This is a genomic window from Phaeobacter sp. JH20_29 (assembly GCF_048056175.1).
Classification (GTDB): Bacteria; Pseudomonadota; Alphaproteobacteria; order Rhodobacterales; family Rhodobacteraceae; genus Phaeobacter; species Phaeobacter bryozoorum.
Genome location: NZ_JAYMWO010000001.1, coordinates 1 through 113,931, shown reverse-complemented (window position 1 = coordinate 113,931; position 113,931 = coordinate 1). Strand labels below are relative to the sequence as shown.

Below are 113,931 nucleotides of genomic sequence, written 5' to 3'. Positions count from 1 at the left end.
GAAGCTTTGCAGCGTGCAGTTGGACTTGTCCTTCAGGTGATGCGGATAGACGGAGAATCCCAGCATCCCGCCGTGGCCGGTCACTGCGCGGATGACGTCATCCTTCTTATTGCGCAGGGCCGGCGACCATTCATGCGGATTGGCATGGGTGATGGCGATGGGGCGGGTGGAGATCTCTGCCGCCTCGATGGTTGAACGGTCGGCGGAATGGCTCATATCCACGACCAGGCCGACCCGGTTCATCTCCTTGATCACCTGCTTGCCCATGCGTGTGATGCCCATGTCCTCGGCCTCATAACACCCCGTCGCCAGCAGCGACTGGTTGTTGTAGGTGAGCTGCATAAAGCGGGCGCCGAGCGTGTGCAGGATCTCCACCAGGCCGATGTCGTCCTCTATCGGCGATGGGTTCTGGAAACCGAAGAACACTGCAGTGCGGCCGGTTTCGCGGGCCTTGTCGATATCAGAGGCCCACTGCCCCTTCATGATCAGGTCGGGGAACTGTTCGAACCAGCGGTTCCATTTTTCGAAGTTCAGGACCGTCTCGCGGAAGTTCTCATGATAGGCAATGGTGACATGGATTGCGTCCACGTTGCCCTCGCGCAGCTGGCGGAAGATTTTTTCCGACCAATTGGCATATTGCAGGCAGTCGATACGATATCCGGTCATTCAAGCACCTCGGTTTTCAAAGTCCACTACCCGGCCTGTAATGCCAGGCAGGATGCGCCCGCCTCGGGGGAAACAAGGAGGGCGGGCGCGTCCGCAAACTGGCAGGCCGACGATGCGGCACTGCCAAGAATTCAGTCTCAGACCGGCTTGCCGGCGCTGATGTAGGCGGTTTTGACGGTGGTATAGAACTCCGCCGCTGCCTTACCCTGCTCGCGCGGGCCATAGGAACTGTCGCCGCGGCCACCGAAGGGCACGTGGTAGTCGGTGCCTGCGGTTGGCAGGTTGACAGTGACCACACCGGTGCGCGCGTTGCGGCGGAAATGGGTGGCGCGGGCCAGCGACTGGGTGACAATGCCCGAGGTCAGGCCGAAGTTGGTGTCATTCACCACCGACAGCGCCTCGTCATAGCTGCCGACCTTGATAACGCTGGTCAGCGGCGCGAACATTTCCTCGCGGTTGATGCGCATGTCGTTGGTGGTGTTGAGGAAAACGCCAGGGGACATGTAGAAACCCTCGTGCGGCATCTGCAGACGCTGGCCGCCGCAGGCGAGTTCGGCACCTTCGGATTTGCCCAGATCGACATAGGCCAGGTTCTCGTTCAGCTGCTGCTCGCTGACCACCGGCCCCATCTGCACGCCCGCTTCCAGCGCGTGGCCCACTTTCATGGCCTGTGCCCCAGCGACAAGCTTGTCGACAAAGGCATCATGAATGGCCGCGTGGACCACGAGCCGGGAGGAGGCGGTGCATTTCTGTCCGGTGCCGCCAAAGGCGCCGCCGAGGGCCAGCGTGACGGCCAGATCCAGATCTGCGTCGTCCATCACCGCCAGCGCGTTCTTGGAGCCCATCTCCATCTGCACCTTGGTCAGGTTCTGGATGGCGGCGGCAGCAATCCCTTTGCCCACCGGCACCGAGCCGGTGAAGGAGATCGCGTTCACTTTGGGGCTTTCGACCAGACGCTGGCCGATGGAACGGCCGGAGCCCATGACCAGCGAGAACAGGCCCTTGGGGATATCCTGCCGGTTGATGATCTCGGCCAGCGCGACGGCTGATGCCGGGGTGATGTTGGCCGGTTTCCACACCACGGCGTTGCCATAGCAAAGCGCCGGCGCGATCTTCCAGGAGGCGGTAGCGGTCGGGAAGTTCCAAGGGCTGATGATCGCCACCGTACCGACCGCTTCCCGGCGCACATCCACCTCGATGTCGGGACGCACGGAGTCGGCGTTTTCTCCGATCTGGCGCAGGCATTCGGCGGCGTAATAGGTGAAGAACTGGCCGGCGCGGTAAACTTCGCCTTTACCCTCGGCCAGCGGCTTGCCTTCTTCACGGCTCAGGAGCGTGCCGAGTTCTTCGGCACGGGCCATCATCTCGTTGCCTATTGCGTTCAGCACGGCCTGCTTACGCTCAAGCCCATAGGCCGCCCATTCACGCTGGGCGACTTGCGCCTGGTCCAATGTCGCATCCAGTTGATCGGCGCTGGCCTGCGCGAAGATACCAACGAGGTCGCTCAGATCCGATGGGTTGCGGTTCTCGACTTCGCTCTCACCAGCCAGCCATTCACCGGCAATCAGGTTCTTTTGGATATCAGTCATGGTCGGAGGCCTCACACAGAATTCAGTTTCCATGGGTATGGACATGCGCGGCCACTTCAATCAAACTCAAATTACTGAACATCATTTCAGAAACTCTGAAGTTAGTGCTCATGGCTTTGAAAATTGAATTGCTCCGCGGTTTTGCTGCAGTCGCTCGAAGTGGAAACCTGAGTGATGCTGCCGGTATTCTTGGGCGCACGCCCTCTGCCGTATCGATGATGCTCAAGCAGCTGGAAACCCATCTTGGCGAACCGCTGTTTGAAACCGACCGTAAGAACAGGCTGACCGCCCTTGGGGCCTTTGTGCTGGAACAAGCAGAGCGCGAGTTGCAGCAATACGATACGATGGTCAAAGCCATAGAAGGCTATGCCAAGGCCACCCACGGACATGTCCGCATAGCCACGGTTCCATCGGTCGCCGGCACCGTCATGCCCTTGGTCTTTTCCAGGTACATCAACGATTTCAAGAATGTAGATATTGAGTTGCGAGATATGGACTCGATCTCGGTTCTGCATGAGCTGTCCCGTGAACGCATCGACATCGGCATTGCAACACTGGGCCAGAACAGCTCTGGATTGCACAGCCAGCATCTGCTGTCGGATGCGTTCGGAGTGATCTGCGCACCCAGTCACCCGCTGGCGCAGGAGCAGGGGAAAATCGAATGGGAGATGCTGCGGAACGAAAGGCTGATCGCCAATAGCCTGTCGGCCAGCATCAAGGCGGAGCAATCCAGAGAGCTGCACGACAGGGCGCTGTTGAAGGCACAGAACCTGACCTCCATCATGGCTATGGTGCAGGCTGAAATCGGGGTAACTATTTTGCCGGAGATGGCCGCGCGAGCCGCGAATGCGACGGGGCTGGCGTTCCGACCATTGGCTGATTCGCTTGCGACTCGCCAGATCCACCTGCTTCGGAAAACCGATACGGCGCTGTCTCCTGCGGCCCGTTTGCTGGAAAAACACATCCTGAGCTGTGCTGCCGAATTGACCAAAGGAGGCCTGTCGTGACCCTAACCAAGACGCCGCTTACGCTTGGCATTATGATCTTTCCCGGTTTCCCTATGGCTTGCCTGACGTCTTGCATCGAGCCGCTGAGGGCCGCCAATGAAATCGCCGGGAAGGAGGCGTTTCGCTGGACTGTTGTTGCCGAAACAACGGAGCCGGTCGCGTCCTCGGCAGGGGTGACGTTCAGCCCGGATCGTGTGCTGGCCGATCTTACGGATCACGATTATCTGTTCTTTGCGGCGGGTCCTAATGCGCGCTTTGATCAATCGGCGCGTGCCAATGCCGCGCTCCAGCGGCTTACCCGGAACAAGACCCGACTTGGCGCCTTCAGCGGGGGGGTGTTTCCGCTGGCACGCACCGGTTTGGTCGGGAGCGACCCGCTCTCGGTTCACTGGTGCTATGAGGCTGCTTTTGAAGCGGAATTTCCTGAGATCGAGAGGCTGAGCACAGTGATCTGCGATGAGGGGGCTTTCACCACGATTTCCGGGGCGACGGCGGTTTTCGACTATATGTTGACCTTGATAGAAGACCATCTGGGCGGCGATATCATGGCCGAAGTTGCCTGCTGGTTTCAGCATCCATATGTGCGCAGCGCCACGACGTCGCAAAAGACACCCGCGTTTTCAACAGCCAAGAGCAAGGATCTGCTGCCCAAGAAGGTGACGCAGGCCATTGAACATTTTGCCGAGCATATCGAAGACCCTATTCAAATCAGCGATGTAGCGAATGCCATTGGTGTATCGGCGCGATCCCTCGAACGCAGTTTCAAGGAGGCGACGGGTCAGAGCCCGCTGAAATACTATCGGATGATGCGGATGAATCAGGCGCGTCAACTGGTGCTGTATTCCAGCACCTCGGTCACCGAAATCGCCTATATGGTAGGTTACAGCACGCCGGGCGCGTTCCTGCGGATCTACCGCGAGAGCTTTGGCGTCACGCCGATCAATGATCGTCGGGCGAAAAACTCCCTCCGCGTAAAAAGCGGCGACGCCCTGCCTGCGGGATAGGTCACCGCAGACAGGCGGGTTTTACGCGATGGAATGAGCTGCGCTTATAAGCGCGTGGTGAAGGGAGGCCGCGGAGGAGCGCGGTCCCAATACTGCCATGTGATCCTCTGCCCGGCGCCACAGGAATACGCCGAGATGTTCCAACGTGCCCCGAATAACGCGCCCTGTTGTCATATTGCGCACAGGTGCATTGCTGAGCCGTTCGAACAGATCGCAGAGTGTCGGACCGGCGACATCGAAACGGCACCAGCCATCGGTCTGTTCGACCACCGAGGCAGCCGCACCCACCACTTGTTTCAGATCACGCGCCAGCAATTCATGGCGGTCATGCGGGGCCGAGATCATCCATTGAGCGGGTCCGGTCCAAAAAACGGAGATACCCCCCGAGTCTGAAGATGTGCCGACATCTGGAAGCGTCATGCCATGCGCCGAACCAAGAGCCGCCCGCAGTGCCGTTTCCTGATCTTTGCGCGCTGTAACCGAGGCCAGGGCCTGGTCTGTCACCTCTGAGATGGTCAGGTCGCCGACCCGGTCAATCCGGGCCGTATCGCTGCCAAGTGGGCTGATTGGACTGAGCTTATGCACGGAGCTTCTCCCCTTCCGGGTCAACAAAATGTGGGCTGACAATCTCAACCAGGACTGTTTGGTTTTCCAACAGGTTCACAAGGCGCAGCTGTTCTCCTGTGCGGTCCGACCCACCTTTGACAAAAGCCAGGCCAATCGCGCTTTTCAGGATGGGTGAATAGGCCGCGGAGGTGACATATCCCTGATCATGTGCCGCATCCACGGGGCCGTCGGCTGCCATCAGATGCCCCCCGGCGGGCAGGCTGTCGCTGCTGTTGACGGGGCGAAGCCCTACCAGATGCAGCGCCGCTTCGGTATTCATCCCCTCGCGCCGGCTGAGGACATTGCCAATGAAGTCCTTGCTGGTTGAGACCATGCGCCCGAGTCCGAGGTTTAGTGCGGATGTTGTCCCGTTCAGCTCATTGCCGGCGGCGTGTCCTTTTTCGATCCGCATGACACCCAGAGCTTCTGTGCCATAGGGGGTTACGTCGAATTCCTCACCGGCGGCCATCATTTCCCGTAGCAGCGCGTCGCCATAGCGTGTCGGCACCGCGATTTCATAGGCCAGCTCACCGGAGAAAGAGATCCGGAACAGTCGGGCGCGGCATCCGCCGCAGACAGTGATTTCGCCGCAGCCCATGAAGGGAAACGCTTCGTTTGAGATGTCAAATTCTGGGTCGACAATTTTCTGTAGCAATCTCCGCGCATTTGGCCCGGCGACGGCATATTGTGCCCAGGCCTCGGTTGTCGAAATCAGTTGAACATCCAGATCCGGACACAGGCACTGACGCACGAATTCCATATTGCGATAGACCAGAACCGCATTGGCCGTGGTTGTGGTGACGACAAAATGATCCTCTGCAAGACGGGCTGCAGTACCGTCATCATAGGCGATACCATCCTCACGCAGCATGAGCCCATAGCGCACCTTGCCAACCGGTAATTTGGCAAACCCGTTTGCATAAATCATGTTGAGGAAGGTCGCGGCATCCGTGCCCTGAACGTCGATCTTCCCCAAAGTGGTTACGTCGCAAATGCCCACCGAATTACGCGTTTGCAGCACTTCGCGGTCGACGGATTGGCGCCAATGGGTTTCACCGTCACGCGGGAACCACTGCGCGCGCAGCCAGTTGCCGACCTCAACGAACACCGCGCCTTGTTCCTCGGCCCATTTGTGACTGGGTGTCAGGCGGGTTGGGTGGAAATCCTTACCCACCGCTCGCCCCGCCAGAGCGCCCATCGCCACCGGCGTATAGGGCGGACGAAAGATGGTCGTGCCGGTTTCCGGGATTGACTTGCCGGTGAGCTCGGCCATCACTGCCAACGCGCCAAGGTTCGAGGTTTTGCCCTGGTCGGTGGCCATGCCGAGTGTGGTGTAGCGTTTCAGATGTTCCACCGAGGTGAAGTTTTCCTGATGCGCCAGCTTCACGTCCTTTACCGTCACATCATTCTGGAAATCTAGCCAAGCGCGCTTTGCGCCTTTGACCTGCCAGAACGGGGTCAGCGAGACGGGTGCGTCTTCAGCACGGGGCAGATCGGCTGCACCGGCCGAGATGCCGAGATCGGCAAGCGCCTCGATCGTTTTCTGGGCTCCCCCCGCAAGGGCCTGTGCGGTGGTCATATCTCCCATAGCAGCCCCGGCGACCAGCTGACCGGTTGGCAGCCCTGCGGCCGGAACAAAAGACTGGATGGCCTCGTTCCAGACGGGGCGACCACGCTGGTGGCACGTCAGGCCCAGATTGGGATTCCAACCCCCGGACATGGCCAGCGCGTCGCAGGCGATTGTTCGGGTTTGCCCATTTGCCAGGCGCAGGGTGACAGACGTCAGGCCAAGCCGCCCCTTGGTGTCGGTAATCTCGGCACCTGCCAGAACCTCGGTTCCCGACAGGGCTGGCGCATCCGGTCTCACGTCAATGATCGCGGGGACCTCGACACCCTTTGCCATTAGGTCACGAGCGGTTTGATGTGCATCGTCATTGTTGGCGAACACCACGACCGAATGGCCGGGGGTCGCCGCCCAGCGATTGGCATAGGCACGCACCGCGCCCGCCAGCATAATGCCGGGTCGATCATTATTTTCAAAGGCGATCGGTCGCTCAATGGCTCCCGTGGCGATCAGCGCGCGTTTGGAATAGATCCGCCAAAGGGTCTGACGCGGTTTGCCAGCTGCGGGTTTTGGCAGATGGTCGGCATTGCGCTCAACCGCACCATAGATACCGTGATCATAGGCGCCAAAGACTGTGGTGCGAGGCATCACCCGCACATTCGGGAGCGTCGCAAGCTCTGCCTGTGTCTGGGCCACCCAGTCCGGGCCTGACATATCGGACAAAGCCTGAGTTTCACTTAGCAGACGACCGCCTAGGTGACTATCTTCATCCGCGAGAATGACCTGAGCGCCAGCGCGCCCTGCGGTCAATGCTGCGGCCAGGCCGGCTGGTCCGGCGCCTATGATCAACAGATCACAGTGCAGATATCCCTTGTCGTAGGCGTCGGGATCCGCCTCACCGGTCAGGCTGCCAAGGCCCGCTGCCTTGCGGATGATCGGTTCATAGAGCTTTTCCCAGAATGCTTTGGGCCACATGAAGGTCTTGTAGTAGAACCCTGCGGTCAGGAAGTTCGAGAACCGGTCATTGATCGCCATCACGTCATGTTCGAGCGATGGCCAGCGGTTCTGCGATTGGGCCTCCAATCCTGCGTAGAGTTCGATAACCGTGGCGCGCGTATTCGGTTCCTGACGACCACCGGACCGCAGTTCAACGAGGGCGTTCGGCTCCTCGCTGCCCGCGGTCAGCACGCCCCGCGGGCGGTGGTACTTGAAGGAGCGGCCCATCAGGCGCACGCCATTGGCAAGCAGTGCTGACGCCAGCGTATCTCCCTGATGGCCTTGGTAGTTCTTGCCGTCGAATTGGAACGACAAGCCTGTGTCGTGGTCGATCAGTCCGCCGGACAGACGGTTTTTCAGTGGGGGGTGCGAACTCATTGCAGCGCCTCCTGCGGCGTGTTTGCGGCTCTGTTCGCAAGGGCAACATCCCGCGCCAGTTCAACCTTCAGTATCTCATGCGTGACCGTATTGCGGGTGACGACCAGCCAGGAACGATCGCCCTGTTCATGAAACCACAATTCGCGATGCTCCCCAGCCGGGTTCTGACGCAGATAGAGGTAATCGTGGAATTGCTGCAGCGCGGTCTCCGAAAGCCAATAGGGGCGGTTCATAAGGCCAGCATCGCCCAGATAGGTGAATTCCTGCGCGTCGCGTGGGCCGAGTAGCGGATGGTTGATGATCATCTGGACAAGTCCTCAATGCAGGTTCGGTTGGGCGCCCTGGCCCTTTTCGTCGATCATGCGGCCAGTCATGAAGCGATCCAGCCGGTAGGCGGTTGCCGTCTCATGCGGGCGGTCTGTTTTCAGCAGATGGGCAAAGCAGTAGCCCGCAGCTGGCGTGGCCTTGAAGCCGCCGTAGCACCAGCCCCCGTTGAAATAGAGCCCGTCGATATGGGTCTTGTCGATGAAGGGAGAGCCGTCCATCGACATATCCATGATGCCGCCCCAGCTGCGCAGGAGACGCGCGCGACCAAGAGCCGGGATCAGGGACATGCCGCTTTCCACCACATCCTCGACCACTGGCAAATTCCCACGTTGTGCGTAGGAGTTATACATGTCGATATCGCCGCCAAAGACGAGCCCGCCCTTGTCTGACTGGCTGCAATAAAAATGCCCGGCGCCATAGGTGATCACCCCAGGAATGAAGGGCTTCAGCCCCTCGGAGACGAAGGCCTGCAGAACATGGCTCTCGATGGGCAGGCGCATCCCGGCGAGGGCCATGACCCGGCTGGAATTGCCAGCAACCGACACGCCCACCTTTCCCGCGCCAATGTAGCCGCGAGAGGTTTCGACACCGCGCACCTTGCCTCCGTCGATACGCAGGCCCGTGACCTCGCAATTCTGAATGATATCGACGCCGCGCTGATCCGCGCCCCGGGCATAGCCCCAGGCCACCGCATCGTGGCGCACCGTACCGCCGCGCCGGTGCAGCAACCCGCCCTTGATCGGGAAGCGGGCATCGTCGAAGTTCAGGAAGGGATACATGGCGCGTACACCGGCGGTATCCAGCAGTTCCGCGTCCGAGCCGTTCAGGATCATCGCATTGCCGCGGCGCCGGGCTGCGTCGCGCTGCGCATCGCTGTGGATCAGGTTCAGGATCCCACGCTGGCTGACCATCGCATTGTAGTTCAGATCCTGCTCCAGGTTTTCCCAAAGCTTGAGCGAGAACTCGTAAAAAGGCTCATTGCCATCCAGCAGGTAGTTGGATCGGATGATGGTTGTATTGCGTCCGACGTTGCCGCCACCAATCCAGCCCTTTTCCAGCACCGCGATCCGCGCGCCGCCGAACTCCTTGGCGAGGTAATAGGCAGTGGCCAGACCATGGCCGCCGCCCCCGATGATGACGTAATCGTAGGCGGGCTTTGGCGCTGCATCGCGCCATTGCGGGCGCCAGCCTTTGTGCCCGCTCAGAGCTTCCTTGATCAGTCCAAACGCAGAGTATCGCATGGGGGCTCCTGTTTCTTGCCGCACCAGTTGCCGCGAATTCGAGGGATCTTGCCGATGCGCTTTCGGACAAGATTCAGGTCAGAATCGACATTCGGGGCCTGGGCCCCTCGCCAGTCTTTGCAATCTTCGATCCCGAGTGCTTGGAGGGGTCATCCTACAGGGCCGAAAGTGGCGATGATTCCGGAGCGGGTCCAGTCGGTATTGGCGGGCGAGGCGCATGAATTCCACCACGTGGAATACGGCTCTGGCGTCATGGATGCCGGTCTGGATTTACCCGATCATCGGTCCCGATTACCCACAAAAACGGTACCAAGATGACACAGAGCCAAAATCGAGAAGAGTTCCGCGCGTTGATAGCTGATGTCGATGATGTGGTTGTGGACCGCTTAATGGTCGGTGCCGTTGATCTCCACGTGCATTCAGGACCCTCGATCATGGAACGCCAGATCGACCATATTCAGGCGGTCGAGCAAGCGGCGGCTGCAGGAATGCGTGGCATCCTGTTCAAGGACCACCATTACTCGGTTGCACCGTTTCTGCCGATGATGAAGCGTCTGGTCGGGGATCTGGGCGTAGCGATGTATGGCGGGTTGGTTCTGAACAACACGACCGGGGGATTCGACCCGCATGTGGTTGATTCCCAGTTGAAACATGGCGGTACGATGATCTGGATGCCGACGGCGCAATCGGCCAATCATATCCGTTCGTCCTTTCGGAAATCGCGGTTGGCGATGAATGTGAAGCTCAAGCCTCCACGGCTTTTGACCGTCGTGGACGATCGGGGGGCGATCATTGATCCGGTCAAAGAGATATTGGATTCAATTGCCGAGTTCGATGCGGTTCTGTCCTCAGGGCATCTTCACGTCTGGGAGATATGGAAGCTGTTTGAGGAAGCCAAAACGCGTGGGGTGAAAAAACTGATCGTCAATCACCCAATGTACGGGCTTCACTTTACCTACGACGACATTCGCGAGATCGCCGAATTTGGTGCGCTGGTTGAGCAATCTGCCTGCCTGTATGTTGATAGCCGCTTTAACGTGTTCGAACCGCATCTTCTGGCTGACCACATCCGCGCTGCCGGTGTCGAACATTCTTCGATCGGATCAGATTTGGGTCAGATCGACAATCCAACTCCGGTCGAAGGAATGCGACAGGCGATCAAGCTGTGCCTCGTCAGCGGCTTCAGCGAGGATGAAATTCGCCTGCTGGTGCGGGATAACCCGTCGCGTCTTGTTGGTCTGCCGCCGGCCTCCGACGCGTGAAAGGGCAGGATATGACCTATGTTAAGGGCGGATTTCGTCAGAGGTTTCTACACGAAACCAATCTGACCGGGAGTTTTCTGAAGATTGCGCATACCATGCCTGCGGAAATCCTCGGGGTGGTCGGTTATGACTTTGTAGTGGTCGACGAGGAGCACGCTCCGATTTCTCGTGAGGCCACGGATCGGATCGTTCTGGCCTGCAAGGCGGCAGATATTGGCTGTCTTGTTCGGGTAAAGAGCGCCGAACCGGCGGACATCCTGTCGGCTTTGGATTGCGGTGCAGACGGGATTCTTGTTCCGCATGTTGACACAGCACAGAAAGCCAGGGCGATCGTCTCCGCCGCGCGCTATCGCGGCGGATCGCGGGGCTATTCGCCGACGACGCGTGCGGGTCGATTTGGGGAGGTCACGCTCGCCGAGCATGTTGAAAAGGAAGACAACAGGGGCCTGGTCATCGCGATGATCGAGGATCCTTTGGCGGTCGAGCAGATTGACGCGATAGTGACGACCGATGGGCTGGATGGTGTGTTTATCGGGCGCGGCGATCTGACCGTTGCCTATGGCGAAACAAAGCCCGGGTCAGAGCCTGTATTGCGGGCGACAAAAACCATCTGCGCAACGGCGCGGGCGCACGGGGTGGCGATCTGCGCCATGGCGGGTTCGGCCAAGGATGCCGGATGGCTCTGCGAACTGGGAGCGACCGCCTTCGTGCTCGGGTCTGATCAGACGTTCATCCGCGATGCGGCCCGCGCGCGGCTTGCCGAGCTTCGCAATGCCCTTTCCGCAGTACAGGAGTGACTGATGGCCTATGACAAGACAGACCCGCGGTCGGCGCTGCGCACAAAAGCCGCGGCCAAGCCCAGAACGGGGCTAGTAGCGATTCCGCAGATTGGTGAGTTCCACAAGATCGACCCCGCTGTTCGCAGCAGCGACGGCCTGACATGGTGCCTGAGAGGCCAGAACTTTGTTGTCATGCGCACCGAAGCGGAACCGGGAGGCAGTTTTACCAGACAAAATCAGTGCGACGAATATGTTGTCCTGCTGCCGGAGAACGGCGCGACGATCACTGTCGGCGGTAATTCCTGCGACGTGCCTGGGAACTCCATTGCCTTCGTGCCACCCGGCGACAGCGCAGTGATCCTTCCCGAAGGGGGGCGTTTTTTCCGGCTGTTCACCAGCCGATCAAAGGATCTGCTGGCGCTTTGCACCAATGGTGACGCGTATCAATCGCTGCGCAGTCATATTCCACCCTTGCAAGACTGGCCAAAGCCCACCGATGGGTGGCAACTCCGGCATTACTCGTTGGATGTCCCGCCAGAGCCGGGTCGATTTGGCCGGATTTTTCGATGCACCACCTTCATGGTCAATGTGCTTGATCCTTATGACGGGCCACGCGACACAACCAAAATGTCGCCACATCATCATGATGATTTCGAACAATGCTCACTGGTGCTTGAGGGCGCTTATTCGCATCATTTGCGCTGGCCCTGGACCACGGATATGGCGGATTGGCGCCCTGATCAGGAGGTCAAAGTGGGCGCCCCGTCGGTGACTGTTATTCCTCCGCCCGTCATCCATACCAGTCGGGCGACGGGTGCTGACAGAAACGCAATGGTTGATGTCTTCTGTCCCCCGCGTGAGGATTTCAGTCTGAAACCCGGTTGGGTGTTGAATGCGGCTGACTATCCGATGGCGGGCTGACCGGATCGGAAAAGGCTTTGAAGGAAATGGCGATGAACGAACGAGTTGGCGTTGTTGGGCTTGGCAAGATGGGCGCGGCACTTGCGGCAAGATTGGCTGAACAGGGCTGTTCAGTTTCGGGCTGGACGCGGAGCGGGGTGGACCTGGATTGGGCCGATGCGCGGGGAATTGGTGCCCCTGCCATATTGGACGATCTGGTTGCGGAGGTCGATATTGTCCTATTGTCGCTGTTTGACGACGGGGCGGTCGCGGCAGTGCTGGACCGGCTGATAACCTGTGATTTGCGTGGCAAGCTGGTTGTCGACACCAGCACGGTTAATCCGGCCACGCTGAAAGGATATGCCGACAGGATCACGGCTGCCGGAGCTGGGGTTCTGGACGCGCCTGTTTCGGGCTGGCCCAAGGTTGTCTCGATGGGACAGGCAGGCGTCTTTATCGGCGGTGAGCCTGTTGATGTGGCCCGCTTCGTGCCGGTGGCCGAACTCTTTGCAAACCGGGTTGTTCACGTCGGCCCGTTGGGCCAGGGGTTGGCGGCAAAAATAGTCAATAACATCATGCTGGCCAGCTATTGGCAGTCGCTGCGCGAAGCGCTCGGGGTAGGGCGCAGCCTCGGCCTGCCGGGTGAGTTGATGTTGGACATTCTGATAAGCGGCCCTGCAGCAAATGGTGCTCTTTCCGGGAAGTCCGAGATTATTTTGGGCAAAGAGAGCCCGGCGAGCTTTACAGTCGCCGGCATTGCCAAGGACCTAGGGGTGTTTTGCGAGGTGGCAGCCCAAGGCGGAGTCGCGACGCCAGCCTTGCAGGCTGCGCTTGAAAGCTTCACCCAGTTTCGGGATGCCGGGTATGCAGATCGCGATTTCGCGGCCATGCCGGGTGCAATTCTGAAGGATGGCAATGATGTTCTTTGAACCGTCAAAAGGGCACGGCTTGCCACATAACCCTATCTCTGCCTGCGTTGCGCCACGGCCTATTGGCTGGATTTCGACTGTGAGTGCCGATGGCATCCATAACCTTGCGCCGTTCAGTTACTTTAATCTCGTGCATAATTTTCCGCCCACCGTCATGTTCTCGTGCAATGGGTTGAAGCCGGACGGCACGCCCAAGGACAGTTGGGTCAACGCTGAGAATACGGGTGAATTCGTCTACAATGTCGCCACCTATGATCTGCGCGAGGAGGTCAACCTGTCCTCGACCGCTTGGGGCAGCGAGGTTAGCGAGATCGACGAGGTCGGGCTAGCTTCGGTCCCGTCTAGGCTGGTCCAACCGTTGCGGGTTGCGGCTTCTCCCATTCAGTTTGAGTGCAAGACCATCGAGGTGCTGCATTTGCCAACTGAACGTCCTGAGAACCCCAATACGATCGTGTTTGGCCATGTGGTTGGTGTTCATATTGACGATGCCTGCCTCACCGACGGGATGGTGGACTACAACAAGGTCAGGCACATCAGTCGCCTGGGCTATCTGGATTTCGCCGAAATGGGGCCGCGATTTCAGTTGCCTCGGGTCTACGTCAAGAAAGAACAGGATTGAGATGATCAGATACGATGCGCTGCGGCGGCTGACCGGCGATCTTTATGATTGGTCATTAAAGAAGATCCCCGAGGACACGAAAGCACGGCTTGCCGAAGCCTATGCCGAGGAAACCGGTGAGAACGCTAAGAAGGTGCTGAACTTCATGATCCGCAGTTCGGAGCTGGCCGAAGAACACGACCGGTTTTTGTGCTCGGATGCGGGTGTGCCGGTCTATTCTGTTAAGATCGGCAGTCAGGCACGGTTCGAAGGGGATGTGAAATCTGCCTTCGTCGATGGTTTTGGCGATCTTGTTGAGCGTATCGATCCGCCGCTTTTGAAATTTGTTCAGAACCCTCTGACAAACGAACGCTCCTATCAGGGCAAGGATATGCCCATCATCAACTGGGATATCGTCGATGGCGCGGATTACATTGACATCACATGTTCACCCAAGGCGCTCGGCTCAGGTCGTTGGGCGGCGCTGGAGATCTTTGTTTATCCTGGACTCGCCGATATTGAGGAGTTCATCCTCAAGACGGTGATCAAGGCCGGTTCGCAGCATTGCCCGCCCGTCATGATTGGCGTCGGTATTGGCGGGTCCTTCGATCAGGCTGCAAAAATCGCAAAGAATGCGACCTTGCGACCGATGGGTACGACAAACCCCGAGCCGATCCTGGCAGATATGGAAAAGCGTTTGCTGAAGGCAATCAACAAGCTGGGTTTCGGTCCAATGGGGCAGGGCGGCGATACGACAGCATTGGGCATCCATATCGATTATTCCGCCGGTCATGGGTTTACCCCCGTGGCAGTGTGCTTCAACTGCTGGATCAACCGTAGAACCCGCGCGCGCCTCTATAACTCAGGCAAAATCGAGCGGATCGAATGACCAATACGCAATCCCAGAGCCACGATTTGACCTTGCCGCTGCAACAGGATTGTCTGGACAGGCTTAGGATCGGTGACCTTGTCTATCTCACAGGGGATATCGTTGTAACCGTTGGTCTGCCGACGCATAAGCGGATGAAGGACTATCTGCAAGCGGGGGTTGAGCTGCCGATAGGCCTCAAAGACGGTATGTTGTGTCAGGTCGGGGCTTATATCGAAGAGAGTGGATCCGACAAAACATGTCGCTACATCAACCCGTCAACCAGCACGCGATTTGAGCCCCATCTGCCAGCGATCATTCGCGCCAGTGGGGTGAAGGCGATCGGTGGAAAAGGCGGTGTCGGTCCGCAGACGGTAGAGGCAATGCGCGAGATGCGCTGTGTTTATCTGTCATTTGTGGGTGGGGCCAGCGCATTGACGTCAGAGGCGGTCGAAGATGTAATCGACGTGGCGTGGACAGATCTCATCCTGCAATTTCGGCTGACGCGCTTGCGCGTGAAGCAATTGGGCCCCTTGACCGTTGGTGTCGATGTGCGTGGCAATTCTCTCTATTCCGAGTTGCAGGCCCAAGCGGATTCCCGCTTCGAGGCGCTGATGAAAGAGTTGAACGAAACCCGAGCACGTTGACACAGCTCTCAGGTCAGATCGCGGACATTGCTGGCGATCTGTTTGGCCGCATCCTGTAGCGGGCGCAGAAAGTCGCGAACGGCATCCGCGCGCCGGACGGCCGAGCGGAAATAGGTAATACCCAAAGTCCCCAGTACGCGGCCTTCGCCAAGGATCGGAACCGCGATCGTGTTGGAGCTTTCGTTGCCGGCGGCGCGCAGCCGCTCCGCAAATCCCTGCTGCTTGATGAGGGCCAGTCGCCCTTGCAGCCCGGTTTCTGTGTCGCCTGATTGCGGCGTCTCACTCTTGCTGCGTTCGAATATCGATTTCAACAAAATGCGCTGTTCGTCCTCGGGACAGAAAGCCAGATAGGCAAGTCCCAGCCCATGAAGATCCAATGACAGGCGCATATTCACCGTTGCGTGAAACGGTGAAATCGGGCTGTCGGGAATGGTTGAGAACCGAACCACGACGTCGCCCTGATCTGGAATGGCGATTGAGACCGGCCAAGTAACCTGCTTTGTCAGGGCAATGGCATAGGCACGCCCGGCTTCGACAACCAGCGGGTCATTGTGAAACCCGGCACTAAGCGACATGACCTTTGAGGTCAGAACATAGCCCGACTGGCGTTCATCTCTGCTCACATAACCCATGTGTTCCAGCGTCTGGAGCAACCGCACGATTGTCGGCTTTGCGAGTTTGGTGCGGAGATGCAGTTGAGCAACCGTGGAGCTTTTGACGCGGTTCATTTCCTCAAGCACCGCCATCGCCCGCTCGACGGATCTGACCGGAGTATACCGTACCAACAACCTGCTCCCTTATGCGATGTCTGGAACGCTTACCATATTGTTCCACACAGTGGAACAGCCCTGCGCAATCGTTGAGAGGTCGCAGGCAAGACCTGACAGTAAATCACAGGTTAACTCAGACGCTCGTCCAGGTTTTCGACCAAGAGTTTTCAATGGGGCAAAGGCCAGGGCGACTGAGTTCTAACCAGAACAAAGGGCGGAAACCGGACCGCGTAACCGACTAGGAAGTGTGAGAAATAGAAATGACCAAAACGCTTAGAATTATGGGTCCGCTTTTGGCGATGTGCCTGGGCGGTGCCGCCGCGGCGGAAGAGACCAAGCTGCCCGATACGTTGTCGTGGACAGCCTATAATGTCGGAAGCTCGGGCTATAGCCAGTCGGTTGCTATCGGCAAGGCGCTCCAGGACGAATACGGCGTTACGCTGCGCGTTGTTCCGGCTAAAAATGACGTCTCGCGCGTTGTGCCAGTGGTGAGCGGTCAGATCGATTTTGCCGCTGCCGGATCTGGCGTGTTCTATGCAGCTGAGGGCGTCCTCGGGTGGGCGAAACCGGAACTGGGACCACAACCCATGCAAATGGTGATGAGCGCATCCGGCAACAACTGTCTCGCGCTTGGAACTGCGGCAGACGCGAATATCGTGACTGCGGCAGATCTCAAGGGCAAGCGGTTGCCTTGGGTTGTCGGTTCACCCGCGCTACAGACCAATGTGACGGCCTTTCTCGCATATGGCGGATTGACTTGGGACGATGTCACCAAAGTCGAGGTAAGCGGGTTTGACGCGGCATGGAAAGCAATCCTGAATGATCAGGCCGATGCGATGACTTCATTTACCACAGGCGGCGGCACCGAAGTTGACGCGTCTCCGCGGGGTTTGCGCTGGCTTGAAACTCCACATGATGAAACCGAAAATTGGGCGAGAATGCAGGCCGTGGCCCCTCATATGGCCAAACGGATCGCAACGGCCGGTACCAACATCTCGGATGCTAACCCGTTGCAATGCAGCGGCTTTCCCTATCCAATTCTCGTGACCGCGCCGGATCGCGATGCTGAGCTTGTGATGAACATGGCAAAGGGCATCGACGAGCAGTTCGAGAGATTTGTCGCCGCCGAGCCCTCCGCCAGCGGCTGGGCCAAGGATCGGCAGAATTTCCAATGGGTCTTGCCGTATCATGAAGGAGCGGTTGCGTATTGGAAGTCGGTTGGCCTGTGGTCTGACGAAAATGAAGCGCACAACCGGTATCTTCTGAGCCGGCAGGCTGTGATCGCAAATGCGTGGCAAGACCTGGAAGACAAAAGCGCCGATGACTTCCAGAAGCGCTGGATGGCCGCGCGTGCAGATGCGCTGCGAGCGGCAAATATGCCGACAGTTTGGGATAACTGATCCATGAGTACGAAGATGGACGACCTAGAAGCGTCGGTCAGCCGTTTCCGACCTGTCGGCAATGCCTGGCTCTGGTTGCTGCGGGCAAGCACCTGCGCCGTAGTGTTTCTTTCGATCAATCAGGCCTTCAATCTGCATTTCTTTGTGGGCCATACACTTCTTGCAAATCAGTATATGTATCTGCTTTTGCTTTTGATCATCCCGTCCGTCTTCATCATCTTGCCCATTGGCAAGGCTGCGACCGGCACCAGGGTGCCGTTTTACGATATCGTCCTGGGGGTCCTGACCGGATCTGTGCTGTGCTGGTTTATCGCAAACTCGCTCAACATGATGCAAAATGGCTGGGAACTCGCGGCACCCGCGCGCGCCACCTATGTTTCGATGGCACTCTGGGTCCTGATCTTTGAGGCCTCGCGCCGCGCCGGCGGCACGGCACTCGCCGTTATTGTGGGCGTCGTGTCCCTCTATCCATTGTTTGCCGATGCCATGCCCGGCCCCATTCGCGGGTTTTCCTACCCGCTGGAGACTGCGGCGGGTTACCATGCCATGAGCAACGAGAGCATTGTGGGCATCCCGATGCGGGCGTTCGCCAATCTGGTCATCGGGTTTCTGATCTTTGGTGCAGCGCTACAGCATACCGGGGCGGGCACATTCTTCATTAATCTTGCCTTTGCTCTGCTGGGACATATTCGTGGCGGGCCAGCGAAGGTTGCGATTGTAGCAAGCGGCCTGATGGGCTCGATGAGCGGCTCGGTTGTGACCAATGTCATGACCACCGGTGTGATGACCATCCCTGCGATGCGCCGTATCAAGCTAAAGGCACCCTTTGCCGCCGGGGTCGAGGCCTGCGCTTCAACGGGTGGTGTGCTGATGCCGCCAGTTATGGGCGCCACAGCCTTCATCATGGCCAATTTTCTCGAGGTCTCTTACGCCAGTGTTGCAATGGCCGCGATTATCCCGTCGTTCTTATATTTCTTCGGGCTTTTCATCCAGATCGACGCGCGCGCGGCGCGCGAACGTATCAAGGGGCTTGAGGCCGCGGAATTGCCATCGGTGCGACAGACGCTGAAAGAAGGGTGGTTCTATATCTTTGCCTTCGCTCTCCTTGTTTATCTGCTGCTTTTCCTTCGCCGCGAAATGCTGGCGCCGTTCTATGCAACTCCGGTGCTGCTGATCATCAATCAGCTGTTCTCAAAGAACACGCGCTGGGGACGTGACGAGCTGCTTGCTTTTGTTGACACGCTGACGAAGCTTTTTGCCGAACTCGTTAGCGTATTGGCGGGGATTGGTTTGATTGTGGGTGCCCTCTCGATGACCGGGCTTGCCGGAACGTTGGTGAATGACCTGCTGTCGATCGCTGGCGGCTCGCCTATGGTGCTGTTGATCATCGGGGCGATGACCAGCTTTGTGCTTGGTATCGGTATGACGGTGACGGCGGCCTACATCTTTCTTGCGATTATTCTTGCTCCCGCACTGGTTGCGACCGGGATGAATGCAATGGCCGTCCATATGTTCATTTTTTACTGGGGTATGCTGTCGTTCATCACGCCGCCTGTTGCGCTGGGGGCGTTTGCCGCCGCCTCGGTCGCAAAGGCACCGCCAATGGCCACGGGAGTTGAGGCGATGAGACTTGGCAGCGTCATCTACTTCATCCCCTTCTTCTTCGTGCTGGATCCGGCGTTAATTCTGGTCGGCAGCCCGGGTGAAATCGTGATCGCACTTAGCATCGCGGTATTGGGTGTGATGTGCTTTGCCAGCGGTATGCAGGGCTATCTGGCGGGTGTTGGTCGTCTGAAGCTACACGATCGGCTGCTGCTCATTGCGGGTGCGATCATCATGCCGCTCCCCGGGCACACGGTCATCCCGCTTGAAAAGCATGAAATCCTGGGTTTGGCGGGGCTTGTGATCATCCCGGTGGTGGCCTCTGCCTTTCTGCGGGAGCGGCGGCTTGGCAAGATCGAGCTAAGCCATGATTGATGCTTTCCCAATACTGGCCGCCGGACCGGAAACCATTCTGATCCCGGGGCCGTCGATCCTTCCCGATGCCGTGCGCACGGCGATCCAGCGCCCCTCCATCGACATCTATTCCGGGCCGCTTCTCGACGTGACGGCCCGGTGCGAGGCAGGCTTGCAGAAAGCATTCGGCACATCGCAGCGGGTCTTTCTCTATGCGGCCAACGGTCATGGCGTCTGGGATGCGGCGCTTTGCAATACGTTGTCGCGCGGAGATCGAATTCTGGTCTTGGAATCCGGCCGGTTCGCGCTTGGCTGGGGAGACATGGCAGAGGCGATGGGATTACAGATCGAGATCCTGCCGGGCGACTGGCACCGACCCATCGACACCGACGCGCTGATACGGCGATTGAAAGAAGACAGCGCGAACGAGATTGCCGCCATCCTTTGTGTTCAGGTCGATACCGCCTCAGGCGTCTGCAACAAGATCGGTGCCATCCGGCAGGCCATAGACGTCACTGGTCATTCTGCTCTGCTGATGGTGGATGCCATCGCGTCGCTGGGCACCATGCCATTTGCTTTCGACGAATGGCACGTGGATGTTGCGGTATCAGCGTCACAGAAAGGTCTGATGTGTCCAGCGGGACTGGGTTTCGTGGTGGCAGGACCGCGTGCATTGGCGGCCCATGCCTCAGCGGGTCTGCGGTCCCGCTACTGGGATTGGACCGCGCGAATGACGGGTGATCACTACTCTAAATACTGTGGCACGCCGCCCGAACAGCTCTTGTTCGGGCTCGCGGCAGCACTAGACATGATGGAGCGGGAGGGGCTCGGCGCGGTCTTTGCACGTCACGCAGCGCTTAGAGATGCGACACTGGCCGCAATTGGCCAATGGGCGGCGGCGGGCGCGATGGCGAATATTATGGACCCGTCTGCTCGCGCGCCATCGGTATCGGTGCTGAACTTTGCCGACACACACGCGCATAGGATCATCGCTTTCTGCAAGCAACATTGCGGTGTTACGCTGGGCCGGGGCCTGGGCGACTGGGCCAACAAGTCGATACGGATCGGGCATATGGGGCACATCAATGCACCGACCATTCTGGGGGCGATATCAAGCATTGATTTGGCTCTGAAGGTGCTCGGCATACAGGCCGATGCAGGCGGAGCAGGGGCGGCGATAGAGGCCTTGGCCAATCTGGAAGAATCCCGCGCATGACCGACCAAGCACCCTGCATAATCTGTGTGGCAATTACCGGGTCACTGCCCCGCAAGTCCGACAATCCGGCGGTTCCAATTTCCGTTGATGAACAGATCGAAAGCACCCAGGCCGCGTTTGAGGCCGGCGCCGCGATTGCGCATTGTCATGTTCGGAACCAGGACGAAACACCCAGTTCGGATCCTGAGAAATTCGCGCGCCTGATGGAAGGAATCCGCAAGCACTGTGATGGCATGATCGTCCAGCTGTCCACAGGTGGCCGGTCCGGGTCTGGCCGGACGCGGGGCGGTATGCTGTCACTGCGGCCCGATATGGCGTCGCTTTCGGTCGGATCAAACAACTTCCCAACACGGGTCTACGAAAACCCGCCCGAGCTGGTGGATTGGCTGGCAAGCGAGATGGCGGCCTACGGTGTGATGCCGGAGATTGAAGCCTTTGATCTTAGCCATATCGTAAATGCGTGCAAGATGGCGCAAGAGGGTAAGTTGTATGACCCGCCTTATGTGCAGTTTGTCATGGGGGTGCGCAATGCGATGCCCGCAGACAGAGCCATATTTGATATCTACCGGGCAACGCTGCAACGGCTGTCGCCGACATCGCCGTGGTGCGCTGCCGGCATTGGCGCTGCCCAGTTGGTTGTCAATGAATGGGCAATCTCGACAGGTGGACACACGCGAACGGGTCTTGAGGATAATGTCAGGCTCGACCGCAATACGCTGGCGCCGTCGAACGCTGCACTCGTGGAGCGTGTGACAGCGCTCTGCGAAAAATACGAGCGTCCTGTCGCGACCACAGATGAGGCACGCCGCATTCTGGGCTTGCGGGCGTGGACGCCAGGGCCGCAGGTCAAGGAGACTGTGTGCTCAGGGGAACGGCTGGAAGTCGGCGGGTGACGCATGGCCAAGCTTGAGACCCGCATTGGAGATCTTTGCCTGAAGAACCCGGTGATCGCGGTGCCGGGAGAACATCTGATTGATATCGAGGGGGTCCGTGCTGCGATTGACGCCGGCGCGGGTGCGGTGGTCGGCAAATCTATCAACGAGTCGCAAGCCGCCAGGCACCAGTTGCAGCAGGCTGAATACACTTTGCTGGATCGAGACTGGAACAAGGTGGATTGGTCCGAGGATGCTCCGCGCGGACTGACGGTGTTTACCCGATCTGGGCTACCGTCACTGACCTTTGACGCTTGGCTCTTGCAAGCTGTGCGTATGGACCGTCTGGCAGGTCAACACGACTGTCTGTTCGTACCGTCACTGGTCCTGGCCCAGCCAGCCGCAGCCCTGGACATGGCGCGCGCGATCCAGGCCGCCGGCCTGAAGCTGCTGGAACTAAACATCGGTACGCCCTACGCCAGCCAGGCGGAGCGCTGTGCTGTCAGCACGGAGCTGGTCCCCGAACGGGTGGCAAGGCTCACCGGAATGATGGTTGAAGCATTAGATATTCCGGTCTGGATCAAGATCTCAGGTCAAAGCGAACGCGTAGGCGACCTCGCTGAAGCAGCGTTTTCCGCAGGCGCCCAAAGCGTGGTTATGGCAGGCCGGTCGCTTGGGTTGGTGCCTGATCTTGAAACACAAAAACCTGTGCTGGACACAAGCTGCGGTATCGGGGGGTATTGGAACCTGCCGATCACTTGCCATTGGTTGGCAACAAGCCGACGACGTCTTGGTCCGGGCTGCCCATTGATTGGCACCAACGGCGCGACAAATGGTCGGGACGTTGCCCGGATGATGCTGGCTGGTAGCAGTGCCGTAGGGCTATCCTCCGAGGTGATGCTGCGCGGCTGGAGGGTGATCACGGACGCGGTGGATGAACTGGAAGCCTATTGCGACAAAATGGGCATGTCTGCCGCCGATCTCATCGGTCGCGCCGCCGACGCACGGCGGACCTATACAGAACTGCCCACCGTCGGGGATCACTGGCGCAATTTTATCCCATCAACAGCGGATGCCGCGCCCGAGGGATGAGGAATTGCGCCCACAAGATGATTGATAATGGTAGTTATGTTAAAAATAGGATTGATTGAGTTGACAAGACAGGTCTGGTTTCATGCACGTAAGGCCGCCGCTAGATCCTGAACGCCTTGGTCAAGTGTGTCTTCTGAGAACCCTGCAAAGCCCATGACCAGCCCTTGCATGTTGGGCGTCTGTGCAAAAAATGACGACAGCGGTCTGACGGAAACCCCGGCCAAATCGGCGCGCTGTGCAGCCTCGACATCGCTCATGCGGCTCTCGAGCGAAGATGTGAGCCTTGCCACCAAGTGCATTCCGGCAGGTACCGGATCCACGGCCAGTAGATCGCCTGCATGGACGCAGATCGCCCGCAGCAGCGCCGCATGTCGTTTTGCGTAGAGGCGTCGCATCCGCCGGATATGGGTGGCAAAATCGCCGCTCTGCATGAAACGGGCCAGCACGGGTTGCAGCATGAGTGACGCCTGCGGGTCGGTCTGTTCCAGCACGGCTCTGACCTGCGACAAAAGTGGTTTTGGAAAAACCACAAACCCTAGCCTTAGTGCAGAAAAGACCACCTTGGAGAAGCTGCCGACGTAGATCACCCGATCCTGATTGTTGAGGCTCATCATCGCCGGGAGCGGTCGACCCTGAAATCGATACTCACTGTCAAAGTCGTCCTCGATCACATAGGCCTGTCTCGCGACGGCCCATTCGATCAGTTCCAGTCGGCGGGAAAGCGGCAATGTCACGCCCAGCGGGTACTGACGCGACGGTGTCACAATCGCCGCTTTTGCCCTCGGTGTGGCTTTCAGTGCGCTCTTGATGTCGAAGCCCAACTGATCAACCGGCGACGGCACTGGGATTAGCCGGTTGTGATGGAAGGCGCGATTGAGGATCATATACCCGGGATCTTCGGTCAGGACCTCATCGCCCTCGCTCAAGACGGCAGCCGCGATCAGGCCAATCGCTTCGACGACACCGGAGGTGATGAAGATCTGCTCTGGCGTGCAGGGCAAGCCACGCCATTCTCGCAAATGATCGGCAATCGCGCTGCGCAGCGGCGGCCAACCAAAAGGATCGACGCGCGCCAGCAACGCGGCTTCGGGCATACGCCAGGTTTTGTCGTGGTGGCGGCTCCATTGGCGGTATGGAAACAGTGCGATCTCAGATGCGGAGATATCAAAGGTTCGTAACTGTGCGGGCATGTCGGGAGTAGCGTCCGGCATGGCTGCGTCTGTATCCTGCGGGCCTGGTGCTCCTGCCAATCCCGGCAGCTGTTCGGGCAATTCTGCTTCGACGTAGACACCGGATCTGGCGCGCCCTTCCAGATAGCCCTCGCTGATCAACTGATCGATCACGGCGGAGACCGTCACCCGTGACACCGAGAGTTCATCAGCCAATGTCCGGCTTGATGGGAGCTTTGACCCTGGCGAAAGCACATGCTCGAGAATCAGGCGTCTCAATTGAGACAGCAGCTGTGCCTGCAACGTTTCTGGTCCGTCGCGATCCAGTGAAAGGGAGAGCAGTGCCGCTCCTGATCTGGCCTTAGTCATAGCGCAACTATTGATAAGTTTGATCAGACCAGTCAAGGCGAGAACTGCCTTTGTGGCCGCTGCCCCCCGAATGGTAGGTCCCACCCACCCTGATCCGGATGGGCGAGAGGAATGCTGCGTTATTCATTCGGACGAACGCGTGCAGCCGTTTTGTTCGCAAAGGCTTCAAGCCGTGCCCGTGCCGCGGGCTGCGTGTTCACAACACCGGCGACCACCGCTTCGGCATAGGCGGCATCCATACCGGACATATTGTTGAGATGGCTGATTGCGGAACAGATCGCGTAGTTGGTCAACGGCAGGTTTTCCGCCGCGCGATCGGCAAGTTCCAATGCCTTGTCAAAGCTGGATCCATCAGTGATGTATTGCGCCAGCCCAAGGTCAACGGCCTCCTGCCCCTGATAAACACGTCCCATCAGGATCATGTCGATCATCCGTGATTTGCCAATCAAATCAGAGACACGGATGGTCGCGCCGCCACCGGTGAAGATGCCACGCTGGCCCTCTGGCAGCGCGAAATATGTGCTTTGGTCCATCACCCGGATATGGGCTGCGCTGGCCAGCTCAAGACCGCCGCCGACAACCGCGCCCTGCAGGGCTGCGATGACGGGAACCCCGCCATATTCCATCTTGTTGAATGCTTCGTGCCAGCGCAGGCAGACATGCATGAATTCGTCCGGGCTACGATCCTCTTTCCAATGTTCGACGAGGTCCAGACCTGCACAGAAATGGTCCCCCGCCCCGGCCAGCACCACTGCCTTTACACCGTTGCGATGTGCACCGCTGAAGAACTGAACCAGCTCTTCAATGGTTGCGGTGTCCAGCGCGTTTCGTTTCGAGGGGCGGTTGAGTTTTACGACACAGACACCGTTGTCGCGCACGTCGATGGCGAGGTTCTGATAGGAGCTGAAGCTGTCTTTTGCCAACATGGCGGGATCCTTTTCGGATTAAATGGGTGCCCTTGGGCGGGTATGCTGCGGAAGGTCAGAGTCGGCTTGTCTCGTCGAGGAGACTCGATGCACCGTTGATGATCCGGGCCCGGTCGCTTTCGCATTCGACCAGGACATGCCGGGCGAAGATCTGGGCGGTGGTGATTTTTTGTGCCATGAATTTAGGATCGCTGCCCTGTTCCAACTCAATCTCGGCAGCACGCGCCGCGCGTGCCAATTGCCATCCGGCCGCAAGCGTCCCGGTTAGATTGAGGAAAGGGACGCTGCCGGCAAAGGCGGACCTGAGATCATCGCTGCCAATGTCCAGCAACCAGTCCAGGCTGGCGTCAAACGCTTCCCGCGCATCGCCAAGACATTTCGCGATGTCCTGCGCTTTCGGGCTCCCAGTTTTCAGGGCGCTTTCGGTCTCTGCAATCATGGCCGAGAACCGGCGCGCTGTCTGTCCGTCGTCTCGCAGCACCTTGCGTCCCAATAGGTCATTCGCTTGAATTGCCGTGGTTCCTTCGTAAATCGGCAAGATCCTGGCATCCCGGTAGAATTGCGCGACGCCGGTCTCTTCGATGAAGCCCATTCCGCCATGGACCTGCACTCCGAGGGAGGCCACTTCGACCGCTCGCTCCGTGCAGAAGGCTTTGACCAGAGGGACGAAGAATTCGGCGATCGGCGTTGCCTCTGCGCGCGTGCTGTCGGTCCCGTTCCGAGACAGGTCCAACCAGCCAGCCGCTGCCATGCTGAGCGACCGGCCACCTTCGACCAGAGCCCGCATCCGCAGCACCAGCCGGCGCACATCGGGATGGCCGATGATGGTCGGAACCTGTTCAGGGTCCAGCCCGATGCCTTGTCCCTGAACCCGCTCCTGGGCGTAGGCAAGCGCGTGCTGATAGGCGCGGTCGGACAAGGCGACCCCCTGAACGCCGACGGCAAAGCGGGCGGCATTCATCATGGTGAACATATATTCCAACCCGCGGTTTTCTGCCCCGATCAGATATCCGGTGGCACCTGCATATTCCAGAACCGCTGTCGGACTTGCCCGCACCCCCAGCTTGTGTTCGATGCTCACACAGTTGACACGGTTGCGGTCGCCGGGGTGGCCATTCTCATCAACGAGGTATTTCGGCACCAGAAACAGGCTCAGCCCCCTGTGCCCCTCCGGCGCGTCGGGAGTGCGCGCGAGAACCAGATGAATAATGTTCTCGGAGAGATCATGTTCGCCATAGGTGATGAAAATCTTGGTGCCACTGATGCTGTAGCTGCCGTCCTCGCGCGGCTCAGCTTTGCAACGCACGCGACCAAGATCACTGCCGGCCTGAGGCTCGGTCAGGTTCATTGTCCCGCTCCACTTGCCGGACACCAGCGGCCGGAGATAAATTTCCTTCTGTTCATCCGTGCCGGAGAGCTCCAGCGCGTCGATGGCACCATCGGTCAGAAGTGGGCACAGGCCAAAGCTCATGTCCGACGCATTCAGGATCTCCGTCGCGGCAGCTCCGACGGCTCGCGGCAAGCCCATTCCGCCATGGTCCGCAGGGTGTGCCAGGCTTTGCCACCCCATGTCGACAAACTGCGCGTAGGCTTTTTCATAGGCTCTTGGGAGAACGACTTTGTTCCCCTCAAGTCGCGCGCCCGCCGTGTCGGCATCATGTGACAGCGGCGCGATGAGATCCCCGCAGAACCTGCCAAATTCTTCCAATGCAGCCTGAGCGTCAGCGCGTTCAATTTCGCTGTACTTGTCCAAGGACACGATCTGCGGCCATTGGGAAAGATGTTCGAGATTGAACATCAGGTCACGGATTGGAGCTTGATAAGTCATTGGCGCCTCGCTGCTGTGCTACCTGCTGTCGCGTATCTACGGTACGGCCAGTTTGCTGCCCATTCCAGAATTTGACAAACGACTTTCCGAAAGTGACAAAACAACCTAATCTGACGCAGTGATGACACACTCCGATCCAGACACGCTGGCGACCGTATCTCTGCCATTCATTGAAGACTGGCTTCTGGCTTTGCATACCTGCTGCAACGGAGATCAGATGAGCGCTATTCTGCAACGCTGCGGTCTTGCCCCGCTGGTCAAGCCGGAGACTGTCAAACACATGGGCGCGCAGCGGGTAACCCTTGACCAGATCGTGCAGCTCTATCAGGTTGCCGCCGTTGAAACTGGTGATGAAATGACCGGTTTGTGGGACCGCACTGTCCGGCCTCGCGCGCTGCAACACCTGTTGACCACGGTGCGTGCAGCTGGAACCCTCCCGGCGGCCCTCTATCGGTTCTCCACATTCTGGAATTTGATACTTGATGACTATCAGGTTGATTTAAAATCTGAAAATAAAGATCTCATTCTCAAGATCGTCCCCCGCGGATCGCCTGAGATCCAACGGTTCGGGCATATGCTTATGCTTAAGCTGGCGCATGGTCTGCTCTCTTGGCTGGCGGGCTACGAAGTGCAGGTGAAGGCCGTGCAATTTGCCTTTGATCGCCCCGAATTCGCGCAGGATTATGGTGTCGTCTTTCCAGCCGCCGTAACATTTTCTCAAGGCTGCTCGGCCATCTCATTCGACGCCCAGCAGCTGGGCGCACCTCAGCCCCGCACTGCTGCGGAGTTGGCGGAATTCCTGGACCGCGCTCCGCGTGACTGGATCTTCACCGGCTTTCGGGAGCACCGGCTTTCGCTTCAGATCCGAGAATTCCTCTACCAATCCAACTGGGAAAACTGCCGACTGAGCGATGCTGCGGCAATGCTAAATGTGACACCTCGAACATTGATGCGGCGATTAGATGCTGAGGGAGCGTCCTTCCAGTCCATCAAGGATGCACTGCGCCGCGATATCGCGATCCGTGATTTGCGAGCCGGGCAGAAGTCGATTGAAGAGATATCGCAGGATCTTGGATTTTCCTCTGCGGCAAACTTTCATCGTGCTTTCCGGCGCTGGACAGGCGGCACAACCAGCTCCTATCGAGCCCTTGATACATAGGCACCGGGCTGCTCGGGTTCAGGATACAGGCGCGACGCATAATCGAGGATCGACCCGAGGGCGGTGAGGCCGTTAATGATTGGTGGCGTTCGGATTTTTCAGGGCAGTACGAAAAAATTCGTGCTATCCAAAGACAAATATCAACGGGCCTTCTATGACGCATTCAGACCTCGGGACAGGATCGGACAAAGTTCTGGAGCGCCAGTTGGGTGTACAGCAGTTTGGTGAAACCATTCTGCTAGACTGCGTTGTGATCCCCGCAGGCAACAGCCATGCCGCCAGGCTGTTCTTCAAATCAGGGACCCATTGCAACGATGTTTTGGCTTCCGACGAAAACACCACGCTCAGACATCGCCCGGATTGCGTTCAGTCCCTCGATCTCGGGTTGAATAGCCCGATGGACCCGGTCGTTATCGCCGTCAACAGTCAAGAATGCCGTGTTGATGCCCAAGCTGCTGAGACGGACCTTTTTTCCGGGCTGAACGTGATTATTGCGACGCGCAATGGTGAAAGTGCCGAAACGGCCTTTGACTGGCTGACCTACCATGTGTCTCAGCATGGGATGCAGGCAGCCGTCATCCTAGATCAAGCGCCACCTGATGAAAGTCGGCAGTTTATCGCAGCTTTGCAAGGCTTTGCTAAAGAGATTGAGGGGCTCGTGCGCGTGGTCGTGGTTCATTCTGCCTGCCCGCTTGGCAAAAAAGGCCTGCCAGCTGAAGCTCATCCACTGAATGTGTTGAGTGCACCGAAACGCAGGCAGACGGCGCCGCCGGATGACCCCTGGAGGGCGCCGCTCGGTGAGTTCGTGATCTATGAGATCATTCGGGCGCGTTTTTTGGCCAGCGCCCGTGCAGTGGCCAATCTTGATTTATGCGACCTGCTGGCCTGTAACAAAGGTCCAACGATTTTTGATCGCGCGGTTCAGGTCCCTGGTAGCTACACGTGCCTGCATGGGGTGCAGAGCTATCCTTGGCGGGTGCGTCGCGGCAGAGACGCCTCATTTTCCGATCATATCTGTACGCGGTTTGATAGCGACATACGCCACCTGCGTTGGTGCGTCGCCCCGCAAGACTGCCGCGCTGACAGCATTTGGCATCAGTCACAGATCGTAGGGGCGACGCCCGACACGGATCGCATCGCCAAGTTCTACCGCAGTATGCTCCTGCGCCATCCAACTGAGAAGCTATCGCAAATTGTCCCGAAGGCTGGCCTCGTTGAGGCGCCGGAACTCCTTGATGTGTCGTTGCAGCATTTCGACGCAGATCCGGTTCGTATGCCCAAGGCAAAGCTTTTGCCCACTGGCGGCAGTGGAACGCGGACGGTTGTGGTCACAACGATGAAGAATGAAGGGCCTTTCGTGCTGGAGTGGCTGGCCTACCACCGTGCCATCGGCGTCGATGAGGTCCTTGTTTATACAAATGACTGTAGCGATGGCACCGACAGTCTTTTGCGGGTTTTACAGGGCAAGGGCTACGTCCAGCACAGGGATAACCCATATCGCGGAACCGACCTGAAGCCGCAGCACGCCGCGTTTCAAGCGGCGGAAGAAGAACCTGTCGTTCGCACCGCGGATTGGCTTGTCTGTATGGATGTGGATGAATTCATCAATATCAGATGCGGAAATGGGCGGCTCAGCGACCTATATGCTGCGATCGGTGACGCGAATATGATCGCTATGACCTGGCGCTTGTTCGGAAACAATGATGTGTCCAGGTTCTCCGGCGCGTTAGTCACACGAGAGTTTACGCGCTGCGCCCATGAAGTCACGCGCAGGCCGCATCAGGCTTGGGGCTTTAAAACGCTGTTTCGAAATAACGGTGTCTTCAAACGTCTCGGCGTTCACCGGCCAAAGGGGCTGCAATCACAGCACTGGCAGGACATTCGATGGGTCAACGGATCGGGTCGCCCGATGCCACGGGACATATTTCGCAATGGCTGGCGCTCGACCATCGCGACCTATGGATACGACCTGGTCCAGCTCAACCATTACGCGGTGCGCAGTGCAGAGAGTTTTCTGGTCAAACGCGACCGTGGCCGGGTGAATCACGTCGAGCGCGATCAGGGATTGTCCTACTGGTTCAGAATGAACAACAACGCCGAAGACGATCGCTCGATCCAGCGCATGATGCCTGCGCTTGAGGAGGAACTGGCCCGATTGCTGACAGATCCAGACATTGCCGCTGCACATGAGGGCTGCTGCCGAAGGCATCGCGAGAGGATCAGCGAACTCAAGGCGCGCGAGGATATGCTTGCGCTGTTTCAGGACATCACAGGTGAAAAGTTGCGAAAACTCTCGAGGATGCACGCCCATTTCTGCACCAACGTGTTTCTAGGCGGCCCCGAGGTTATACCTGACGAGGTTGCCGAACGCCCCTTAGGGAGCGACTTTTTTTTCACCGTGCGGCGGGGCGAGACCAACCATTAAGGACAGGAGCGATCCGGGATTTGCGTATGGCTGTCCCGGTGTCTGGTGTTTTAAGTCTTGCAGTTTGTTATATTATAAAATAATAACCTGGAGCAACAAAGGGTGCCATCATGCGAAAACGCGCAACGACACGCCAATCAGATGTCCTGACCGTGTTGAAGGCCTGCGACAGGCCGATGACGGCCTATCAAATTCTTGAACAGCTCCAGCTGAGCGAGCCAAGTATTGCGCCGCCGACAGTCTATCGTACGCTGTCGGCTCTGACCGATCAGGGGCGTGCGCATCGCCTTGAGTCAATCAACGCCTTTGTCCCCTGTCGCTGCGACCATGCTGAAAGCGTGCCTGTTCTGGCCATCTGCGAAGACTGCGGATCGGTAGAGGAACACGACGGCAGTGACCTGCTTCCGAAGCTTACAGAACTGACCGATAGAAATGCCTTTAAAGCCCTGCGCCATATCGTCGAAATCCACGGCCTATGTGGCACCTGTGCTGCCTGATCATTTTCCACATTGGACATTGCTATGAAACGAACTCTCTCTCTTCTCGCAATCGTTACTGCCTTGCCTGCGTTGGCCGAGGGCACCCGTCAACTTGGCGCGCATGAACACGGCGTTGGCACGCTGAACATTGCGATCGACGGGAGCACGGTATTGATGGAGTTCCAGGCGCCCGGTGCTGACCTGGTCGGGTTTGAACATGCCGCAAAGAGTGCCGCGGATCGTTCAGCACTTGATGCTGCAATCGCCCGGCTCAGTGATCCGTTGGCCCTTTTTGTTATGCCGGACGCCGCTCGGTGCAGCGTTGGCGAGGCGAGCGCAAAGCTGGAGACTGCCAGTGGCCACGGTCAAGATGTGCATGAGGATCATGCCGAAGATGCCGGGCATGATAACAACCAACACGGTCATAACGACCACGAAGACCACGCGGACGACAAGCATGATGACCATGAGCATGAAGGCCATGCTGAGCATCACACCGAGGAAGCAGATCACGCCGAGTTTCATGCAAATTACATGCTAAACTGCGCCGAACCTGCATCCCTGACGAATATCAGCTTCGCTTACTTCGACGCCTTTCCCAGCGCGCAGAAGGTTCAGGTGCAACTGGCCGGTGCATCCGGCGCGCACGCATATCAGGTCGAACGTGGCACCCCGATCCTGACGTTGGAGCGTTGAACGTAGGTGACGGATGCAACGCTCGAAATCACTGGACTGGCCTATCGTTGGCGCGGACGAACCGGGTTCTCGCTGAGTGTCCCGCAATTCTCTCTTGCAGCGGGTGAAACAGTCCTGCTTCTGGGCGAAAGCGGGTCGGGAAAATCAACGCTGCTGTCATTGATCTGCGGTACAATCCTGCCGGATCGCGGCGAGATTGCTGTTGCCGACAGAGATATTTCCCGATTGAGCGGAGGCGCGAGAGATACCTTCAGGGCGGAGCATATCGGCGTTATCTTCCAGCAGTTCAACTTGCTCCCATTTGGATCTGTGATCGACAATATCCTGCTGCCCCTCCGCTTTGCCCCCTCACGCCGCAGGCGGGTCAGCCAGCCCGCCGCGGAGGCAGCACGCTTGTGTTCTGCCCTGGGTCTGCCGGAGCATCTTATCAACGCAAAGGCCAGGACGCTTAGCGTGGGTCAGCAACAACGCGTCGCGGTGGCCCGTGCCTTGATTGGCCAGCCCCCCCTTATCATCGCGGATGAGCCGACCTCTGCCCTCGATAGCAACGCCCAGAACGCCTTTCTCGATGTGCTGTTCACACAGACTGCGTCTACGGGCTCTTCACTATTGATGGTGAGTCATGATCCCCGTCTGGGCAAAAGGTTCGACCGGGTCATCACCCTTGAGGACATCGCCGAAGTTCAGAAAGGTGTATCATGATTTTGCGGCTGGCGATTGCGTCGCTGTTTGCGCGTGCGCTGACGGTGGGTATGACAATCCTTGCTATCGCTTTGTCGGTCGCCCTTTTTCTTGGCGTCGAAAAGGTGCGAACCGGGGCCAAGGCGAGCTTTGCCGACACGATTTCCGGGACCGATCTGATTGTCGGCGCCCGCTCGGGATCTGTGCAGTTGTTGCTCTACTCGGTATTTCGTATCGGGAATGCGACAAACAACGTCAGCTGGCAAAGCTATCAGGACATCGCGGGCCGGTCCGATGTGGACTGGATTGTGCCGATCTCCCTTGGTGACAGCCACCGGCAGTTCCGTGTGATGGGCACCACCCAAGAGTTTTTTGAGCATTATAGATATCGGCAAGGCAGGTCGTTGACGCTGGCAAATGGCGCCGTCATGGATGATCTTTTTGATGCGGTGGTTGGGGCCGACGTCGCGTCCGCATTGGGTTACAAGGTCGGCGATCCGATCATCGTGGCGCATGGCCTTGCGTCTTTCACCGAACACAAAGATCAGCCATTCCGGGTCTCTGGAATTCTGGGAAAGACCGGTACGCCGGTTGACCGCACGGTCATCATAAGCATGGAGGCGATAGAAGCCATCCATGTCGACTGGCAGAGTGGCGCACAGATCCCCGGTCAGGCGACGCCGGTGGATGTCATCCGTCAGATGGACCTGACACCGAAAGCGATAACGGCGGCCCTCGTCGGTGTCAAAAGCCCGCTCCAGACATTTTCTCTGCAACGTTCCATCAACGAATATCGCGAAGAGCCGTTGCTGGCGATCCTGCCGGGTGTGGCTTTGCAAGAGCTATGGGGTATTGTTGGCATAGCCGAAACCGCGCTTGTTGCAGTCTCGGCTATGGTGGTTGTGACCGCGCTGATCGGAATGATGGCCACGATCTTTTCCAGTCTGAATGAACGGCGCCGCGAAATGGCGATCTTTCGCGCGATGGGTGCAGGTCCGCTAACAATACTTAGCCTGCTGGTGTTGGAAGCGATGATGATGGCCACTCTCGGGGCAACACTTGGATTGGGGTTGGTATATGTAGGGTTGATCATCTCCCAACCCCTTCTCGACAGCGCGCTTGGCTTGTGGTTGCCGATTGATGCGCCAACACTGCGCGAGTTTTGGGTCATTCTGAGCGTTATCTGTGCCGGCATGGTTGTCAGCCTCATACCTGCGATGAGAGCCTATAGAATGTCCGTTGCCGATGGTATGATGGTAAGGATGTAGTGGACTAAGCGAGGTGGACCAAATGATGAACCGCAGAACGGCGTTGATGCTCTTGTCTGGATCAGTGATTGCCCCAACGGTGGCCTCTGCAGCGACGCCGCGCGAGATCATGTGGGATGACCTGATCCCGCCGGGAGTTCCCTATTCGGAGATCACCGGCGAAGGCGATATGGACGTTGAGAATGACACCTGGCGGCCGATCTACGACGCAAATGCGACGAAGCTGAACGAAGAGCTGAACGGTGTGTATATCAAGATGCCAGGTTTCATCATCCCCTTCGACGTCGGTGCAAAGGGCGTGACGGAGTTCATGCTGGTGCCCTATGTCGGCGCCTGCATCCATACGCCCCCGCCCCCGGCTAACCAGCTTGTGATGGTCACCGCGACAGAACCATGGCCGGGGGATCAGCTCTGGGATCCGGTTTGGGTTACGGGAACACTGCGGACGCAACTGCAATCTACCGCGCTTGGCCAAACGGGCTATTCCATAGCCGCCGACAAGATGGAGGTCTACGTCTGGTGACGAAGCAGCTCGCCGTTTTTCGAAAGCTCCAAGCGAGGCAAGAATACCCCGCTTGAAGCCCAATCGGTCGCTGTTACTTTTTAACAAACTGCCGCGTGTGATCGCGGGGTAGTCTTGCAATTGAGCGGTAAGGCGAAGACCAGGAAACCGGCCGGCGCCGTGAGCCAGAGCTCCTGACTATGTTGATGCAATCTGCTCCGCGAACTTTATCAGCCGGTTCCGCTGGAATTCGACGAAATCGGCTGCGGGCTGGTTGGCCTCGGCAACGCCGCGGAAGGGGTCTTCGACATCGCTCTTGATGCCTGCCATCGTCGCGATCACTTCGTGCGCACAGAAGGGAACCACCGCCTCCGCGTAGCCGCCCTCATGCACCGCAACCAGTCTGCCACCACATAGATCGCGCGCGGCCTTCATCACCGTGCGGGTGAGATAGGCGAATGTGCCGCTGTGCGCGGTCATCCGGCTGAGCGGATCGAAATTGTTGGCATCAAGCCCGCAGGCGATGATGATCAGATCCGGTTTGAATTCGTAAAGCGCGGGCAGCACCAGCAGCTCCATCGCATCGGCGTAAGACTGGTGGCCTGCGCCCGGCAGCAGCTCGACGTTCAAGTTGCAGTCGGCTCCTGCTCCCGCGCCGCGCTCCTCCCCCAAGCCCGAGCCAGGTGGGAAGCAGCTTTGCTGGTGAATCGAAATCGTCAGAACATCACCGCGCTCATAAAATATGTCTTGGGTGCCGTTTCCATGATGAACATCCCAGTCAAGCACTGCGACGCGGCCTAGCCCTTTTTCAGCCTTGGCGGCCTCGATCGCGATCGGGATATTAGCCAGGAGGCAGAACCCCATGGAACCATCCCGCCCAGCATGGTGCCCCGGCGGGCGCGACAGGGCATAGGCGTTCTGATAGGTTCCGTCCAGCACATCGAAAACCGCCTGTCGCGCCAGCCCGGCCGACAAAGCGGCAATTTCGTAGCTGCCAGCTCCGAAAGGTGAGAACAGACCAGCATTCCCGCCGCCCGCATCGCTCAGCGCCTTGAAACGCTCAATGTAGTCACTGCTGTGGACCCGCGCCATTTCGCATTCGCTGACTGGCCGGGCCGACTGGACGCCCAATTGGGCGGTCAGCCCGGACACATCCATCAGCGACTTCAGTCGCCGTTTGGATTCCGGCGATTCCGCATGCCCGGCGCCGGCGGGCGGTTGCACCCAGCCCCCGACCGGCATGATCAGCGCGTGTTCACCTGTCGTGTGCCACAGGCAGTGTTCGTCAAAGTAAAATCCTGTACCCGGCATTGTCGTCTCTCCTCGATGTGCAGGTTTCAGAAGCGCAGCGTTGCGTTCAGCAGCGCGGTGAACTGGTCGTTGCGGCCGCCGCCAAACAGTGTGCCGCCGCCGTCATAGGTGTCGTAGCGAAGCTCTGGCCGGATCCGCAGCGCGGGGGTTGCCTGCCACTCCAGCCCCGCCGTCACCGCATAGACATTGCCGCCGGTGGCGCCGTTCGCGGCCCACAGGATGTTGGCGGCGTTGTCGTCGCGAAACCATTCGGCACGCCCGTTCAGGTGCAGATTGTCCGCAAGCTGGTAACGGGCCTGGGCATTGAGGCCGTACCATTCGCTTTTCTGGGTGATCGCGCCGGGGGCCGGAATATCGCCGCCCTCCTGAAAGCCGTAGCTGGCCTCAAAAGCCAGGGACAGATCAGGGTTCACCTGATGGCCAACCGTCAGGTAGGCCGCCGCCCGGTCGAGCCGTTCACCGGTGCTGCTGAGCGCGATATAGGCGGAACCGCCGCGGGACGGGCCGTAGGCATCGCCCTCGCCGTTTCCATAGATCGCCTCGAAGTCGACCCAGGTTCGGAAATCCGCACTGCGCCAGCGCAGCGCGCCGATCAGCGTCAGGCGGCTGTCTTCCACCGTGCTCCAGCCGGTCACGGCGCCCAGCTCAAAGCCCCAGAGTCCGGCTCCCTCCCGCGTGGGCAGACGAGAGCTGATCAGCACGCCGGTATGGGTCCCAGGCCCATGCTGCAGGCTGTAGGTATGGGTGGAAAACCAGTTGGGCGGGGTGAACGGCAGGCCGATTTCCTTACCAGAGACTGGCGACAGGAAGTTCCCCGCCAAGACCGTGGTGCCGCCCAGCACCGGCAGATAGACCTCAGCATAGGCCTGCGGGAAGGCCAGCTTGTTGTCATCGTCCAGATCGGAGGTGAAGTCGTCAAACCCCGCAGTACGGAAGAAGTCGGAATCCCTCCCATAGGTCGCGGTGATATTGAAACCGAACTCCACCTGCTCGCCGCGCGGCCCCGGAAACGGGCCGACCCGGGCGATAACGCCTTGCGGGCGGCCGGCCAGCGGACCGGGGCAGCTGATGCCGCGGCAGAACACCAATCCCAGCTGGTTGAGGTTCAGCCCCTCCTCGCCGGAGAAGAACGCGCCATTGCCGAGCGCTCCGTCCACGCCAGTGCTGGACGCCGTGATGGCGGTTGCATCCACCCAGCCCAAGACACCAATACGGTGGTTCTTTTCCAGGCCGTCACCCGCGATGCTGCGGAACAAGGAGCCGTAGGCGTCCGGTGGCGGCGCATCCTGAGCACGGGTAGCGGCAGGCAGCAGTGATCCGGCCAGCCAGGCGGCCAGCGTCAAACTCTTCTTCATTTTCCCCTCCTGAAGGTATGGTCTTGCAGGCCTCAGACGGCCCTTCTGATATTGGGGAGCAGGCGGTCCAGCAGGCCGCTCAGCCCCCGCGGCGCCAACAGCATCACCGCAACCGCGATGAGGCCGAGGGCAATCTGGCTCCAGCCGGGATAGGCGGCGAGCCCCTCCCGCAGGAGAACGAACAGCAGCACGCCCAGCACCGGGCCGCGGATGGTGCCAAGCCCGCCGATAACGCAGATAAAGATCGCGTTCACCGTCCAGTTGATGTCGAAGGCGGCGATTGGCGAGACATAGAGCGTGCCAAGAAAACTGATGGCGCCGGCCATGCCGCACCCCGCCGCCGAAAGGACAAAGATGGTCCCTTTGATCCGCCGGGTTTTCACCCCCAGCGAGCGGGCGGCGGTTTCGTCATCGCGCATCGCATGGACATGCAGGCCATAGGGGCTTTGCTGCAGCAGCCACAGCCCCAGACACAGCCCCGCGGACAGTGCCAGCGCAAACCAGTGCGCCGACGCGGGCAGCCAGCTGGTGTCGATCCGCCGAGCCGCATAAAGCGGCAGGCCGGACGAGCTTCCGAAGTAGTCCAGCCGGCCGACAACGATTTTTATGATCTCTGCCGCCACCCACATGCCGATGGCGAAATAGACCTCGCGCAGGCGGAACAGAACCGGGGTCAGGGCAAGCGCCAGCAGCGCCGCCCCGGCCCCGGACAACGGGACCATGATGTAGGGAGAGACAGGCAGGTCCCGTGTGACAGCAAACAAGAGGTACGCCCCGGTGGCGACAAAAGCGTGGTGGCCAAGCGACAGGAGGCCGCCATAACCCGCCAGCAGGTTCCAGCTTTGTGCGATGGCCAGCAGCACCAGCATTTCGGTCAGCAGCGCCAGCCCGCCTGCATTCAGCGCAAAAGGCGCGGCAGCAAGTGCAGTGAGCAAAAGGGCAAGAATAGCGCGGGTCATCGTGTCACCACCTTTCCGGCAAGCCCCTGCGGGCGGATGAGAAGAAAGACCAGCAGAAGCAGGTGCCCGTAGAGCAGCCCCGACGCCGGATCAAAGTAGAAGCCCGCCACATGCACCAGCGCCAGGGCGATGCCGCCAAGATAGCTGGCCCAGATTGAGCCAAGGCCGCCGATCACGATCACCTCAAAGGCGATGAGCAGCCGCTCCGCACCGGAAAACGGCGTGATCGAACTGCGTGAGGCCAGCAGCATTCCTGCCAGTGCCGCGCAGGCTGCGGAGACTGCCATGGCAATGGCAAAGATGCGTCGACGGCGGATTGCAAACAGCGCCACGGTTTCCGCATCATCCGAGGTTGCGCGCACCGCGCGCCCCAGCCGGGTCTTGCGCAGGACCAGATGCAACCCGCCGAACAGCGACAGCGACAGCAGGAAGATGCCCAGCGGCAGCCAGCCGATTGTCTGGCCTGCAATGGTGAGATTGGCGGTTTTGACCGCGCCAAGGTCGATGCTGCGGCTGTTGGCGCCATAAAGGCCGACCATGGCATTCTGCATCACTACCGACAGGCCGAATGTGACCAGAAGGGCAGGCATTGGATCGGGGCTCAGCACCCGGTTCAGCAGCTGGGTCTGCAGCAGCCAGCCAAAGGCGAAGGCGCCCGCGCAGACTAGCGGCATCAGCAGAAATGAGCTGACCGGCCAGTCCGCGCCGAGGGTGAACAGCGCCAGCGCGCCGGCAATGGCCAGCTCTCCATGAGCAATATTGGCAATCCGCATGACACCGAAGATCAGCGACAGCCCCAGCCCGAACAGCGCATAGAGCCCGCCCAGGAACAGCCCGTTCATCAGGATTTCTATGGCTGTGCTCATTGGTTCTCTCCGAAATAGGCCTGACTCACCTGCTCGAAACAGGCACCATCCGAAGCGCCTGCCAGCGACACTTGCCCGCCGAGCAGGCAGTAGAAACGGTCAGAGGCTGCCAGCGCCCTGCGGATATCCTGTTCGACCAGCACAATTGTGGTGCCGCGCGCCTTGAGGCCGGCCAAAGCCTCATACACCCGATCAACAATCACCGGCGCCAGCCCGAGGGAGGCCTCATCCACCAGCAAAAGCTCCGGGTTGGTCATCAGCGCGCGGCCGATGGCCACCATTTGCTGCTGGCCGCCCGACAGCAGACCTGCAGGTCGCTGCGCCATCGGCGCGATTTCGTCGAACAGCTGCAGCACCCGCGGCAGGGTCCAGTGGCCGCGCCGTCCGACATCGCCGCCGATCATCAGGTTTTCCGCCACGGTCAGGCTGGGAAACAGCCGACGGCCTTCCGGCACCATGGCAATGCCGCGCTGCGCCAGCGCGCCGGGATCCAGCGCCAGAATGTCCTGCCCGGCAAAGGTCAGCTGTCCCGCCTCGCGTGTGCCCAAGCCTGCAATCGCCCGCAGCAGCGTGGTCTTTCCCGCGCCATTGGCACCGATCAGCGCGACGGTCTCGCCCTTGGCTACATGCGCATCAATTCCAAACAGGGCCTGGAAATCGCCATAGCGCGCGGTCAGGTTCTGCATCTGCAACAGGGTCATGCCGCCGCCCCCAGATACAGCGCGCGCACCTGCGCGTCGGCGGCAACCACCTCCGGGCGGTCCTCAATCAGCTTGCGCCCCAGCGCCAGCATCATGATCCTGTCAGACGCTTCCTGCAGTGCGTGGGCGATATGCTCAATCCACAGGACCGCCAGCCCCGCTTCCTTCAGCCGCTTGACCAGCAGCACCATCTCGGCGGTTTCCTGATCGGTCAGCCCGCCGGACACCTCGTCCAGCAGGATTACTTTGGGGTCGGAGGCCAGCGCCTTTGCCAGTTCGAGCCGTTTGCGGTCCAACAACCGCAGCGCGGTGCCGGGATTGTTGCGGTGTGGTCCCAGACCGGTGATCTCCAGGATCTCCTCCACCCGCGCCCGTGCGGCCTTGGGCGCGATGCCGTGGCTTGCGTGCTGTGCCAGATAGAGTGTCTCTTGAACGCTGAGAGAGGCAAATGCGCGCGGCACCTGAAAGGCACGTGCCAGCCCGGCACGAACCCGCCCGGCTGTGTCCAGCCCGGTTACATCCCGCCCTGCCACATGGACCGATCCGCCATCGGCGCGTGTAACATCGGTCAGGAGATCAAAGAACGTGCTCTTGCCCGCGCCATTGCCCCCCATGATCCCAAGGCAGCTGCCCGGTGCGACGGTGACCGAGACATCCTTGATCACCCGCAGGCCGCCAAACGCCTTGCTGAGATTGCGTGCTTCCAACATGGCTCAGACCTTGGGCAGTGCGATGGTTTCGCTTTCGACGCGAATGTCAGGCGCGAGGGTGTTTTCGGTAATCACCAGTTCAAACGCATGCTTACCCGAGGACTTGCGCCACTGGCCGCCCGCCAGCTGGGTCTTCGCCACGTTTTTGACAGGGCTGGAGGCAAAATTCACCGGCCCCACAACCGTGTCCAGTTTTGTGGCAGCAAAGACGTCGCGGACTGCGGCGCGGTCCTTGGGGGCGCCGGACTGCACCAGCGCATCCAGGCCCACCTCGAACAGCGCGTGGCTGTAGCCCAGCGTCTGCACCCATTGCGCGTTGCTGTCTGCTTCCCAGGCGCCGGCCAGTTCGCGGGCGCTTTGCCCCGTGAAGGAAGAGGCGAAGGGCACATTCGGGGTCCACCAGACCTCAGTCGTCATGCCATCGCCGCGCGCGCCCATCGCTTCAATCGCCTGTGGGAACAGAAAGGCCGCCGCAAAGGTGCAGGCCTTTGGGGTGTAGCCCGCCTGCCCCGCCTGATTCCAGAAGGTGATCCAATGCGGCGGGAAGCCGAAGCCAGTCACAATATCGGCGCTTGCGTCGCGGAAGCGGCTGACCTGGGCGGAATAGTCATCCGCGTCGATCTTGAACATGCCGCCATCGGTACGCGAATACCCGCCCCGCTCGATGAAGCCCGGCAACCCCATCGCCGGATCGGCAAAGGCCTGTCCGACCGGGTTGTCGAGATAGAAATCGCCAACGCTCTTGTTGGTGTCGATCTGATCCCAAAGCCGCACAAAGGTGCTCATGGCGTCATCAGCCCCCCAGAAGAAATGGAAGGTCCAGGGAAAGCCCTGTTCGGGGTTGGAGCCGCGCGGGAACATCCAGGCTTGCCAGGGCTGCATCGTGCTCATCGTCGGGATGCCATGAATATCGGCGATCTCGCCCAAAGCCACCGCCGCATCGCCGTCGTTGATCAGCAGCATATCGACCTGATCGCGCAGGATCAGCTCATTGCCCGCAGAGATCGACCGGTTCATGTTGGACTGATTGTCCTTCACGATGATCTCGACTTCATGGGTGCTGCCGCCAGCGTTCAGCCCGCCCTCCAGCTGTTTGCGAATGCTGTCGACCATCCACTGATCCGATGTCCCGAACGAGGCGCGCGGTCCGCTCAGCGGCGAGATGAATCCGATCCGAACCTTCTTGGAGGCGGCGGTGGCAATGGACGGCATCGCGAGTGCGCCGGTTGCGGCGGCCGTTCCCGCCAGGAAACTGCGACGGCTGAAAGATGTGTTTCTGGTCATGGTGATCCTCCCTTTTCCAAAACGGTACGGAAGGGCCCGCGGCTCAGACATAGTGCATATGCACTATCATCGACCGGCTTGTTTACAGCTTTGCAGCGCTCGCAGGAACGTCGATGGAGCCACATGAAATCAGCGGCATAGCGAAGGAATGAAGGTGCCTGAAACGCTACGGGTGCAGCTCTAGCGCAGCTGGCTGCCCGCCAGTTGCAGCAGTTCGACTTTGCTGTGAACGCCGGTTTTCCGATAGATGGAGGCCGCCTGATTCCGCACGGTATTGACCGAAACGCCGACGTCTTCGGCAACCGCCCGCATCGTCGCGCCGGAAATCAGCAGCTCCGCAACATGGCGTTCCTTCGGGGACAGGCGGCTCAGGGGGCTGACCGGCTGTGCCGAAATCAGCCAAAGGTCGTCAGAGTAACGGGAGCGGCCGAAGGTCGTCCCGGAGGGCGCGGTGATCACAGTATGACCCGCCAGTTCCCGCATCATGGCCGTCGGCTTCTGCCCGGGCTCAAGCCCGTCTTTCACCGCCGCATTGAAGCCGGAAGAGCACAAGAACAATTCGCCCTCATGGTCCAGCAGCGCCCATTCGTTGCAGGGGTCCACCCGCAATCCTAGGTCCAGCTGTAAGCACATCGACAACGCCTGCTCCAGATGCCGTAGGATGGCCAGAAAATCCGCAGTCTCTGTGTCGGTAAAGGCTGGCTTCTGGCCATGCCGGTAAAGCGACATGAAAAAGTTGAACGGCCCTTCGCGCACCTTGCAATGGCCGTTCAGCATCTGGGTCAGATCGAATTCCTCGGCGAAGACCTTAAACCCGGGATCTGTCACAGCATCCTCGACCGACAGCGACCGGGCGTACCGTTTCAGGGAACGGCCGGTGCGCACAAAGGGGTCATTCACCAGATGCGCTTTGACCTTGGGCTCGAACCCCTCCGGCAGACCGCTGACCATCGTATGGACCATGGCTATCTTGCCGCCCCGGAACACCGACCAGCCCCACCAGGCGGAATCAAACACCGTAATGCCGCGCATCAGCCCGATCATGTACTGCTGGAAATGCAGCGGCGTGTGGGTGTTGGCCTTGTCCATCAGGCTCAGTACAAATTCACTCAGATCATAGCGGTTCATGGGGTCCGGGTATCCCGCGCCAAGCTGCCAAACACATAGTGCATCTGCACTATACAGCACCTCCCTTTCCCTGGCTAGCGTTGGCGTCAGCGCCCCGGGACTGCCTAGGGCATGCGCAAATCCAAGGGAGGATTACACCATGACTGCAACCCTGAAAGACGTGATCGCCGAGAAGTCGCGCCAGTTCGAGGCGGACTTTGCCGCTGGCGATGTCGCCGCGCTGGTGGAGGGCTACTACACCGCCGACCCGGTGGTGATTGGCCAGGGGATCGGGACCTTTACCGGGCGCGATGGTGCCTCAGCCTACTTCCTGGGCGCGGTGCAAGACATGAAGTTGGCCCAGCTCTCAACAACATCGGTGCAGCAAGAAGGCTGCAGCGCGATTGAGACAGGCCGCGTGGTACTGACGCCGCGGGCCGAGGGCGCAGGCGATATCCATCTGGCCTATGTGGTTGTCTGGCAGAACGGTGACGACGGCTGGAAGGTCCATATGGACTATTTCATGCCCGCCGCCTGACCTGCAGCCAAGGAGGACACCCTATGACATTTGAGATGACAATCGGCGGCGCGCCCGCGCCAGCTGCCGCCAGTTTCGACGTTGCCAACCCGGCAGGCGGGCTGGCAGGCCAAGCACCAAACGGAACGCTTGCGGACCTGGATCGTGCGGTGGCAGCCGCGCAAGCAGCCTTTGCCAGCTGGTCGCAGCTGCCCGACACCGAACTGCGGCGCTATTGCGAAGCCGTCACGGACAAGATCGCGGAGCACGCTGAGGAGCTCGCGCAGCTAATCACCGCCGAACAGGGCAAGCCGCTCAATGGCCTCGGATCACGTTTTGAGATGGGCGGAGCTCAGGCCTGGGCCGGTTACACCGCTCAGCTGTCGCTGCCGGTCAAAGTTCTGCAGGAAGACGCCGAAGGTCGGATTGAGCTGCATCGCAAACCGCTTGGTGTCGTCGGCTCGATCACCCCTTGGAACTACCCGGTGATGATTGCGATTTGGCACATTCTGCCCGCGCTGCGGACCGGCAATACCGTGGTGATCAAACCCTCGCCGCTGACTCCGCTCAGCACGCTGCGGCTTGTGGCTTTGCTGAACAAGGTGCTGCCAGCGGGAGTCCTAAATTGTGTCGCCAGCGACGACCAGGCTGACAATCTGGGGGCAGCAATGTCTGCCCATCCGGGGATCCGCAAAATTGTCTTCACCGGCTCTTGTGCAACGGGCGAGAAGATCATGGCCTCGGCCGCGCCGACAATGAAGCGGCTGACGCTGGAAATGGGCGGCAATGACGCGGGCATCGTGCTACCGGACGCCGATCCGCAAGCAATCGCCGAGGGGCTGTTCTGGGGCGCCTTCATCAACAACGGCCAGACCTGCGCTGCGCTGAAGCGCCTTTATGTGCATGAAGACATTCACGACGCAGTCTGTGCCGCGCTGGTGGAATTTGCCCGCACCATTCCTGTGGGTCCGGGATCCGACGAGTCCTCCATCCTTGGCCCGCTGCAAAATCCGATGCAGCACGCCAAGGTGTCCCGTCTCGTAGCCGCGGCCCGCGATAAAGGCCAGTTGCTGCTGGGCGGCAACCCTGGTGAAGGGCTGTTTTTTGAGCCGACCATCATTGCCGGCCTCGCCAATGGTGATGCGCTGGTGGATGAGGAGCAGTTCGGTCCAGCCCTGCCGGTTATCAAATTCCGTGACGTTGAGGAGGCGATTGCAGCCGCCAATGACAGCCCCAACGGGCTGGGCGGATCGGTCTGGTCCAGCGATATTGCCAAGGCGCGAACAGTGGCGGCACGACTGGAGTGCGGCTCAGTCTGGATCAACAAGCACGGGGCAATCCAGCCCAACGCGCCATTCGGCGGGGTGAAATCCTCCGGCCTCGGCGTGGAATTCGGCGAGGAAGGACTGGCAGAATACACCGATATCCAAGTGGTGTTCACCTGAACGGGCGGCCGGGGCCGCAGCCCCGGCCCTATCCTGCGTTGTCGTAGCGTTCCCGTGCAGTCATGATTTCCGGGTGCTTCTCTACCGCCCAGGCGGCCATCGCGCCGATAGGGTCAAACAAGGATCTGCCCAGCTCGGTAATGGCATAATCAACCCGCGGCGGGATCACCGGTGTGACCTTGCGCGCCACCAGCCCATCGCGTTCTAGCTGCCGCAGGGTCTGGGTCAGCATCCGCTGCGAAACATCGGGGATTGCCCGTTGAATTTCTGAAAACCGGTATTCCCCGTCCCGCAGCAACAGGATCACCAGCAGGCTCCATTTACCGCTGATCTGCGCCAGCACGGTTCGGATCGGGCAAAGATCCAGCCCCAGCTCTCGTTCGATTTCCTCACGCCGCTTCATGGATTTTCCTTAGTTACTAAAAAGTGCCTTCTTCCACATAGGAACCACACTTCTTAATAGTAACTTATGTGACCGACTCAGGCAACAGCCACGAAGGAGACTTGAATGACCATTTTCGAGAAAGCGGCAACAACAGCGGTGCTGGCCGCAGCCGTAGCAACCTCTGCAGCCGCTGATCCCGCAGAAAACAAGGCCACCGCCCGGGCTCTTCTTGAGCAGGGCCTCGTCAAAGGCGACCGCGAGTTTATCCGCGCGCATGTCGCCGAGAATTACATCCAGCACAACCCGCAGGCCGCCGATGGGCGCAAAGGGCTGCTGGGCTTTGTTGATTTTCTTGAGACCCTGGATCCGCCAGTGCAGGTCAACCCCATCCGGGTGTTCGGTGATGACAGCTTTGTGGTGATCCATCAGACAGCGGAATTCTTCGGCCCCAAGGTGATCATCGACCTGTTCCGCTTTGAAGACGGCAAGCTGGTAGAGCATTGGGATGCGATCCAGGATGAAGTGACTGAAACCGCCAGCGGCCGTTCCATGATTGATGGCACCACCGAAATCACAGATCTGGACAAGACCGAAGCCAACAAGGCACTGGTTACCGGCCTCGTCACCGACGTGCTGATGGGCGGCGACCTTGCCAGGATCGACGACTACATCCGCGCCGACTACATGCAGCACAATCCTTATGTGCCAGACACCCGCGACGGGCTGAAGGGGTTCATCGCCTATTTGGCCGAGAACGAAATCTCCTTCGGCTACACCGAACTGCACAACGTGGTGGCTGAAGGCAATTTCGTAATGACCCAAGCTGCAGGCATCTACGACGGCAAACCCACCGCTTTCTATGACCTCTGGCGCGTCGAGGACGGGCTGATCGCAGAGCATTGGGACGCGGTGCAGGAAATCCCCGCCGAATTCGCCCACGGCAACGGCATGTTTTGATTCACAACCCCTTTAACTTCACGTCCAACGGAAAGGATACGCAATGACCAAAATCCACCTTCTCAGCGCCCTCGCCGCTCTTGCCATCATGACAGGCGCAGCCGCTGCAGCAACTTACAAGACAGATCCTGGCCACACTGAGGTTCGCGTGGGCTGGAACCACGCCGGCGTCTCAATGCAGCACGGCGAATTCACTGCGGTCAGCGGCACGCTGGAACTGGATCCTGCAAACCCGGAGACCGCCAGCGTCACAGCGGCCATCGCAACGGACAGCTTCTTCTCCGGTGTCGAGGCGCTTGACCAGCATGCCAAAAGTCCGGATTTCCTGGACGCAGGCACCTATCCGGAGATCACCTTTACCAGCACCGGTGTAAAACTCACCGGTGAGGATACAGCCGAGATTACCGGCGATCTGACCTTGCACGGTGTCACCAAACCGGTGGTGCTTGAGGCCCGCCTGACACACTTTGGCGCGCATCCGGTCGGTCAGTTCTTTGATTACTACAAAGGCGACTGGGTGGCTTTCTCCGCGTCGGGCACAATCGACCCGGCAGATTTCGGCGTCGGCAGCAGCATCCCGGTGGGCCAGCTGACCATCGAAATCGACACCGAGCTTAAAGCAGCCGAATAAGCTCAGGTCTCAATATACCAAATGTTCCGACACCTGGGCGCCAGCTTCGGGGTCGGAGTCTGCACATCAGACTGGTAGATTCAGCGAGACGGTCCATAATGGAGGATATCCACCATGGAATTGGTCACAGCTTGCGGCTGCGAACCAAGGGTTCGCGAAATGCCTGAAGCCGACATCCAATGTGCTGTTCAGTTGTTGACCATTCAGAACGTAGGTAATCACTTGCGTTTTAATGCGCTGCAGCAAGCTTAGCGAGCGTTCTAAGTTAAAGGAGCCGCACAGCTGCAACGCATTCTAAGGTTCTTCAAGCGACTGGACACCCTAAGCAGAGGTGGTTCAGGTGGTTTGAACAGTTTCCGGCCGTTTCGTAGGTAGATTTCCCGCTCGATTATGCTGCGACCGGGATTTGTCGCAACGGTTTGAGATAGGCCTGATCGGGCGTCTGCCCGTCCAGCGATGAGTGGGGCCTCCTACTGTTATACGGCACAGGCTCTCGCGGGCTGCTGACACGCTTTGATACGCGCGCAGGTAGACCTCCTCGTATTTGATCGTCCGCCACAGCCGTTCGACAAAGACGTTGTCCCGCCACGCACCTTTGCCGTCCATGCTGATCTGGATGCCCGCGTCCTTCAGCGTCTTGATGAAGTCGATGGACGTGAACTGGCTGCCCTGATCCGTGTTCATGATCTCCGGCTTGCCATGACGGCGCATGGCATCAATCAAGGCCTCGATGCCAGGGCCGGTTTCCAGTGTTGTCGACAACCGCCAGGCCAGAATCTTTCGGCTGAACCAGTCCAGCACCGCAACGAGATAAACAAATCCGCGCGCCACGGGGATGTAGGTAATGTCCATCGCCCAGACCTGGTTTGGCCGTGTCACAGCATGCGTTCTTAGCAGACCGGCCTTGGCGAGCGCTTCGCCTAAAAAATCGTTTTCCAGCGTCAACTGGCCTATCTTCGCGTGCAACGATTTGACATCGATCTCGGGCTCCTTCGTCCCAGCACGCTGCCGGATCAGGAGCGGAAAATCCACCTAGCTCAACTGTCCATATTTCTCGGGCCAAATCTAATGGCCGCTCTATCTCTCTTCGCAAAGATCAGGGAAAAGCTGCTCTGGCGTAGTTTGCAAAGCGTCCGCCAAAGCCTGCTCAATCTTCGCAGATCGACACATTCTTTTTCTTACCAAAGTGACAGCAGAGTCAGTCACGCCCAATTCGCGGGCGATCTTTGCGAGATAGCTTCCCCGGACGCGAAGATCGGCCCTGAGGCGTTCATGTCGATCTAACTGTTGTATTGTGGGCTGACGCATGTTGGCACAATTTCGCAGCGCAAGTTTTAGGACAACACGGAACGCCAGCGAGCAGTGTTCGGATGCTGGGTGAATGTTGCGGCGGAAGAGTTCGGCCGGGACTCTGTTGGGTCAATGATGTGACGGAAAAGTCAAACACCTCTTACGTCATACAAATGGGGGAAGTGGCGGACCGAGGAGGATTCGAACCCCCGACCCCTTGATTCGTAGTCAAGTACTCTATCCAGCTGAGCTATCGGTCCACTGCGGCGGGGTTTAAGCGTAGCGGCGCGGGGGTGCAAGTCAAAAGCGAGGGGTCGGCCCTTTTTTTGGCTGACCCCTGAAACGGCTTCTTACCCGGATCAATCAGAACCCCAGTTTGGACCGGGTCTGTTGAACCTGGGCCTGGAATTTATACCCACGGACGAGACCTGCGTCTTTCCCCATCGGCCACCATTCGGGATCGTTCGGCCAGCTTCGCCAGATGACACCCCAGGCGTCAACCACATGGCTGATGCAGGATTTGTCGTTCGCGCTGGCTCCGGCACGGCGTCCGCTTGGGTAGTACCAAATGAGATCCTGGCACATCTGCCCGTTTGTATCGACCGCCCAGGTTCCTGCGCCCAGGTTGTCGCTTTGGTCGGCACACCAGGCGCGCGCCTGACCGCCCGGTGCGAAATAGATGCCTCCGCCGCAGTTGTTGGTCCAGAGTTCAGTCTTTCCCGAGTATATTTTTGCAATTTTCTGCGGATTGGCAGTTTTTGCACTGCGCGGCAACGGGTCTGCGGATGTTACCGCAGGTAGAGTGCAAAGCAGCGCCGCAGCAATCAGGTTACGTTTAACACTAGTCATCATTTACCTCCTCGGGTCTACCTGGGATCTGTCATCTTGATCTGCTGAACCGCTCTCCAGGCGCGAAGCTTGGAGCGTCAGTATATCAGAACAAGAAGTGATCGGCGTCCTGCAACTCTGTGTATGTCATGTTTTCGACGAGCACGGTGACATCGGCAAAATAGATAGCCGCGTCATCGCCGACTTGACCAAAATCGACATCCTGCATGCTCTCCGCTCCGCGGCCAAGCTTGATGCGGTCCACCCCCGCCTCAAAATCGGTGATGCGATCAGTGTGATCGCCCTCATTGAAGATAAAGATATCCGCCCCCGCTCCGCCGATCATCACGTCATCACCGGCCCCGCCAAATAGCCGGTCCACACCGGCGCCGCCACGAATCGTGTCGTTGCCAGCCCCACCGATCAAACGATCGTTGCCCCGGCCGCCCCCAATGAAATCGTCACCAAGACCGCCAAAGATACGGTCACGGCCGATGCCGCCGCGCAGGATATCGTCGCCGCCGTTCCCGTGGAGCGTATCTGCACCGGAGCCTCCGCGGAGGTTGTCGATCCCCAGACCACCCGTCACGAAATCATTACCCCCGCCGGCAGCGACCGTGTCGTTTCCGGCGCCAAGTGAAATGCGATCGCCGCCGCCATAGGTACGGATGGCAGTCACATTGCTGTTGAGGAGGGCAGTGATCTCGTCGTCACCAGAGAGCAGCTCACGGGCCAAATCGTCGGCAGGCAATGAGGCAAAGCGATCAAAGGTCATCGAGATATTGGAAACCGATACGATGGGCGCGCCGTTCAGGGAGTGGTCCATCGAGTAGATCTGCCAATCCGCCTGGTCCTCGCTGGAAAAATCCCCGCCGAGGCGCAGCACGGATCCATCGGCGCCCGTCTGTTCAAGCTCGGTGGCAGAAACAACGGTACCGAACGAGTCGCGCGAGGTTTCAAAGCTGTCAAAGGCCAGATAGTTACTCAGTGAAGATACGCCTGGAAACGACGCAACGAATACATTTGCCATTGTGGGCTCTCTTTCACACTGGTTGGAACGATTTGACTAAAAGCTGATAGGTTTATTCGGCGCTGCGGGCAAATATTTGGCGCCTTAACCATATTAACGGACTGTTAATGGGCGTCTGCGGCGTACAAACGACGAAATTTCGTGCGACTGTTTCCAATGCCGCCATGGAACGACCCGCGCTCTCCGCTCTAGGGGGAACACCGATTCTCTTGGTTCAGGTCGTTTTTCTTATCTCGATTCAGCCGGCGGTCTTCTGCGCCAATGCGTCACCTCGATGCGCTGTTTTTCGCCGCTGGGGTGCTCAGTATAGCAGTCAGAACCGCCGATTCCCGTCCACCCTCTGATAGGTTCTTGCTATGCGGAATGCGCATCCCCCGAGGTGATTGCGCCAACAAATGCCCCATAAGTTTTTGAAATATTTTTGAAAAACAAGCTATACGCATTTTGCATAGCCGCTTTGCAATCGGCATTGGATTGTTCGCGACCCCTGCGATACCGATGAAGTAACAATACAGTAACGGGAGGACGAATAATGAAACATTTTGCGAGTACGCTCGCTGTTGCCACTCTGACGGCAACCCTGAGCACGGCCGCGATGGCCGAGGTGACCATCAAGGTCGCCTATGACGCTGATCCGGTTTCGCTGGATCCGCATGAGCAGCTTTCCGGCGGCACGCTGCAGCTGTCGCACATGGTATTTGATCCGCTGGTCCGTTGGACCAAGGATCTGCAGTTCGCTCCGCGGCTGGCAGAAAGCTGGGAGCAGATTGATGAAACCACAATGCGGTTCAAGCTGCGCGACGGTGTCACGTTCCACAGCGGCAACCCGCTGACCTCGGCAGATGTTGACTGGACGTTTGATCGTCTGAAGTCCAGCCCTGATTTCAAGGGTATCTTCGCGTCTTTCACTGACGTCGAAGTCATCGACGAGCTGACTTTCGACCTGAAGACCTCCGAGCCGTATCCGCTGGTCCTGCACACGGCGACCTACATCTTCCCGATGGACAGCCAGTTTTACTCCGGCACCACCGAGGATGGCAAAGAAAAGGCTGAGCTGGTCAAGCACGGCGACAGCTTTGCATCGCGCAACCTGTCCGGCACCGGCCCCTTCACGGTCACCGAGCGTGAACAGGGCGTGAAAGTCGTCTTTGATCGCTTTGATGGCTACTGGGACACCGCTTCCGAAGGCAACGTCGACAAGATTATCCTGACGCCGATCAAGGAAGACCCGACACGTGTCGCAGCCCTGCTGTCTGGTGACGTTGATTTTATCGCACCGGTTCCGCCGACTGATCTGAAGCGTGTCGAAGAACACGAAGGCACCACCCTGATCACCGAACCCGGCACCCGTATCATCACGTTCCAACTGAACCAGAACCGTGTTGAAGCGTTCAAAGACGCACGTGTTCGCAAGGCGATCGACTATGCGGTGAACAACGCCGGCATCGTGGATCGCATTATGCGCGGCTTTGGCACCGTTGGCGCCCAGGCAAGCCCGGCCGGCTATCTCGGCTATGACGAGAGCCTGACCCCGCGCTTTGACGTTGAAAAAGCCAAGGCTCTGATGGCCGAAGCTGGTTACGCCGATGGTTTCTCGGTCACCATGATGGCGCCGAACAACCGCTATGTGAACGACGATAAAATCGCTCAGGCCGTTGCTTCGATGCTGGCAAAGATCAACATCAAAGTTGACCTGCAGACCATGCCCAAAGCGCAGTACTGGCCGACATTTGACGAACGCGCTGCCGACATGATGATGATCGGCTGGCACTCCGACACCGAAGACTCCGCGAACTTCCACCAGTTCCTGACGCATTGCCCGGACGAAGCCACCGGCAACGGTCAGTACAATTCCGGCAACTACTGCAACCCGGAAGCCGATGCTCTGATGGCTGAAGCCAATGCGACAACCGATCAGGCGAAACGTGGCGAACTGCTGCGCAAGCTGGAAGGCATCCTTTATGAAGACGCGGCCTTCATTCCGCTGCACTGGCAGAACCTGGCCTGGGGTGCTCGTGATGGTGTCCACGCTGAGAAGATCGTGAACGCTCTGAACTTCCCCTACTTCGGCGATCTGAAAGTAGACTGATAACTCTTAGGCCGGGGCGGCGTCGCTGCCCCGGCCGATTTGCCACCAATTCCCAGATTTTCACCACTTCTTTATGGGCATGTCCCTGCCGCCCGTCGGGCGTCAATGGCGTTGTGCCCATCAACAAGTGACTGATACAAGGTAACTCCAACATGCTCGCCTACCTCGTGAAACGCGTGTTTCAGGCTATCGCGGTGATGTTTGCCATCTCGCTGATCGGCTTTGCCATCCAGGACAATCTCGGCGACCCCCTGCGCGAACTGGTTGGTCAGTCCGTTTCGGAAGAGGTCCGCCAGCAACTGCGCGACGAACTGGGTCTGAACGACAGTTTCGTGACACAGTACATCCGATTTCTTGGAAATGCCCTTCAGGGCGACCTCGGCACCAGCTATTTCTTCAAAGAACCCGCGCTCGACGTGATCCTGAAGAAGCTGCCCGCCACTTTGGAACTGGTTATGGGTGCAACCCTGATCATCGTCGGCCTCTCCGTACCCTTGGGCGTTTATACAGCGATCAAACCGAATGCGTTCTTCAGCCGCTTGATCATGGGAGTCTCGATTGTCGGTATCTCGATCCCGGTTTTCCTGACCGCAATCCTGATGATTTTTGTCTTCTCGGTGGAACTCGGATGGTTCCCATCTTACGGGCGGGGCGATGTGGTGCATGTCTTTGGCTATTGGGAAACTAATTTTGCGACCGCAGATGGCTGGGTGCACATCCTGCTGCCTTCGGTCGCGCTGGCATCGATCATGCTGCCGCTGTTCGTACGCCTGATCCGGGCTGAGATGATGGAAGTGCTGCAAAGCGAATACGTGAAATATGCCCGAGCCAAGGGCATCCGCCCCGGACGCATCTATTTTGTGCATGCGCTGAAGAATACCTTGTTGCCGGTGATCACCGTTGGTGGTGTGCAGATCGGAACTATGGTCGCCTACACTATTCTGACGGAGACCGTCTTCCAGTGGCCAGGCATGGGGTTCATGTTCCTTGAGGCGGTGAACCGCGTCGATACCCCGTTGATCGTGGCATATCTCATCATTGTGGGCTTCATCTTTGTGGTGACCAACACAATCGTCGACCTGATCTATGGGCTCGTCAATCCAACAGTCAATATTGCGAGGATGGGCGCATGAGTAGCCTTAGTACAAACCAAACCACCCCGTCGCGGTTTAGTCGCCTGTGGAACTCCAACATGGGCTACAGCTTCCGGCGCAACCCCGTGGCTATGGTGTCCTTTGCGGTGTTCATGGTCATCACCCTCGCCTCGATCCTGGCACCGGTGCTGGCACCGTTTGATCCCTATGATCCGGCCCAGATCGACATTATGAACAGCGAATACCCGCCAGCCTGGATTGACGGAGCCGACCCCCAGTTCGTGTTTGGCACCGATGATCAGGGACGGGATCTGTGGTCGACGATCCTCTACGGCACCCGCCTGTCCCTGCTGATCGGTCTTTGCGCCGTCGCCTTGCAAGCCTTCCTCGGGATCTCAATCGGGTTGGTGGCCGGCTATGTCGGTGGGCGGCTCGACAGCCTTCTGATGCGCTTTGCCGATATCCAGCTGTCTTTCTCGACGTTGATGGTCGCTATCATCTTCCTCGCGGTGACACAGGCGATGTTTGGCAGCGAGACCTTCAACCAATATGCGATCTACTTCCTGATCGCAGTGATCGGCGTCGCCGAATGGCCGCAATATGCCCGAACGGTACGCGCCACTGTTCTTGCTGAGAAAAAGAAGGAATATATCGACAGCGCCCGCGTGCTGGGCTTCGGCCCGATGCGGATTATGGTGCGGCATATTCTGCCGAACTCGCTGTCGCCGATCTTTGTGATTTCGACGGTGCAGGTGGCGAATGCGATTATTTCCGAGGCGTCACTCAGCTTCCTGGGTCTTGGGATGCCCCCCAGTCAGCCCTCGCTCGGATCGCTGATCTCCTCCGGTTTTGATTATATCTTCTCCGGCAGCTGGTGGATCACCGCCATCCCCGGTGTGGTTCTCGTTGTCCTCGTTCTTGTCATCAACCTCTTGGGTGACTGGATGCGTGACGTGCTGAACCCGAAACTCTACAAAGGATAATAGCGATGTCGTTGCTTTCCGTTCGCGACCTCACGGTCAAATTTGCGATGCGTGATCACACCGTCACCGCATTGAACCAGATTTCCTTCGACCTTGGAAAAGGAGAGCGTCTGGGCATCGTAGGTGAATCCGGGGCCGGTAAATCCATCACCGGTTTCTCTCTGATGAACCTTCTCAGCCGGCCCGGATATATCGACAGTGGTGAGATCCTTTTTGGTGGCAAGGATATCGTCAAACTGTCCGACGCCGAGATGCGTACGATCCGTGGCAATCGCATGGCGATGATCTTTCAGGATCCGATGGTCACTCTGAACCCGGTCCTGACGATCGGCCAGCAAATGGTCGAAACGCTCAAGGCGCACCGCTCGCTCAGCCAGTCTGAAGCGGAACAGATCGCTATTCTGAAGTTGCGGGAGGTCTATATCCCCTCGCCCGAAGAACGGCTGAACCAATATCCCCACGAGCTGTCCGGCGGCATGCGGCAACGGATCATCATCGCGATGGCGCTGCTTCTGGATCCGGAGCTGATCATCGCAGATGAACCGACAACTGCGCTGGATGTGACAATTCAGGCGGACATCATGGAGTTGCTGCTCGAACTCTGCCAGTCCAACAAGGTTGGCCTGATCCTGATCACTCATGATCTTGGCGTGGTCAGTCAGATGACCGAGCGCACCCTCGTCATGTACGCCGGTCGTCTGATCGAGGCAGGTCCGACGCGCGAGATTATCAACGACCCGCAACACCCCTATACCCAAGGGCTGATCAACGCGTTGCCGCAACAGACCCTGCCCGGCCAACGACTGAAACAGATCCCGGGCAACATGCCGGGGCTGACATCCATCCCCCCCGGCTGTCCCTTCAGCCCTCGCTGCGAATATGCTGTCGACCACTGCCGCAAGGTGTTGCCGGAAACAGTAAGCTATCGCCAGGTTGAGGTCGCCTGCCACGAAGTCTCCCGCCTGCAGAATACCAGCCTTGAGGAGGCAAGCGTATGACAACCCAGATACAAGACAGCAAACCTTTGCTTGAGCTGAAGAATCTTGAGAAACGCTTTGAATTGGATCGCGGGTTTCTAGAAACCATCAAGCTGCGCGGTGGTCGCATCACCCGTGAGAAACGCGCGGTGCATGCGGTCAACAATGTCTCGCTCACCGCCGACCGTGGCGAAGCGCTGTGTATTGTTGGTGAATCCGGCTGCGGAAAATCTACTGTAGCGCGGCTGGTTGCCGGGCTGCTGACGCCCAGCGGCGGCGAAATCCACTATGATGGTGAACGGATCGACGATCGCTCCCGCGGGGAAATGATGCCCCTGCGCAAGAAGATGCAAATGATCTTTCAGAATCCCTATGCCTCCCTGAACCCGCGCATGACCATCCAGCAGGCGTTGGAAGAACCCGTTCGCCACCACAATCCGTCGCTGTCGCGTGGCGAAGTGCGTGATAAAGTGTCGGAGGTCATGCGGTCTGTTGGTGTGGATCCGAGCTGGTCCAGCCGCTATCCGCATGAATTCTCGGGTGGCCAGCGCCAGCGGATCGCAATCGCCCGGGCATTGACTGTCGACCCCGAGTTCATCATCGCGGATGAACCGATTTCGGCACTGGATGTCTCGATCCAGGCACAGGTTCTGAACCTGATGCTGGAAGCCAAGGACCAGCGGGGACTGACCTATTTCTTCATCACCCACGACCTCAGCGTGGTGGAGCATTTCGGGACGCGCGTTGCGGTGCTCTATCTTGGTACGCTGTGTGAGTTGGCCGATACCCGGACATTGTTTGAAAACCCCAAACACCCCTATACCAAGGCGCTGTTGTCCGCGGTGCCACAGCTCAAGGATGAAGGGCCAAGTCACATCCGGCTGCAGGGCGAAATCCCGACACCCATCAACTTGCCTCAAGGTTGCCCCTTTCAAACGCGCTGCGCATTTGCGAATGCTAGATGTCGCGAGTCGCGTCCGCGTCCACTACGGCAAGCAGATGGCAGCACCGTTGCCTGCCACGCGGTCGAAGAGAACCGGCTCGACGGCTAAACACCGGGACCCCCGGCCCACTGGATGACCCCAGAACGGACCTAGGCAAGTTGGATATAATCTGGCTCAGAGACTTTGAAGCGCTGACAACGCACAAGAATTTTTCGCGTGCTGCAGAAGAGCGGAATGTCAGCCAACCCGCATTCTCCAGGCGTATCCGCGCCCTGGAGGATGAGGTTGGTGTGAAGCTGATCAATCGACAGACCTTCCCGCTGTCGCTGACGCCTGCGGGGGATGTGTTTCTATCGCAGGCCAAAATCATCCTACGCACCTACTCCGAGACGCTGGAACGCTGCCAAACGATTGATGCTGCCGGGGAAAATGTCATCCGCTTTGCGTCATCTCAGTCGCTTTACATGACCCATTTCCGGGACCATATCGAACCGTTGATGGAGGCCGGCGGGTTGGATGTCGATCTCAACTCCACCAGTTGGGCGGCAGATCAATTCGTCACTGCCTTGCAGCAGCGCTATTGCGACGTGATCCTGACCTACTGGCATCCCGCAATGGATTTCCTGTCGCCGCTGGAGGTCAGCAAATGCGATTACTTGACGCTATCAGAGGATGAATTCATCCCGGTGTCAAAAACGGATGCAGGTGGACACCCGCTTTTCCACCTCGGCCGCGATACCAAACGACAGATTCCGCTGCTGTCCTATGGCAGCGCATCCGCGCTGAGATCGGTTCTGGATCACACCTTGCGCCAGCAAATCTCGCCTCCAAATCTGCTGGTTGTAAACCAGAACTCTCTCGCGAACTCGGTCAAGGCGATGATCCTGGAGGGGTTCGGCCTCGGCTGGCTGCCGCGCAAGCTGTGCGAGGATGAATTGAGCGATGGGCGTCTGGCGCTTGCCGGCGGAGAGTCGTTTGTCACGCCAATTTCGGTTCGTCTGTACCGCGAGACCGAGAATACCAAACCCACATTGAATAGCCTTTGGCGCAAGATGGGCAACAGTGCAGCGATCGTCGGCTGACAACAACAACGCGCGGACTGTTATCTGACTGTTACGGGTCGGCCTCATGCTAGGAATGTTTTGAACCCCTCGCAATCCAGGGCAGGCAAAAAGGCGCTCGCCATGACGTTTCTCTCCTAACCGGCGGAATACAGCCCAACTCATCCATTGCGGGTGTTTCTGTTTTGACTTCTCGCAAAGAGGGCATAAAAGTTGTCTCGCGCGCGTCAGCCAGGGGTGGTGGCGCGCCATCTAATAGAGGCGCAGGCATTCGATGCGCCCTATGGCATTTGAAGGGGTAACCATGGATATCAGTCAACTCAAGACCTTTGTCACAGTGGCAAGGGAAGGCAGTATCACGCGCGCGTCCGAGCTGTTGTTTCGCAGTCAACCGGCCGTCAGCGCCCATATCAAAACGATGGAAGACACGCTGGGCCTGACACTATTCCAGCGTACACCGCGCGGGATGAGTGTCACCACCGACGGACAGCGGCTTCTGGTAGAGGCTAGGCAGCTGCTTGATAATCATCAGAAATTTCTGGAAGAGGCCTCCCGGTTGCGTGGGCGTTTGGCCGGCCAGCTGCGAGTTGGCGCCGGGCGCAACCTGGGGTCGACCGAGGTGAGCCGCCTGCTCGCTGATCTTTCAAAGAACTTTCCAGATCTCGAAGTTGCCCTGCAACATGGCACATCTTCAAGTGTGTTGGACGATATCCGCAATGGTCGCCTGGATGCAGGTTTCTTTATCGACCCTGACGAAGCCCAGAATGACCTTGAAACCCTCGAAATATCGCGTTTCAGCGTCTACCTTGCGGCCGCTCCTGATCTGGTCCCGCCGGGTCCGGACCTTGACTGGGACAAGCTGGAGGCTATGCCTTGGATCTACCCCACTTATAGTTCGTGTTGTGGACGCATCGCGGAGCGCCTGTTTAAGGAAAACCGCATTCAACCCGCCCGGATCATCAATGTCGATGATGAGACTATTACACGCGCCTTGATCGCAAGCGGTGCTGGCATCGGTCTGGTTCACGTCAGCAGCGCAGGAACCGAACCCCCGAGTGGAGAGATCGCTCTGCTGCGAGAAGTCCGCAAATCGACACGCGTTCTCTTCGCTCATCTCGCCAACCGCACTCAAGACCCCATCATCAGCGCCGTTCGCGATCTGCTGGATACAGATAGGATGGCCATCTCGGCCTGACCAGCTCTATTGCCAGCCAAATGGTTTCACCCGTTGAGCCAGCATCACAAATAGAAGCCACCTTATTTCATCAAAATACTATATTGATGAAACCATAATGAGACGTAAGGTTTCATTATATGTAGCAGCGCGATTCTATATCAGCCGAAAATGTTAGATGCTAACTTCCCAGACAGGAGAACCTCAGTGGACCGCAAACTCTATAGCCTTTGTGGCGAAGATCGTAAACGTCACTATTCGCCACATGTCTGGAAAGTCATCATGGCTTTAGAGCACAAGAATTTGAAATATAATCTTGTCCCTGTTTCATTTGGCGACATCACTGCTATTGAGGATGGTCGCTTTACCAGTGTGCCCGTCTTGCGTGATGGAGAAACGGTGCTGGGAGAAAGTTTTGATATCGCTCGGTATCTGGATGAAACCTATACCGATACTCCCAATCTTTTTGATGGCAAGGGAGCGATCGCTTTGACCTGTTTTGTCGAAAGCTACTGCAAAACGGTCCTTCATCCCAGCCTTGCCACGATTGCTGTCATGGATATGCACAACCTGATGTCGCCCGATGACCAAGCCTATTTCCGCGCTGCCCGTGAGCGCAGGTTTGGCATGCCACTGGAAGCCATGGCCGAAGGCGCCGACGGCGAACGCGCAGCGCTGCCAGAGAAACTAGCGCCTGTCCGTGACTTGCTCGGAACGCAGGATTGGTTGTCAGGCACAACGCCTGCCTACGCCGACTACACGCTCTTTGGAACACTGCAATGGTGTAACGTCTGCACATCTAACCCGTTGCTCGAGCGTGATGATATCGTTGGCAGCTGGTTTGAGCGCTGTCTCGACCTCTTCGACGGGATTGGTCGCGACCCGACCCGGTCCAGCTGAGACCGAAACCGGCTGTCGGCTTCCTCTCATCGACGACCGTCACCGCTATAATACTGCCTGCACGTCGGGAAGCTCGCCCGGCGTGCGAGATATGGCGCGCAGCTACAGCCTGTTTCCAGACCGTGGGATGGAGGCGGGCTGCTTCGGTTTTTATGCACCACCTTACTGGTCAGGCCTGTCTGGAAGATTTCCGCCTGTAAGTGATCGAGCCTCAGCTATAACCGCGTGAGCTGAGCGACCAGTTTCCTGCTTTTCATGCCATTATTCGAGTTATGGACTGTTCCTCACCATAGCTGAGGAACAGCATCAGTTTTTTCGAATTGTTCGGCGAAGCCATTGCCGCTTCGATGATGTCAGTGAAATGAGATTCGGCGAGCGCATATGAAGTAGAGTTGCCGCGATAAAAGGCAAATATCAAAGTCACATATAAATTATAGTTCGAGTAGATGCTCAAATACCTATTTGAGCAAATGGATGAAATTTGGTCATTGCAAAATTAGCATCGACACATAGCGGAAAAGATACGCAATGGATCTCCAAATCGAAAACAGCATTAACGATGATTATATTCCGCAATCTGAAACCTTTGGTTGGGTTAAACAGATCCATACGCTTGGCCCTACCGGAACGAATTGTGAGCGAGCAGCTATTTCCTGGGCATTACGTCGGTGTCACGGCGCGTCGGTGAAATTGCACCGGACGATGGAACAGGCCGCTGAGAGTGTAGCCTGCCAGGACGGAGCTGTATTGGTCGGGGTTGTCGCCTACCCCCATCTCCACTCCATCATCTACGCACACATCCAGAAAATGAAATTGCTGGATGTATTTATCATGAATACCGACAACATGGTTCTCGCCTCCCGCACCGGGGCTGAGCCAATGACCTGCGCCACCCATCCTGCGCCCGAAAAACTGCTCCCGGCCACGGTTGAGCGACGCTTTGTCTCCAGCAATGTCATCGCGGCACGCGACTGCGCGGCGGGCAATGTCGACGGCTGCATCACCACGCTTTGCGCGGCCGAGAAATTCGGCCTTTCCATCCTGCGGAAATTCGGCCCCGTCCCGATGGGCTTTACAATCCACGGACCGCTGGAAAAGCGGGCCTGCCAGGATTGCACCCAACACGCCTGAACCCTCGCTACATCGAACCCCAATAGGAGAGACCCCATGTCCAACAAAGCCTTCGAAACACCCGTAGAAATTCGTTACCGCGATACCGACTCGATGGGTCACGTCAGCAGCCCCGTCTATTATGACTACATGCAGTCGGCATATCTGGAATACATGCACGACCTCCTAGAGCTGCCCAAATCCGAAAAGCTGCCGCATATCATGGTCAAGACATCCTGCGATTACATCTCGCAGGCGCTCTACGGTGACAATCTGGTGGTCTGCAGCCGTGTGGTCAGCTTCGGCGGCAAGAGCTTTGAGATGGAGCATGTGATGCACATTGATGATGCAGATCGTCGCGTGGTCGCCAATGCCAAGTCTGTTCATGTCATGTTCGATTACGACAAGCAGGCCACCTACCCCGTGCCGGATGCCTTCAAAGAAGCTGTTGCTGCGTTTCAGGAAAGCGCCTGACCCCCTGTATTGAGGACGATGATATGAATTTGGAATGGACAGCCGAACAGCAGCAGACCCGAACTGCCTTTGCCGCGATCGGCAAAATGGCCGACCGGGACGAACTGCACCTTGGCCGCCGTGCGTTTGACCAGCGGACCTGGGATCGGCTGACCGCCGCAGGTCTGTGGCGGATGATCGTACCACGCGAATATGGTGGCGATGGCCGGGACTGGTGGGGCTTCACCGCTGCGTTGGAGGGGCTTGCCGCCACTCTGCGCACCCCTGGCATGTTGCTTTCGGTGATCGCCCAGGCAGGCATGGTGCGGGCGCTCGATCTTTACGGCAGCGACAGCCAGAAGCGCGAATATCTGGGCCGTATCCTCAATGGAGAGCTGAGCGCTACCGCGATTGCTGATCCGGATACTGGCACCGATGTACGTGCGACTTCCTCCTTGCTGACCCCCGGCCCGAATGAGACATTCCGTCTGAGCGGGGCAAAATACAATATCGCACATGCGCCGGTCGCAAGTTTCATTCTTGTGGTCTGCAAGCTGAGTGATCACGGCCGTGAAGGTATCTCATTGGTCCTGCTGGATGCCGACAGCCCCGGCCTCAAAATTGGCGCACAGGATCGCAAGCTTGGCAATCTGGACCTGCCGACCGGTCAGATGACTTTTGACGATGTTCCGCTGCACTACGGCCATCTTCTGGGAGAACCGGGAGCCGGGCTTCGCAATCTGGTCAATATCGTCTCGATGGGGCGCCTCTACTACGGGTTGGTGGCGGCCTGGCTCATCGAACCAATGCTTGCCGAAGCCTTTGATTTCTCTAAGAAACGCAAGACCTTCGACGTGCCGATTATCGAACATCAATACATCCAGAAGAAGCTGACGGATATCCGTATCGGCACGGAAAGTGCAAAATGGGTGTCCTACGCCGCCCTGCACCAGCTGCTGAGCGGTGCGCCTGAGGCCGCGATGACCTGCTCGATCTCGAAACTGGTCGGTGCAGATACGATCGTGGAAGGCGCAATGGAGTTGATGAAGCTCTATGGCAGCAAAGGCTACCACGAGGGCCAGGTGACCACATTCCTGCGGGACGCACTGGCATTTTGCAGCGTTGGCGGCACCGAGGAAATGCACCGTCGCAACATATTTGGCCAGATGACGCGGCTGCATGCAAAAGCCCGGAAAGTCGCAGAGTCTACGACGTCGAAAACTCTAGAGCCCGCATAGCTGCGGGTGACTATTCAATGCACACTACTTGGAGAGAGATGATGCCCTCATCCACCTGCGCGACCGGCCTGCGCGTGTTCCCGTCTGCCGCCCTCGCCCTGGTCCTGATGTCTCTACCAGCCGTAGCGGTTGATAAACCGCAGGAGCAGGCCGTAAACCGCGTCGTCAATACCATTGATTGGGGCGCGGCCAATACCGCGCAAGCGGATGCAAGCAAGAGCGACCAGCGATTGATCGCCGCATTTATCGACACCGCTCCTGCCGGACTGGACGATGTGACCTTGCCCGTCCTTATCCTCGGTACCGATGCAAAGGTTGAACTGCCCGCGTTTCGCGGCCAGGAAAATGCCTATAGCGCCTACTATCGGCTGGATGGCGCCCAGCTCAGTGTGATGGGCGCTCGTACACTTCTGACAGAGGTTCCGGGCCTGTCATTCAAACATGAGGCCCGTAAATATGAGTCCACCGGCGACGGTGCAGATCATATGTTCAGCCGATTTGGCGGTTTCTATACCTTGCGGATCACCTGTGATGCCCCAACCGAAGATGTGCGCTGTATTGAACCCGGTTATCTCGCCGAACTGGCGCAGACCGTCACTGTTGTGAAGGGGGCGGTACAATGATGCTTCGCGCAAATAGGCTGGCGGCTACCGCCTTCGCCATTGCAATGCTTGCCGCCGTTTCACAGGCACAGGCGGACGATCGGTTCAAGGCGCCGGGCGACCTGATCAAGGATACCGGGGTTGGCCTGTCAATTGGTGCCGTTCTTTATCCAGAGATGCGTTTCCCGCTGGAGGATGGCCCGGCCTATGCCAACTCCCATGTCTACGCACCCGGTGGTTTCAAGGGCAACGGCGGAAGCCAGTGCGACACTGTCAACTACAGCTATCCCTGGCGCGACAATTTCTGTGAACTGCGCCGGTCAAATCTGCCGGTCTGTGCGTCAGGCGGTCATCAGGGCCAGGACATTCGTCCTGCCAGCTGTCAGGCCGACACCCATTGGGCTGTTGCGGTTGAAGATGGTGTGATCGCCCATGTCGGGCGGTTTGCCCTGACCCTGCAAACCCCATCCGGCACTCTCTATCGCTATGTCCACATAAATATGGACGATCTTGCCGTGGCCCCGCTGGACAAAGTTTCCAAAGGAGATCGCCTTGGAAAAGTGTCGAATGCCTGGATTTCGGATTTGCCCATCCACCTGCATTTCGACGTCAAGGACACCGTAAAGATCGGCGATGAAACGCGTTCAGTCTTTGTCCCCCCTTACAGCAGTCTGGTGACCTCGTATCGCCAGCTGACAGACTGATCTGCCTGGCGGAAGAGGGGGCCCCTGACCTCTTCCGCCGTTTCCAATTCAGGGGTCTCAGCGCGACCGCTTCAAGGAATAAGAAAATGTCCGATACACTTTGGGTCTTTGCCTATGGATCGCTGATCTGGGACCCCGGATTTGAACCTGCCGAGCAACTGCCGGCACAGCTGGCCGGATATCAAAGACGGTTCTGCCTGAACTCTCTGAGATATCGCGGGACTTTTGCACGTCCGGGTCTGGTCCTCGCATTGGATGCAGCGGATGATGCGATCTGCAACGGCGTCGCTCTCGCTGTGCAATCCGGCCAGGAAACCGAGGTTTTGAAGGACCTTCGCGCACGTGAGCTGTTCAACCCCGCGTATCGCGAGATTACGGTCCCGCTGACACTCGTCGACGGCCGCGTGGTTGAAGCGCTCACCTATGTCGTCAATCGTGACCACGAGCAATATGACAATCACAGCCTGGCCCGCCAGGCCGAAATCATTGCTCAGGCAGCCGGGGAACGCGGCCCCAACTGCGACTACCTGTGGAACACTGCCGATCATTTGCGCGCGCTTGGTATTGCCGATGAACACCTCGACTGGCTGTCAGCCGAGGTCAAGACCCTGCAAGCACAGAGCGCCTGCAGCCACCTGCTCTAAGCCACCGCTCCCATAGGGCTGAGCCGCAGCTCACCGTCCGATAGAAACCGAATGTCGTGACCCAGGGCTGCCGCCACCTTGGGATCATGCGTAAACACGACCAACGCAAGCCTTTCGGTCACCATCAGACTTCGAAACAGGCGCACGATAGTGTCGCGGCTACCGCTGTCCAAGGAGGCAGTAGGTTCATCGGCAATCAGACAGAGCGGCCGCGCCAAAAGCGCGCGTGCAATGACCAGGCGCTGTGCCTCACCTCCGGACAAATCCGCTGCGCGCTGCGACAGAAATCGATCGCTGTGCGGAAGGCCGACCTTATCGAGCAGAGCCTGCACATCGTACCGGTCGCCAACTGGTCTGGTCCGCAGATAGAGCCGGACGGCGTCTTGCATGACCTGATCAACAGTCATGTGGCGGGCCAGCGCCCGATGGGGATGCTGCGACACCAACGCCAGTTCACACATCCGGCACGCTCTGGGCTGCGCGGCGTTTGCCTCGCGCCACATGACGCGACCCGCCTGCAGCGGCTCATAGCCAGAAATCAGACGCGCCAATGTGGATTTGCCACAACCGCTCGGACCTGAGACAGCCAGACAATGACCCGGTCTGACCAGAGTAGAGATGCCGCGCAACAGAGGCGTTCCGTTGCGCCAGTAGGACAGGTCCTGCACGACCAAGCCTGATGGATCCGCTGGAAGCGCCTGAGGACGTGGGACCAACGGAGCAACTCCTCGACCCTCAGGCCGTCGTGGAACAGAGGCCAGATTACGCCGCCCTCCGCCGACCTTGGATCCAATAATCACCCTGTCCTGATCAAGCAATTTGCCATTTTGCAGCGTCACCGTCCGGTCTGCCATTCTGTCGGCCAGATAGAGGTCATGGGTTATGAGCAACTGGCTTCTTCGCGGTCTGCCCTGCTCCAGCGCGGCTACGGCCAACCCCAGATTGCCATGATCCAAGGCCGCTGTAGGCTCATCGAGTATCAGAACCGATGGATCGCGGGCCAGCGCAAGCACTGTCAGCACGCGCTGAATCTCTCCGCCGCTGAGATTGGCCGGATAACGATGCAAGAGACGCTGAGGAATATTGAATCGCTTACAAAACCTTATCGCCAGCGATCTCCGATCGCGAGAACGCGGCAGCAGCTCCGCAACATGTTGCAAAACTGTCTGATGAGGGTTCAGCGCGTCAGACAGCGCCTGCACAATGAGGCCTATGTCTGTCTGGCGCAGCCGACGCCGCTCGGCCACCGTCGCCCGCAGCATATCGACGCCCAGGACTTCAGCCCGTCCCGACCAACGAAATCCGTTGCTGTTGCGGACGGCCTGCTCGACGTGACACCCGGGAAGGATCCCCACCAGCAGCCGCGCCAGACAGGTCTTGCCGCTGCCAGAAGCCCCCAGAAGCGCAAGCGTACGTCCGCGTGGCACCTCAAAAGAGACACCCTTGAGGATTTCCCGACCATCGTGCCAGAGGCAGAGATTTTCGACCCGTATCACAAGGGAAACTCCGGCACAGCAGCGGAGCGTAGACTCCTGTCGCCCATGGTCAGCGTGACATGCAGCAGCAGCGACAGGAGTGCGGCCGGCGGCAACAGAAGCCAGACCCAGGCGCCACTATAAAGTTGGTCCATAGCCGATTGCATCATGCTGCCCCAGGTTAACAATCGCGGATCCGTGAGACCGAGGAACGCCAACCCGGACGATTTTAGTGCCGCCTGCCTTATGTTCTGGACCATCAATACCCCGCATAAGGGACGCAGCGCGGCAAACAGATGCCAGCGCCAGCAATAGAGCCACCCTGCCCCCATAGCGCGCGCATATTGAATGTTTTCGCGCTGTCGCTCCCTGCGCAAGACCGCAGCGGCGACACGCACGTCATCGCTCCAGCCCGTTATAACCAAAAGCAAAAAAAGAGATAAAAACCCAGGGTTTAACAAGGCTGCGAAGAGCAGAAGAACCAGCATTGTCGGCACGACCTGCACCGCATCAACGATCCGTAGCACCATTCCAGACAGAAACTGCCCGGAAAACACCACAAGGCTTGCTGCACCAATCGCAAGAGTGGAGGTAACCATGGCTGTCGCCACAGCTAGAACGAGCGTCGTTGGTGTGGCGAGTATCAGCCCGGTCAGTACATCCTGCCCGAGCTCGTTCGTACCCAGCCAATGCGCTGATCCGGGAGCAATCAGAACATCACGGCTGCTGCGATAATCAAGAAGTCCTGCCTGCCCAGCAAACCAGATGCCAAGGCAAACCACCATGACGCTGGCGGGTAACCACCATTGCCGAAGGACCAACGGCATTCAGCCACGCCTCGCGAGATGGATCACCAGACCATCGACAATCCAATTCGCCAGAAGCACGAAAGCCGCCATGAAAACGACTGCGCCCTGCAGCAGATCATAGTCACGGTCCAGAATCGCACTGTAGATGAGATAACCTGTACCGGGATAGGAGAAGACGATTTCCACAAAAAACACAGCTGTGATCAACCCGGTCAGCGTGTCGCCCAACCGTGAGAGACACGCAGGTATCAGGCTGAGGCCAATATAGGCCCATCTCAGCCTCCATGGTGAAATGCCCCGCGCACGCGCATTCAGCACGAAATCCCGTTGCGCCAGCGTCAGCGTTTCGGCCCGCGCTAAGAAATAGAACCGCGCCAGTTCATGCAGGGCCAGCGCAAGCGTCGGAAGGATGGCGTGGCGCATAATGTCCAGAGCGTGGCCCACAGGTCCGGCAGCAGGAAGCAGCGGCTCTGCCCCGGCGGTTGGCAGAACCGGCCAGAGGATGCCAAAGGCCAGGAGGAGCAGGACTGCACCGGTGAACGGCGGCAGGCTCGCCAATAACGTGACCACCGGTGTGACCCACCGATCGACAGTACCACCCGGCAACCGACCCGCTTCGATCCCCGTCAGGACGCCCCCGATAACGAAGATCGGAGTTGCTCCGAGGATCAGCAATCCGGTCCAGGGCAGTGCCGTGAGCAGAAGTTGCAGAACCGGAGCCGCATGGGGAATTGAGTAGCCCAGATCACCAGCCCAAAGGCCCTTTGCATAACGCCAGACCTGGGAGGCGATATCTCCGGTCAGGCCCATACGACCCTGCAACCGGTCCAGTTCCCCCGACCCAAGACCGCGTGCCAGATCCGTTGACAGCATGACCTCCAGCGTATCGCCGGGCAACATCCGCGTCAGGATCGCGCATAATACCAAGACAACGCAGAAAATCAGAAATCGCAGCAGAAGCCCGCTCAGAAGCCGCGTGATTATTCCAGCGGCCGACGGTCCGGCATCCAACGACTCTGCCGGTGCCAACTCCAGCGGCATGGAAAAGACATTGGCCACCTGATCACTCCAGGAATATGGACTTATGCAAAGCCGACGGAACCCCGATTGCCACACCGCCGGGCATGAATGGCGCAGACAGTTTGTCATTAAAAACAGTTGCCATCAGCGGGTTCACCAGCATGTAAGAGGGAAGATTATCGGCGTAGAGTTGCTGGAACTTGGCCAGCACTTTGCGGCGTTCATCCTGACTCTGTGCTACGGCTTGCGCCTTGATCAATGCCGCCATTTCAGGATCCGCCGCAAAGCGGTCGCTGTTCCAGCCCCGACCAAAGACGCGGCGCTTGATATTGCCCGGATCTCCCAGCGTACTGGACGAGAACACCGTCAGGTCATAGTCCCCGTCAGCAACGAGGCTGTGCAAAGAGGCAACCTCCATAACCCGCAAATCGACTGAAAACCCAAAAGCTTCCAGCTGTTCGGCAATCACTCTGGCCGGTTTCACCTCGCGCCCATCAGTGATCAGTCGCAGGCGAATTTCATCCCCCTGAGCCAGCCACCTGCCTGCACCGTTACGGATCCATCCCGCCGCCGTCAGCATCTTGCGGGCCAGAGCCGGATCATAGGTGTAGGCAGCGGTGGTCTCATCGCTGTGCCACCTGGAGCCGGATTGGAAGTATCCCGTATCAGCAAGTTCCGCGCCGCCCGGATATGCGATGGCGAGCAGCGCGTTACGGTCAAGCGCATAGGCAATCGCCTGACGCAGGTCCTTGGATGCAAACCGGCCGCGATGATTGAAACCCAGCCGCAACACATGATGGCTGGGTGCTGTTGCGACATGGAAGCCAGCAGTTTTCGCCTCGTCGACCCTCTCGGGAGGCAGGTATGAGATCACGTCAACTTCACCGGCACCCATCGCCTGCAGCGCGGCATCTGGCCCCATTCGGACGATCCGGATCTGCGAGAACCGGGGCTTACCAAGAGGATGCTCTCCGGTCGCCTCAAGCAGGTAACGCCCCTGCGCCTTGTCATAACCTGCCAGGCGATAGGGGCCGCTTCCGATCGCAGCCTCTGGCGCTGCAAATCGGAAAGGATCCGCGACACCTTCATAGATATGCTTGGGCAGGATCGGCACTGCGGAAAACAGGCCCTCAATCAGACCGTATTCTGCGCGTTTGACGTGCACCCTCAGGTCGTGCGGTCCGCTAACGTCGACCCGGTCAACGGATTTGACCGATCCAAATATATAAGGATGTTCAGCCATATAGCGGAAAGTAAACGCAACATCCTCAGCTGTGACCGTGGTGCCATCGTGCCATGCCGCGTCCCGCTGGAGGTCGAAATGATAGCTTAATCCATCTTCGGATCGGCTCCAGGCTCTGGCGAGGCCCGGAGCCGGATTTCCGTCCGTGTCTTGCCCGATCAGCGTATCGAAGATGTAACTGGTATAGAGATAGCCGATGCCATTTTTGCGATGAACATAAGGCGCCAGCATACCGCGATCACCTTTACGGTCAGTGATGACCAGGTGCCCAAGCCGCTCCGGCTCCGCGGCCTTCAGCTCTCCCGCGACAAGGGTAGACCAACATGCGAGCGCGAGCCCGATCGCGGCAATACAAGCAGGGCAACGATGGCGTACAATTCGGTAGACTGAAAACATGGCATCACTTTCTTCGTTACCGAAACACTCGCAGGAGACGCGCTACCAGCCGATGGTCGCGTCTGGGCGGGCATCTTCTTCGGGAACAACAGGTTTCAGGTCGATAACCGGGGTTCCGTCGATGCAGTCCAGTCCGCTGATCGTCAGCACGCCATCGGACTGATCCAGCAGTTGCACCGCGCTCAATCCAATGGGATTTGGCCGGTTTGGCGCGCGGCTGGCAAAGATCCCCCTTGCGACCTGACTGCCTCGCGCCTGGCGTACCAAAGCGCTGCGGTCGGACTTATGCAGCCAGTAGAGAACCCAAAGATGAGAGGCGAGCTCGATGTTATACAATGCAGCCTGATACTCGGGCGCCACTTCAATCCGGCTGGTTGCCGGGTTGCGACGTCCTGACATCGGGCATTCTTTGACCTCTGCAAATCCAGTGCGGATCACACCGATCGGTCTGATTTGAAACGTGTCGGATGGCACAGTCAGTAATTGCATCACATCAGTCATGGCGTCTCGCAATCGGTCTTGGGGAGGGAAAGGGCTGGCGGACCTGAAAGCACAGGTCTGGGCGGGCCACCGTCGAACGGTTTCCTTCTGATATGACGCAGTCCGGGCATCGTAAAATCGAAAGACCGGATGCGTGACCTCCATTTTTCTGAGGGCACGCTCTAGTTGTTGTGGAACCTTGAGGTCAGCGGAGCCTTTGGAATTCATGAGACCCCGTCTCCGATAAAACGATTGGCTTCGCACCCTGATCCGGCGGCATATCGTGTCCTGATAAGCGACCAGAGGACCCTCAGACGCATGACCGATCAAAGCCACCCCGCAGCCCCGAATTCCACACCGCCAATGCCGCCGACAAGCCACACGCTACCGCAGCTGCTTCGTACGGGGCGATCACTGTGGACATTGCTGCTGATCTTCGCCTGTGCCGGACTCGCGGCGCTTGCGACCTGGGTCCACCTCGCCCCGGATCTGGCCATCGTCGCGGCACTCGCGGTGAGCGCAATCGGTTTGTGGGCGACTGGCCTCGTCCCTGAATATTGGACCGCTCTGGCGTTCTTTCTCGTCGCCGTCGTATTGGGAGTTGCTGCACCTGAGACGATATTCTCGGGCTTTCACTCTTCTACGTTCTGGTTGCTCTTCAGTGGCCTGGTCCTCGGTGCCGCGATCAAGCACACGGCCCTCGACAAGCGGGCCGCCAGCGTGCTGGCCCTGTTGCCCCTGCGCAGCTATGGCGGCCTGCTGAGTGGCATTGTCGTCTTCTCGGTCGCGCTGGCCTTTGTTATGCCATCCTCGATTGGGCGGATCATGATCCTTCTTCCGATAATCTCCGCCTTGGCTGAGCGCGTGGGTTTTGGTCCGGCATCAAATGGCCGGACCGGGATGCTGGCGGTTGCCACATTCGGCACCTTTGCTCCGGCCTTCACCATCCTGCCTGCAAATGCTCCGAACATGATCCTCGTCGGGATGGCGGAAACCATTTACGGACTCAATATCTCCTATTTCGATTATCTCCTGCTGCATTTTCCGGTGCTTGGCGTTGTGAAATCGGCAGTCTTGGTCGGGCTTGCGCTGATGATGTTCCCCGACCGGATACCGCCCCATAGCGTCGCGCCGACAACCACATCTGAACCATTCAGCCGGCAGGAGCGGGCGCTGAGCCTGGTACTGGCGCTTTGCCTGTTGCTGTGGCTCACGGACCAGATCCATATGGTGTCACCCGCATGGGTGGGTATGGCAGCTGCACTGATCTGCCTGCTGCCTGGCGCGAATCTCACACGCAAGGGGTGCATCAACACCGATCTGAGCTATGGGGCCTTGCTGTTTGTCGCCGGCATCATGGGGCTGGGCGCCGTCATTTCGTCGGCTGGGCTGGGCGAAGCCGTGGTTGGTGCGGTCACTGGAACGGTTGCCTTTGCCGCGGATTGGCCGGTCTGGAACACATCTATCCTGATCGGGCTGTCAACACTGGTCGCGATGATTACCAATCTGCCCGGTGTCCCGGCCGTATTGACTCCGCTCGCCGGTGAGCTGTCAGAAGCCACCGGCCTGCCGTTGGAAACCGTTCTGATGACGCAGGTTGTGGCTTTCTCAAATGTCTTTCTACCCTTTCAGGCGCCGCCGCTGGTCGCTGCCATTCAGGCCGGAAACCTTCCAGCCAAAGCAATAATCCGTCTTTGTCTAAGCCTGTTCTTCATCAGCCTTCTGCTGCTTGCCCCGCTGGATCTTCTGTGGTGGCACCTATTGGGCATGCTCTGAGTTGCTGGCCATCTGACCGCGTAGAAGCCGCCCCCAGAAGAAAACCTGAGGGGCGCCTTCGGGACTTTCGATTTGTACGAGCGGCCAAAGCATTTCTACCTATAGCTGCACTTATCACGGACGAGGTACTCCGATGTTGACCCTGACCCCTTGGCGCCACCAGTTGCTCTCTCATGCCTCTATCGCAAGTTTGGCAACAGCCGCTCTTTTCTCTGTTAGCGGACCGGCGCAGGCTGAGCTGGCTGCCGATTGGCAAGAAACCGCGATGCGTTTCGTCGTTGAGGAAAAATGGCCCGGCGCGCAGCGCCAGCGCACGCTGGCGCTGCTGCATGCCGCCATGTTTGACGCTGCAAACGCCGTTGATGGCGCATACCATGCCTATGCCTACGACGGTGCGCAGGATCCAACTGCGGACAGACGCGCGGCGGTAACGCAAGCGGCTCTGACCATAATGCAGCAGCTGATGCCCGAGCGCGCAGCAGATCTGGCAATGGCGGCTGAGACTGTCCTCGCCGAGGTGACAGATGCGACCGCCCGCGCAGCGGGGATCCGGCTCGGTACCGCAGCTGCGCAGGCGGTGTTGGACAAACGCGCCGCCGACGGCGCTGATTTCGCAAACGATTTCACCCCCGGACCAGGCGAAAATGGCATCTATCAACCTACCTCCGAACGTCCGATGGTTGCTCCGAAAATTCGACATATGCAGCCCTTTGCACTCACCTCCGCAAAGCAGTTTGATGTCCCGCCGCCGCCACAGCTCGACAGCATGCAATTCCAGCGTGATCTGGCAGAAGTCGCGCAACTCGGCGGCTCCACCTCGCAAACCGATCCTGATCTTATCGCAATCGCGAAGCTTCACGCCGGGTCTGGATCAGGCGCCTGGAACCAGATCGCCCGTGACAGCAGCCGCGCCTGCGCCCTGCCACTGGTGGAGGAAGCGCGAACCCTGGCGCTGTTGAATATCGCATTGACCGACGCTCTGGTTGCCGGGTTCGATGCCAAATACACCTACCAGTTCTGGCGGCCGGAAACCGCGCTGGCCGCGGTTGGCAACGGGTACGATCATCCGCAGCTCGACACCATGGACGGCTGGACGCCGCTGGTGGCGGCGCCGATGCACCCGGAATACCCCTGTCAGCATTGCACCAGTGGCAGCGCTGCCCAGCAGGTGATGGAAGCGGTATTCGGCGCCGATGAGTTCACCTTTAGCTTTGAAGGCAAGGATGGCTATAGCCGCAGCTATCAAACCTTTGCCCAATTTGCGGAGGAAGAAGCAGAATCGCGGGTCATCGGAGGGGTTCATTATCGACGCTCCAACACGGTCGGCGACATGCTGGGTTATCAGATCGGCAGCTATATCAGCACTGAGTTTCTGTCACCCGTAGCCTCCGCACAGGCCGTGAGCAGCGGGGGCGGTGCCGATTGCGCCGGTATCCTCTCAACCAAATTGTCGCAATAATCCCTCCCCCGCAGCAAGTAATCTGCCTGCTGCGGGGCTACGGCCGCGGTGCTTGATCCGGTCACCGCACGTATCCAGCCAAGGAGCCAGACCATGGCGCAGCCTAATTCTGCACAGATGGCCGCTTTCTTGAGCCTTGGGCTGGTCCTGATCGGCGATCCAGCCATCGCCCATGAACCCTGGCTGCTTACGCCTGACGAAGTTCTCTCGCTTTCTCAAGCGACGGTACCGGACGTGTTTCGCAGTCCGATCCTGCTCATCGGCTTTGCGTGTCTTGCCGCAACCGCCATCTTTGGGATGGTCCTTGCCGGGCAAATCCTGCGCCCATGGGAGGACCGCATCTGTAAGCCCCTGCAGAAATGCAGCGCCGCTTGGGGGACCTTATGTCTGCGGATCGGACTGGGAACGACGGTCGGTCTGAACGCGCTTGGAGGTTTGCCGCGCCACGGAACCGAGATGTGGAGCACGCCAACGCTCTTCGTGCCAGATATGCAGTTGGCTCTGATCCCAGGTTGGGACTGGCTGGCCCTGCCTGCACTGATTTCATCGGTCTTTCTGGTGCTCGGTCTCGGCACACGGTTCGCCGCCTTCGGCATCTTATGTCTTGTCGCCCTTGGCAGTCTCCTCTTCTCGCTCGATTTCATCGCCTACTACGGCTTCCATTTCGCCGCCCCCGCGCTGTTGCTGCTGCATTTTGGCGGCGGGCCACTTAGCGTCGATTATTACTTGCCGCCAGGTTTCCCTGCACTTCTGCCCAATGCCCCCGGTTTGGTCTGGTGTCTGGTTCAAGTCACCATGGGCGGAACTTTTGCAACCATTGCCATCCTAGTGAAATTCCTTCAACCGACGCTGCTGATCGCCATACTCGAGCACGGCAACATGTGGTTTTTTGGACTGCCGCTGCCGTTTGTCGCGCTGATCATGATGGCAATCGAGCTGGTCGCCGGTGTGCTGTTGGCGCTGGGGCAGCTCATCCGGCCAATCGCAGTATTCCTTCTGTTCGCCTTCACCTTCTTTGCCGTCAGCCTGGCAGAATCTCCGCTGCTGCACGGCAATCTTTACGGCGTCTTCCTGTTTTTCCTGCTGCACGGTGGGGCGCCTGTCGACCTATTGAGACGGCCGCATCGCCTTGGTGCACCCCAGACGGTATGAGAATAGATGTTGAAATTCGTCTTCAGCGTCAGCATGCTCGCCTCGGCTCCGCTGATTGCCATTTGCGCCGGTCTGCCTCTTGTGGCGATGATCGACGAGCTGCCGGCAGCACTCTTCGCCACCCTGCCAGACGATCACCCGCTACCCAAGCTTGATGTTACAGCGAGCTACACGCCAGTCGATGGCTGGCATCTGAAAATCGAGGTTGAGAATTTCGTGTTTACCGATCTTTGCTTCAGCGAGGCCAAGGCTTTGGCCCGCGGCCATGCCCATGTCCATCTGGGCGCTGAGAAGATCGTAACCGCCTACCAGCCTCATATCGTAATCGGGCATCTGCCAAGCGGGACGCATGAGATCACCGTCTCGCTGCGGGCGCAGGACCATCGCGTTCTGGGGCGACCGGGGGGAGGCATGTTTGTCAAAACGCTGTTGATCAAAGCTCCCTGACAGGCACCAAACGGCGCAGCAGGTGCTGCACCGTATCACCTCAGATTACATGCTGCGGGCTAACCCGCCGAAGGCAAACGGCTTTGCAGAATCTGCACCACCTGCTCCGGATCAGGGAGCGAATGATGCCCATGCTGGATCTTTAGCAAGGGATCGTAGTTCTCGCGCCATACCGGCTCAAAAACCTCATAACCGTCCTCGCGCAATTGCATCACGTTCCGGCGGACCGCGGGTTTTTCCCACATGGGGCCACCCATCACAGGAAAGAGCAGAACCGGGAAAGTCGCCGCAAGGACAACGGTGGTTAGCCGGTTCTGCGAGGACCCGTGCGCAATCGCCGAAAGCGTGTTCGCTGTAGTCGGCAGGATGGCGAGAATGTCATGATCCGCTACAATACGCCCCGGCTTGTCTGTCGGCCAGTCCTTCGGGTTATCGCCGCTGATCACCCGATCAAGGAACAGTGCAACCGCGTCCATGTTTACAAATTTCGTCGCTGTCGGAGTGAACAGCGCGCTCAGTTCACAGTCGATCTCATTTTTGATTGCTCGCAGATAGAGCGGCAGCATTGTGGCATCCAGAGAGCCGGTAACGCCAATCAGAATGCGCGGGCGTGACGGGGTGTCGATCTCGGTGTTCGTCATCGAAAATATCCTATCTCAGTTGAATGTCTGATTATTCAGCGGGCTGTGTGACAGACGCCTCTGGCCTATCCGATGCGACAACAGCCACCGCCGCGGTGCCGGTCCTCTCCTGCGGAACAGGCGGCCAGGTCTTCATCACCAGCGTCAGCAGATCAAAGCGCGCCACGACCGCACCGCAGGCATTCAGCACACAGCAATCCCATCGCACATCGCCAAAAGGCGCAGAGGCACGCGGCGTGATCTCCTTGCAGGTCACGCGAACATGCAGGCAGTCGCCAAAATATACCGGCGCATGAAAGCGCAGGTTGTCGGAACCAATATTGGCCAAGACCGGGCCCGGTGCCGGATCGACAAGCAGCCCATTCGCAAAGGAAACGACCAGCTGGCCATGCGCCACACGGTCGTCAAAAAACGGATGCGCACGCGCGGCCTCCCGGTCCATATGAGCGTAGAAGACATCACCGGTAAAATGGGCAAACTGCTCAACATCCTGTTCGGTGATCTTTCTTGTCTCGGTGATTAGCTGGTCGCCGATGCGCAATGTTTCCAGTGACTTGCGGAACGGGTGACCATTGCGTCTGGTTTCAGCGCCCTCGACCCAACGCCCCGTCAACGCCGTCAGCAACTGCGGCGGTGCGTGAATTTCTGTCCGCATCATATAGGCCGCAACTGCGCGGCGAATATCCTCGGAACCGCAGACCTGACTGTGATGCGTAGCGGAAAAGAGACGCGGAACGGTTGGATCGGTTGACAGCTCCAATGCCTGACGCGCCATTTCGCTGCCGCAAATTCTGACCTGGCCTTCTGCGGAGGTCAGACAGGCGGCAGCCTCCTGCGCCAGCGGACTGTCATTGGTGAAGACGGTCGAGAACCGCGAGCAGGGCGCCAGATTGGCCAGGGCAATCGCATCACATAGGCTGTCATAGGCCATCACGGTTGCAACCGGCCCCTGCACAAATGTCTCGTGGATGACAGAGGACTGGGCAGGCTGGCGACAATGCAGCAGCACTGGTGCGAGAAATGCCCCCCCTTCCGGTGCCGCCGCGAGGATAGGACCGGATACCACATCGGCGGCGCGGCGCAGCTCGGCAAGCGCGTTCTGAGCCGTCTTCAGATGCGCCCGCGACACCAATGGGCCCATCTGCGTAGCGGGGTCATCCGGCTGTCCAATAGCGATCTCGGATAGGGTTTCGACCAAACGCTCCACCACTTCATCCTCGCGGTAGCGCGGCAGCAGAATGCGACGCACCGCGTGACGCCGTTGACCCGCCCGCAGGATCAATTCGCTGCGGATCTCGCGGAGGAAGAACTCAAATTCCGGGCTCCCGGGTGCGACATCACTGCCTAGAATCGCCGCAGACAGACCTGTCTCACAGGATTGAAAGCGTACCAGACCTGCGGCAATCCCTGGGTGCTGTCGCAACTTCCGGGCGACGTCGCGCCCTCCGGCAAAGCTGACCGCATCACCTGCGGCCAGATACTCCAACACCCCGAGGGGCGGACAATAGAGCAACTGCACTGCGCCAGTTGGCAGCGTTTGGCTCTGATGGATCAGTTTTACCAGACGTTCGCTCACACAGGCGGTGGCGGGATCAGGGCAGATGATGCAGGGCACACCGGCGATCAGCGCGGGCGCGATCTGCTCCAGCAGCCCCGATACGGGGCTATCCAACGCGGTGATATGCACGGCAACGCCAGCAAGCGGGGCCAATATCTGTTGTCGACCGGTTGCGCCGGCCGGTCCGATAGCATCTTCAAGATGCAGCACAGGGGCATTGGGCAGGGATTTCAGCGCCTGACCTGCCAGCGCCGCAAGACGCGCAATGCCAGCGTCGACGTCCAGCAGGCAATCGTGCCGCGTCGCGCCGATCGTCAGGCTCTCACGATATAGCCCTGCGCGGCTGTCGTTCAGAACCCGTGCTAGGGACCGCAGCCGTTGCGCGCGATCGTGGAATCCCATGGCGCGCAGCGCCGGCCCGCCAATCGCACGTGCATAGTCGACCGCCTCTCGCCCGTCATCAGCACTGAAGGACAGGATCGCATTCGGTCGATCGGTCGCAGCATTGGCAAGGCTCAGTGTCTCACCCGGGAGATGCTCCCATTTATCCGCAACCAGACTTTGAAGAAAACGGGGTCGTTCTACATGATCTGTCAAGTCAAAGCCCTCTTGCTGCTGCATCGCGGGAGTTTCCGGCTACCTGACAGCAGGACGCCATATGGCTCATCCGATCTGCATCAGGAAAGTCCGGTCATTCCGTCCTAAGGTCTCAGCCAAAGCCGGTGCCACATCCAATCGAAAGTTCGAAAACAGCGCCTCAGGATTTCTGAGGCAGACCTGGGCAGCCGGCTTGATCAACGGGGTTCCAAAACGCGCCGAGGGGAAGCCTCAGGATTTTCGATGTGCAATTTTGACCGCCCGCTGCCAGCCTGCGCAGGCTTAAACAAGCGCCGCCATAATCTACCTATTAATCCGAGGGAACAGGCAATGACCGGAACCGGAGCCTCTCGATACACGCAGGAGACAACCATCCCCAGCAGGCCGACAGGTCCCCGGCATATCTGTGTCGCAGGCGCCTCCGGTCTTGCAGGCGCGCATATTACCCGCGCAGCCCTTGCACTCGGTTGGCGCGTGACCGGTACACTGCGAGATGCGACGGACAGCTCAAAAACCATTCACCTGATGGCCCTGCCCGGTGCCAAGGAGCGGCTCCGACTAGTCTCAGCAAATACTGCTGATCCTGAGAGTTTTGCCCCCGCGCTTGATGGTGCCGACGCATTGGTGATCGCCTGCCTGCCCTCCATCCGCAAAGCGCCTGATGGGACTGCTGCGGGTGACCTGGATCGGGAAACGGGCCTGGAGCATTGCGTAATACCCGCACAATCAGCCTGTCACAATCTGATCGAAGCAGCACATCTGAGCGGTATTTCCGATATCGTCCTACTGTCGAGCACGGCATCCGTCGAGCCAGAGAACGCGCCCCGGATCAAAAATGAACTGCGACACCACTCCGATTTCGAGCTTCAAATCCAGCAGCGGAAATTCATCGCCGCACAGAAAACGGCAATGGAAGTTGCGGCGGCGCGCCTTGCACAGGACCGGGATCTGCGTCTGATCATCTTGCTGTCAGGGATGATCGTCGGACCCGGTGTTCTGCCCTGCCATGATCAAGGGCATATTCTGGGGCGCCTCCGTCAGATGGCGTTCGGGGCGCATCCTTGGCATCATCAGACGCCAAAGGGGTCCATGTCGCTGATCCATCCGTCCGATCTGGCAGCGCTCTGTCTGGCCGCCTTGCAAAAACCGGGGTCCGAGGGACGTTATTTCGCAGTCGCCAGAAGTTGGCAATGGACCGAAATCTACAGCGAAATCGCCAAATTTGTTCCAGTTGGTGCCTTGCCAACCGCTGTCCCCAAGGGGACAGATCCCGTGCCGCCGACGCAGTTTGACTTCACCAGACGCGACAGTCTTGCAGTGCCACGGCACGGGTTGGCAGCTATGATCGCCAGCTTCTTTCACTGGTTGGATCGTCATGACCATCCAGACTTCGGCAAGGTTACCGCCGACGCGCATCCGACAGGGGCTACCAACCGGTAGCGGCTATCACCGGGCAAGATCAGACCGCATCGCTGAGGTCGGGAAACATGTGGCCCGCCGCCCAGCCGCCTCTTGCCAGCGGCCGATCGAACGACGGGTCTTGAACCCCGCGAGCCCGTCGGCGCCGCCGACGTCATGGCCAAGTCGCTCCAGCCCGCGCTGCATCGCCGCGACGTCAGATCGCAACATGTTGTCGACCTGTCCCCATTGACCTTGGAAATCTCCGACGCCAAACTGAATGCGGTCACCGACATGCCCCACAAAAAGCGCATAGAGGTCGCTCTTGTTGTAGTCTTTCAGCACATAAAAGTTCGGGGTGACCAGAAACGCGGGACCATTCCGCCCAGCGGGCAGCATCAGATAGGCAACGCCGTCTTGTTCATGCTGCGGAAAAGGCCGTCCAGAACTGCGCCGGACACCCAGCTCTTCCCAGTCACGGATGGTTTGCCCCTGATCCGGGCCTTCTAGGGCACATGAAACCGCATCCGGCAGGGAAACCTCAAACCCCCAGTCTCGCGATTTGTCCCAGCCATGGCGCGCCAGATAACCACCGATAGACGCAATTGTATCTGCCTCGGAACGCCAAATATCAGCACGACCATCGCCGTCGCCGTCTTCGGCAAACTTGAGAAAACTGGAAGGCATGAACTGAGGCTGGCCCAATGCGCCAGCCCAGCTGCTCTTCATCACATTGCCCGGCGCATGACCGGCCTCGGCGATCTGCAGGGCTGCAATCAATTCCTGGCGAAAATAGGGAGCGCGGCGGCTCATGAAGCCCTTGGTGCCCAACACCTCAAACACATTGTGAGGGATCTTCACCTGACCATAGCCGCTCTCGCGCCCCCAGATCGCCAGAATAATCCGCCCCGGTACTCCGGTACGGCGTTCGGTCTGTTGCAGGGCAGCTGCATGTCGCTTCGCCATCCGGCGTCCGACCGACGTCGCACCGTCAACAGAGCCGCGATTGAAGTAGCGCCCCGGCGCGCCAAATTCCGCCTGACGCTGGCGACGGGGAGGGTTGGCCTTAGTGCCCGGGAGGACCAGATCCGGCAGATCCCAGTTTAGTTTCACCCCGGAAAACGCAGTATCGAAGGTCGTCCGTCGAACGTCGGCAGCCTGTGCCTCGGGCCATATCTCCTGCAGCAGCCAGCGCTGAAACTGGCCCTCAACCTCTGCACGATCCATAGCCGATGCGGCCCCCAAGGGGAGCACGCAACAAAACAGAAAACACAGTAAACGAGCCACCACGCTCAACCCTCCCGCCAATCGCAAAATGAACGCGCAACAGGCTGCCCTATTGCCGTCGGAACTCGTCAGACGCCCGCAGCCGCCAGTGGTCATTTCATCCGGCGGAGACCGGAACTTCAAGGCTGACTTTCTTGCGCCCCATTACAACCGAGGTCCGGAACCGTCGCACATTTGAGTCTTCGAAAAACAATCGTTTGGTCAGTTCTTCAAAGGCCTCCATATCAGATGCGGTGCAAATCAAACAGAAGTCCGCTTCGCCGGTCAGATAGTAGCACTGCTGGACCATCGGTTCGGATCCGGCCCGGCGGGTGAACGCGTCGATCTGATCGAGGCGCTCACGCTCCAGCTCGACCATCACCACAAATGTCATGGGCATACCAACCTTGGCTGGATCGACAAGCGCGATCTCACCGGTGATCACCCTGCGCTCGCGCAGTGATTTCAGCCGCCGCTGAACCGAGGCCGCAGACAACCCTGCCTGAACCGCAAGTGATTCCAGCCCAAGCCGTGTATTGCGCTGCAGGAGTGTCAGCAGAGTCACATCAGCCTTGTCGAGTCTTTCCCCCATACTTGCCCCTCATGATGCAAGAATTTCTCGTAATGTACCCAAATTTGATCGGAATACAGCAACAACCTTTCCTAGACTGGCCCCATGAACAAGATCAATGTCACGCTCGACCCCGCCCAGCCTCAGCAGATGCTGACCGCCTGCCCGGCCTATCGCCCCTCGCCGCTTCTCCAGCACGAGGTCGACGGTCAGCAGGTGTGGATCAAGGATGAAACCAACAGAATGGGTCTTGGGGCCTTCAAGGCGATGGGCGGTGTCTATGCGGTAGCGCAGTTGCTGATACGCGAAACCGGTCTGACAGCGGCGGATCTGGCCAGTGATCGCGGGCGGGCCGCTGCTTCAGGGGTTACCTTCGTCTGCGCCAGTGCCGGGAACCATGGCATGGCCGTCGCCGCCGGGGCACGTCTTTTTGGCGCTAAATGCCGGATCCACCTGGCCGAGACTGTACCTGAGGATTTCGTGCAGCGGCTCCGAGCAAAAGGGTCTGAGGTGATACGCTCCGGCGCCACCTACGAAGAGAGCATTGCAGCGGCTATCAAGGATGCCGCAGAAAGTGGCGCAGTTCATCTCGCAGATGGTTCCTGGCCCGGCTACACCGAGCCACCCCGACTGGTGATGGAGGGCTATACGGTCATTGCACAGGAAATGCGCGACAGTTTTGCACGCTCTGGTCAATGGCCGACCCATGTCTATTTGCAGGCCGGCGTCGGCGGTCTGGCCGGTGCTATAGCTTATATGATCCGTGCAAACTGGGAAGTTCAGCCTGAAATCATCGTTGTTGAGCCGGATGCCGCGCCCTGTCTTCAGCATAGCGCGCGGGCGGGCGAGATTGTGACGGTTGAGGGTCCGGTCTCCAATATGGGGCGGCTCGACTGCAAGACACCCTCAATGCTTGCCTATGAGATTCTGTCAAAGACCGCTGATCGCTATTCCACTATTTCCGATAGGGCCGCTCTCAGCGGCGTTGATGCCGCCGCAGACCTCGGAATCCCCAGCACCCCGTCGGGAACAGCAGGCCTAACCGCCCTTTTGCATGACATCAAGGTTGGCACATACCCTGAGATGCGCCCATTGGTGATCCTATCAGAAGGCAGGGTCGAAGATGCCTGATCTGGATCTTGTCGCCTTTCGTCGCGATCTCCATATGCACCCGGAGACCGGGTTTGACCTGAACCGCACCTCCGATGCGATTGCGAAGGTCCTGGAAACGGCAGGATTGCAGGTCACTCGCGGGATCGGCGGGACGGGGGTTGTCGCCACGCTCCGACGCGGCGGGGACACCACGGGGGTTGCACTGCGTGCTGATATGGATGCGCTCCCGATTGAGGAAGCCACGAACCTCTCCTATCGCTCGCGAACGCCCGGGCGATTTCATGGCTGCGGTCATGACGGGCATAGCACGATGCTCCTGGGCGCTGCCCTTCGCCTTGCAGCTGACCCAACATTCGACCGCACCGTCCATTTTCTGTTTCAACCAGATGAGGAGAACGGCACAGGCGCGGCCGCGATGATTGCCGATGGTCTGTTCGACCGCTTTGACATCAGCCGGATCTACGGACTGCACAATATGCCGGGGCTGCCAATCGGCCAGTTCGCAACCCAGGCCGGCCCGTTCTGTGCCTTTGAAGATAACTTTGAAATTAGGATTACTGGGCGCGGCGGCCACGCCTCGATGCCTGAAAAAGCGATTGATCCGATTGTGACCGGGGCCGCAATCGTGACCCAGCTGCAGACCATTACTTCGCGCTCCGTTTCTGCCCTGGATCATTGCGTTGTCTCCGTCACGGATTTTGAAACCGATGGTGCGCGCAATATTCTGGCGAGTAACGTCGTAATATCAGGGGATTGTCGTGGTTTTGAGGCAGATGTCTCTGCCAGGATCGAAGAGAGGATGCGGGCCATTGCCAATGGGATCTCCATGGCACATGGGGCCGTCTGCGAAGTGGACTACTCCACGTCGTTTCAGCCTCTGGTCAATGAGCCGGAGGCCACAGCGCGTGCCGTGGCTGCGGCTGGACGGGTCGGCAGCGTTGACCCCGCTTACGGGCGTGTCGGGTTTTCGGAGGATTTCGCCGCGTTCCTGCAACATCGGCCCGGGGCATTTGTCCTGATGGGCAATGGCACGGAGGGCCCTCACGCCATGCCGTTGCACAATCCCGGGTATGATTTCAACGATGATGCCATCGACGGGGGCGTCTCCTATTGGTGCGACTTGGCCCGCTCAGGATAATCCGCTGCTATTGCTCGGCTCAAACGGCAAGGTAAACACAACCCGCATGCCATTGGAGCCATCCACCTCCGTCGTGCCCGCATATTTCCCAACCATGCTGCGGATCATCCGCCAACCGAGCGACCCGGACCGCTCGGGCCTGGCATCACCCTCAGCCAAACCATGCCCATCATCAGCAATCACCAGCTGCAATGCCTCGTCCTGCTCTGTCAGTTCGATCAGGATTTCCCCATGATCCCGCCCGACAAAAGCGTGCTTGTAGGCATTTGTCAGCAACTCGCCCGCCAGAAGGCCCAGGTCAATCGCCATCGAGCTCGGGATTTCGATGTCATCGCCGCGAACTGCGACCGCCACCTTCAGGGCCTCTGAGTTGAACGCCCCTTCGGCATTGGCCGCAACCTCCCGCAGGAAAGGCAATGCCTGCAAGTGATCGACCCGCGCGGAGCGCTGCAACTGCTCATGCACCCGGATGACGGATTGAACACGTGCCTCCAGATCGGACAGCACAGAAATCGTCTCCTCAGACTCGGCCCCACGTCGACTCATTCGGATAAGGGCACCGATCAAGGCCAGATTGTTGCCGGTGCGGTGATGCACTTCCTTCATCAGGAGATCACGCTCCGTCAGTGCCTCAAGCAACATACGGTTCTGCTCCGCCAATTCTGCGGTCGGATCTGCGCCGCGTATCTTGCTGATGGCCTCTGTCGCGGCCTGCGTCGCCTCGCTCATCTCATTGCTTCTCAACGGGCTGAGAAACAGCAGCTCTATCTCCGTACCCTCCGGGTTGCTGCGCACCGAATGATGATCCGCGAGGCGTGACAGACCGCGCAACCCCAGCCCCAGACCCGCCCGGGCTGACGCTGCTGCGGCGCGCCGTCCGCGCATGATATCATCAAGTCCCTCTATCCCCGGCCCCTGATCCGTGATGGTGGCCCGTAGCGCCACCTTGTTGCTTTCGTCCCTCAGGCCGAGCCGAACCCGCCCGCCGCTGGCATGCTGCTGTGCGTTGCGCGCAGCCTCAAGCAGGGCCGTTACCGCCCGCGTTTGGGCAAACGTGCCGAAATGCAGCGCTTTGGTAATCGCCATCGCAATAAATCGCAGCCTCAGAACATCCTGTTCCGTGTCGATTTTCACCGTTATCAATGCCGTAGACACGAGGTTAGCTCTCTTTCGCGATTTTGATGACCGCCAGACCCGCGTCGTCGCGTCCACGGAAGTTCTCAGCCATAAGTTTCCCCGCAATCAGCAAGGCTGAACGCATCAGCAAAGCGGGTTTTTCGTGCAGGTCTCGTAAAGTCAGAAGACCGTCACTGTGCAAGATAACCGTATCACCGGGCAACAGGTCGATCTCGTCCGAAAACGGCGCAACCGGACCGGCACCAAGACGACCGTCACGGGTCGCAAATCGCTTGGTTTCGCCCAGTCGGGCGCGGATTGTCGCGATATTTCCAACGGCGGCGTAGGACATGCGCCGACCGTCCGCAGCCACGGCGACACAGGCCGCAACCGCCCCGCGTGTGGCGGCGATTTCATCTGAAATATCTGTCAGCGTTGTCGCGGGGGTCCGGCCTCGCCTCTGGGCAAACCCATGCACCACGGCATCGGCGGCGTCAGCAGCGCGATGTCCATGGCCTAGACCATCACAGAGGATCAGATCCAGCCGCCCGTCCGACCGCGCATTGTGACGTACACAGGCCAGATCCCAGCCGTCCCCGCAGCGCGTTTCCGCCGGATGTGTCACCAAAAGCCCCACAACCTCCATCGCGGCAGGTCGATAGGGTGTCTGCCGGAACTCACAGGCGACCACCGTGCCTTCGTCGCGGGTCGAATAGATATCGAAATGGTCCGACAGGCGCTGCATGGCGCCAAGACCAAGCCCCGCCGAATCCTCGCTGCTGATACCGTCCCGCATCATCTTTTCCAGACTGTCGATCCCCGGCCCCTGATCGACAACGATCAGCGCCAGACGCGGGCCCTCGACCCCCGGCATGACCTGCATCAGGCAGCGACCGCGCTTGGCATAGCGCAAAACATTGGTCGCCGCCTCGCTGGCAACAATTGCGATTTCCTCAATCCGGGCGCGTGAAAACCCGGCCGTCTGCGCCAGCTGACGTGCCGTGCGACGACAGACCGAAACATCGCTTGGATCGGCAAGGGGCAGCCAGTGGGTCATATGCGAGCCATCATTGTCACGCGTGTTCCTCTACCATATTCGGTCACGACGTCGAACACATCAGCCAAACGCTGCGCACCGCCAAGACCGCGCCCCATACTGCCTGCGGTGCTGAACCCGTCCCTGAGCGCCGCGTCCAGATCAGCGATACCAGGTCCATTGTCGATACACACCACGCTGATTGCGGTGGGGTCACTGTGCATATAGATACGCGCTTCGCCGCCGCCACCGTGCATGATAACATTTCTTGCAATCTCGCTGACCGCTGTGACAAATCGGGTTTTCTGACCCGCGCGTGCACCGCGTCGTTCCATCTCTCGGCCAGCCATTCGGCGCACATGAATAACGTCACGGTCCCTAATCAGCGCACATACGCCAACCAGAACACCATCCGTGGGCATCATCCCCGGCTCTGCGCCCGCAGATCACGCAAGGCATGTGTGAGACTCAGCGCGGTCTTGCTTTCAGAAAGATCCATACCCAGCTCAACCAGGGTCATCGCGACCGCCGGACGCATACCCACGACATAAGTCTGCGCATCCAGCAGCTTGGAGACACCGGCCAGCTGCGCCAGAATACGGCCAACAAATGTATCGACAATCTCCAATGCGCTGATGTCCATCACAACAGCCCGAGCCGCATCAGCCACCACACGTTCGGAAAGCGCTTCCTGCAGATCCAGAATATCGGTATCCGAAATATCTTCCTGGATTGCCACCAGCAGCACACCTTCGACAAAGTAGATGGCCGATGCCGCAGACATGTCAGTGGTCCTTCTTTTTGACGATCGCGTAGCCGACCCGATCCAACGCATCTGCCAACCCGTTGCGAATGGTCGAGCGGGTGGTCACTTCACCGACATCAACGCCCAGCTGCACCATCGTCTGGGCAATGGTCGGGCTGATGCCGCTGATAATACATTGCGCGCCCATCAGCCGCACAGCCGCTGCCATACGCAGCATATGCTGAGCCACCTGGGTATCGACAGTCTGCACGCCGGTCAGATCAACGATCACCACTTCCGCCTCACGACGTAAAATGGTTTCCAGCAGGTTCTCCATCACCTCCTGCGCGCGCGCTGAATCCATCGTCCCGATCAGAGGCAGCGTCAGCACCTTGTCCCATAGTTCGACCACAGGCGTGGACAGCTCCTGCATCTGGTCGCGCTGCTGTTCGATGATACGATCCCGCTCGGCGATGAACACTTCGGCGCAATAGACCGCAAAGGCATCAATCACCCGGCTGATGAACCAGATTTCTTCGACAAGCTGGCTGGGAAAATCGGCGAGTTTATCTTTCAACCGGTAAAAAATCGGCGCTTTGAGCGCCAGCACAAACGAGGCCATATCACTGGGCGTCACACCCCGTGAACTGCGCTCCTGGGTGACTTCGACCAGCACGCTGCGCAGCTCTGCCCAGGCGTCGCTGGAGAGATCAAATCGATCACCGGTTGCACCGTTTTCGATCCCCGAGATCAACGCGCGCATCAGGCCACTGGTCTGCTCGCGCCCCTCTTTATGGCTGAATAGATCGGTCCGCTGCACACCTTCATCGCTCTGGGTCGTGATCCAGGCGCTGACAATCTCTTCAAAATCATGCTGCAAGATAGTGAGTACAGTTTCAGTAGCGGTTTCGGTCATCTCTACCTCGTTTGGGCTGGGGACCCGGTATCTGACGACCCGGAAGCTCCGCTGAATTGGTCGATTGATAGCGCTCCCTTCCCCGGTCTGTAAACATAGATATTTTGCAATAACTGAGACGGCAGTGGAAATTTTCCTTTTTTTCTGTGAGGATAGAAGACTATGATCATATCCCGACACACCCCATGATCTGTCGCTCCACAAAAAAGGCAAAACATGTCCGCGCCGCAAACAGCCGCTATGATCGCCTTCGACAGCTTTCTTCTGCGCTGTTGTCTTGCCGTCGCTCTGGGGCTGCTGATCGGACTGGACCGCGAGATAAAGCACAAACCTCTGGGCGCGCGAGCCTATATGCTGATCTGCCTGGGCTGCTGTGCCTTGACCATACTGACGCTTAACCTCGCCGCAGCCGCTGAAGAGGGGACCGCAGCCATTGATCCGTCACGAACCATTCAGGGTATCGTCGGCGGCATCGGGTTTCTTGGTGCTGGTGCCGTTATGTCTACGACAGAAGCGGGCAGACTTCGCGGTGTAGGGAGCGGTGCCGCAATATGGGTTGTCGGCGTGGTGGGGATTGCGGTTGGTTTTGGCTTCCTTGCCGAAGCCACAGCGGTTGCGGTGCTGTCGTTTCTCATCCTGACGATCGTGGATTGGGCGCAACAGCACCGGCCAGATCTCGACAATGCCAAGGATGACTCGCAAGACGATAACTGACCACTGCCGACCGGGCTGGCGCAAATACTGCACCAAATCACCGATCTGACGCGAGCGGCAATTGCATCTTCTCCCCTGCACCATATCTTGAAGCAAGCAAAAGGGAGCACTGCGAATGACCACTCGGCACCCCGGTCAGCCCTCGGACCGCACAAGCGGCCATACCTCCGGGCTGAGCCGCAGCGAGGCACGCGCCGCGCAAAATGCTCGCGATCTCGAAAATCACCTCAGCTGGCTCGACAGCATCACCGGCACCGCTCTTGGCGTGCTGGCTGTCGCCTCGGGTATCTACACCTATCTTGGGGTTTCTTCGTTGCTGGATGATACCGGCGCGTTCTCGGTGATTGCGGCGCTCGCCTATTCGGTTGCGGTCTCGGTCGGGATTTTCGTGTTCTGGTCCTATATGATGCGGCTAGTTCCAACCGTACGCACGGCGGCCGCCCGCATTGGCCTTGTGCTGTCAATGGCGCTCGGTTCGCTCGCGATAATCGCCATGTCGTCCTGGCTCAACGCCGCAGCGCTCGCCGGTGCAGCCGCGGTTGAACAGCATCTGGCAGTAACTGTTCAGGACTACCAGACAGCCCTGGAACGTGCGGATGAAATCACCCAGAGCGGCCAGAGCCTTGCCCGTGACGTCGCGCGGGTGCGCCAGACCTTCGTCGACCTGTCCGAGCAGGAAGCAACCGGTCAATTGTCCGGTTTTGCCGGTCAGGGCGCGGTCTTCCGGTTGCTCCGTCAGAAATCAGATGAGCTTGCAGCGCTAGAAACCCAGATCACCAGCCAGCAACCGCTGGTCGAATCCGCCTTTGATGAAGGCAACGCGATCCTGTCGCGTATGCGTGCCCTGACGGTGGAACAAGGGCCGGTCGCGCAACGGTCGGTGCAGTTTTCCGAGGAAGCGGTTCGTCTGGCAAATGTGATCACCCAGTTGCGACAGCTATCGGTTGCCCCTCTGGTGCAGCGCGCGGCGCGGGATCTCTCCGATAGCGTCGTCACCCCCGAGCTGGACGGATCGGATGCCGCCACGCGGCAGGGCCAGCAAGCCACCATCGACAGCGTCCGACGTGTGCTGGCGCAGCGCGCCGACGGGCTGGGCGCTGCTGCTGCCGCCGTATTGGGCATGACGCCCCCGCGCGATACCACATATACGCCGGTCTCCGCAGCTGATGCGGTTATCCTATATGCGGGGAACTTTGTGCCTTCCTGGGCCGGCGCTATCGCGATTGATCTGCTTCCGGCCGTCCTGGTTCTGATTATCGCCATCACACAGGCTGCTATCCGCGCCGGACGCGAAGGCGCAGCAACCGAAGACACCATGACGCTGGCCGAGTTGCGGGCCGCCGTTGCAGCCATCCGCGATATCGACACCTCTCTCGACCGGGCTGCATCAATCACCCCTGCCCACCCCACTCCGACCCCAGATGTGACCTCTGGCAGCTCAGCATCGGATATAGCCAATCTGGACGATAAACGCCGTGCCGACTGACCGGGCAGACCATCAGCAGGACTTGGCAGCGACAAGGCGCAGACGGTTGCCGGAAACCTGGCGTGTGCTGCGCTGGGTGCTGGCGGCGCAATTTGGGTTCGCTGCCGTATTGCTGGGCACAGATCTCGCAAAGATCGTCCCGCAGCTGGCGTGGCCATCATCGGCACCCGCCCTGACAGCACCGATTGGTCCGGGCGACCAAACACGGCGGTATACGCCCGATCAACTGCCGGATCGCGCCCCAGCGCCGGGCAGCAGACCGCTACCCGACACTCGGGACATGCCGGACCGATTGGACATCGCAACCCCAGAATGGGAGGGTGAGCCGGTATTGACACTTACAGGGCGGATCGCCGAAGGCGACGCCGCACGGGTCGTTGCCTATCTCGACGCTCTGGAACGCCTCCCGACAGAGACGTACCTCAACAGCCCGGGCGGGTCAGTTTACGACGCGCTTGAAATCGGTCGCGCATTGCGTGCGCGGGAGATCGCCACCGTGATGACCGCCAGCGACATATGCCTCTCGGCCTGCCCCTATATTCTGGCCGCAGGTGTCACGCGACATGCTGATCCGGATGCGATGATCGGTGTACATCAGCATTATTTTGGGCAGAACACGGTGCTCCCGGCGTTTGTCGCGGTGGAGCAGATCCAGCGCGGCCAAGGCGAGGTCATGGAGTACCTTCAGGACATGGGGGTGGATCCATTGATCATGCGCCATGCGCTGGTGACGCCATGGGATGAAATCTATTTGCTGACCCCCGCCGAGCGCGCGACCTACCGGCTCGCGAGCGAGCCTGAAAGCCAAGGGTAGGCATGCCTTTTTCCAGCGGTTGGGCTGGCAAATTATCGCCGTCGAAACCTTGCAGGGCGTCGATGATCCGCTAGTGTTGTCCCAAATGAATAACCAGCAGGCAGGCAGATGAGCATTTCACGACGCGGTTTCGGAATTGGACTTATGGCGCTTGGCCTCGGGGCTTGCAGCGGTGGCACGACCAGTAGCGGGACGTCAGGCAGGGCCAGCGGTCTGCCTGACGATCTTCGCCCGGTACCAAACGCAGCCTACGACGCCTGGGTCGCAGAGTTCCGCCAACGCGCTGCGGCTTCAGGGATCAGCAACAGCACGCTCAGCACCGCCTTTCGCAGCGCAGGCTATCTGCCAGGTGTCATCAAACGCGACCGCAACCAGACCGAGTTCAAGCGCAGCCTCGAAGACTATCTCTCGATTGCCGCCTCGGACGAACGGGTGAACAAAGGACGCGCGGCCTATGCACGCCACCGCAATACGCTCAACGCGCTGGAGCAGACCTATGGCGTCGATGCCGAAATCATTGCCGCAATCTGGGGTCTGGAGAGCTTCTTCGGAGAGCGCCGGGGCGACGTGCCGGTCATCTCAGCAACATCAACCCTGGCATTCGACGGTCGGCGCGGAGCGTTTTTTGAGAAACAGCTGATCGCTGCCCTGAGAATCTTGCAGAATGGTGACATCTCGGCAGCCCGCATGACCGGCAGCTGGGCCGGTGCCATGGGGCATACACAGTTCATTCCCACATCCTATCAGGCCTTTGCCGTCGATTTCACCGGCGACGGCCGCCGCGACATCTGGTCGGATGACCCCAGCGATGCTCTGGCCTCAACAGCGGCCTATCTGGCCCGCAACGGCTGGACACGGGGTCAGCGTTGGGGCCGGGAGGTGGTCGGTTCTGCGCCAACCAGTGGCACAATCATCCAGCCGCAGGCAGGCGGTCCAAGATTTGCCGTCACCAGCAACTTCCGCGCGATCAAGCGCTATAACAACTCTGACGCCTACGCGATTGGCGTCGGCCACCTCGCTGATCGTATCGGCGGTGCGGGGCCGTTGCGCAGCAGCTTTCCGCCCGATGCCAATGGTCTAACCAAGGATGATCGCATCCAGCTGCAGAAGCGCCTCACGGCAAAGGGCTTTGACACAGGCGGTGCAGATGGTGTCATCGGACCGAACAGCGAAGAAGCCATTCGTGCCTACCAACGCAGCCGCGGCCTGCCAGCGGACGGCACCCCATCCCAGGCACTGCTGCGCGATTTGGGTTAGGATATCGCCAGCTCGCAGGCATGTGCGCAGCCAGTCGGGATGTGCTTCGGCGGCAGAACGTAGATGCACCGCCGAAGCCGCATATTGTCAGAATATAAAATCACCGGCATCGAGGTCGCCGATATCGACCCCGAGAAGGGTGATCGTGTTCCCAAGACCATCCGCAATCACGGCGTTATTGCCGTCCTGCGTCAGATGGTTGTCACGAAGATCCGAGAGATCCGAAATTTCGACGACAGCTCGCAGATCAATTTTTTCTGCATCACTTCCCGCAGCAAAATCACGGACCGTATCATCGCCAAAATTACCACGAAAAATGAAGTAATCCGCTTGCGCGCCACCGATCAAAAGATCGTTTCCATTGCCGCCGAACAACCGATCGATACCTGCTCCACCCAATATGGTATCATGGCCAGAACCGCCTACCAGCCGATCGTTACCCGATCCACCATCCAGCCTGTCGGCACCGCCTTCACCGTATATCGTATCATGGCCTTGCGCACCGTTCAGAACATCCGCCTGACGTCCGCCCTTAAGCAGGTCCGACCCCCAACCACCGCGCAGAAGATCTGCTCCGCTACCACCGAATAGAACATCCTGGCCGGATCCTCCGTTGATCGTATCATCACCGGACCCGCCACGGATAGTGTCGTCACCGATATCTCCCTGCCCCGCGATGAAGACATCATCGCCAGCCGACAGAGCGACCTCATCGCTGCCGATAGTACCGGTGAGGATATCATCGGCTTCAGTTCCAACGGGCGTTTCACCGCCCGCGATATTCATAGCATCTACAACAAGAGTCCCGCTATTGATACCTGCAAACTCGGCGCGCAACAGGTCAAACCCCTCGGTAATATCCGAGGGTTCAATCATCGCCACAGCGTCAAGAATGGCCTGTTTTTCTGCGGCCGTAAGCTGGTCAGAGATAAATGGCGTGTTTAGCAGCTCCGCGATCTGATTGATCAGATCCTGCCAGTTGATCGACAAAATCGCCTGCTCGGCCGCGTCGATGATAATCAGAAATTCTCCAACAGTCAGCTGCGTCACATTGCTCGCGTTGAATGCTGCAAGCAAATCGGCATTACCACTATAGGCGAGCGTACCACCAACGTACTCGAGCCACTCTTCCAGTTCCAGAATATCATTCAATACTGCGTTCGGCATCTTTACTCATCACTCCAGTATCGCAAAAAAACGCGACCCCAACCGGTCAATATATCGCAAACTCAGCATAAGTTCGCGATGGTTCACATGATAAGATGCCTCGAAAATTCTAGTCAAGGATCGATATACGCGCGTTTCACTCGTATCGCGCTCATCGTATCCTTTCGGGCATCGCATCTATCCGGCCTACCGCCTGTGGTGACCGATCCCGGGCGAAGCAATTCTGATACCTCATCTGAGCTAATCAGTGAAGAATTGCCTGCCGGGGTTGAAAGCTTGGCTCGCACGGCCCAGTTAGTGAACGTACGTTCATTCAATTACGGACTTGGAATGCAACCTTCATCCACCGCCCGTCTGCAAGGCCTAGATCTTGCGCGCTATTTTGCCTTCGTCGGAATGGTCATCGTAAATTTCAAGATTGCCATGGGGGCTGAGGGGGGCAGCGGCCTCGTTGCGCTGCTCAGTACGGCGCTTGAAGGGCGCGCGGCGGCCTGCTTTGTCGTTCTTGCCGGTGTCGGGCTTGGTCTGGCGGCAAGGAGAGCAACCGCCAGCATCACTGCGACGACGTTAAAGCGTGCTGCATTTCTGCTTAGCTTGGGGATGGTGAACATGCTGATCTTTGAGGCAGATATCCTGCACTATTATGCGGTATATTTCTTTTTCGGAGCGGTCTTACTCGGTGCGTCCACAGTGCGCCTCGTCTGGCTCATCGTGATGCTGATCCTGATGTTTCCGGCAATGATCCTCGTCCTGGACTACGACACCGGCTGGGACTGGCAGCTCTACTCCTATTCCGATCTCTGGACGATCCGTGGTTTCCTGCGCCATTTGTTTTTCAACGGCTGGCACCCCGTCGTGCCGTGGCTGGCGTTTCTCCTGGCTGGCGTTCTTCTGTCCAGAATGCCGCTGCAAAACCGGCGGTTCCAGATCTATCTGGTCTTCTTCGGAGCCATCACCTACGCCGCAGTTGAAAAGACGAGCGCCATCGCCGTCCAAAGCCTGCGCCAAGTCGACCCTGACCTGGCCGATTTGGCGACGACACTGCCAATTCCTCCTATGCCGCTCTATATGGTTGCTGGTCTTTCCACCGCATGTGTGGTGATCGGTGGCTGTCTCCTGCTTGCACCAATTCTAACCCGCATTGGCGTGATGCAGGCACTTGCGCCCGCTGGGCGCCAGACACTGACGCTCTATCTGGCTCATATTCTGATCGGTATGGGCATCCTGGAAGAGATGGGGCTATTGGGCGGCCAATCCCCCGAAACGGCCGTGTCAGCAGCCCTTGTTTTTTGCGCTGCCGCGACGGTTTACGCTTATCTCTGGTCACGCTACGCCAAACATGGCCCGGTCGAGATGGCTATGCGCAAATTGGCCGGGTAGCCGACGACACCAACAACGCCTGCCAGAAGCAGCGCCTACGATTTGGCAAGCGCATCGACCAGATCGGCTTTGGACATGTCGGAGCGCCCCGAGATCCCCTGATCCTGCGCCCGTTCATAAAGCTCCGCCTTCGTATGGGCGTTCAAGGCAGCCTTGCTGCCCTTGGCGCGCCCGTTCTCATCCGTTGCCTTGCGGATCGCCATCATCAAGGCATCCTTGTCCATATCCGAGCGACCTGCGATATCAAGATCCTGTGCCCGCTCATAGAGCATGTCATAGGTTGGGCCACTTTCTTTGATACGCGCGACCTTCTCCTGCACATCCTCTGGTTGGTCGGAGAATTGTTCCTGGCCATCGCGGGTATCGCTCTGCTTCTTTCGGGTCGAGCGCCGGTATTCTTTTTCGGTCAGGATCATCCTCACCTCTTTTGGCAGATATCGCTCCCCGGTCTCGCTGCTATCGGCCCCGGATTTGGTCCCCCAGTCCTCCTCGCTCCATTGATTGAGGTCAGTATCTTCCTGATCGGGACCATCTTCGGCATAGGTACCACCACGGCGCTTGTATTCCTGGACGGCCAGCTGTGCCTTGCGGGCCGACCATTCCCCCGGTTCGCCGCCCTTGCCGCTTTTGGTGAGGTCTTCTTTCACTTCTTCCCAGAGTTCAGGGTCGTTTTTCTTCGCTGTGGTCATTGGCCTCTCCTATGTCAGGAACACCCATCGGATTTCAACGGATCATGCCCCCAGTTCATCAGCGAGTATCGCCACCGGCTGTTTTCAATGTCGTCCTCGGGTCCGCCCTGGGCGCAATGTCGCCTGACATAGCCAACAACCTTAGCCATGTGTTCATAGTCCTCCTGACTCAGGTCATCCTTGTTCGTGCGTTTGATCTTGACGATCCGACGTCCAGACGCATGTCCCGTCGACTCGCCGTTGTCACTGTCGCCAACCGATTTGCTCTCTTCGGTCTCCAGCCAGCTCTCCAATTCAGCAGGCGCCATATTGACGGCTGTTTTCCACTGGTCCCAGATTTCGGCTTTGCTTTTGGATGACATGACCCATTCTCCCAGATCCGCTCGATGAGAAACGCGCAAGAGCCGGTTTCGTTCCGATGGCCGGTACAGCCCGCCTCAGGTGGAGATAAACCTGACTGTGCCGAGATCGATTTCAGCAGCTGTCAGCCGCCCGGTTGCGAAGGCACCAGTATCCAAGGCGATCCGACCGTCGGCAACAGTAGGCTCAGTGACGATCCAATGGCCATGAACAACCCAAATATCATCCTTGCGGCGTCCCTTGCGGGCATCTGGGCAACCCCATAGCAGCTGTTGCCGGAATTGTTCTGACACCGGAGCGCCCGGATCCGCACCGGCATGGGCCATGAATATATTACCGGATTGGCAACAGGTGGGCAGACCCTCTACCCAAGCGATCATCTCTGGACCCATCGCTGCGCGCAGCGCAGCCGCTCCCTGCTCCAAACTGGCGGCCGATGAATGCTCCGATATGCCGGTGACACCAAAACTCGCAAGCGTTTGCAGCCCGCCATTGCGTAGCCAGATTGCGGCATGTGCAACCGGGTCGATCAGAAAATCCAGCAGCATGGCTTCATGGTTTCCCATCAGGGCAGTTGTATCCGGCCGGTTCATGAGACGGCGCAGAACTGCGGCGCTCTGTTCGCCGCGGTCGATGTAATCGCCCAGGCAGACCAGAGGCAGCGCCGGATCAAGCCGCTCCAGAAGGCGGGCCAGCAGATCGTCGCATCCGTGAACATCGCCGATAACATAAAAACGCAATTCTGGATTGAGAGCTGCAAAATCTTGTGGTTTTCGCCGAATTCCGGTAATTAACCTTTTGAACATAATCGCTGCTCCCTGGGGGCCTGATGCTGTCATAACCGGCAAATCTGCTGGTCTAGTGTTAGGCGGGGTTGGGAGCAGTGTGAAGAAGCACCGCCGAAAAAGGTGGGCACGTCGAGGCTGGGTGGGAATGCGGGGACACGCAATTCTTATGATTGGCTGCCTGGGTACGCTCAGCGGCACGCTGGGTGCCATTCAGGCTCCGGCCCAGACACTATCGACATATGGAACGCCCGGATTGGTCGATATGCCGACCGCAGAGGTTCTGCCCGACGGAACCATCGCGCTGACCACCTCAAACTTCGAGAACACCAGCCGCAACACCCTGACGTTTCAGATGTTGCCGAATATCTACGGCAGTTTTCGCTATAGCTTTCTGCGCGGTTTCGACGCCGGCGTCGACCTTAGCCGGTATGACCGCAGCTTTGATATCCATTTTCAACTGCGCGATGAAACCGCGGCGGGACCGGCTATCGCCCTTGGCCTGCGGGATTTCGGCGGGACCGGCGTCTACGCCAGCGAATACGTCGTGGCCACAAAACATGTCACTCCCGATCTGACCGTCACCGGCGGGATTGGCTGGGGTCGGCTTGCCGGGCGCGGCGGGCAGCGCAATCCACTGACGGCACTCGATGGGCGGTTTGATACACGACAAGATTCAAACGCCGGCGGCATATCCACAACCGGACAACTGGACTTTGGCAATTGGTTCCGCGGCGACGCCGCATTGTTTGGCGGTCTGCGCTGGGATGTAACTCCGCATTGGTCGCTGACCGCCGAATATTCCTCCGACACCTATTCAGCCGAAGCTCAACGTGGGCTGAATGACATCCGTTCACCTGTCAACATCGGCGCATCCTACCGCTTCGACAACGGAGTCACTTTGGGCGGCTCTTATCTCAACGGATCGGCCCTCGCCGTTCAGCTGAGCTATGCGTTTGATCCGCGCCGCGCCGCTGCTCCCGGCGGTCAGGGAGCCGCCGCGCCTGCGCTGAAACCGGAAGAACAGGTCGCCCTGGCCAGCTGGAACCTCGCCCAGGCCGAAACCGGATCCGCCGAGCCTGCCCGGCTCTACGGCGTGCTGCAATCCCAGCTTGAGTCCGAGGGCATCCGGCTGCTCAGCTTCGAACGCGTGGGCAGCCAAGCGCGGATCACGGTGGAGAACATGCGCTACGGCGCCTCCGCGCAGGCTGTCGGTCGGACCAATCGCGTTATGGCAAATACCCTGCCTCCGCATCTGCAACAGTTTGAGGTCACGCTGGCCGAGAACGGCCTGCCCACGACCCGCGTCACCACGCAGCGCAACGACCTCTACGAGCTGGAAGACGATCTGGATGGCGCCTGGCGCAGCCTTGCCCGTGCCGATATCGAAGACGCCCCAGAGCCGATCCCCAACAGCGCTGGCATCGACGCCTTCCCTCGGTTCACCTATCGCTTCGGGCCTTACACACAACTGTCTTTCTTTGATCCAGATGAGCCGCTGCGCTACGAAGTCGGGGCGGAACTGCGAGCCGCCTATCAACCTGCGCCCGGCCTGACCTTTGCCGGACAGCTGCGCCAACCGGTGATCGGCAATCTCGACGCCTCCGCCCGCGCGTCAAATTCGGTCTTGCCGCGGGTCCGCTCGGACTGGGCCCGCTATGCGTCGGAATCCGATCTGCGCCTCAGCCATCTGACAGCCGATTACGTCTGGCGCCCGCACCAGGATCTGTTTGCGCGCGTCACTGCAGGCTATCTCGAGCAGATGTTTGGCGGCATATCGGCAGAGGTGTTGTGGTTCCCCGTTGGCAGCAGCCTGGCGTTAGGAGCCGAGCTTAATTATGTCCGGCAACGCGATTTCGACGTCCAGTTCGGATTTCAGGACTACGACGTCGTGACCGGTCATGCCTCGGTCTATTACAAAATGCGCGGCGACTATCATGTTCAGGTCGATATGGGCCGGTATCTGGCTGGTGACTGGGGCACCACCGTCACCATCGACCGTGAATTCAACAACGGTTTCAAGGTTGGGGCCTTTGCAACGCTGACCGATACATCTTCCGAGGATTTCGGCGAAGGCTCCTTTGACAAGGGCATCCGTGTTGAGGTGCCCGTTGCCTGGCTCACCGGCAAACCGTCGCGACAGAGTATCACGCAGGTTATCCGCCCCGTGCTGCGCGATGGCGGCGCGCGGCTCAACCTGCAGACACGTCTCTATGAAAAAGTGCGCGACAGCCGTGGGCGCGCGCTTGCCGCACAATGGGGGCGTTACTCCAGATGACGATCACCCGACAGCTCCACCACCTGGTCATCAGCAGCGCTGCGATTGGCTGCCTGATCCTCGCAGCCTGCACAAATGACGAGCGTGAGATCCTGACCCTTCAGCAGCTGCGGCAGGGCGGTCTCTCCTCTGCCACACCTCGCGTCGCGGAGCTGGCCGAGGCTGGCGCACAACAGATGCAGGTTGGCTTTCTCCAGACAGGAAGAAGCGGCGTGATGCTTCGGGAGACGGAGCGGGCGGGACTGGTGACCTGGCTGTCCTCGGACGGCGCCAGCCTGCAAACCGACCGGGGGCTGCTGCACGCAACCCGTGGCTTCGGTATCGGTCTTATGGCCGTTGAACAGGATCAATCCCGTGGACGGATTTTTGCACATGCAGAAGGTCCGGCGCTGCGCTTTCACAGCTATCTGACCGGAAACGACCAGGTTGAGACCCGGACATATCACTGCGAAATCAAGGATCGCGGCCCCCGCACCCTGACCAATGGCGACCAGCAGATCGCGAGCCGTCTGATGGTCGAAAACTGCCAAAACCCTGAGCAGCGGTTCCTGAACCTCTATTGGCTGCGGTCATCAGACAACAGGTTGATCCAAAGCCGCCAGTGGACCGGGCCGTTTATCGGCAATATGACAACGCGACTGCGAGTGACACCATGATCCGCACACCCCTATCGCATCCGACCAACACTACCCCACCCCGACCGGAGGAAAGACCTTGCGCCTGATTTCTATGATCTGCTGCGCCACAATTGCGCTGGCAGGATGCTCGACCATCTACCGCAGCTCTGACGTCATCCCCGGCGCCGGGGATGGCACGCAGGTGCGTGTGGTTCCGCTGAATGGCGAAACCGTGATCCAGGCCAACCGCGCGCCTTATGCGCCGCAATCCCTTCCGGATGCCTATGCACGATCAGCGGGAACCGGCGCGGGCCTGGTTGGCCGCGGGGCGGGCCGCCTGCCTGAGGCACCCTCAACTCAGGAAGGTGCGCGCAATCAACGCCTCGCCCTGAAGCCCCCCCCTTCCGTACCGCAGATGCCCTATCAGATCGGGGTTGGTGATGTCGTGATGCTGGCGACACCGTCCACGCGCAACACGCTTGAGCAGCTCACCGGCCTGCTTGCCGCGCAAAACAGCCGCAACGGTTATACCGTGCAGGATGATGGCTCTGTCAACATACCCGACGTCGGCCGCATCCGCATCGGCGGGCTGACCATCGAAGATGCCGAAGAGCTGCTGTTTCAGAAACTGGTCGAAGCGCAATTCGATCCGACATTCAGCCTTGAGATCGCCGAGTTCAATTCACGCCGCGTTTCGGTTGGCGGTGCCGTCGGCAAACCTGGCGTGCTGCCGATCACATTGACGCCGCTCTACCTCAGCGAAGCCCTTGCCGCCGCAGGCAGCGTGTCCGTCCCAGATATTGATGTCAGCTCGGTGAGGATTTACCGCGACGGCGACCTCTACCAGATCCCGCTGACGGATTTCTATGCCAGCCCCGACCTGCAGAACATCCGTCTTGTCTCCGGCGATGCGGTATTTGTCGACACGGACTTCAACCTAAACCGGGCCGAACGCTTCTTTGAACAGCAAATTCGCCTGAAGCAGACAACTCTGGCTGCCCGCGCGCAGGAGCTGAGCGAGCTGAACACCGCGATCACCCTCCGCCGCAGTGATAATGCCGAGCAACGCAGCACCTTCGAAGCCCGCGAGGCTCTGGGTGCCAATGGTCGCGATTACGTCTATCTGGCCGGGGAGGTCGACAATCAGACACGATACCCCCTGCCGTATGAGCGTCAGGCCACGCTGGCCGATGCACTCTATGATGCGGGCGGTGGAATAGCCCGCGAAACCGGTGACGTCTCGCAGGTCTATGTGCTGCGCGCCTCCAGCGATCCGCGCGAGTTCGGCGCGGTTACCGCCTGGCATCTGAATGCCAGCAGCGCCGCCAATCTGACACTCGCGACGAAATTTCAGCTGCGCCCCGATGACGTGATCTTTGTGGCCGAAAACCCGGTCACAAAATGGGGTCGCACCCTGCGCCAGATCACCCCGTCGCTGATCACCACACCTGTTGCGGCAGCAGTCAATTGACCGACCTGACATCGACAGGACCGGTCACCCGCCTTATGATCATCACTTTGATGGTCCTGTCTTTGCTCGGGGCACCCGGTGCTGCTCAGACCGTTAAGCAGGACGATGATCAGCTGAAGTGCGAGGATGAACGGGATGCGGAAGAGGACGAATGTCTGCTGCTCGTTGAGCCGGTCGTGGGCCAGTTTGCCCCAATGATCGCACCTGCTATGGGCCTGCTGGGGCTTGCCTTGGTGGCGGGACTTGCGGCCTCCGGCTCGACCAGCACGACCAGTACGGATTAGTCGCGCCGATGCTTCACCGCATCTATGCGCAACCAATCGGCAGCCAGGCGAAGGTCCGCGCGTAGGCTCTCGGTGTCACGGCTGCGCTGCTCAGGATCTGGGCTCCGCAACAGATACGATGGATGCAAGGTGATCAATACCGGCGTGCCGTCGGCGCGATGTTCGATGGTGCCACGCCGCCGCAGAATGTCCGCACCTGATCCCAACAGAGCCTGCGTCGCGGTGGCACCGAGCGCGAGGACCAACCGCGGCCGGACCTGTTCCAGCTCGGCCCGGAGCCAGATCTTGCAGTGCTGGATCTCCGATCCATCGGGCCGCTGATGTATCCGCCTGCGCCCTCTTGGCGTGAATTTGAAATGTTTGACCGCATTGGTGACGTAGGCTGCCTGTTGCGGCAGGTCGGCCTCCGCGGCCAATTGGTCGAACAGTTGCCCGGCGGCGCCAACAAATGGACGCCCCGCCAGATCCTCGTGATCACCGGGCTGTTCGCCGACGATCATCAACGCGGCATCTGTCGGCCCTTCACCGGGCACCGCCTGCGTGGCCGACCGGTGGAGCGGGCAGCGCGTGCAGCTGTTGATGGCCTCCGGCAGACCCCCAGCTGCTCCTTGCCAGACAGGGTTGGCCGCAGGTAGTCGGGCCTGTACCCGCACAGCCCGCAACGGTGGCAGAGTTGGTGCCGCCTCAGCCATCGCCCGCGCCCGCGCCGGGGCCGAGGCGATCAGGTCAGGGATAGCGACGGCCTCCGGCATGTTCTGCCAATACTTCTTGGGCATTTCCGATTGCATCGCCTGCACCTTCAACCGCGCCGGATTGAATATATTGCAGAAATAAGTGATCCACAGCGCCTCGCTCGCATCCTCCGGCAGGTCGGGCCTTGGCTGCCCCGGTTCAAACCTGAGTTGCCCACCCTCGAATATGGCCGACACGTCAGGTGTCAGAATACGCCAGTCCATATCGGCAAAGCGGCGGGCAAAGAATGTAGCGGTCGGCTCCACCGTGTGATGTGTCGGCTCAAACCACGCCGCAAAAGATCGGCGCGGCGCGTCAGCGGCACCCAACTCCCGAAACCGCACAAAGGCCTTCATCTTGTGCTGACAGCGCGACACCGATTTTTCCATCTGGCGCAATCGCGCCAGATCCGCGTCAGCCTGATCGCTCATCAACCCGCGTTCACTGCGTAGGCGCCAGAGAAACCCGTAGAGCCGGGCAAACCGGTTCGGATCACTATGCCAGACGACCTTATCGGCGAGGGTAACAAAGCTGCGCGGGACCTGGACCTCTCCGCCTGAAGGCGGTCGCGCCTCTGAGGCGAATAGATCCGGCGCGGCGCATTCATTGTTCCACAGGATGGCGTCAGGTGGGATATTCTGCGCCAGAAACCCTCGCGCCGCCCGACGCCAGGCCTCTGCCGTCCCGATCGGGGGCATCTCAGCATGATACATCAAAACAGGGCCAATTGTTCCGGCGGCGGCAGAAACCGGGCCCGCAAATCCGCGCTGTCGGTCAAACCGCCCGGTGTCCACCCGCCAGCAACGACAAAGGCACGCGCCTTCTTCATCGAGGCCCCGATACGAACCAGATCTTCGTATCGCAGCATCCGATGCCGTCGCGTGCTGAGGATCCGCGTGACCGTTTTGACCCCGAACCCCGGAACCCGCAGCAGCAGTTCCCGGCTGGCCCGGTTCACATCCACCGGAAAGATCTCGCGATTTGCCAGCGCCCAGGCCAGCTTGGGATCGACCTGCAAATCCAGATTTCCATCCGGCGTGACCGATGTGATCTCATCGAGCTGAAAATCATAAAACCGCAGCAGCCAATCGGCCTGATACAGCCGGTGTTCACGCTGCAACGGTGGCGAGATCAGCGGCAGCTTGGCCGAACTGTCGGGGATGGGCGAAAACGCGGAATAATACACGCGCTTTAATTTGTAGCTTGCATAAAGCCGGGTCGATTGCCCCAGCACCGTCGCATCATTTGACCCATCCGCCCCTATGATCATCTGCGTCGACTGACCTGCGGGCGCAAATCGCGGCGGACGCCTGCCCGTATAGCTCGCCTCCCTGGCTGCATCAGCGCGCATCCGGACGTCTCCCATCGCCTTGCGGATCTGGCCGGGATCTTTCTCCGGCGCATGTTCACGCACGGCGGCATCGCTTGGCATCTCGACATTGATCGACAGCCGATCCGCCAGAAGCCCAGCTTCGGCAATCAATTCAGGGGCAGCATCGGGAATGGTCTTGAGATGAATATATCCGCGAAAATTCTCCTCATGCCGCAGCTTTCGCGCGATCTGCACCATATCTGACATCGTCGCATCCGGGGACCGGATGATACCGGAGGACAGAAACAGACCTTCTATATAGTTGCGTCGGTAGAATTCTATCGTCAGCTTTACAACCTCATCGACAGAAAACCGCGCGCGCGGCACATTGGACGACACCCGGTTCACGCAGTAGGTGCAGTCGTAAATGCAAAAGTTGGTCATCAGGATCTTCAGCAGGCTGATGCAGCGACCATCCGGCGTGTAGGCATGGCAGATGCCCGTACCCTCATTCGAGCCCAAGCCCTTCCCATCGCGGGAGTCACGTTTTGTCGATCCCGAAGACGCACAGGACGCATCATATTTTGCGGCGTCGCTGAGGATAGCGAGCTTTTGATCCAGCGTTTGTCGAGTCATATGTTCTGTATATGTTCCCACCACAAAGAAGGCAATCCAACCAGCGGCGCACCTTAGGTCAAACCAGCAAAAGACAACCGCGACCTCACGTCCTGGCGATTGACGGGAACCCAAACCACCAAGCCACGTTGATCTTGCAAGCCATAGGCAAAGAACTCCCCTCCTGCCGTCAGAGAGAAAGGTCAACCATGTCCGACACCATTCAAACCGTGAACCCAACCACTGGAGAAACCCTCAACAGCTATTCCCTGCTGAGCGACGAGGCGATGGAAACTGCAGTACAAAGCTGCCATGAGGCCTTTCTCAGCTGGCGCCAGACCCCGGTAGAAGAGCGCGCGAAGGTCATCAAAGCCATCGGGGCCGCCCTGCGTGAGCGCAAGCATGAGCTTGCCGAACTGATGACAAAAGAAATGGGCAAGCTGCTGAAACAGAGCCATCAGGAAGTCGAGCTCTGCGCAGCCATCTGCGACTACAGTGCAGGAGAGGCCCCCTCGGCATTCGCCCCCGAAGAGCGCGATATCCAAGGTGGCAAGACAGGGCATATCTTCTATTCCCCCATTGGTGTCGTCTACGGCATCCAGCCCTGGAATTTTCCAGCCTACCAGGTGGTGCGCTACTCAATCGCGAGCTTGATCGCTGGTAACGGCGTACTTCTGAAACACGCCTCCAACGTAACCGGCTCGGGCCAGATGCTGCAGGAGATCTACGAAAGCGCGGGCCTGCCAAATGGCCTGTTCCAGGCTCTGGTGATTTCCCACGATCAGTCGGACGCGCTGATCAGCCACAACCTTGTGCGCGGCGTGACACTGACCGGTAGCGATGGCGCCGGCCGCAAAGTGGGCGCAAAGGCGGCCGAAGCGGTGAAAAAGACCGTGCTGGAACTGGGATCCAACGATGCCTACATCGTCCTGGAAGATGCGGATATCGACGCAGCTGTCCAGACCTGCGTGCAGGGGCGGACCTATAACAATGGCGAAACCTGTATTGCTGCCAAGCGCTTCGTCGTCGTCGACGCAATTTACGACGAATTCCGCGACGCCTATGTTGCCGCCATGAAAGACGTGACCCCGGGCGACCCGATGGGTGACGATGCCGACATTGGACCGATGGCACGGAAAGATCTGCGCGATGACCTCCATCAGCAGGTCAAGGACAGTGTCGCAGGCGGTGCCAAGATCCTCTGCGGCGGCGAAATGCCAGAGGGCAGAGGTTTCTACTATCCGGCGACCGTTCTGGAAAACGTGACCCCGGGCCAGCCTGCCTATGACGACGAGCTCTTCGGCCCGGTGGCCGCATTGATCCGCGCCGAGGACGCAGAGGATGCGATGCGCATTGCCAACGACAGCCGATTTGGTCTCGGCGGTGGCATCATGACCAAAGATACGGACAAGGCGATTGCCCTCGCCCGCGATCATTTCGACACCGGCATGATCTTCATCAACGGATTTGGCCTGGCAATCCCCAACATGCCTTTCGGCGGCGTCAAGGACTCCGGCTATGGTCGCGAACATGGAGGCTTTGGCATGAAGGAATTTGTGAATGTAAAATCCGTCATGGTGATGAGCTGACGCCACTCGGGCCGCCAGCTCGACAGGCGGCCCGCACATTGCGGGTCCGAAGTCCCGCCAAACGTGGATCGACCTGATGAAACTGGTCTATTGCAAGGATGATCAGCCCGGGATCTCGCGCCGACGTCGCGGTCGCGGGTTTTCCTATCATATGCCTGATGGCAGCCACATCGGGGACCGTACCGAAGTGGACCGGCTCAACGGGCTTGGCGTGCCCCCTGCTTATACGGATGTCTGGCTCTGCCCATTGGCAAATGGTCACCTGCAGGCCACCGGGCGCGACGCGCGCAATCGCAAGCAATATCGCTACCATCCCGCGTGGCAGTTGTTGCGGGCAGAACAGAAATTCGACAATTTGGTCAGTTTCGCCGAGAGCCTGCCGCAGTTGCGCAGGTGGATCAGCGACAGGCTGAGCGGCACCATAGGCGAGGAGGAAACGGCGGTCGCTGCTGTCCTTGCCCTGATGGATCGCGGCTCACTCAGGATTGGGAACCCGCAGTACACAGAGGACAACGGCAGTTACGGTGCCACGACCCTGCGCCAACGGCACATCGAGTTCTCCGGTCAGTCGATACATCTGCGCTATACCGCAAAAGGCGGCAAGACAGTTGAGAAGTCGATCCGGGGCGCGGCCCTGCAACGCATATTGGAGCGTTCACAGGACCTGCCCGGACGTGAACTCATCTCTTGGCTCGATGATGGCGGCAGCGTACGCGCCGTCCGGTCAGAGCAGGTACAGGAGGTTCTGACCAACCTTTGCGGTGACGGCGTCTCCGCAAAAACGCTGCGCACTTGGAACGGGACCCATGCAGCCTTTCGCACGGCGCTGCATGCCCCCAAGCTCACGATTTCAGCCATGGCGGAGGCAGCGGCGGAGCGGCTGCACAATAAACCGACAATGGCGCGCAACAGCTACATTCACCCGAAGGTCATCGCATTGGCCGAACTGCCCGACGACACGCGCACCGCACGGCTCAAATCGCTCACCCGGCATAGTATCGACGGACTTCGCATGGGTGAAGGCAGACTACTCGAACTACTGACGACAAACTGATCGGGCTGCCCTCACTGACCCACCAGCCCCGTCTTGCGGCCGACATAATAAGCGCCCGCCACAGCCGCCAGATTCGCAATGACCGCAGCGCCCAGAATTCCGGCATAGCCGAACAGCCAGACCCCCAGCCAGGCCAGCGGCACATAGACCACAAAGATCCGCATCAAGCTCAGCCCCATGGACCAGAGCGCCTTGGACCGGGCATTCATCGCGGCATTTGCTGTCACCAGGACGCCGTAGCCCAGAAAACTCCAGCTGACGACGCGGAGATATTGCGCGGTCTTCTGCGCCGCTCCATCGTCCGAGGCGATCAGCCCGGCGATTGAAGGCGCCAGAACCGTCAGGAGAAGCGCGACAGCCAAGCCGTAACCGATACAGAATTGCCAGGACCGCCAGACCGCCAGCCGCGCACGATCCCGTTCATCTGCACCCCAGTTCTGACCGACGACCGGTCCGATGCCCGCAGAAAGGGCCAGCAAGGGTACCAGCGCGACCGACTGCACACGCTGAGCCGCCCCCAGCCCAGCCACAACCGTATCGCCCAGCGTGGCAGCAGCTGCGGTGACCATCGCCATACCGGCGGGGTTGATCGCATTGGAGAAGGCCGCCGGCAGTCCGACCCTGACGACTTCGCGTATTGAGCTGACAATGCCATCGGCGAATTCCTGCGGAGGACGAATAACGCCAATCCGCAGCGCATAAGTGAAGGCTCCCACCAAGGTCAGGACGCGCGCCAGAGCCGTCGCAAGCGCCGCGCCCGCCGTGGACATCTCAGGCACAGGACCGAGCCCGTAGATCAGGATCGGGTCCAGCGCGATATTGAGCACCGCAGCAACCAGCATGATCACCGCCGAGGTTGCCCCGTCGCCATGGGCCCGAAACACCGCATTCAACAGCGCCATGCCGACCAGAAAAGGAAACGACAGGGCCCAGAATGGCACATAGGATTGCGCCTCGTCCAAGACGGCGCCCCCTGCTCCCATGAGAGAGAACAGCGAGGCGGCACCTAGATAAAACAGGATGGCGACCAGCACCGCCACAACCATACCCAGAACAATCGCATGCACCGAGAGCCTGTTGGTCTCTGCCTCGCTGTCGCCCCGGCCCAGGCTCTGGGAAATCGCCGCATTGGCTCCAGCGGACAGGCCGATGGACAAAGACGTCACCGCCGTGGTCACCGGGTAAATGAACCCGACGGCCGCCAGCGGAGCCTCCCCCAGCTGCCCGAGGAAATACGCGTCTGCCAGTCCAACGCTCAACACGCCCAAAATCCCGAAGGACATTGGAGCGGAGACCGCAGCAAGAGCGCGCGAAACAGTGCCCTGTGTTAAATCCTTCTGCGCCACGGGCCTTCTCCTCGGGTTGGGTAATAGCGGCAGCGCAGGAAACTGCGCCATAGCAGGCAAAACGCCTGAGCCTCTTGATGGTTCCACACTGGATGGCAAGACGTCGGCTCGTCAGCGTCGGCACGGTCTCCCCTTGCCCAAACCCCTGTTTGGCTTAACTTTCCTGGAACACCGCCTAGAAGTAATATGAAGGATCCTGCGCCGTGAATGCACCACGCCTACCGGAAGAGCTGCTGCATCCGCGCCCCGATGGGCTTTATTGTCCTGCTGGTGATTTCTACATTGATCCGGTCCGCCCGGTGCCCCGCGCGCTGATCACTCACGGCCATGCTGACCATGCCCGCGCGGGGCATGGCACGGTCTGGGCCAGCCCGCAGACATTGGACATCATGGCGATCCGCTATGGCGACGCGTTTTGCGACACATCGGTTCCAGTCGATGATCGCACGACGATCGCGGGTGTCGGCGCGACATTCACACCGGCCGGCCATGTCCTTGGCTCCTGTCAAATTACCGTGGAGGACGGCAACACGGCCATTACCGTCTCCGGCGACTACGCGCGGGTCGATAACCCTGCCTGTGCACCGTTTCAGCTCGCGCCATGCGATGTTTTCGTGACCGAAGCCACCTTTGGGCTGCCAGTGTTCAATCACCCGGACCCCCGGTCCGAGATCGAAAAACTGCTCCGCTCCGTTGCTGCTCAGCCGGAGCGATGCCATCTTGTGGGTGCCTATGCGCTCGGCAAAGCACAGCGTGTCATCGCGTTGTTGCGCCAGGCAGGCTGGGATCGGCCGATCTATATCCATGGCGCACTTCAGCGCCTGTGCGACTACCACATCGCCCAGGGCATTGATCTCGGCGAATTGCGCCCGGCCACCACCAAGGAGGGCAAGGCCGCCTTTAAGGGGCAGATAATCCTCGGCCCTCCTTCGGCCTTTGCCGCGGCCTGGGCGCAGCGGTTTCCTGATCCGGTGATCTGCTTTGCCAGTGGCTGGATGCAGGTCCGCGCCCGCGCGCGGCAGCGCGGCGTGGAGCTGCCATTGATACTGAGCGACCATGTCGACTGGCCGGATCTCACCCGAACCATCAGGGAACTCGCCCCGAAACAGGTCTGGGTGACCCATGGCCGCGAGGATGCTTTGGTTCGCTGGTGTGAGCTGAACCAGATTGCCGCCCGTCCCCTGCGGCTGGTCGGCTATGAGGAAGAGGCAGATTGATGCAAGCCTTCGCAGACCTTCTGGAGCAGCTCGCCTTTACCCCGTCTCGCAACGGTAAGACGGCGCATCTGCTCCATGCCTTTCAAGCCATGCCGGACCCTGAACGCGGATATGCGCTCGCAGCGATTACGGGTGATCTATCACTCCGCAATGTGACGCCTTCGCTGTTGCGCGGTCTGGTGGCGCAAGAGACTGACCCAGAACTGTTCCGCCTCTCCTATGATTTCGTGGGCGATCTGGCGGAGACCGTCGCCCTGATCTGGCCGCGCTCAGACGGCGAAGCATATCTGTCCTTGACCGAGGCGGTAACGGAGCTGTCCGAAACCGCAAAGGCCCAGCTTCCGGCACTGATCATCCGCCGCCTGTCGCAGATGACACCGTCGCAGCGCTATGCCTACCTGAAGCTGGCCACCGGCGGGCTGCGCGTTGGCGTGTCCGCCCGACTGGCCCGCAACGCCCTGGCACAATATGGCGAGGTCGATGTCGCGGAAATCGAGGAGCTCTGGCATGGGCTGACGCCGCCCTACCTGCCACTGTTTTCCTGGCTCGAAGGGGGTGACAAACCAAAAAGCCTTGCCGCCGCGCCGTTCCGACCGGTTATGCTGTCCACAGGTACAGATCTGAACGACCTTTCCAGCCTCTCTCCCGGCGACTTCATTGCAGAATGGAAATGGGACGGTATCCGCGTGCAGGCCGTGAATGACGGCGGCACCCGGCGGCTCTATTCACGCACCGGAGAGGATATCTCAGGCGCTTTTCCCGACGTCATTGAAGCGCTGAACTTCAACGGCACGCTCGATGGCGAATTGCTGGTTAAGCGCGACACCATCATCGCGCCCTTTGGTGATTTACAGAAACGGCTTGGTCGCAAGAAGGTGGGCAAAACCATGCTGGCAAGCCATCCCGCCGCGCTGCGCGCCTACGACCTGCTGTTCTGGGAGGGTGAAGATCTGCGATCTTGGACATTGGATGAACGCCAGGCCCGGCTGCATCGCTGTGTTGCGGACCTGAACGATCCGCGTATCGACATCTCTCACCCGCTCACCTTTGGCACATGGGAGGATCTGGCGGTTCTTCGCGCCAACCCACCCGAAGGCGTAATCGAAGGCGTCATGATCAAACGGCGCGACAGCGCCTACATCGCGGGGCGCAAACGCGGAAACTGGTTCAAATGGAAACGCGATCCTATGCTGGTCGATGCCGTCATGCTCTATGCGCAGCGCGGTCACGGCAAACGCTCAGGCTACTATTCCGATTTCACCTTCGGCGTCTGGGACGGCGATAAGCTGGTGCCCGTCGGCAAAGCCTATTTCGGGTTCACCGATTCCGAGCTGAAGGAACTGGACCGCTTTGTGCGCAACAACACGACAGACCGGTTCGGCCCAGTCCGCGCGGTGAAGCCCGAATTGGTCCTGGAAGTGGCCTTTGAAGGTCTGAATGAATCCAGCCGTCACAAAAGTGGTCTGGCCATGCGGTTTCCCCGTATCAATCGCATTCGGACCGATAAACCAGCGTTAGAAGCGGGAACATTGGAGGAGCTTCGGAGCTTTCTTTAAGACTAGATAAGCAAATCGGAATAGCCACAGATGCCGCCCTCAGTTGGCGCCTACATACGAAAGCGAGTTCGATATCATGAGCAAGCAGTCCATGGCCTATCTTACACTGGCCCTTGCCCTAGCCTTTGCCGCCGCGCCGCTGATAACCGACCCGTTTACCGGCTATACAGCTGATCAACTGCCCTATCCACAGCCCGACCCGGTCATTCAACCCATCGGTCCGGCCTTTTCAATCTGGATCGTGATCTACATCTGGCTGATCGTTGGAACCGGATTTGGCGCGTTTCGCGCGCCGGAGGGCTCAACATGGCATGAGATGCGAAAACCCCTCTCTATCAGCCTGGCCATCGGGGTGTGCTGGCTTTGGGTCGCGAACAGCTCACCCATCCTTGCCACAACCCTGATCATCGCGATGACAGTTACCGCGATCCTGGCTATGCGCCGCGCAGGCCGCAACAAACGGGTCTGGAAACGCGGTCCTGTAGGGCTCTATGCCGGATGGCTAACCGCAGCATCAGCTGTATCCATCAGTATCATTCTTCCAGGATATGGGTTGATGAACCCGCAATTGGCGGGCGTAATCTGCCTGACGGCGGCGCTGGCGGTCGGGCTTTTGGTCCAGGCAGACAGCCCCTCAGCCTGGACTTACACCGTCGCAATCTGCTGGGCCATCGGCGGGATTGTCATTAACCAATGGGGAAGCGATAATTGGCTCATTATTGCTTTGGCAGGTCTCGGCTGGATCGCTCTTGCACTGCGCGGCCTGTCCGGTGCCGGGTTGATAAATACTACTGAGTAGTATAATCTCCATAGTCACCCACAAGAGCCTCAGGTGCGCAAATGAGTGTAAAAGCCTCCATCTCCCTGACCGAAGCACAGGACGACTTTGCCCGCACATTGGTGGCAGAAGGGCGATATGCAAGCCTCAGCGCGGTGTTGCAGCAGGGTCTGGAACTGCTGCGCGAAGAAACGGAAGCCCGCCGCGCCGAGACATCCGCCCTGCGTGCATTGATCGCCGAGCGCCGCGGCGGCTCCTTTGTCAGCGGTACTGAGGGGCGTCGAAGGACCGCCGATCTTCTGGCGCGCAAACGGGCAGAACATGGTCTTTCGGGTTGATCGCGCCGAGGCGATTGATCAGGATCTTGACGCGATATTCGACTTTCTCTTTGATGCGGCAATCGGCTTTGGCGAGGATCCGGACACCGCATTCAGCAGGGCAGCGGCCCGCCTGAACGAGATTGACGCGGCCATTGAGGCACTGGGCAACGCCCCGCACCAGGGCACCCTGCGCAGCGATATCGCTCCGGGACTGCGCAGCGTGACAAAGGGGCGCGCCATCCTCTATTTCGACCTGAACGAAGCCGAACAGCAGCTGCGCGTATTGGCGGTGTTCTTTGGGGGTCAGGATCATCAACGCCGGATGTTGCTCCGTGCGCTCGGCCACGAGCAAACGAACCCGATGCCCTGATCAGGCACCAATCTGATCATGATTTGTCAGGCACTCGGAATGATCCCGCAAAACCTCCAGCACCCGGCACTCGGCAACGGTTCCCCCGGCACACTCACGGATCATGCGCTGTAATTCAGTCTGCAAGGCCTCCAGCCGGGCAATCCGATCAGCGACGTCTTTCAGCTGTCTCTGCGCGATGGAATCTGCATGAGAACAGGACTGACCCGGATGATCCGCGAGGTTCAGTAACTGCCGGATTGCCTCCAGACCAAAGCCAAGTTGTCGCGCGTGACGGATGAACGAAAGCCGGTCCAGATCACTCTCGCCATAGCGACGCTGCCCGCCTGCTGTGCGCCCCGCTTCCGGCATAAGGCCAATCTCTTCGTAGTAGCGAATGGTCTGCACCTTCGTGCCTGTCCGCTTGCCCAATGTCCCAATTGTCAGCATCTATCACCCTTCTAAAATCTACATCTTATGTAGGTTTTTGCGATAGGCTGGGCAACCATTCTAATATGGAAAAGGGGCCACCAATGGCAGCCCCTTCCAGACCGATGTTAACGACGTCGCGACTTAGGCCGCAGCTTCGCCGGGCCGCTTGCCCAGAATGATCATGCTCAGCAGGTCATCATCGGTGACATCATCAATATCGACGGTGCCAACCAGCTGACCGTTCTTCATGACCGAAGCCCGGTCGCAAAGCTCCATCACCGCATTCACATCGTGATCAATGAGGAAAATACCGATACCCTGCGCCTTCAGCTGCTGGATCAACTCGGCAACCATCTGCGTTTCATGCGGCCCAAGGGCAGCAGTCGGTTCATCCATGATCAGGATCTTGGCGTTGAAATAGACCGCCCGCGCGATGGCAACCGACTGACGCTGACCGCCCGAGAGAGCCGAAACCGGTTCCGAGAATTTTTGAAAATTCGGGTTCAACCGGTTCATGATCTTGCGACATTCGGCCTCCATGGCGGAATCGTCCACCAGACCAAACGGGGTAACCAGCTCGCGACCCAGGAACAGGTTGGAGGCCGCATCCAGATTATCCGCCAGCGCCAATGTCTGATAGATCGTCTCGATGTTATGCGACCGCGCATCACGCGGATTGGTGATCTCAACCTTATCGCCATTGACCCGGATTTCGCCGGAATCCATCTGGTAGGCACCCGACAGCACTTTGATCAAGGTGGATTTCCCGGCACCATTATGGCCGAGCAATCCAACAACTTCGCCGGGATAGAGATCAACGCTGACGTGATCCACAGCCTTGATCCCGCCAAAGGAGATCGAAATATCTTTCATCTCGACCAGCGGCGTGGCGCCTGCGGCGCGCAACTCTTTTGCAGTGCTCATATCCGGGCCCCCACGCGTTTGCGGTAAAGAATATCGATCCAGACGGCTGCGACCAGCACGGTGCCCACGACGATGTTCTGGAACGGTGCGTCGACACCGACCATGGCCATCCCCGACTGCAGGCTCTGCATAATCAACGCCCCAAGGATGGCGCCATAAATCGTGCCAAACCCACCGGACAGTGCAGTGCCGCCAATCACGGCCGCCGCAATAACGCGCAACTCATCCAGAGTCCCGATATCATTGGAGTGATTGGCAAGACGGGCCGAGGCCACAACCGCTGAAAGCGCACAGAGAAATCCCATCAGGGCAAAGATCTTGACCGTCAGCAGACGGGTGTTGATGCCGGACAGCTCGGCGGCATCCGGGTTGCCACCGGTGGCAAAGATATAGCGGCCAAACCGGGTGCGCCGGGCGATAATCGTCATAATCACGGCAGTTGCAATCAGGATCAGCACCGAGATTGGCAAGCCATAACCGACAACCAGCCCCTCAGGCATGGTTTTGCCTTCTGCTTCCATCATTCGCGCCAGACGGCGCGCCGGGATCTGATAGGCATTCAGCACGGCCACAAAGCCAAGGATCGACGCCGCAATCGCACCTGCAATCACCGCTTCCGCCCAGGCGGGTTTCACCGGGAAACCATGGCCCTGTTTGCCGCGGCGGCTGTTCCACAGGGCAACCAACGCCAGAGCCGTGGCCACGATTCCGACAGCCCAGCTGAGCGTGGTGCCCAGCGTGCCCGAGGTGCCCCCGAAGATCAGGAACCTGCTGTCAAGCGGGCCAATGGTCTGCCCGTCGGTCAGATACCAGGCAACGTTACGCCAGACCAGAAAACCACCCAGGGTCACGATAAAGGCGGGAATGGTCAGGAAACCTACCATCCATCCCTGAAAAGCCCCGATCAGGGTGCCGATCGTCAGGCCAACCACCACGGTTATGATCCAGGTTGCCGGGTGGTTGAGTCCAAGCCCCAGCATATCCGGTAGCACATCGGTCTGCACGACAGCCATCACGGCCGAGCAGGTCGCCAGCAACGCACCGACGCTCAGGTCGATGTGGCGTGTCACGATCACAAAGACCATGCCCGTGGCCATGATCGCCACAGAGACCGTCTGGATGGTGAGGTTGAAAATATTGCGCGGCGTCAAGAAACGCCCATCCGTCAGGATGTTGAATCCAATGCACAAGATGACAAAGGCACCGATCATTCCCAATAGGCGGACGTCCAGTTCCAATTGCTGGAACAGGCCACGCTTGTTTTGTTCGGGGATCGGCTGAGACGTGGTTTCGGTCATATCCGAACTCCAGTGATCAGCGGTAGTGAAAGGGGGACGCGCGCCCGATCCAATCGGGACCCTCTGAGGGCGCGCGCCGGTTTAGAAAGAAGTAGCCGAGAAACTCTCAGCAGCTGCTTAGTTGCAGGGCGCAGGACCGTTGGTCACACCCTGGCACAGCGCCTCCTTGGTGATCCAGCCGGCATCGACAACAACCGACAGGTTGTCAGCGGTCACCGGGATCGGCTCCAGGAACCGCGCCGTCAGCTCGGTGCCCGCTGGGGACGTCCAGGCGGCACCGCCCGCGACATCACCCATGGCAGCGCCTTCGGCCATTTCGACCGCGATTTCAGCGGCGGCCTTGCCCAGATCACGAGCGTCTTTCCAGACGGAAACGGTCTGCGTGCCTTTGGCAACACGGTTCAGCGCAGCGTGGTCGCCATCCTGGCCGGACACCGCGATACCTTCCATGCCCTGCGCGGTCAGCGCGGCGACAACACCACCGGCGGTGCCGTCATTGGAGGCAACAACGGCATCGACCTTGTTGTCATTGGCGGTCAGGATCTGTTCCATATTGCGCTGAGCGTTGGCCGGCAGCCAGCCATCGGTATAGGCTTCGCCAACGATCTTGATATCGCCGCTATCGATTGCCGCCTGAATGACCTCTTGCTGGCCACCGCGCAGGAAATCCGCGTTGGGATCGGTGGGCGAGCCCTTGATCATCACATAGTTGCCGCTCGGCTGGGCCTCAAGCACGGCCCGGGCCTGCATCCGCCCCACTTCGACATTGTCGAAAGTGAGATAGAAGGCACGGCTGTCTTCAATCAGGCGATCATAGGCAACAACGGGGATGCCTTCGTCCGCCGCCGCCTGAACAGCCGGGCCAATCGCCTGAGCGTCCTGGGCCAGAACGATCAGCGCATCCACGCCCTGTGCAATCAGGCTTTCAATGTCCGCAAGCTGCTTGGCCGACGACGACTGTGCATCTGCCGATACATAGGTCGCACCTTTCGCTTCCAGCGCAGCCTTGATCGCCGCTTCGTCGGTTTTCCAGCGCTCTTCCTGGAAGTTCGACCAGCTGACGCCAACGGTCACATCTTCGGCAAGGGCCATGCTCGCGGTGGCGGCAAAGGCAAGTGCGGAGACTCCACTCAAGAATTTCATTGTTTTCCTCCCTCGGGTCGTTGCGGGCTGCTGCGGCAATCGGGTCCCCCCCACGCCACATGCCCGTCCTGATATCCCTAACATTATTTTTTTT

At 59.1% G+C, this 113,931-nt stretch carries 109 protein-coding genes, 1 tRNA gene and 1 pseudogene (1 of these 111 only partly in view); 62 read left to right on the top strand and 49 right to left on the bottom strand.

The window, feature by feature from the left end; translation table 11 throughout:
• A protein-coding gene (locus VWZ85_RS00555; RefSeq protein WP_416548981.1) for a membrane dipeptidase crosses the window boundary here: on the bottom strand, window positions 1–666 show its 5' portion. The gene continues 324 nt to the left of window position 1, outside the view; 666 of the gene's 990 nt are visible here — the first part of the coding sequence; the start codon lies at window positions 664–666; its stop codon lies beyond the left edge, outside the window.
• A 137-nt stretch (window positions 667–803) separates the two neighbouring features.
• Window positions 804–2,255, bottom strand: coding sequence for an aldehyde dehydrogenase family protein (locus VWZ85_RS00550; protein ID WP_416539610.1), 1,452 nt, complete (start codon window positions 2,253–2,255; stop codon window positions 804–806).
• A 110-nt stretch (window positions 2,256–2,365) separates the two neighbouring features.
• Here VWZ85_RS00550 and VWZ85_RS00545 point away from each other — a divergent pair, with 110 nt between their 5' ends.
• Both VWZ85_RS00545 and VWZ85_RS00540 read left to right on the top strand, forming a co-directional pair.
• On the top strand, window positions 2,366–3,262 hold the full coding sequence (locus VWZ85_RS00545; RefSeq protein WP_340547682.1) for a LysR family transcriptional regulator: 897 nt from the start codon (window positions 2,366–2,368) through the stop codon (window positions 3,260–3,262).
• A complete protein-coding gene (locus tag VWZ85_RS00540; protein ID WP_340547681.1) occupies window positions 3,259–4,266 on the top strand; it encodes a GlxA family transcriptional regulator in 1,008 nt (335 codons plus the stop codon). The genes VWZ85_RS00545 and VWZ85_RS00540 overlap by 4 nt, the downstream gene beginning before the upstream one ends.
• Window positions 4,267–4,287: 21 nt before the next feature.
• Here VWZ85_RS00540 and VWZ85_RS00535 read toward each other — a convergent pair whose 3' ends face one another.
• The 4 genes from VWZ85_RS00535 to VWZ85_RS00520 are packed head-to-tail and all read right to left on the bottom strand — an operon-like array spanning window position 4,288 to window position 9,378.
• A complete protein-coding gene (locus VWZ85_RS00535) occupies window positions 4,288–4,851 on the bottom strand; it encodes a sarcosine oxidase subunit gamma (protein WP_416586397.1) in 564 nt (187 codons plus the stop codon).
• Entirely contained in the window at window positions 4,844–7,810 is a 2,967-nt protein-coding gene (locus VWZ85_RS00530; protein ID WP_416586395.1) for a sarcosine oxidase subunit alpha family protein, read from the bottom strand. Before VWZ85_RS00530 ends, VWZ85_RS00535 begins: the two co-directional genes overlap by 8 nt.
• A complete protein-coding gene (locus VWZ85_RS00525; protein ID WP_340547678.1) occupies window positions 7,807–8,115 on the bottom strand; it encodes a sarcosine oxidase subunit delta in 309 nt (102 codons plus the stop codon). The genes VWZ85_RS00530 and VWZ85_RS00525 overlap by 4 nt, the downstream gene beginning before the upstream one ends.
• A gap of 12 nt (window positions 8,116–8,127) precedes the next feature.
• Window positions 8,128–9,378 (bottom strand): sarcosine oxidase subunit beta family protein, encoded by a 1,251-nt coding sequence (locus VWZ85_RS00520; protein ID WP_416535478.1) that lies wholly within the window; start codon window positions 9,376–9,378, stop codon window positions 8,128–8,130.
• Window positions 9,379–9,692: 314 nt separating this feature from the next.
• Between VWZ85_RS00520 and VWZ85_RS00515 the strand changes: the two genes are divergently transcribed.
• The 7 genes from VWZ85_RS00515 to VWZ85_RS00485 are packed head-to-tail and all read left to right on the top strand — an operon-like array spanning window position 9,693 to window position 15,361.
• Complete coding sequence (locus VWZ85_RS00515) at window positions 9,693–10,640, top strand: DUF6282 family protein (protein ID WP_416586393.1); 948 nt, start codon at window positions 9,693–9,695, stop codon at window positions 10,638–10,640.
• Window positions 10,641–10,651: 11 nt separating this feature from the next.
• Window positions 10,652–11,437 carry an HpcH/HpaI aldolase family protein gene (locus VWZ85_RS00510; RefSeq protein ID WP_416586390.1) on the top strand — a complete coding sequence of 262 codons (786 nt, stop codon included), beginning with the start codon at window positions 10,652–10,654 and terminating at the stop codon, window positions 11,435–11,437.
• 3 nt (window positions 11,438–11,440) lie between these two features.
• Window positions 11,441–12,340, top strand: a complete 900-nt coding sequence (locus tag VWZ85_RS00505) for a hypothetical protein (protein WP_416586387.1) — start codon at window positions 11,441–11,443, stop codon at window positions 12,338–12,340.
• A 32-nt stretch (window positions 12,341–12,372) separates the two neighbouring features.
• A complete protein-coding gene (locus VWZ85_RS00500; protein ID WP_416538054.1) occupies window positions 12,373–13,248 on the top strand; it encodes an NAD(P)-dependent oxidoreductase in 876 nt (291 codons plus the stop codon).
• On the top strand, window positions 13,238–13,867 hold the full coding sequence (locus VWZ85_RS00495) for a flavin reductase family protein (protein ID WP_416539602.1): 630 nt from the start codon (window positions 13,238–13,240) through the stop codon (window positions 13,865–13,867). The genes VWZ85_RS00500 and VWZ85_RS00495 overlap by 11 nt, the downstream gene beginning before the upstream one ends.
• 1 nt (window position 13,868) lies before the next feature.
• Window positions 13,869–14,735, top strand: a complete 867-nt coding sequence (locus tag VWZ85_RS00490; RefSeq protein ID WP_416539601.1) for a fumarate hydratase — start codon at window positions 13,869–13,871, stop codon at window positions 14,733–14,735.
• On the top strand, window positions 14,732–15,361 hold the full coding sequence (locus VWZ85_RS00485) for a fumarate hydratase C-terminal domain-containing protein (RefSeq protein ID WP_416586383.1): 630 nt from the start codon (window positions 14,732–14,734) through the stop codon (window positions 15,359–15,361). The genes VWZ85_RS00490 and VWZ85_RS00485 overlap by 4 nt, the downstream gene beginning before the upstream one ends.
• Before the next feature lie 8 nt (window positions 15,362–15,369).
• On the opposite strand, the gene VWZ85_RS00480 is transcribed toward VWZ85_RS00485, so the two are convergent.
• The gene (locus VWZ85_RS00480; RefSeq protein WP_340547669.1) at window positions 15,370–16,146 is read right to left on the bottom strand and encodes a DNA-binding transcriptional regulator; all 777 of its coding nucleotides are present in this window, start codon (window positions 16,144–16,146) and stop codon (window positions 15,370–15,372) included.
• A 245-nt stretch (window positions 16,147–16,391) separates the two neighbouring features.
• Here VWZ85_RS00480 and VWZ85_RS00475 point away from each other — a divergent pair, with 245 nt between their 5' ends.
• From VWZ85_RS00475 to VWZ85_RS00455, 5 genes are read left to right on the top strand one after another with little or no spacing between them, the layout of a single operon-like run.
• Complete coding sequence (locus VWZ85_RS00475; RefSeq protein WP_416586379.1) at window positions 16,392–17,531, top strand: TAXI family TRAP transporter solute-binding subunit; 1,140 nt, start codon at window positions 16,392–16,394, stop codon at window positions 17,529–17,531.
• A 3-nt stretch (window positions 17,532–17,534) separates the two neighbouring features.
• Window positions 17,535–19,508: a TRAP transporter permease gene (locus VWZ85_RS00470; protein WP_416586377.1), complete on the top strand. Its 1,974-nt coding sequence runs from the start codon at window positions 17,535–17,537 to the stop codon at window positions 19,506–19,508.
• Complete coding sequence (locus tag VWZ85_RS00465) at window positions 19,501–20,703, top strand: pyridoxal-phosphate-dependent aminotransferase family protein (RefSeq protein WP_416586374.1); 1,203 nt, start codon at window positions 19,501–19,503, stop codon at window positions 20,701–20,703. The genes VWZ85_RS00470 and VWZ85_RS00465 overlap by 8 nt, the downstream gene beginning before the upstream one ends.
• Entirely contained in the window at window positions 20,700–21,596 is an 897-nt protein-coding gene (locus tag VWZ85_RS00460) for a 3-keto-5-aminohexanoate cleavage protein (RefSeq protein WP_416586371.1), read from the top strand. Before VWZ85_RS00465 ends, VWZ85_RS00460 begins: the two co-directional genes overlap by 4 nt.
• Window positions 21,597–21,599: 3 nt before the next feature.
• Window positions 21,600–22,667 (top strand): dihydroorotate dehydrogenase, encoded by a 1,068-nt coding sequence (locus VWZ85_RS00455; RefSeq protein WP_416586369.1) that lies wholly within the window; start codon window positions 21,600–21,602, stop codon window positions 22,665–22,667.
• A gap of 80 nt (window positions 22,668–22,747) precedes the next feature.
• On the opposite strand, the gene VWZ85_RS00450 is transcribed toward VWZ85_RS00455, so the two are convergent.
• The 3 genes from VWZ85_RS00450 to VWZ85_RS00440 form a co-directional block, all read right to left on the bottom strand.
• Complete coding sequence (locus VWZ85_RS00450) at window positions 22,748–24,205, bottom strand: PLP-dependent aminotransferase family protein (RefSeq protein WP_416595396.1); 1,458 nt, start codon at window positions 24,203–24,205, stop codon at window positions 22,748–22,750.
• 119 nt (window positions 24,206–24,324) lie between these two features.
• The gene (gene dmdD / locus VWZ85_RS00445; RefSeq protein ID WP_416586363.1) at window positions 24,325–25,131 is read right to left on the bottom strand and encodes a methylthioacryloyl-CoA hydratase; all 807 of its coding nucleotides are present in this window, start codon (window positions 25,129–25,131) and stop codon (window positions 24,325–24,327) included.
• A gap of 55 nt (window positions 25,132–25,186) precedes the next feature.
• Window positions 25,187–26,959 (bottom strand): acyl-CoA dehydrogenase, encoded by a 1,773-nt coding sequence (locus tag VWZ85_RS00440; protein ID WP_416586360.1) that lies wholly within the window; start codon window positions 26,957–26,959, stop codon window positions 25,187–25,189.
• A gap of 121 nt (window positions 26,960–27,080) precedes the next feature.
• Between VWZ85_RS00440 and VWZ85_RS00435 the strand changes: the two genes are divergently transcribed.
• The 7 genes from VWZ85_RS00435 (at window position 27,081) to VWZ85_RS00405 (ending at window position 34,190) form a co-directional block, all read left to right on the top strand.
• Window positions 27,081–28,118, top strand: a complete 1,038-nt coding sequence (locus VWZ85_RS00435; RefSeq protein WP_416586357.1) for an AraC family transcriptional regulator ligand-binding domain-containing protein — start codon at window positions 27,081–27,083, stop codon at window positions 28,116–28,118.
• Window positions 28,119–28,272: 154 nt separating this feature from the next.
• A complete protein-coding gene (locus VWZ85_RS00430) occupies window positions 28,273–30,543 on the top strand; it encodes a glycosyltransferase family 2 protein (RefSeq protein WP_416586355.1) in 2,271 nt (756 codons plus the stop codon).
• 110 nt (window positions 30,544–30,653) lie between these two features.
• Window positions 30,654–31,040: a Fur family transcriptional regulator gene (locus VWZ85_RS00425; protein WP_340547659.1), complete on the top strand. Its 387-nt coding sequence runs from the start codon at window positions 30,654–30,656 to the stop codon at window positions 31,038–31,040.
• A 24-nt stretch (window positions 31,041–31,064) separates the two neighbouring features.
• Complete coding sequence (gene zrgA / locus VWZ85_RS00420) at window positions 31,065–31,718, top strand: zinc uptake protein ZrgA (protein WP_416595394.1); 654 nt, start codon at window positions 31,065–31,067, stop codon at window positions 31,716–31,718.
• 6 nt (window positions 31,719–31,724) lie between these two features.
• The gene (locus VWZ85_RS00415; RefSeq protein WP_416553975.1) at window positions 31,725–32,420 is read left to right on the top strand and encodes an ABC transporter ATP-binding protein; all 696 of its coding nucleotides are present in this window, start codon (window positions 31,725–31,727) and stop codon (window positions 32,418–32,420) included.
• Complete coding sequence (locus tag VWZ85_RS00410; protein ID WP_340547656.1) at window positions 32,417–33,667, top strand: ABC transporter permease; 1,251 nt, start codon at window positions 32,417–32,419, stop codon at window positions 33,665–33,667. The genes VWZ85_RS00415 and VWZ85_RS00410 overlap by 4 nt, the downstream gene beginning before the upstream one ends.
• Window positions 33,668–33,689: 22 nt before the next feature.
• On the top strand, window positions 33,690–34,190 hold the full coding sequence (locus tag VWZ85_RS00405) for a DUF3299 domain-containing protein (RefSeq protein WP_416586349.1): 501 nt from the start codon (window positions 33,690–33,692) through the stop codon (window positions 34,188–34,190).
• A 177-nt stretch (window positions 34,191–34,367) separates the two neighbouring features.
• Here the strand turns inward: VWZ85_RS00405 and VWZ85_RS00400 are convergent, their stop codons facing one another.
• The 8 genes from VWZ85_RS00400 to VWZ85_RS00365 all read right to left on the bottom strand — a co-directional run bounded on the left by VWZ85_RS00400 (window position 34,368) and on the right by VWZ85_RS00365 (window position 42,483).
• The gene (locus VWZ85_RS00400; protein WP_416586347.1) at window positions 34,368–35,480 is read right to left on the bottom strand and encodes a class II histone deacetylase; all 1,113 of its coding nucleotides are present in this window, start codon (window positions 35,478–35,480) and stop codon (window positions 34,368–34,370) included.
• A gap of 26 nt (window positions 35,481–35,506) precedes the next feature.
• Window positions 35,507–36,835, bottom strand: coding sequence for an outer membrane beta-barrel protein (locus tag VWZ85_RS00395; RefSeq protein WP_416537998.1), 1,329 nt, complete (start codon window positions 36,833–36,835; stop codon window positions 35,507–35,509).
• 32 nt (window positions 36,836–36,867) lie between these two features.
• Window positions 36,868–37,794 carry a branched-chain amino acid ABC transporter permease gene (locus VWZ85_RS00390; protein ID WP_416586345.1) on the bottom strand — a complete coding sequence of 309 codons (927 nt, stop codon included), beginning with the start codon at window positions 37,792–37,794 and terminating at the stop codon, window positions 36,868–36,870.
• The gene (locus VWZ85_RS00385; protein WP_416537996.1) at window positions 37,791–38,660 is read right to left on the bottom strand and encodes a branched-chain amino acid ABC transporter permease; all 870 of its coding nucleotides are present in this window, start codon (window positions 38,658–38,660) and stop codon (window positions 37,791–37,793) included. Before VWZ85_RS00385 ends, VWZ85_RS00390 begins: the two co-directional genes overlap by 4 nt.
• Entirely contained in the window at window positions 38,657–39,361 is a 705-nt protein-coding gene (locus tag VWZ85_RS00380) for an ABC transporter ATP-binding protein (protein WP_416537995.1), read from the bottom strand. The genes VWZ85_RS00385 and VWZ85_RS00380 overlap by 4 nt, the downstream gene beginning before the upstream one ends.
• A complete protein-coding gene (locus VWZ85_RS00375; RefSeq protein ID WP_416586342.1) occupies window positions 39,358–40,071 on the bottom strand; it encodes an ABC transporter ATP-binding protein in 714 nt (237 codons plus the stop codon). The genes VWZ85_RS00380 and VWZ85_RS00375 overlap by 4 nt, the downstream gene beginning before the upstream one ends.
• Window positions 40,072–40,074: 3 nt before the next feature.
• Window positions 40,075–41,355 carry an ABC transporter substrate-binding protein gene (locus VWZ85_RS00370; RefSeq protein WP_416586339.1) on the bottom strand — a complete coding sequence of 427 codons (1,281 nt, stop codon included), beginning with the start codon at window positions 41,353–41,355 and terminating at the stop codon, window positions 40,075–40,077.
• Window positions 41,356–41,535: 180 nt separating this feature from the next.
• Window positions 41,536–42,483, bottom strand: coding sequence for a helix-turn-helix transcriptional regulator (locus VWZ85_RS00365; protein ID WP_416586336.1), 948 nt, complete (start codon window positions 42,481–42,483; stop codon window positions 41,536–41,538).
• A 139-nt stretch (window positions 42,484–42,622) separates the two neighbouring features.
• Between VWZ85_RS00365 and VWZ85_RS00360 the strand changes: the two genes are divergently transcribed.
• Window positions 42,623–43,000, top strand: coding sequence for a nuclear transport factor 2 family protein (locus VWZ85_RS00360; protein ID WP_416535450.1), 378 nt, complete (start codon window positions 42,623–42,625; stop codon window positions 42,998–43,000).
• A 23-nt stretch (window positions 43,001–43,023) separates the two neighbouring features.
• A complete protein-coding gene (locus VWZ85_RS00355) occupies window positions 43,024–44,424 on the top strand; it encodes an aldehyde dehydrogenase family protein (RefSeq protein ID WP_416586334.1) in 1,401 nt (466 codons plus the stop codon).
• Window positions 44,425–44,452: 28 nt separating this feature from the next.
• Here the strand turns inward: VWZ85_RS00355 and VWZ85_RS00350 are convergent, their stop codons facing one another.
• The gene (locus VWZ85_RS00350; RefSeq protein ID WP_340547645.1) at window positions 44,453–44,827 is read right to left on the bottom strand and encodes a winged helix-turn-helix transcriptional regulator; all 375 of its coding nucleotides are present in this window, start codon (window positions 44,825–44,827) and stop codon (window positions 44,453–44,455) included.
• 105 nt (window positions 44,828–44,932) lie between these two features.
• Here VWZ85_RS00350 and VWZ85_RS00345 point away from each other — a divergent pair, with 105 nt between their 5' ends.
• Complete coding sequence (locus VWZ85_RS00345; protein WP_416586331.1) at window positions 44,933–45,766, top strand: nuclear transport factor 2 family protein; 834 nt, start codon at window positions 44,933–44,935, stop codon at window positions 45,764–45,766.
• 43 nt (window positions 45,767–45,809) lie between these two features.
• Window positions 45,810–46,397 carry a YceI family protein gene (locus VWZ85_RS00340; RefSeq protein WP_416586328.1) on the top strand — a complete coding sequence of 196 codons (588 nt, stop codon included), beginning with the start codon at window positions 45,810–45,812 and terminating at the stop codon, window positions 46,395–46,397.
• A 388-nt stretch (window positions 46,398–46,785) separates the two neighbouring features.
• Here VWZ85_RS00340 and VWZ85_RS00335 read toward each other — a convergent pair.
• The 5 genes and pseudogenes from VWZ85_RS00335 to VWZ85_RS00315 form a co-directional block, all read right to left on the bottom strand.
• Window positions 46,786–47,294 (bottom strand): annotated as a pseudogene (locus VWZ85_RS00335) (IS3 family transposase); the annotation flags it as partial.
• 180 nt (window positions 47,295–47,474) lie between these two features.
• Window positions 47,475–47,705: a helix-turn-helix domain-containing protein gene (locus VWZ85_RS00330; RefSeq protein ID WP_416586326.1), complete on the bottom strand. Its 231-nt coding sequence runs from the start codon at window positions 47,703–47,705 to the stop codon at window positions 47,475–47,477.
• A 165-nt stretch (window positions 47,706–47,870) separates the two neighbouring features.
• A tRNA-Arg gene (locus VWZ85_RS00325) sits at window positions 47,871–47,947 on the bottom strand.
• Between the two features lie 103 nt (window positions 47,948–48,050).
• On the bottom strand, window positions 48,051–48,536 hold the full coding sequence (locus VWZ85_RS00320) for a DUF995 domain-containing protein (protein WP_416595392.1): 486 nt from the start codon (window positions 48,534–48,536) through the stop codon (window positions 48,051–48,053).
• Between the two features lie 85 nt (window positions 48,537–48,621).
• Complete coding sequence (locus tag VWZ85_RS00315) at window positions 48,622–49,545, bottom strand: calcium-binding protein (protein ID WP_416586320.1); 924 nt, start codon at window positions 49,543–49,545, stop codon at window positions 48,622–48,624.
• A gap of 532 nt (window positions 49,546–50,077) precedes the next feature.
• On the opposite strand from VWZ85_RS00315, the gene VWZ85_RS00310 reads away from it, so the two are divergent.
• From VWZ85_RS00310 to VWZ85_RS00245, 14 genes are all read left to right on the top strand, one after another.
• Window positions 50,078–51,634, top strand: coding sequence for an ABC transporter substrate-binding protein (locus VWZ85_RS00310; protein ID WP_416537983.1), 1,557 nt, complete (start codon window positions 50,078–50,080; stop codon window positions 51,632–51,634).
• Between the two features lie 152 nt (window positions 51,635–51,786).
• Window positions 51,787–52,767 (top strand): ABC transporter permease, encoded by a 981-nt coding sequence (locus VWZ85_RS00305; RefSeq protein ID WP_340547639.1) that lies wholly within the window; start codon window positions 51,787–51,789, stop codon window positions 52,765–52,767.
• A complete protein-coding gene (locus VWZ85_RS00300; protein WP_260102074.1) occupies window positions 52,764–53,711 on the top strand; it encodes an ABC transporter permease in 948 nt (315 codons plus the stop codon). Before VWZ85_RS00305 ends, VWZ85_RS00300 begins: the two co-directional genes overlap by 4 nt.
• A gap of 5 nt (window positions 53,712–53,716) precedes the next feature.
• A complete protein-coding gene (locus VWZ85_RS00295) occupies window positions 53,717–54,709 on the top strand; it encodes an ABC transporter ATP-binding protein (RefSeq protein WP_260102075.1) in 993 nt (330 codons plus the stop codon).
• Window positions 54,706–55,740 (top strand): ABC transporter ATP-binding protein, encoded by a 1,035-nt coding sequence (locus tag VWZ85_RS00290; protein ID WP_416544982.1) that lies wholly within the window; start codon window positions 54,706–54,708, stop codon window positions 55,738–55,740. Before VWZ85_RS00295 ends, VWZ85_RS00290 begins: the two co-directional genes overlap by 4 nt.
• Window positions 55,741–55,790: 50 nt before the next feature.
• Window positions 55,791–56,714 (top strand): LysR family transcriptional regulator, encoded by a 924-nt coding sequence (locus VWZ85_RS00285; RefSeq protein ID WP_340547636.1) that lies wholly within the window; start codon window positions 55,791–55,793, stop codon window positions 56,712–56,714.
• 283 nt (window positions 56,715–56,997) lie between these two features.
• Window positions 56,998–57,888 carry a LysR family transcriptional regulator gene (locus VWZ85_RS00280; protein ID WP_416544980.1) on the top strand — a complete coding sequence of 297 codons (891 nt, stop codon included), beginning with the start codon at window positions 56,998–57,000 and terminating at the stop codon, window positions 57,886–57,888.
• Window positions 57,889–58,074: 186 nt separating this feature from the next.
• Complete coding sequence (locus VWZ85_RS00275) at window positions 58,075–58,767, top strand: glutathione S-transferase family protein (protein WP_416535441.1); 693 nt, start codon at window positions 58,075–58,077, stop codon at window positions 58,765–58,767.
• Window positions 58,768–59,295: 528 nt separating this feature from the next.
• Window positions 59,296–59,898, top strand: coding sequence for a prephenate dehydratase (locus tag VWZ85_RS00270; protein WP_416586312.1), 603 nt, complete (start codon window positions 59,296–59,298; stop codon window positions 59,896–59,898).
• Between the two features lie 36 nt (window positions 59,899–59,934).
• Window positions 59,935–60,351 (top strand): acyl-CoA thioesterase, encoded by a 417-nt coding sequence (locus VWZ85_RS00265; protein WP_416586310.1) that lies wholly within the window; start codon window positions 59,935–59,937, stop codon window positions 60,349–60,351.
• Window positions 60,352–60,374: 23 nt separating this feature from the next.
• The gene (locus tag VWZ85_RS00260; RefSeq protein WP_416537978.1) at window positions 60,375–61,568 is read left to right on the top strand and encodes an acyl-CoA dehydrogenase family protein; all 1,194 of its coding nucleotides are present in this window, start codon (window positions 60,375–60,377) and stop codon (window positions 61,566–61,568) included.
• Between the two features lie 41 nt (window positions 61,569–61,609).
• The gene (locus tag VWZ85_RS00255) at window positions 61,610–62,191 is read left to right on the top strand and encodes a hypothetical protein (RefSeq protein ID WP_416595390.1); all 582 of its coding nucleotides are present in this window, start codon (window positions 61,610–61,612) and stop codon (window positions 62,189–62,191) included.
• On the top strand, window positions 62,188–62,874 hold the full coding sequence (locus VWZ85_RS00250) for a M23 family metallopeptidase (protein WP_416586304.1): 687 nt from the start codon (window positions 62,188–62,190) through the stop codon (window positions 62,872–62,874). Before VWZ85_RS00255 ends, VWZ85_RS00250 begins: the two co-directional genes overlap by 4 nt.
• An 86-nt stretch (window positions 62,875–62,960) precedes the next feature.
• Window positions 62,961–63,518 (top strand): gamma-glutamylcyclotransferase, encoded by a 558-nt coding sequence (locus tag VWZ85_RS00245; protein ID WP_416586301.1) that lies wholly within the window; start codon window positions 62,961–62,963, stop codon window positions 63,516–63,518.
• Here VWZ85_RS00245 and VWZ85_RS00240 read toward each other — a convergent pair.
• The 5 genes from VWZ85_RS00240 to tsaA form a co-directional block, all read right to left on the bottom strand.
• Window positions 63,515–65,014 (bottom strand): ABC transporter ATP-binding protein, encoded by a 1,500-nt coding sequence (locus VWZ85_RS00240; protein ID WP_416586298.1) that lies wholly within the window; start codon window positions 65,012–65,014, stop codon window positions 63,515–63,517. The genes VWZ85_RS00245 and VWZ85_RS00240 overlap by 4 nt on opposite strands.
• Window positions 65,011–65,820, bottom strand: coding sequence for an ABC transporter permease (locus tag VWZ85_RS00235; protein ID WP_416586295.1), 810 nt, complete (start codon window positions 65,818–65,820; stop codon window positions 65,011–65,013). The genes VWZ85_RS00240 and VWZ85_RS00235 overlap by 4 nt, the downstream gene beginning before the upstream one ends.
• Window positions 65,821–66,861 carry an ABC transporter permease gene (locus tag VWZ85_RS00230; protein WP_416553933.1) on the bottom strand — a complete coding sequence of 347 codons (1,041 nt, stop codon included), beginning with the start codon at window positions 66,859–66,861 and terminating at the stop codon, window positions 65,821–65,823.
• Between the two features lie 4 nt (window positions 66,862–66,865).
• The gene (locus VWZ85_RS00225; RefSeq protein ID WP_416586293.1) at window positions 66,866–68,296 is read right to left on the bottom strand and encodes an ABC transporter substrate-binding protein; all 1,431 of its coding nucleotides are present in this window, start codon (window positions 68,294–68,296) and stop codon (window positions 66,866–66,868) included.
• 207 nt (window positions 68,297–68,503) lie between these two features.
• A complete protein-coding gene (gene tsaA / locus VWZ85_RS00220) occupies window positions 68,504–69,169 on the bottom strand; it encodes a tRNA (N6-threonylcarbamoyladenosine(37)-N6)-methyltransferase TrmO (protein ID WP_416537970.1) in 666 nt (221 codons plus the stop codon).
• A 90-nt stretch (window positions 69,170–69,259) separates the two neighbouring features.
• Here tsaA and VWZ85_RS00215 point away from each other — a divergent pair, with 90 nt between their 5' ends.
• The 4 genes from VWZ85_RS00215 (at window position 69,260) to VWZ85_RS00200 (ending at window position 73,775) form a co-directional block, all read left to right on the top strand.
• Window positions 69,260–70,717, top strand: a complete 1,458-nt coding sequence (locus VWZ85_RS00215; protein WP_416586290.1) for an SLC13 family permease — start codon at window positions 69,260–69,262, stop codon at window positions 70,715–70,717.
• A 265-nt stretch (window positions 70,718–70,982) separates the two neighbouring features.
• Window positions 70,983–72,176 carry a vanadium-dependent haloperoxidase gene (locus VWZ85_RS00210; RefSeq protein ID WP_416586288.1) on the top strand — a complete coding sequence of 398 codons (1,194 nt, stop codon included), beginning with the start codon at window positions 70,983–70,985 and terminating at the stop codon, window positions 72,174–72,176.
• A gap of 48 nt (window positions 72,177–72,224) precedes the next feature.
• Entirely contained in the window at window positions 72,225–73,328 is a 1,104-nt protein-coding gene (locus VWZ85_RS00205) for a hypothetical protein (RefSeq protein WP_416586287.1), read from the top strand.
• Window positions 73,329–73,334: 6 nt separating this feature from the next.
• Complete coding sequence (locus VWZ85_RS00200) at window positions 73,335–73,775, top strand: hypothetical protein (protein ID WP_416586284.1); 441 nt, start codon at window positions 73,335–73,337, stop codon at window positions 73,773–73,775.
• Between the two features lie 59 nt (window positions 73,776–73,834).
• Here the strand turns inward: VWZ85_RS00200 and VWZ85_RS00195 are convergent, their stop codons facing one another.
• The gene (locus tag VWZ85_RS00195) at window positions 73,835–74,416 is read right to left on the bottom strand and encodes a flavoprotein (RefSeq protein WP_416544958.1); all 582 of its coding nucleotides are present in this window, start codon (window positions 74,414–74,416) and stop codon (window positions 73,835–73,837) included.
• A gap of 31 nt (window positions 74,417–74,447) precedes the next feature.
• Window positions 74,448–76,571: a phenylacetic acid degradation bifunctional protein PaaZ gene (gene paaZ / locus VWZ85_RS00190; protein ID WP_416586282.1), complete on the bottom strand. Its 2,124-nt coding sequence runs from the start codon at window positions 76,569–76,571 to the stop codon at window positions 74,448–74,450.
• 330 nt (window positions 76,572–76,901) lie between these two features.
• Between paaZ and VWZ85_RS00185 the strand changes: the two genes are divergently transcribed.
• Complete coding sequence (locus VWZ85_RS00185) at window positions 76,902–78,011, top strand: NAD-dependent epimerase/dehydratase family protein (protein ID WP_416586279.1); 1,110 nt, start codon at window positions 76,902–76,904, stop codon at window positions 78,009–78,011.
• Window positions 78,012–78,017: 6 nt separating this feature from the next.
• Here VWZ85_RS00185 and VWZ85_RS00180 read toward each other — a convergent pair whose 3' ends face one another.
• Window positions 78,018–79,259: a lytic murein transglycosylase gene (locus VWZ85_RS00180; protein WP_416586276.1), complete on the bottom strand. Its 1,242-nt coding sequence runs from the start codon at window positions 79,257–79,259 to the stop codon at window positions 78,018–78,020.
• A gap of 94 nt (window positions 79,260–79,353) precedes the next feature.
• Window positions 79,354–79,827, bottom strand: a complete 474-nt coding sequence (locus VWZ85_RS00175) for an Lrp/AsnC family transcriptional regulator (protein WP_340547613.1) — start codon at window positions 79,825–79,827, stop codon at window positions 79,354–79,356.
• A gap of 84 nt (window positions 79,828–79,911) precedes the next feature.
• On the opposite strand from VWZ85_RS00175, the gene VWZ85_RS00170 reads away from it, so the two are divergent.
• Entirely contained in the window at window positions 79,912–80,937 is a 1,026-nt protein-coding gene (locus VWZ85_RS00170) for a pyridoxal-phosphate dependent enzyme (protein ID WP_416586275.1), read from the top strand.
• Window positions 80,930–82,057 carry an amidohydrolase gene (locus VWZ85_RS00165; RefSeq protein WP_416586272.1) on the top strand — a complete coding sequence of 376 codons (1,128 nt, stop codon included), beginning with the start codon at window positions 80,930–80,932 and terminating at the stop codon, window positions 82,055–82,057. The genes VWZ85_RS00170 and VWZ85_RS00165 overlap by 8 nt, the downstream gene beginning before the upstream one ends.
• Here VWZ85_RS00165 and VWZ85_RS00160 read toward each other — a convergent pair.
• From VWZ85_RS00160 to VWZ85_RS00140, 5 genes are read right to left on the bottom strand one after another with little or no spacing between them, the layout of a single operon-like run.
• On the bottom strand, window positions 82,049–83,212 hold the full coding sequence (locus tag VWZ85_RS00160; RefSeq protein WP_416544946.1) for a sensor histidine kinase: 1,164 nt from the start codon (window positions 83,210–83,212) through the stop codon (window positions 82,049–82,051). The genes VWZ85_RS00165 and VWZ85_RS00160 overlap by 9 nt on opposite strands.
• A 4-nt stretch (window positions 83,213–83,216) precedes the next feature.
• Window positions 83,217–84,230 carry an ATP-binding protein gene (locus VWZ85_RS00155; RefSeq protein WP_416586270.1) on the bottom strand — a complete coding sequence of 338 codons (1,014 nt, stop codon included), beginning with the start codon at window positions 84,228–84,230 and terminating at the stop codon, window positions 83,217–83,219.
• Window positions 84,227–84,634: an ATP-binding protein gene (locus VWZ85_RS00150; protein ID WP_416541657.1), complete on the bottom strand. Its 408-nt coding sequence runs from the start codon at window positions 84,632–84,634 to the stop codon at window positions 84,227–84,229. The genes VWZ85_RS00155 and VWZ85_RS00150 overlap by 4 nt, the downstream gene beginning before the upstream one ends.
• Window positions 84,631–84,993, bottom strand: coding sequence for an STAS domain-containing protein (locus tag VWZ85_RS00145; protein WP_416535420.1), 363 nt, complete (start codon window positions 84,991–84,993; stop codon window positions 84,631–84,633). Before VWZ85_RS00145 ends, VWZ85_RS00150 begins: the two co-directional genes overlap by 4 nt.
• Window position 84,994: 1 nt before the next feature.
• Window positions 84,995–85,870 (bottom strand): STAS domain-containing protein, encoded by an 876-nt coding sequence (locus tag VWZ85_RS00140; RefSeq protein ID WP_340547606.1) that lies wholly within the window; start codon window positions 85,868–85,870, stop codon window positions 84,995–84,997.
• A gap of 216 nt (window positions 85,871–86,086) precedes the next feature.
• Here VWZ85_RS00140 and VWZ85_RS00135 point away from each other — a divergent pair, with 216 nt between their 5' ends.
• From VWZ85_RS00135 to VWZ85_RS00120, 4 genes are all read left to right on the top strand, one after another.
• Window positions 86,087–86,584 (top strand): MgtC/SapB family protein, encoded by a 498-nt coding sequence (locus tag VWZ85_RS00135; protein ID WP_340547605.1) that lies wholly within the window; start codon window positions 86,087–86,089, stop codon window positions 86,582–86,584.
• A 115-nt stretch (window positions 86,585–86,699) separates the two neighbouring features.
• On the top strand, window positions 86,700–88,070 hold the full coding sequence (locus VWZ85_RS00130; protein ID WP_416535419.1) for a hypothetical protein: 1,371 nt from the start codon (window positions 86,700–86,702) through the stop codon (window positions 88,068–88,070).
• Window positions 88,071–88,116: 46 nt separating this feature from the next.
• Complete coding sequence (locus tag VWZ85_RS00125; RefSeq protein ID WP_416539551.1) at window positions 88,117–88,884, top strand: ATP-dependent Clp protease proteolytic subunit; 768 nt, start codon at window positions 88,117–88,119, stop codon at window positions 88,882–88,884.
• 108 nt (window positions 88,885–88,992) lie between these two features.
• A complete protein-coding gene (locus VWZ85_RS00120) occupies window positions 88,993–90,141 on the top strand; it encodes a lytic murein transglycosylase (RefSeq protein WP_416586266.1) in 1,149 nt (382 codons plus the stop codon).
• An 87-nt stretch (window positions 90,142–90,228) separates the two neighbouring features.
• Here VWZ85_RS00120 and VWZ85_RS00115 read toward each other — a convergent pair whose 3' ends face one another.
• Window positions 90,229–91,308, bottom strand: a complete 1,080-nt coding sequence (locus VWZ85_RS00115; RefSeq protein WP_340547601.1) for a calcium-binding protein — start codon at window positions 91,306–91,308, stop codon at window positions 90,229–90,231.
• Window positions 91,309–91,638: 330 nt separating this feature from the next.
• On the opposite strand from VWZ85_RS00115, the gene VWZ85_RS00110 reads away from it, so the two are divergent.
• Window positions 91,639–92,688, top strand: a complete 1,050-nt coding sequence (locus VWZ85_RS00110; protein WP_416595388.1) for a DUF418 domain-containing protein — start codon at window positions 91,639–91,641, stop codon at window positions 92,686–92,688.
• A 35-nt stretch (window positions 92,689–92,723) separates the two neighbouring features.
• Here the strand turns inward: VWZ85_RS00110 and VWZ85_RS00105 are convergent, their stop codons facing one another.
• From VWZ85_RS00105 to VWZ85_RS00095, 3 genes are all read right to left on the bottom strand, one after another.
• A complete protein-coding gene (locus VWZ85_RS00105) occupies window positions 92,724–93,377 on the bottom strand; it encodes an aspartate-semialdehyde dehydrogenase (protein ID WP_340547599.1) in 654 nt (217 codons plus the stop codon).
• A gap of 14 nt (window positions 93,378–93,391) precedes the next feature.
• The gene (locus VWZ85_RS00100) at window positions 93,392–93,739 is read right to left on the bottom strand and encodes a DUF3140 domain-containing protein (protein ID WP_416544936.1); all 348 of its coding nucleotides are present in this window, start codon (window positions 93,737–93,739) and stop codon (window positions 93,392–93,394) included.
• Between the two features lie 75 nt (window positions 93,740–93,814).
• A complete protein-coding gene (locus tag VWZ85_RS00095) occupies window positions 93,815–94,543 on the bottom strand; it encodes a metallophosphoesterase (protein ID WP_416545078.1) in 729 nt (242 codons plus the stop codon).
• A gap of 127 nt (window positions 94,544–94,670) precedes the next feature.
• Here VWZ85_RS00095 and VWZ85_RS00090 point away from each other — a divergent pair, with 127 nt between their 5' ends.
• Genes VWZ85_RS00090 through VWZ85_RS00075 form a run of 4 tightly spaced genes read left to right on the top strand, consistent with a single transcriptional unit; the run spans window position 94,671 to window position 99,172 of the window.
• Window positions 94,671–96,800 carry a YjbH domain-containing protein gene (locus VWZ85_RS00090; RefSeq protein ID WP_416586263.1) on the top strand — a complete coding sequence of 710 codons (2,130 nt, stop codon included), beginning with the start codon at window positions 94,671–94,673 and terminating at the stop codon, window positions 96,798–96,800.
• Window positions 96,797–97,456 carry a YjbF family lipoprotein gene (locus VWZ85_RS00085; RefSeq protein ID WP_416586260.1) on the top strand — a complete coding sequence of 220 codons (660 nt, stop codon included), beginning with the start codon at window positions 96,797–96,799 and terminating at the stop codon, window positions 97,454–97,456. Before VWZ85_RS00090 ends, VWZ85_RS00085 begins: the two co-directional genes overlap by 4 nt.
• Before the next feature lie 58 nt (window positions 97,457–97,514).
• Window positions 97,515–98,888 (top strand): polysaccharide biosynthesis/export family protein, encoded by a 1,374-nt coding sequence (locus VWZ85_RS00080; protein WP_416586257.1) that lies wholly within the window; start codon window positions 97,515–97,517, stop codon window positions 98,886–98,888.
• The gene (locus tag VWZ85_RS00075) at window positions 98,885–99,172 is read left to right on the top strand and encodes a hypothetical protein (protein WP_416535410.1); all 288 of its coding nucleotides are present in this window, start codon (window positions 98,885–98,887) and stop codon (window positions 99,170–99,172) included. Before VWZ85_RS00080 ends, VWZ85_RS00075 begins: the two co-directional genes overlap by 4 nt.
• Here the strand turns inward: VWZ85_RS00075 and VWZ85_RS00070 are convergent.
• Both VWZ85_RS00070 and VWZ85_RS00065 read right to left on the bottom strand, forming a co-directional pair.
• Complete coding sequence (locus VWZ85_RS00070; protein ID WP_416586255.1) at window positions 99,169–100,617, bottom strand: UdgX family uracil-DNA binding protein; 1,449 nt, start codon at window positions 100,615–100,617, stop codon at window positions 99,169–99,171. The two genes, VWZ85_RS00075 and VWZ85_RS00070, sit on opposite strands and share 4 nt — an antisense overlap.
• The gene (locus VWZ85_RS00065) at window positions 100,617–101,852 is read right to left on the bottom strand and encodes a putative DNA modification/repair radical SAM protein (RefSeq protein WP_416586253.1); all 1,236 of its coding nucleotides are present in this window, start codon (window positions 101,850–101,852) and stop codon (window positions 100,617–100,619) included. The genes VWZ85_RS00070 and VWZ85_RS00065 overlap by 1 nt, the downstream gene beginning before the upstream one ends.
• 188 nt (window positions 101,853–102,040) lie before the next feature.
• On the opposite strand from VWZ85_RS00065, the gene VWZ85_RS00060 reads away from it, so the two are divergent.
• Window positions 102,041–103,420 (top strand): NAD-dependent succinate-semialdehyde dehydrogenase, encoded by a 1,380-nt coding sequence (locus VWZ85_RS00060; protein WP_416586250.1) that lies wholly within the window; start codon window positions 102,041–102,043, stop codon window positions 103,418–103,420.
• 76 nt (window positions 103,421–103,496) lie between these two features.
• Window positions 103,497–104,474, top strand: coding sequence for a DNA topoisomerase IB (locus tag VWZ85_RS00055; RefSeq protein ID WP_416586248.1), 978 nt, complete (start codon window positions 103,497–103,499; stop codon window positions 104,472–104,474).
• 11 nt (window positions 104,475–104,485) lie between these two features.
• Here the strand turns inward: VWZ85_RS00055 and VWZ85_RS00050 are convergent, their stop codons facing one another.
• On the bottom strand, window positions 104,486–105,820 hold the full coding sequence (locus VWZ85_RS00050) for an MATE family efflux transporter (protein ID WP_416586245.1): 1,335 nt from the start codon (window positions 105,818–105,820) through the stop codon (window positions 104,486–104,488).
• 203 nt (window positions 105,821–106,023) lie between these two features.
• On the opposite strand from VWZ85_RS00050, the gene VWZ85_RS00045 reads away from it, so the two are divergent.
• From VWZ85_RS00045 to VWZ85_RS00025, 5 genes are all read left to right on the top strand, one after another.
• On the top strand, window positions 106,024–107,037 hold the full coding sequence (locus tag VWZ85_RS00045) for a ligase-associated DNA damage response exonuclease (protein ID WP_416553886.1): 1,014 nt from the start codon (window positions 106,024–106,026) through the stop codon (window positions 107,035–107,037).
• Entirely contained in the window at window positions 107,037–108,593 is a 1,557-nt protein-coding gene (locus VWZ85_RS00040; protein ID WP_416586242.1) for a cisplatin damage response ATP-dependent DNA ligase, read from the top strand. Before VWZ85_RS00045 ends, VWZ85_RS00040 begins: the two co-directional genes overlap by 1 nt.
• A gap of 76 nt (window positions 108,594–108,669) precedes the next feature.
• Window positions 108,670–109,392: a tryptophan-rich sensory protein gene (locus VWZ85_RS00035; protein WP_416586240.1), complete on the top strand. Its 723-nt coding sequence runs from the start codon at window positions 108,670–108,672 to the stop codon at window positions 109,390–109,392.
• Between the two features lie 41 nt (window positions 109,393–109,433).
• Window positions 109,434–109,709: a ribbon-helix-helix domain-containing protein gene (locus VWZ85_RS00030; protein WP_416535401.1), complete on the top strand. Its 276-nt coding sequence runs from the start codon at window positions 109,434–109,436 to the stop codon at window positions 109,707–109,709.
• On the top strand, window positions 109,693–110,061 hold the full coding sequence (locus VWZ85_RS00025; protein ID WP_416535400.1) for a type II toxin-antitoxin system RelE/ParE family toxin: 369 nt from the start codon (window positions 109,693–109,695) through the stop codon (window positions 110,059–110,061). The genes VWZ85_RS00030 and VWZ85_RS00025 overlap by 17 nt, the downstream gene beginning before the upstream one ends.
• Here the strand turns inward: VWZ85_RS00025 and VWZ85_RS00020 are convergent, their stop codons facing one another.
• The 4 genes from VWZ85_RS00020 to xylF all read right to left on the bottom strand — a co-directional run bounded on the left by VWZ85_RS00020 (window position 110,062) and on the right by xylF (window position 113,837).
• On the bottom strand, window positions 110,062–110,490 hold the full coding sequence (locus tag VWZ85_RS00020; RefSeq protein ID WP_416586238.1) for a MerR family transcriptional regulator: 429 nt from the start codon (window positions 110,488–110,490) through the stop codon (window positions 110,062–110,064).
• Between the two features lie 123 nt (window positions 110,491–110,613).
• A complete protein-coding gene (locus VWZ85_RS00015) occupies window positions 110,614–111,396 on the bottom strand; it encodes an ATP-binding cassette domain-containing protein (RefSeq protein ID WP_416535398.1) in 783 nt (260 codons plus the stop codon).
• On the bottom strand, window positions 111,393–112,694 hold the full coding sequence (locus VWZ85_RS00010) for a sugar ABC transporter permease (protein WP_416586236.1): 1,302 nt from the start codon (window positions 112,692–112,694) through the stop codon (window positions 111,393–111,395). The genes VWZ85_RS00015 and VWZ85_RS00010 overlap by 4 nt, the downstream gene beginning before the upstream one ends.
• Window positions 112,695–112,811: 117 nt before the next feature.
• Window positions 112,812–113,837: a D-xylose ABC transporter substrate-binding protein gene (xylF, locus tag VWZ85_RS00005; protein WP_340547579.1), complete on the bottom strand. Its 1,026-nt coding sequence runs from the start codon at window positions 113,835–113,837 to the stop codon at window positions 112,812–112,814.
• Window positions 113,838–113,931 lie beyond the last annotated feature (94 nt).

Coding starts and splice junctions, on each gene's coding strand:
- VWZ85_RS00550 (WP_416539610.1), bottom strand. CDS start 2,255: ATGACTGATATCCAAAAGAACCTGATTGCCGGTGAATGGCTGGCTGGT.
- VWZ85_RS00545 (WP_340547682.1), top strand. CDS start 2,366: ATGGCTTTGAAAATTGAATTGCTCCGCGGTTTTGCTGCAGTCGCTCGA.
- VWZ85_RS00530 (WP_416586395.1), bottom strand. CDS start 7,810: ATGAGTTCGCACCCCCCACTGAAAAACCGTCTGTCCGGCGGACTGATC.
- VWZ85_RS00525 (WP_340547678.1), bottom strand. CDS start 8,115: ATGATCATCAACCATCCGCTACTCGGCCCACGCGACGCGCAGGAATTC.
- VWZ85_RS00520 (WP_416535478.1), bottom strand. CDS start 9,378: ATGCGATACTCTGCGTTTGGACTGATCAAGGAAGCTCTGAGCGGGCAC.
- VWZ85_RS00515 (WP_416586393.1), top strand. CDS start 9,693: ATGACACAGAGCCAAAATCGAGAAGAGTTCCGCGCGTTGATAGCTGAT.
- VWZ85_RS00510 (WP_416586390.1), top strand. CDS start 10,652: ATGACCTATGTTAAGGGCGGATTTCGTCAGAGGTTTCTACACGAAACC.
- VWZ85_RS00505 (WP_416586387.1), top strand. CDS start 11,441: ATGGCCTATGACAAGACAGACCCGCGGTCGGCGCTGCGCACAAAAGCC.
- VWZ85_RS00500 (WP_416538054.1), top strand. CDS start 12,373: ATGAACGAACGAGTTGGCGTTGTTGGGCTTGGCAAGATGGGCGCGGCA.
- VWZ85_RS00495 (WP_416539602.1), top strand. CDS start 13,238: ATGTTCTTTGAACCGTCAAAAGGGCACGGCTTGCCACATAACCCTATC.
- VWZ85_RS00490 (WP_416539601.1), top strand. CDS start 13,869: ATGATCAGATACGATGCGCTGCGGCGGCTGACCGGCGATCTTTATGAT.
- VWZ85_RS00485 (WP_416586383.1), top strand. CDS start 14,732: ATGACCAATACGCAATCCCAGAGCCACGATTTGACCTTGCCGCTGCAA.
- VWZ85_RS00475 (WP_416586379.1), top strand. CDS start 16,392: ATGACCAAAACGCTTAGAATTATGGGTCCGCTTTTGGCGATGTGCCTG.
- VWZ85_RS00470 (WP_416586377.1), top strand. CDS start 17,535: ATGAGTACGAAGATGGACGACCTAGAAGCGTCGGTCAGCCGTTTCCGA.
- VWZ85_RS00465 (WP_416586374.1), top strand. CDS start 19,501: ATGATTGATGCTTTCCCAATACTGGCCGCCGGACCGGAAACCATTCTG.
- VWZ85_RS00460 (WP_416586371.1), top strand. CDS start 20,700: ATGACCGACCAAGCACCCTGCATAATCTGTGTGGCAATTACCGGGTCA.
- VWZ85_RS00455 (WP_416586369.1), top strand. CDS start 21,600: ATGGCCAAGCTTGAGACCCGCATTGGAGATCTTTGCCTGAAGAACCCG.
- VWZ85_RS00450 (WP_416595396.1), bottom strand. CDS start 24,205: ATGACTAAGGCCAGATCAGGAGCGGCACTGCTCTCCCTTTCACTGGAT.
- dmdD (WP_416586363.1), bottom strand. CDS start 25,131: ATGTTGGCAAAAGACAGCTTCAGCTCCTATCAGAACCTCGCCATCGAC.
- VWZ85_RS00440 (WP_416586360.1), bottom strand. CDS start 26,959: ATGACTTATCAAGCTCCAATCCGTGACCTGATGTTCAATCTCGAACAT.
- VWZ85_RS00435 (WP_416586357.1), top strand. CDS start 27,081: ATGACACACTCCGATCCAGACACGCTGGCGACCGTATCTCTGCCATTC.
- VWZ85_RS00430 (WP_416586355.1), top strand. CDS start 28,273: ATGACGCATTCAGACCTCGGGACAGGATCGGACAAAGTTCTGGAGCGC.
- VWZ85_RS00425 (WP_340547659.1), top strand. CDS start 30,654: ATGCGAAAACGCGCAACGACACGCCAATCAGATGTCCTGACCGTGTTG.
- zrgA (WP_416595394.1), top strand. CDS start 31,065: ATGAAACGAACTCTCTCTCTTCTCGCAATCGTTACTGCCTTGCCTGCG.
- VWZ85_RS00410 (WP_340547656.1), top strand. CDS start 32,417: ATGATTTTGCGGCTGGCGATTGCGTCGCTGTTTGCGCGTGCGCTGACG.
- VWZ85_RS00405 (WP_416586349.1), top strand. CDS start 33,690: ATGATGAACCGCAGAACGGCGTTGATGCTCTTGTCTGGATCAGTGATT.
- VWZ85_RS00400 (WP_416586347.1), bottom strand. CDS start 35,480: ATGCCGGGTACAGGATTTTACTTTGACGAACACTGCCTGTGGCACACG.
- VWZ85_RS00395 (WP_416537998.1), bottom strand. CDS start 36,835: ATGAAGAAGAGTTTGACGCTGGCCGCCTGGCTGGCCGGATCACTGCTG.
- VWZ85_RS00390 (WP_416586345.1), bottom strand. CDS start 37,794: ATGACCCGCGCTATTCTTGCCCTTTTGCTCACTGCACTTGCTGCCGCG.
- VWZ85_RS00385 (WP_416537996.1), bottom strand. CDS start 38,660: ATGAGCACAGCCATAGAAATCCTGATGAACGGGCTGTTCCTGGGCGGG.
- VWZ85_RS00380 (WP_416537995.1), bottom strand. CDS start 39,361: ATGACCCTGTTGCAGATGCAGAACCTGACCGCGCGCTATGGCGATTTC.
- VWZ85_RS00375 (WP_416586342.1), bottom strand. CDS start 40,071: ATGTTGGAAGCACGCAATCTCAGCAAGGCGTTTGGCGGCCTGCGGGTG.
- VWZ85_RS00370 (WP_416586339.1), bottom strand. CDS start 41,355: ATGACCAGAAACACATCTTTCAGCCGTCGCAGTTTCCTGGCGGGAACG.
- VWZ85_RS00365 (WP_416586336.1), bottom strand. CDS start 42,483: ATGAACCGCTATGATCTGAGTGAATTTGTACTGAGCCTGATGGACAAG.
- VWZ85_RS00360 (WP_416535450.1), top strand. CDS start 42,623: ATGACTGCAACCCTGAAAGACGTGATCGCCGAGAAGTCGCGCCAGTTC.
- VWZ85_RS00355 (WP_416586334.1), top strand. CDS start 43,024: ATGACATTTGAGATGACAATCGGCGGCGCGCCCGCGCCAGCTGCCGCC.
- VWZ85_RS00350 (WP_340547645.1), bottom strand. CDS start 44,827: ATGAAGCGGCGTGAGGAAATCGAACGAGAGCTGGGGCTGGATCTTTGC.
- VWZ85_RS00345 (WP_416586331.1), top strand. CDS start 44,933: ATGACCATTTTCGAGAAAGCGGCAACAACAGCGGTGCTGGCCGCAGCC.
- VWZ85_RS00340 (WP_416586328.1), top strand. CDS start 45,810: ATGACCAAAATCCACCTTCTCAGCGCCCTCGCCGCTCTTGCCATCATG.
- VWZ85_RS00330 (WP_416586326.1), bottom strand. CDS start 47,705: ATGCGTCAGCCCACAATACAACAGTTAGATCGACATGAACGCCTCAGG.
- VWZ85_RS00320 (WP_416595392.1), bottom strand. CDS start 48,536: ATGACTAGTGTTAAACGTAACCTGATTGCTGCGGCGCTGCTTTGCACT.
- VWZ85_RS00315 (WP_416586320.1), bottom strand. CDS start 49,545: ATGGCAAATGTATTCGTTGCGTCGTTTCCAGGCGTATCTTCACTGAGT.
- VWZ85_RS00310 (WP_416537983.1), top strand. CDS start 50,078: ATGAAACATTTTGCGAGTACGCTCGCTGTTGCCACTCTGACGGCAACC.
- VWZ85_RS00305 (WP_340547639.1), top strand. CDS start 51,787: ATGCTCGCCTACCTCGTGAAACGCGTGTTTCAGGCTATCGCGGTGATG.
- VWZ85_RS00300 (WP_260102074.1), top strand. CDS start 52,764: ATGAGTAGCCTTAGTACAAACCAAACCACCCCGTCGCGGTTTAGTCGC.
- VWZ85_RS00295 (WP_260102075.1), top strand. CDS start 53,717: ATGTCGTTGCTTTCCGTTCGCGACCTCACGGTCAAATTTGCGATGCGT.
- VWZ85_RS00290 (WP_416544982.1), top strand. CDS start 54,706: ATGACAACCCAGATACAAGACAGCAAACCTTTGCTTGAGCTGAAGAAT.
- VWZ85_RS00280 (WP_416544980.1), top strand. CDS start 56,998: ATGGATATCAGTCAACTCAAGACCTTTGTCACAGTGGCAAGGGAAGGC.
- VWZ85_RS00270 (WP_416586312.1), top strand. CDS start 59,296: ATGGATCTCCAAATCGAAAACAGCATTAACGATGATTATATTCCGCAA.
- VWZ85_RS00265 (WP_416586310.1), top strand. CDS start 59,935: ATGTCCAACAAAGCCTTCGAAACACCCGTAGAAATTCGTTACCGCGAT.
- VWZ85_RS00260 (WP_416537978.1), top strand. CDS start 60,375: ATGAATTTGGAATGGACAGCCGAACAGCAGCAGACCCGAACTGCCTTT.
- VWZ85_RS00255 (WP_416595390.1), top strand. CDS start 61,610: ATGCCCTCATCCACCTGCGCGACCGGCCTGCGCGTGTTCCCGTCTGCC.
- VWZ85_RS00250 (WP_416586304.1), top strand. CDS start 62,188: ATGATGCTTCGCGCAAATAGGCTGGCGGCTACCGCCTTCGCCATTGCA.
- VWZ85_RS00245 (WP_416586301.1), top strand. CDS start 62,961: ATGTCCGATACACTTTGGGTCTTTGCCTATGGATCGCTGATCTGGGAC.
- VWZ85_RS00235 (WP_416586295.1), bottom strand. CDS start 65,820: ATGCCGTTGGTCCTTCGGCAATGGTGGTTACCCGCCAGCGTCATGGTG.
- VWZ85_RS00225 (WP_416586293.1), bottom strand. CDS start 68,296: ATGCTGGCGCCTTATGTTCATCGCAAAAATGGCATCGGCTATCTCTAT.
- tsaA (WP_416537970.1), bottom strand. CDS start 69,169: ATGAATTCCAAAGGCTCCGCTGACCTCAAGGTTCCACAACAACTAGAG.
- VWZ85_RS00215 (WP_416586290.1), top strand. CDS start 69,260: ATGACCGATCAAAGCCACCCCGCAGCCCCGAATTCCACACCGCCAATG.
- VWZ85_RS00210 (WP_416586288.1), top strand. CDS start 70,983: ATGCGTTTCGTCGTTGAGGAAAAATGGCCCGGCGCGCAGCGCCAGCGC.
- VWZ85_RS00200 (WP_416586284.1), top strand. CDS start 73,335: ATGTTGAAATTCGTCTTCAGCGTCAGCATGCTCGCCTCGGCTCCGCTG.
- VWZ85_RS00195 (WP_416544958.1), bottom strand. CDS start 74,416: ATGACGAACACCGAGATCGACACCCCGTCACGCCCGCGCATTCTGATT.
- VWZ85_RS00185 (WP_416586279.1), top strand. CDS start 76,902: ATGACCGGAACCGGAGCCTCTCGATACACGCAGGAGACAACCATCCCC.
- VWZ85_RS00175 (WP_340547613.1), bottom strand. CDS start 79,827: ATGGGGGAAAGACTCGACAAGGCTGATGTGACTCTGCTGACACTCCTG.
- VWZ85_RS00170 (WP_416586275.1), top strand. CDS start 79,912: ATGAACAAGATCAATGTCACGCTCGACCCCGCCCAGCCTCAGCAGATG.
- VWZ85_RS00165 (WP_416586272.1), top strand. CDS start 80,930: ATGCCTGATCTGGATCTTGTCGCCTTTCGTCGCGATCTCCATATGCAC.
- VWZ85_RS00155 (WP_416586270.1), bottom strand. CDS start 84,230: ATGACCCACTGGCTGCCCCTTGCCGATCCAAGCGATGTTTCGGTCTGT.
- VWZ85_RS00150 (WP_416541657.1), bottom strand. CDS start 84,634: ATGATGCCCACGGATGGTGTTCTGGTTGGCGTATGTGCGCTGATTAGG.
- VWZ85_RS00145 (WP_416535420.1), bottom strand. CDS start 84,993: ATGTCTGCGGCATCGGCCATCTACTTTGTCGAAGGTGTGCTGCTGGTG.
- VWZ85_RS00140 (WP_340547606.1), bottom strand. CDS start 85,870: ATGACCGAAACCGCTACTGAAACTGTACTCACTATCTTGCAGCATGAT.
- VWZ85_RS00135 (WP_340547605.1), top strand. CDS start 86,087: ATGTCCGCGCCGCAAACAGCCGCTATGATCGCCTTCGACAGCTTTCTT.
- VWZ85_RS00130 (WP_416535419.1), top strand. CDS start 86,700: ATGACCACTCGGCACCCCGGTCAGCCCTCGGACCGCACAAGCGGCCAT.
- VWZ85_RS00120 (WP_416586266.1), top strand. CDS start 88,993: ATGAGCATTTCACGACGCGGTTTCGGAATTGGACTTATGGCGCTTGGC.
- VWZ85_RS00115 (WP_340547601.1), bottom strand. CDS start 91,308: ATGCCGAACGCAGTATTGAATGATATTCTGGAACTGGAAGAGTGGCTC.
- VWZ85_RS00110 (WP_416595388.1), top strand. CDS start 91,639: ATGCAACCTTCATCCACCGCCCGTCTGCAAGGCCTAGATCTTGCGCGC.
- VWZ85_RS00105 (WP_340547599.1), bottom strand. CDS start 93,377: ATGACCACAGCGAAGAAAAACGACCCTGAACTCTGGGAAGAAGTGAAA.
- VWZ85_RS00100 (WP_416544936.1), bottom strand. CDS start 93,739: ATGTCATCCAAAAGCAAAGCCGAAATCTGGGACCAGTGGAAAACAGCC.
- VWZ85_RS00095 (WP_416545078.1), bottom strand. CDS start 94,543: ATGTTCAAAAGGTTAATTACCGGAATTCGGCGAAAACCACAAGATTTT.
- VWZ85_RS00090 (WP_416586263.1), top strand. CDS start 94,671: ATGCGGGGACACGCAATTCTTATGATTGGCTGCCTGGGTACGCTCAGC.
- VWZ85_RS00085 (WP_416586260.1), top strand. CDS start 96,797: ATGACGATCACCCGACAGCTCCACCACCTGGTCATCAGCAGCGCTGCG.
- VWZ85_RS00070 (WP_416586255.1), bottom strand. CDS start 100,617: ATGTATCATGCTGAGATGCCCCCGATCGGGACGGCAGAGGCCTGGCGT.
- VWZ85_RS00065 (WP_416586253.1), bottom strand. CDS start 101,852: ATGACTCGACAAACGCTGGATCAAAAGCTCGCTATCCTCAGCGACGCC.
- VWZ85_RS00060 (WP_416586250.1), top strand. CDS start 102,041: ATGTCCGACACCATTCAAACCGTGAACCCAACCACTGGAGAAACCCTC.
- VWZ85_RS00055 (WP_416586248.1), top strand. CDS start 103,497: ATGAAACTGGTCTATTGCAAGGATGATCAGCCCGGGATCTCGCGCCGA.
- VWZ85_RS00040 (WP_416586242.1), top strand. CDS start 107,037: ATGCAAGCCTTCGCAGACCTTCTGGAGCAGCTCGCCTTTACCCCGTCT.
- VWZ85_RS00035 (WP_416586240.1), top strand. CDS start 108,670: ATGAGCAAGCAGTCCATGGCCTATCTTACACTGGCCCTTGCCCTAGCC.
- VWZ85_RS00030 (WP_416535401.1), top strand. CDS start 109,434: ATGAGTGTAAAAGCCTCCATCTCCCTGACCGAAGCACAGGACGACTTT.
- VWZ85_RS00025 (WP_416535400.1), top strand. CDS start 109,693: ATGGTCTTTCGGGTTGATCGCGCCGAGGCGATTGATCAGGATCTTGAC.
- VWZ85_RS00020 (WP_416586238.1), bottom strand. CDS start 110,490: ATGCTGACAATTGGGACATTGGGCAAGCGGACAGGCACGAAGGTGCAG.
- VWZ85_RS00015 (WP_416535398.1), bottom strand. CDS start 111,396: ATGAGCACTGCAAAAGAGTTGCGCGCCGCAGGCGCCACGCCGCTGGTC.
- VWZ85_RS00010 (WP_416586236.1), bottom strand. CDS start 112,694: ATGACCGAAACCACGTCTCAGCCGATCCCCGAACAAAACAAGCGTGGC.
- xylF (WP_340547579.1), bottom strand. CDS start 113,837: ATGAAATTCTTGAGTGGAGTCTCCGCACTTGCCTTTGCCGCCACCGCG.